Annotated in this window: 57 protein-coding genes and 5 pseudogenes (1 of these 62 only partly in view); 29 read left to right on the top strand and 33 right to left on the bottom strand. The window is 68.1% G+C overall.

Annotation, left to right across the window (positions count from 1 at the left end; all coding sequences use genetic code 11):
* Positions 1 to 32: 32 nt before the first annotated feature.
* From LGN17_RS20980 to LGN17_RS20970, 3 genes and pseudogenes are all read left to right on the top strand, one after another.
* Positions 33 to 6092 (top strand): annotated as a pseudogene (locus LGN17_RS20980) (YadA-like family protein); the annotation flags it as partial.
* Positions 6093 to 6195: 103 nt separating this feature from the next.
* Positions 6196 to 6906, top strand: a complete 711-nt coding sequence (locus LGN17_RS20975) for an OmpA family protein (RefSeq protein WP_226198472.1) — start codon at positions 6196 to 6198, stop codon at positions 6904 to 6906.
* A gap of 326 nt (positions 6907 to 7232) precedes the next feature.
* On the top strand, positions 7233 to 7958 hold the full coding sequence (locus LGN17_RS20970; protein ID WP_226198471.1) for a response regulator transcription factor: 726 nt from the start codon (positions 7233 to 7235) through the stop codon (positions 7956 to 7958).
* Between the two features lie 77 nt (positions 7959 to 8035).
* Here LGN17_RS20970 and LGN17_RS20965 read toward each other — a convergent pair whose 3' ends face one another.
* The 5 genes from LGN17_RS20965 to LGN17_RS20945 all read right to left on the bottom strand — a co-directional run bounded on the left by LGN17_RS20965 (position 8036) and on the right by LGN17_RS20945 (position 23014).
* Positions 8036 to 8731, bottom strand: a complete 696-nt coding sequence (locus LGN17_RS20965; RefSeq protein WP_226198470.1) for a response regulator transcription factor — start codon at positions 8729 to 8731, stop codon at positions 8036 to 8038.
* A 219-nt stretch (positions 8732 to 8950) separates the two neighbouring features.
* Entirely contained in the window at positions 8951 to 12535 is a 3585-nt protein-coding gene (locus LGN17_RS20960) for a YadA family autotransporter adhesin (RefSeq protein WP_226198469.1), read from the bottom strand.
* Between the two features lie 433 nt (positions 12536 to 12968).
* Positions 12969 to 18869, bottom strand: coding sequence for an ESPR-type extended signal peptide-containing protein (locus tag LGN17_RS20955; RefSeq protein WP_226198468.1), 5901 nt, complete (start codon positions 18867 to 18869; stop codon positions 12969 to 12971).
* A 209-nt stretch (positions 18870 to 19078) separates the two neighbouring features.
* Positions 19079 to 22081 carry a sensor histidine kinase gene (locus LGN17_RS20950; protein WP_226198467.1) on the bottom strand — a complete coding sequence of 1001 codons (3003 nt, stop codon included), beginning with the start codon at positions 22079 to 22081 and terminating at the stop codon, positions 19079 to 19081.
* 102 nt (positions 22082 to 22183) lie between these two features.
* The gene (locus LGN17_RS20945) at positions 22184 to 23014 is read right to left on the bottom strand and encodes a response regulator transcription factor (RefSeq protein WP_226198466.1); all 831 of its coding nucleotides are present in this window, start codon (positions 23012 to 23014) and stop codon (positions 22184 to 22186) included.
* A gap of 411 nt (positions 23015 to 23425) precedes the next feature.
* On the opposite strand from LGN17_RS20945, the gene LGN17_RS20940 reads away from it, so the two are divergent.
* The 4 genes from LGN17_RS20940 to LGN17_RS20925 all read left to right on the top strand — a co-directional run bounded on the left by LGN17_RS20940 (position 23426) and on the right by LGN17_RS20925 (position 27426).
* The gene (locus LGN17_RS20940; RefSeq protein ID WP_226198465.1) at positions 23426 to 24859 is read left to right on the top strand and encodes a sensor histidine kinase; all 1434 of its coding nucleotides are present in this window, start codon (positions 23426 to 23428) and stop codon (positions 24857 to 24859) included.
* Positions 24856 to 25494 carry a response regulator transcription factor gene (locus LGN17_RS20935; RefSeq protein ID WP_226198464.1) on the top strand — a complete coding sequence of 213 codons (639 nt, stop codon included), beginning with the start codon at positions 24856 to 24858 and terminating at the stop codon, positions 25492 to 25494. Before LGN17_RS20940 ends, LGN17_RS20935 begins: the two co-directional genes overlap by 4 nt.
* 98 nt (positions 25495 to 25592) lie before the next feature.
* Complete coding sequence (locus LGN17_RS20930) at positions 25593 to 26303, top strand: outer membrane protein (RefSeq protein ID WP_226198463.1); 711 nt, start codon at positions 25593 to 25595, stop codon at positions 26301 to 26303.
* Between the two features lie 277 nt (positions 26304 to 26580).
* On the top strand, positions 26581 to 27426 hold the full coding sequence (locus LGN17_RS20925) for a hypothetical protein (protein WP_226198462.1): 846 nt from the start codon (positions 26581 to 26583) through the stop codon (positions 27424 to 27426).
* Between the two features lie 99 nt (positions 27427 to 27525).
* Here the strand turns inward: LGN17_RS20925 and LGN17_RS20920 are convergent, their stop codons facing one another.
* A complete protein-coding gene (locus LGN17_RS20920; protein ID WP_226198461.1) occupies positions 27526 to 27843 on the bottom strand; it encodes a hypothetical protein in 318 nt (105 codons plus the stop codon).
* Between the two features lie 315 nt (positions 27844 to 28158).
* Between LGN17_RS20920 and LGN17_RS20915 the strand changes: the two genes are divergently transcribed.
* Positions 28159 to 28470, top strand: a complete 312-nt coding sequence (locus LGN17_RS20915) for a hypothetical protein (protein ID WP_226198488.1) — start codon at positions 28159 to 28161, stop codon at positions 28468 to 28470.
* 128 nt (positions 28471 to 28598) lie between these two features.
* Here LGN17_RS20915 and LGN17_RS20910 read toward each other — a convergent pair whose 3' ends face one another.
* The 5 genes and pseudogenes from LGN17_RS20910 to LGN17_RS20890 form a co-directional block, all read right to left on the bottom strand.
* Positions 28599 to 28973 (bottom strand): DUF3564 family protein, encoded by a 375-nt coding sequence (locus tag LGN17_RS20910; RefSeq protein ID WP_174915130.1) that lies wholly within the window; start codon positions 28971 to 28973, stop codon positions 28599 to 28601.
* Positions 28974 to 29028: 55 nt separating this feature from the next.
* Positions 29029 to 29151: pseudogene (locus LGN17_RS20905) on the bottom strand (cytochrome C); the annotation flags it as partial.
* Between the two features lie 179 nt (positions 29152 to 29330).
* Positions 29331 to 29471: pseudogene (locus LGN17_RS20900) on the bottom strand (Crp/Fnr family transcriptional regulator); the annotation flags it as partial.
* A gap of 2 nt (positions 29472 to 29473) precedes the next feature.
* Positions 29474 to 31882, bottom strand: coding sequence for a phosphoketolase (locus LGN17_RS20895; RefSeq protein WP_226198460.1), 2409 nt, complete (start codon positions 31880 to 31882; stop codon positions 29474 to 29476).
* A gap of 352 nt (positions 31883 to 32234) precedes the next feature.
* Positions 32235 to 33866: an oleate hydratase gene (locus LGN17_RS20890; protein WP_413227040.1), complete on the bottom strand. Its 1632-nt coding sequence runs from the start codon at positions 33864 to 33866 to the stop codon at positions 32235 to 32237.
* A 367-nt stretch (positions 33867 to 34233) separates the two neighbouring features.
* On the opposite strand from LGN17_RS20890, the gene LGN17_RS20885 reads away from it, so the two are divergent.
* On the top strand, positions 34234 to 34953 hold the full coding sequence (locus tag LGN17_RS20885; RefSeq protein WP_226198458.1) for a Bax inhibitor-1/YccA family protein: 720 nt from the start codon (positions 34234 to 34236) through the stop codon (positions 34951 to 34953).
* 126 nt (positions 34954 to 35079) lie between these two features.
* On the opposite strand, the pseudogene LGN17_RS36885 reads toward LGN17_RS20885, so the two are convergent.
* From LGN17_RS36885 to LGN17_RS20870, 3 genes and pseudogenes are all read right to left on the bottom strand, one after another.
* Positions 35080 to 35238: pseudogene (locus tag LGN17_RS36885) on the bottom strand (SDR family NAD(P)-dependent oxidoreductase); the annotation flags it as partial.
* 104 nt (positions 35239 to 35342) lie between these two features.
* On the bottom strand, positions 35343 to 35753 hold the full coding sequence (locus LGN17_RS20875) for a VOC family protein (RefSeq protein WP_226198457.1): 411 nt from the start codon (positions 35751 to 35753) through the stop codon (positions 35343 to 35345).
* A 180-nt stretch (positions 35754 to 35933) separates the two neighbouring features.
* Positions 35934 to 36083, bottom strand: coding sequence for a hypothetical protein (locus tag LGN17_RS20870; RefSeq protein WP_226198456.1), 150 nt, complete (start codon positions 36081 to 36083; stop codon positions 35934 to 35936).
* 155 nt (positions 36084 to 36238) lie between these two features.
* Here LGN17_RS20870 and LGN17_RS20865 point away from each other — a divergent pair, with 155 nt between their 5' ends.
* Positions 36239 to 37168, top strand: coding sequence for a LysR family transcriptional regulator (locus LGN17_RS20865; RefSeq protein WP_226198455.1), 930 nt, complete (start codon positions 36239 to 36241; stop codon positions 37166 to 37168).
* 270 nt (positions 37169 to 37438) lie between these two features.
* On the opposite strand, the gene LGN17_RS20860 is transcribed toward LGN17_RS20865, so the two are convergent.
* Positions 37439 to 38419: a helix-turn-helix domain-containing GNAT family N-acetyltransferase gene (locus tag LGN17_RS20860; RefSeq protein WP_226198487.1), complete on the bottom strand. Its 981-nt coding sequence runs from the start codon at positions 38417 to 38419 to the stop codon at positions 37439 to 37441.
* 264 nt (positions 38420 to 38683) lie between these two features.
* Here LGN17_RS20860 and LGN17_RS20855 point away from each other — a divergent pair, with 264 nt between their 5' ends.
* The gene (locus LGN17_RS20855; RefSeq protein WP_226198454.1) at positions 38684 to 39058 is read left to right on the top strand and encodes a S26 family signal peptidase; all 375 of its coding nucleotides are present in this window, start codon (positions 38684 to 38686) and stop codon (positions 39056 to 39058) included.
* A 34-nt stretch (positions 39059 to 39092) separates the two neighbouring features.
* Here the strand turns inward: LGN17_RS20855 and LGN17_RS20850 are convergent, their stop codons facing one another.
* Positions 39093 to 41528, bottom strand: coding sequence for a PEP-utilizing enzyme (locus LGN17_RS20850; RefSeq protein ID WP_226198453.1), 2436 nt, complete (start codon positions 41526 to 41528; stop codon positions 39093 to 39095).
* 363 nt (positions 41529 to 41891) lie between these two features.
* Here LGN17_RS20850 and LGN17_RS20845 point away from each other — a divergent pair, with 363 nt between their 5' ends.
* Positions 41892 to 42281, top strand: a complete 390-nt coding sequence (locus tag LGN17_RS20845) for a surface-adhesin E family protein (RefSeq protein ID WP_226198452.1) — start codon at positions 41892 to 41894, stop codon at positions 42279 to 42281.
* A 78-nt stretch (positions 42282 to 42359) separates the two neighbouring features.
* On the opposite strand, the gene LGN17_RS20840 is transcribed toward LGN17_RS20845, so the two are convergent.
* Entirely contained in the window at positions 42360 to 43454 is a 1095-nt protein-coding gene (locus LGN17_RS20840; protein WP_226198451.1) for an AraC family transcriptional regulator, read from the bottom strand.
* Positions 43455 to 43705: 251 nt separating this feature from the next.
* Between LGN17_RS20840 and LGN17_RS20835 the strand changes: the two genes are divergently transcribed.
* The 7 genes from LGN17_RS20835 to LGN17_RS20805 all read left to right on the top strand — a co-directional run bounded on the left by LGN17_RS20835 (position 43706) and on the right by LGN17_RS20805 (position 54227).
* A complete protein-coding gene (locus LGN17_RS20835; protein WP_226198450.1) occupies positions 43706 to 45097 on the top strand; it encodes an APC family permease in 1392 nt (463 codons plus the stop codon).
* Positions 45098 to 45154: 57 nt separating this feature from the next.
* Positions 45155 to 46552 carry an aspartate aminotransferase family protein gene (locus LGN17_RS20830; protein ID WP_226198449.1) on the top strand — a complete coding sequence of 466 codons (1398 nt, stop codon included), beginning with the start codon at positions 45155 to 45157 and terminating at the stop codon, positions 46550 to 46552.
* Positions 46553 to 46582: 30 nt separating this feature from the next.
* Positions 46583 to 48007, top strand: a complete 1425-nt coding sequence (locus tag LGN17_RS20825) for an aldehyde dehydrogenase family protein (protein WP_226198448.1) — start codon at positions 46583 to 46585, stop codon at positions 48005 to 48007.
* A gap of 159 nt (positions 48008 to 48166) precedes the next feature.
* The gene (locus tag LGN17_RS20820) at positions 48167 to 49681 is read left to right on the top strand and encodes a M81 family metallopeptidase (protein ID WP_226198447.1); all 1515 of its coding nucleotides are present in this window, start codon (positions 48167 to 48169) and stop codon (positions 49679 to 49681) included.
* 127 nt (positions 49682 to 49808) lie between these two features.
* A complete protein-coding gene (locus tag LGN17_RS20815; protein WP_226198446.1) occupies positions 49809 to 50996 on the top strand; it encodes a YncE family protein in 1188 nt (395 codons plus the stop codon).
* Between the two features lie 323 nt (positions 50997 to 51319).
* The gene (locus LGN17_RS20810) at positions 51320 to 54004 is read left to right on the top strand and encodes a GH92 family glycosyl hydrolase (protein WP_226198445.1); all 2685 of its coding nucleotides are present in this window, start codon (positions 51320 to 51322) and stop codon (positions 54002 to 54004) included.
* Between the two features lie 28 nt (positions 54005 to 54032).
* Positions 54033 to 54227, top strand: coding sequence for a hypothetical protein (locus LGN17_RS20805; RefSeq protein ID WP_226198444.1), 195 nt, complete (start codon positions 54033 to 54035; stop codon positions 54225 to 54227).
* Positions 54228 to 54335: 108 nt separating this feature from the next.
* Here the strand turns inward: LGN17_RS20805 and LGN17_RS20800 are convergent, their stop codons facing one another.
* From LGN17_RS20800 to LGN17_RS36535, 3 genes are all read right to left on the bottom strand, one after another.
* On the bottom strand, positions 54336 to 54881 hold the full coding sequence (locus LGN17_RS20800) for a class I SAM-dependent methyltransferase (protein ID WP_226198443.1): 546 nt from the start codon (positions 54879 to 54881) through the stop codon (positions 54336 to 54338).
* A 108-nt stretch (positions 54882 to 54989) separates the two neighbouring features.
* Positions 54990 to 55112 (bottom strand): hypothetical protein, encoded by a 123-nt coding sequence (locus LGN17_RS36540; RefSeq protein WP_264166005.1) that lies wholly within the window; start codon positions 55110 to 55112, stop codon positions 54990 to 54992.
* Between the two features lie 111 nt (positions 55113 to 55223).
* Positions 55224 to 55358, bottom strand: coding sequence for a hypothetical protein (locus LGN17_RS36535; RefSeq protein WP_006767081.1), 135 nt, complete (start codon positions 55356 to 55358; stop codon positions 55224 to 55226).
* Between the two features lie 420 nt (positions 55359 to 55778).
* Between LGN17_RS36535 and LGN17_RS20795 the strand changes: the two genes are divergently transcribed.
* Both LGN17_RS20795 and LGN17_RS20790 read left to right on the top strand, forming a co-directional pair.
* Positions 55779 to 56279 (top strand): hypothetical protein, encoded by a 501-nt coding sequence (locus tag LGN17_RS20795; protein ID WP_226198442.1) that lies wholly within the window; start codon positions 55779 to 55781, stop codon positions 56277 to 56279.
* Between the two features lie 28 nt (positions 56280 to 56307).
* Positions 56308 to 56505, top strand: a pseudogene (locus LGN17_RS20790) (alpha/beta hydrolase); the annotation flags it as partial.
* A gap of 177 nt (positions 56506 to 56682) precedes the next feature.
* Here LGN17_RS20790 and LGN17_RS20785 read toward each other — a convergent pair.
* A complete protein-coding gene (locus LGN17_RS20785) occupies positions 56683 to 56895 on the bottom strand; it encodes a hypothetical protein (RefSeq protein ID WP_226198490.1) in 213 nt (70 codons plus the stop codon).
* Between the two features lie 369 nt (positions 56896 to 57264).
* Between LGN17_RS20785 and ampC the strand changes: the two genes are divergently transcribed.
* Together ampC and LGN17_RS20775 are read left to right on the top strand one after the other, a co-directional pair.
* Positions 57265 to 58434, top strand: coding sequence for a class C beta-lactamase (gene ampC / locus LGN17_RS20780; RefSeq protein ID WP_226198441.1), 1170 nt, complete (start codon positions 57265 to 57267; stop codon positions 58432 to 58434).
* 402 nt (positions 58435 to 58836) lie between these two features.
* Complete coding sequence (locus tag LGN17_RS20775) at positions 58837 to 59499, top strand: ankyrin repeat domain-containing protein (protein WP_226198440.1); 663 nt, start codon at positions 58837 to 58839, stop codon at positions 59497 to 59499.
* 25 nt (positions 59500 to 59524) lie between these two features.
* Here LGN17_RS20775 and shc read toward each other — a convergent pair whose 3' ends face one another.
* On the bottom strand, positions 59525 to 61579 hold the full coding sequence (gene shc, locus LGN17_RS20770; RefSeq protein ID WP_226198439.1) for a squalene--hopene cyclase: 2055 nt from the start codon (positions 61577 to 61579) through the stop codon (positions 59525 to 59527).
* Positions 61580 to 61631: 52 nt separating this feature from the next.
* Here shc and LGN17_RS20765 point away from each other — a divergent pair, with 52 nt between their 5' ends.
* Positions 61632 to 62333: a TetR/AcrR family transcriptional regulator gene (locus LGN17_RS20765; protein WP_226198438.1), complete on the top strand. Its 702-nt coding sequence runs from the start codon at positions 61632 to 61634 to the stop codon at positions 62331 to 62333.
* Positions 62334 to 62383: 50 nt separating this feature from the next.
* Here LGN17_RS20765 and LGN17_RS20760 read toward each other — a convergent pair whose 3' ends face one another.
* Positions 62384 to 62653 carry a hypothetical protein gene (locus tag LGN17_RS20760; RefSeq protein ID WP_226198437.1) on the bottom strand — a complete coding sequence of 90 codons (270 nt, stop codon included), beginning with the start codon at positions 62651 to 62653 and terminating at the stop codon, positions 62384 to 62386.
* An 83-nt stretch (positions 62654 to 62736) separates the two neighbouring features.
* On the opposite strand from LGN17_RS20760, the gene LGN17_RS20755 reads away from it, so the two are divergent.
* Together LGN17_RS20755 and LGN17_RS20750 are read left to right on the top strand one after the other, a co-directional pair.
* A complete protein-coding gene (locus tag LGN17_RS20755) occupies positions 62737 to 63180 on the top strand; it encodes a GNAT family N-acetyltransferase (RefSeq protein ID WP_226198436.1) in 444 nt (147 codons plus the stop codon).
* Complete coding sequence (locus LGN17_RS20750; RefSeq protein WP_226198435.1) at positions 63177 to 63416, top strand: hypothetical protein; 240 nt, start codon at positions 63177 to 63179, stop codon at positions 63414 to 63416. The genes LGN17_RS20755 and LGN17_RS20750 overlap by 4 nt, the downstream gene beginning before the upstream one ends.
* Positions 63417 to 63498: 82 nt before the next feature.
* Here LGN17_RS20750 and LGN17_RS20745 read toward each other — a convergent pair whose 3' ends face one another.
* On the bottom strand, positions 63499 to 65247 hold the full coding sequence (locus tag LGN17_RS20745; RefSeq protein ID WP_226198434.1) for a cholesterol oxidase substrate-binding domain-containing protein: 1749 nt from the start codon (positions 65245 to 65247) through the stop codon (positions 63499 to 63501).
* Between the two features lie 3 nt (positions 65248 to 65250).
* Here LGN17_RS20745 and LGN17_RS20740 point away from each other — a divergent pair, with 3 nt between their 5' ends.
* The 3 genes from LGN17_RS20740 to LGN17_RS20730 all read left to right on the top strand — a co-directional run bounded on the left by LGN17_RS20740 (position 65251) and on the right by LGN17_RS20730 (position 67677).
* On the top strand, positions 65251 to 65427 hold the full coding sequence (locus LGN17_RS20740) for a hypothetical protein (RefSeq protein ID WP_226198433.1): 177 nt from the start codon (positions 65251 to 65253) through the stop codon (positions 65425 to 65427).
* Positions 65428 to 66167: 740 nt separating this feature from the next.
* The gene (locus LGN17_RS20735; protein WP_226198432.1) at positions 66168 to 66590 is read left to right on the top strand and encodes a hypothetical protein; all 423 of its coding nucleotides are present in this window, start codon (positions 66168 to 66170) and stop codon (positions 66588 to 66590) included.
* Positions 66591 to 66855: 265 nt separating this feature from the next.
* Positions 66856 to 67677: a helix-turn-helix domain-containing protein gene (locus LGN17_RS20730; protein ID WP_226198431.1), complete on the top strand. Its 822-nt coding sequence runs from the start codon at positions 66856 to 66858 to the stop codon at positions 67675 to 67677.
* A gap of 298 nt (positions 67678 to 67975) precedes the next feature.
* Here LGN17_RS20730 and LGN17_RS20725 read toward each other — a convergent pair whose 3' ends face one another.
* The 9 genes from LGN17_RS20725 to LGN17_RS20685 form a co-directional block, all read right to left on the bottom strand.
* A complete protein-coding gene (locus LGN17_RS20725; protein WP_226198430.1) occupies positions 67976 to 68875 on the bottom strand; it encodes a helix-turn-helix transcriptional regulator in 900 nt (299 codons plus the stop codon).
* Positions 68876 to 69078: 203 nt separating this feature from the next.
* Positions 69079 to 70782 carry a cyclic peptide export ABC transporter gene (locus LGN17_RS20720; protein ID WP_226198429.1) on the bottom strand — a complete coding sequence of 568 codons (1704 nt, stop codon included), beginning with the start codon at positions 70780 to 70782 and terminating at the stop codon, positions 69079 to 69081.
* A gap of 16 nt (positions 70783 to 70798) precedes the next feature.
* Entirely contained in the window at positions 70799 to 71335 is a 537-nt protein-coding gene (locus LGN17_RS20715; RefSeq protein WP_226198428.1) for a hypothetical protein, read from the bottom strand.
* Complete coding sequence (locus LGN17_RS20710) at positions 71335 to 71991, bottom strand: glycosyltransferase family 25 protein (RefSeq protein WP_226198427.1); 657 nt, start codon at positions 71989 to 71991, stop codon at positions 71335 to 71337. The genes LGN17_RS20715 and LGN17_RS20710 overlap by 1 nt, the downstream gene beginning before the upstream one ends.
* Positions 71988 to 81503, bottom strand: coding sequence for a non-ribosomal peptide synthetase (locus tag LGN17_RS20705; RefSeq protein WP_226198426.1), 9516 nt, complete (start codon positions 81501 to 81503; stop codon positions 71988 to 71990). Before LGN17_RS20705 ends, LGN17_RS20710 begins: the two co-directional genes overlap by 4 nt.
* A gap of 66 nt (positions 81504 to 81569) precedes the next feature.
* A complete protein-coding gene (locus LGN17_RS20700; protein WP_226198425.1) occupies positions 81570 to 90665 on the bottom strand; it encodes a non-ribosomal peptide synthetase in 9096 nt (3031 codons plus the stop codon).
* Entirely contained in the window at positions 90662 to 94570 is a 3909-nt protein-coding gene (locus LGN17_RS20695) for a non-ribosomal peptide synthetase (protein ID WP_226198424.1), read from the bottom strand. The genes LGN17_RS20700 and LGN17_RS20695 overlap by 4 nt, the downstream gene beginning before the upstream one ends.
* Complete coding sequence (locus tag LGN17_RS20690) at positions 94558 to 96174, bottom strand: MBL fold metallo-hydrolase (protein ID WP_226198423.1); 1617 nt, start codon at positions 96172 to 96174, stop codon at positions 94558 to 94560. Before LGN17_RS20690 ends, LGN17_RS20695 begins: the two co-directional genes overlap by 13 nt.
* A 10-nt stretch (positions 96175 to 96184) precedes the next feature.
* Positions 96185 to 106286: the 3' portion of a non-ribosomal peptide synthetase/type I polyketide synthase gene (locus LGN17_RS20685; RefSeq protein ID WP_226198422.1), read on the bottom strand. It continues 3338 nt past the right edge of the window; 10102 of the gene's 13440 nt are visible here — the last part of the coding sequence; its start codon lies off the right edge, out of view; the stop codon is at positions 96185 to 96187.

Below are 106286 nucleotides of genomic sequence, written 5' to 3'. Positions count from 1 at the left end.
CGAACCTCGGTTCGGTGACGCTGGGCGGCACGGACGGCACGACGCTCGCAAACGTGAAGGCGGGTGTTGCCGACATGGATGCAGTGAACGTGAGCCAGCTGAAGGGCTCTGGCCTGATCGGCGACGACGGCAAGGCGATCGCTGCGGTGACGTACGACCGTAATACGGACGGCACACCGAACTATGGTTCGGTGACGCTGGGTGGCGGCGCTGACGGCACGACGCTGTCGAACGTGAAGGCCGGTGTTGCGGACAAGGACGCGGTGAACGTGAGCCAACTGAAGGGCTCGGGCCTGATCGGCGACGACGGCAAGGCGATCGCTGCGGTGACATACGACCGTAATACGGACGGCACGCCGAACTATGGTTCGGTGACGCTGGGTGACGGTACGAACCCGACGCAACTGAAGCACGTGGCGGACGCAACCGACGATACCGATGCGCTGAACCTTGGCCAGCTGAAGAGCACGGGCCTGGTGGGCGACGACGGCACGGGCAATCTGACGTCGCTGGCGGTGACGTACGGCACGAACGCAGACGGTTCAGCGAACTTCGACGAAGTGAAGCTGAAGGGCACGGACGGTACGACGCTGTCGAACGTGAAGGCCGGCGTCGACGACAAGGACGCGGTGAACGTGAGCCAACTGAAGGGCTCGGGCCTGATCGGAGACGACGGCAAGGCGATTGCCGCGGTGACGTACGACCGTAATACGGACGGCACGCCGAACTATGGTTCGGTGACGCTGGGTGATGGCACGAATCCGACGCAACTGAAGCACGTGGCGGATGGTACGGATCGTCAAGACGCGGTGAACCTGGGTCAGTTGCAGGATTCGGGTCTGGTTGCGCCGGTTGATCCGACGAACCCGGGCGCGGGCCTGACGTCGCTGGCGGTGACGTACGGCACGAACGCAGACGGTTCGGCGAACTTCGACGAAGTGAAGCTGAAGGGTACGGACGGCACGACGCTGTCGAACGTGAAGGCTGGCGTTGCGGATATGGACGCGGTGAACGTGAGCCAGCTGAAGGGCTCGGGCCTGATCGGAGACGACGGCAAGGCGATCGCTGCGGTGACGTACGACCGTAATACGGACGGCACGCCGAACTACGGTTCGGTGACGCTGGGCGGCACGGACGGCACGACGCTTGCAAACGTGAAGGCGGGTGTTGCCGACATGGATGCAGTGAACGTGAGCCAGCTGAAGGGCTCGGGCCTGATCGGAGACGACGGCAAGGCGATTGCCGCGGTGACGTACGACCGTAATACGGACGGCACGCCGAACTATGGTTCGGTGACGCTGGGTGACGGTACGAACCCGACGCAACTGAAGCACGTGGCGGACGCAACCGACGATACCGACGCGCTGAACCTTGGCCAGCTGAAGAGCACGGGCCTGGTGGGCGACGACGGCACGGGCAATCTGACGTCGCTGGCGGTGACGTACGGCACGAACGCAGACGGCTCGGCGAACTTCGACGAAGTGAAGCTGAAGGGCGCGGACGGCACAACGCTGTCGAACGTGAAGGCCGGCGTCGACGACAAGGACGCGGTGAACGTGAGCCAGCTGAAGGGCTCGGGCCTGATCGGCGACGATGGCAAGGCGATCGCTGCGGTGACGTACGACCGTAATGCGGACGGTTCGTCGAACCTCGGTTCGGTGACGCTGGGCGGCACGGACGGCACGACGCTCGCAAACGTGAAGGCGGGTGTTGCCGACATGGATGCAGTGAACGTGAGCCAGCTGAAGGGCTCTGGCCTGATCGGCGACGATGGCAAGGCGATTGCCGCGGTGACGTACGACCGCAATGCGGATGGCACGCCGAACTACGGTTCGGTGACGCTGGGTGACGGTACGAACCCGACGCAGTTGAAGCACGTGGCGGATGGTACGGATCGTCAAGACGCGGTGAACCTGGGTCAGTTGCAGGATTCGGGTCTGGTTGCGCCGGTTGATCCGACGAACCCGGGCGCGGGCCTGACGTCGCTGGCGGTGACGTACGGCACGAACGCAGACGGTTCGGCGAACTTCGACGAAGTGAAGCTGAAGGGTACGGACGGCACGACGCTGTCGAACGTGAAGGCCGGTGTTGCGGACAAGGACGCGGTGAACGTGAGCCAGCTGAAGGGCTCGGGCCTGATCGGAGACGACGGCAAGGCGATCGCTGCGGTGACGTACGACCGTAACGCGGACGGTTCGCCGAACTACGGTTCGGTGACGCTGGGCGGCACGGACGGCACGACGCTTGCAAACGTGAAGGCGGGTGTTGCCGACATGGATGCAGTGAACGTGAGCCAGCTGAAGGGCTCGGGCCTGATCGGAGACGACGGCAAGGCGATTGCCGCGGTGACGTACGACCGTAATACGGACGGCACGCCGAACTATGGTTCGGTGACGCTGGGTGACGGCACGAACCCGACGCAGTTGAAGCACGTGGCGGATGGTACGGATCGTCAAGACGCGGTGAACCTGGGTCAGTTGCAGGATTCGGGTCTGGTTGCGCCGGTCGATCCGACGAATCCGGGTGCGGGCCTGACGTCGCTGGCGGTGACGTACGGCACGAACGCAGACGGCTCGGCGAACTTCGACGAAGTGAAGCTGAAGGGTACGGACGGCACGACGCTGTCGAACGTGAAGGCCGGCGTCGACGACAAGGACGCGGTGAACGTGAGCCAGCTGAAGGGCTCGGGCCTGATCGGCGACGATGGCAAGGCGATTGCCGCGGTGACGTACGACCGTAATACGGACGGCACGCCGAACTATGGTTCGGTGACGCTGGGTGACGGCACGAACCCGACGCAGTTGAAGCACGTGGCGGATGGTACGGATCGTCAAGACGCGGTGAATCTGGGTCAGTTGCAGGATTCGGGTCTGGTTGCGCCGGTCGATCCGACGAACCCGGGCGCGGGCCTGACGTCGCTGGCGGTGACGTACGGCACGAACGCAGACGGTTCGGCGAACTTCGACGAAGTGAAGCTGAAGGGTACGGACGGCACGACGCTGACCAACGTGAAGGCCGGTGCGGTGAACACGGCTAGCACGGACGCGGTGAACGGCTCGCAGCTGTATGGCGTGTCGAAGAGCGTCGCGGATTCGCTGGGCGGCGGTTCGACCGTCGATGCAAGCGGCAACGTGACGGCACCGACGTACTCGCTCGTTGATCCGACGGATGCCACGGCGAAGGTCGACTACCGCAACGTCGGCGACGCGCTGGACAATCTGGACGGCCGTGTTGTGACCAACACGAAGAACATCACGGTGATCAACAACCAGCTGGCCGGTTCGGGGCTGGTGGATCCGGTGACGGGTCAATCGATCGCCGCGGTGACTTACAACCGCAACGCGGACGGCACGCCGAACTACAACGCGGTGACGCTGGGCGGTGGCAAGTCGGCCGGCCCGGTGACGCTGTCGAACGTGGCGCAAGGTGTCGCGGGCACCGATGCGGTGAACCTGGATCAGCTGAACGATGCCATCAAGGATGTGGCTGTCGGCCCGTCGACGCTGGCAGTGACGTACAGCGTGAACGATGACGGTTCGGCGAACTTCGACGAAGTGAAGCTGAAGGGCACGAACGGCACGACGCTTGCAAACGTGAAGGCCGGTGTGGCCGATACGGACGCGGTGAACGTGAGCCAGCTGAAGGGCTCGGGCCTGATCGGCGACGACGGCAAGGCCATCGCCGCGGTGACTTACAACCGCAACGCGGACGGCACGCCGAACTACAACGCGGTGACGCTGGGCGGCGGCAACTCGGCCGGCCCGGTGACGCTGTCGAACGTGGCGGATGGCGTGGATCGTCATGACGCGGTGAACCTGGGTCAGTTGCAGGATTCGGGTCTGGTTGCGCCGATTGATCCGACGAATCCGGGTGCGGGCCTGACGTCGCTGGCGGTGACGTACGGCACGAACGCAGACGGCTCGGCGAACTTCGACGAAGTGAAGCTGAAGGGCGCGAACGGCACGACGCTTGCAAACGTGAAGGCCGGTGTGGCCGACACGGATGCAGTGAACGTGAGCCAGCTGAAGGGCTCGGGCCTGATCGGCGACGACGGCAAGGCCATCGCCGCGGTGACGTACAACCGCAACGCGGACGGCACGCCGAACTACAACGCGGTGACGCTGGGCGGTGGCAAGTCGACCGGCCCGGTGACGCTGTCGAACGTGGCGGATGGTGCGGATCGTCATGACGCGGTGAACCTGGGCCAGTTGCAGGATGCGGGCCTGGTTGCGCCGGTCAATCCGACGAATCCGGGCGCGGGCCTGATGTCGCTGGCGGTGACATACGGTACGAACGCGGACGGCTCGGCGAACCTCGACGAGGTGAAGCTGAAGGGCACGGACGGCACGACGCTGACGAACGTGAAGGCCGGTGCGGTGAATACGGCCAGCACGGACGCGGTGAACGGCTCGCAGTTGTACGGCGTGTCGAAGAGCGTCGCGGATTCGCTGGGCGGAGGCTCGACCGTCGACGCCGGCGGCAACGTGACGGCGCCGACGTACTCGCTGGCCGATCCGACGGATGCCACGGCGAAGGTCGACTACCGCAACGTTGGCGACGCGTTGGACAACCTCGATGGCCGTGTCGTGAGCAACACGAAGAGCATCACGGTGATCAACAACCAGCTGGCCGGTTCGGGGCTGGTGGATCCGGTGACGGGTCAATCGATCGCCGCGGTGACGTACGACCGCAACACGGACGGCTCGCCGAACTACAACGCGGTGACGCTGGGCGGCGGCAAGTCGGCCGGCCCGGTGCAGGTGAAGAACGTGGCTGCCGGTACGGACGACACCGACGCGGTGAACGTGGCTCAGTTGAAGGACGCTGGCCTCGTCGCGCCGGTCGATCCGACGAATCCGGGTGCGGGCCTGTCGTCGCTGGCGGTGACGTACAGCACGAACGACGACGGTTCGGCGAACTTCGACGAAGTCAAGTTGAAGGGCACGGACGGCACGACGATCACGAACGTGGCGGCGGGTGCGGTGAACGCGACCAGCACGGACGCGATCAACGGTTCGCAACTGCACGGCACGGCGCAGAGCGTGGCGGACACGATCGGCGGCGGCACGACGGTCGGCGCGGACGGCACGCTCGCGAACACGGCGATCGAAGTGAACGGCCAGAAGTACTCGACCGTGGCGGAAGCCGTGCAAGCGGCGGCGGCCTACGGCGCGACCGATTCGCTCGCGGTGCGTTACGACCTGAACGGCGACGGCACGCCGAACTTCGGTTCGGTGACCCTCGGCGGGACTGGCGCGGCACCGGTGCGGCTGACGAACGTGGCGGACGGCGCAAGCCAGTACGACGCGGTGAACTTCGGGCAGTTGAGCGAGCTGAGCGACCGGTTCAGCGGCCTCGACGACCGTGTCGGCGCACTCGAGCAGAACCCCCCCGGCAGCGGCGGTGGCAGCGGCGGCGGTTCGGGCGACAGCCCGTACTTCGGCGCGACCGACCAGACCACGGGCGGCTCGTTGGCGGCGAACGCCGGCACCGGCACCGGCAACGTGGCGGCGGGCTCCGGCGCGTCGACCATCGGCACCGGCGTGAACAACGGCACGGCGATCGGCTCCGGTTCGACGGTGGCGGCAGCCGGCGGCACGGCGATCGGCGCGGGTTCGGCCGCGAAGGGCGAGAACGCGACGGCGATCGGCCAGGGTTCGAACGCGACCGGCAGCGGTTCGGTGGCGATCGGCTCGGGCTCCGTGGCGAACGAGGCGAACACCGTCTCGTTCGGCGACGGCACCGACACCGGCAACCGCCGGATCGTGAACATCGCCGACGGCGTGGGCGCGAACGACGCCGCGACGAAGGGTCAGCTCGACCGTGCGGTCGGCGGTCTGGCAGGCCAGATCAACGACGTGTCGAAGAACGCGTACTCGGGTATCGCGGCAGCCACCGCGCTGACGATGATCCCGGGCGTGGATCCGGGCAAGACGCTGTCGTTCGGTGTCGGCGGCGCGACCTACAAGGGCTATCAGGCAGTGGCGTTCGGCGGGGAAGCCCGTATCACGCAGAACCTGAAGATGAAGGCCGGCGTGGGTCTGTCGAGCGGCGGCAACACGGTTGGCGTGGGTGCGTCGTACCAGTGGTAATGCGCGGGGCGGGGCCATGCGCCCCGCCCGTGCAACGCCGTTCCGATCTTTCAAACCTTTCATACAAGCGCGTCCGCCTTCGGGCGGACGCCCATTCAAGATCATGACTTCAAAGCTTTTGCGCGTCGCGTCGATCGGCGCATTCGCGATGGTGCTCGGTGCGTGTACGACGCAATCGGGGCCGACCTACGACATTCGCGCGGTATCCATCCCGGGCAAGCCGGACAACGTGTTCCGGGTGAGCTGCGACGGCCTGCTCGGCAGCGCCAATTCGTGCGCCCGCGCGGCGGAGGAATTCTGCCGCGGGCAGGGCTTCACGCCGCTCGAGATGATCGATCGCGTCCGCAGCGGCGCGCCGATGAAGGATCCGCGCGAAATCACGTTCATGTGCGGCAAGCCGCAGCCGGTCGCGCAACCCGCGCCGGCGCCTGCACCGGCACCGCAGCCTGCGCCGCAACCGGTGCAGCAGCGCCAGGTGCTGCTGCAGGGCGACGCGAATTTCGCGACCGACAGCGCGGCGCTGACGTCGCAGGCCCGCAACGATCTCGATCGCTTCATCGCGACCAACCGCGGCGTGGAATTCGCGCGCGTCACGATCACGGGCTTCACCGATTCGACCGGCAGCGCCGCGCATAACCGCACGCTGTCGGAAGCACGGGCGCGCACCGTGGTGAACTACCTGCGTTCGAACGGCCTGCAGGCCCGCTCGTTCTCCGCCGAAGGCCTCGGCGCGGCCGACCCCGTCGCGTCCAACGCGACGGCCGACGGCCGCGCGCAGAACCGCCGCGTCGAGATCCGCCTGGACGTGAAATGACCGATTGACGTATCGCGGCGCCGGTTCGCCGGCGCCGCCAGGGCCTTCGCCGGTCACGAGCCGATGAAGGAACGGGGCGCAATCGACCGCCGCACCCCGTTGTCCCGGCAGGCATGCCAAGCCGCCCGCTCCGACCGAGCCGGCGGCTTTTTCCTTTTGCGGCGCGCCGCGCGGCGGCCGCTCCCGTCTGCTTCCTGTCTGATCGCCCCGGTTTCGTGCGAAACTAGCGCCCAATTACGATCCAGAAAGAACGGCGCGCATGCGCCGTCGCCGGCAATCGGGCGGCCGTTCGGCCCCTCGCGACAGCGGTGAATACTCGGACGACTATGGGAAGCTATCAGATACGTGTGGTATTGGCCGACGACCATCCGGCAACGCTCGTCGGCGTCCAGCATGGGCTGTCGTCGGTGCCGACGATCCGGCTCGCCGGCACGGCCGGCAATTCGACCGAGCTGATCGCGCTGCTCGATGCGGGAGCGTGTGACGTGCTGGTGTCCGACTACGCGATGCCCGGCAACGCGCACGGCGACGGCATCGCGCTGTTCTCCTACCTGCAACGCAATTACCCGGCCGTGAAGCTGGTCGTGCTGACCATGCTCGACAACGCGGCGGTGGTCGGCGCGCTGGTGCGGCTCGGCATCGCGTGCATCGTCAGCAAGTCGGATGCGATCGACCACCTGATTCCGGCCGTGCATGCGGCCGCGACGGGCGGCACCTACTATTCGCCGTCGGTCGAGAAGGTCGTGCGCACGCTGTCCGCGCATTCGAGCGCGCGGATCGTGGACCAGGCGCCGAGCCTGAGCAGCCGCGAGATCGAGGTCGTGCGGCTGTATGCGTCGGGGATGACCGTCAACGAGATCGCGGATCAGTTGAGCCGCAGCAAGAAGACGATCAGCACGCAGAAGGCGCGCGCGATGCAGAAGCTCGGCGTGGAAAAGGATATCGACCTGCTGCGCTACGCGATGGAGCACGGGATCGTCGCCGCGTCCGGCGGCGAGGGCAAGCCGGCGGAGCAGGAAGGAGAGGGGGAAGGGCGCACCGATCCGGCCTGACCGGCGGGCCGGTCAGGATCGGGTGCCGGATCGTTCGTCCGGGCGGCCGGCCATGGGCCGGCGTCGTTGTCGCGGCGTCAGCGCGGGGTGTAATCGATGGCCGGCAGCGGCGTTGCATAACCGTAGTCGGACACCAGCCCGCACGCGATCGCGTAGCGGACCAGATCGACGTCGCGCTCGATGCCCAGCTTCTGCATCGCCGAACTCTTCTGCGTGCTGATCGTCTTCTTGCTGCGGCTCAACTGCTCGGCGATGTCGTTGACCGACAGGCCCGACGCGAACAGGCGGATCACCTCAAGCTCGCGCGCGGACAGCGCCGGCGCCTTGCCGCCCGTGTTGCCGGCGGCCCGCAGGATGCGGTCCATCGACGGCGACAGGTAGCGGCCGTTCGTGTAGGCGGCGTGGATCGCCATCGTCAGGTGGCTCGTCATGTCGGACTTGCTGACCACGCATGCGATGCCGAGGTCGAGCAGCGCGCGTAGCGCCACCGCGTTCTCCATCATCGTCATCACGACGATGCGCAGATTCGGATACCGCTTCAGGATCGCGGAGAACATCGCGAGGCCGTCGCCGTATTCGGTGCCCGGCATCGCGTAGTCGGACACGAGCACGTCGCACGGATGGCTCGCGAGGGTTTCCATCAGTTCGGTCGAGTTGCTGGCGCTTGCGACCACCGAGAGCGTATTCGTCGCGGACAGTTCGTAGCGTGCGCCGATGACCACCGCCGGATGGTCGTCGGCGATCACGATGCGGATGGGGAAGTTTCCTGGCATGTCGGTTGTACCTGCATGTTGCGCCGCGCGGCGGGGGCCGTGCGGCGGAGGTCGGCACGAATGCATGCGCGTCCGGCGTGCAAAGCAGGCCGGACGCGATGTCGTCGCGCCGACGGCCGGTAGCGGCTCATTCGGAACCGCCACTGGCCGTCGGCCGAACCAGCGGGGGATCGCTCCCCCGCTGCGGGTCGACGCTCCGCGCGAGGCGGAGCCGTCCGGTCAGAACTCGTAGCCGACCTGGGCACGCACGCCTGCATCGCCCGTCGAAGTGACGGACACGGCGCCGTTCATCAGCCACTTGCCGTCGCGCGTCCGGTAGGTCGCGCCGGCCGCGAGCGCCGAGCCGCTCTTGTAGTTCGCGGCGCCGGCCGCGACGACGGTCTTGCCCGGCTGCGACGGCGTCAGGTTCGGCATCGCCATGGCCGCCGCGACCCCGGCGTACGCGTTCTTCGCGACGTCGTTGATCTGGCCTTGCATGCCGTTGATTGCCCGGTCGAGCTGACCCTTCGTCGCCGCGTCGCTGGCGTTGACGCCGTCCGCGATGTTCACGAGCCGGCGGTTGCCTTCGGCGGTGCCGTCACCGAACGAGACGGTGTTCGCCTCGGTCGCCACGGAGCCCGCGCCGATCGCCACCGAACCGCTGCCGGTCGCGCTCGAACCCTGGCCGATGGCCGTGCTGCTTTCGCCCGACGCCACCGCGCCCTGGCCGATCGCCGAGCTGTTCTCGCCCGATGCCACAGAGCCTTGGCCGATTGCCGAGCTGTTGCCGCCCGAGGCGTTCGAACCCTGGCCGACCGCCGTGCTGCCGTCGCCCGACGCGGCCGAACCCTGGCCGATGGCCGAGCTGTTCTCGCCCGAGGCTGCCGCGCCGTCGCCGACCACGAGCGAGCCTTCGCCGCCCGTGCCGGGGCCGACCAGGCCGCTGCCATCGCCACCACCATCGCCGCCGCCCGAACCGCCGCCGACTTCGAGGTCGCCGACCCGGCCGTCGAGTTCAGCGTATTTCTGCGCGAACTGCTCCTGGAGGTCGTACAGCTGGCCGCCGTTCACGGCTTCCATGCTGCCCGCCGCGATCAGGCCCGGTGCGACGTTGAGCAGCGTGGTGCCGGCCGAACCGCCGAAGGTCACGCTGGCGAGCGAGATATCGTCGTACGTCACGGCCGCGATTTCCTTGCCCGTGTAGTCGATGAGGCCGGTTGCCTTCAACTGCGCGATCGTCACCGCATCGTCGTCGTTCACGCCGTTCGCGACGCCCGACAGCGTGCGGTTGCCCGTCGTGCCGGCGAAGTTCACCGCCATGCCGTCGGTGTTCGCGCCGACGGTGAGGTGGGCGCCCGGGCCGGCTTGCTGGACGAGACCGACCGTGCCGTTGCCGATCTGGTCGGCCAGCGAGGCGATGTCGCCTTCGTTCGTCGTCACGCGACCGTCGAGGTTGGTCACCGCATCGCCGACCGAGTGAACGATGGTCGTACCGCCGCTGCCATCACCGACCGTGAAGCTCGGAGCCGAGATCGAACCGTCGGCATTGACGACGGAACCGCCGCCGATGGCCGATGCGACGCTATCGGCCACGCCATGCAGTTGCGAGCCGTTCACCGCATCGGTGCTCGACGCCGAGACCGTGCCTGCGTCGACACCGGTCAGTTTGCGAGCGCCTGCCGTGCCGGTGAAGTCGACAGCTGTGCCGTCGGTGTTCGCACCAACGGTGATGTTCGCGCCGGGGCCGGCTTGCTGGACAAGGCCAACCGTGCCGTTGCCGATCTGGTCGGCCAGCGAGGCGATGTCGCCTTCGTTCGTCGTGACGCGACCGTCGAGGTTGGTCACTGCATCGCCGACCGAGTGAACGATGGTCGTACCGCCGCTGCCGTCACCGACCGTGAAGCTCGGAGCCGAGATCGAACCGTCGGCATTGACGACGGAACTGCCGCCGATGGCCGACGCCACGCTGTCGGCGACGCCGTGCAGTTGCGAGCCGTTCACCGCGTCGGTGCTGGACGCCGAGACGGTGCCTGCATCAACGCCAGTCAGCTTGCGCGCGCCGGCCGTGCCGGTGAAGTCGACGGCCGCACCGTCGGTGTTCGCACCGACCGTGATGCTCGCGCCTGCGCCGGCTTGCTGGACGAGGCCGATCGTGCCGTTCGACAGATCGTCCAGCTTGGTATTGATCGTCGTGATGTTGCCGTCGAGTGCGCCGAGTGCGCCACCGACCGTTGTTTGCGGGCCGCCGTTGGCGAGCGCGTACGTCGGGCCGGTCACGGCGCCGGTCGACGTGTCGATCGTGGCGCCGCCGCCCAGCGCGGTTACGACCGGCTGGAGCTGGCTGAGGTTGACCGCATCCGTTGCCTGCGTGCCGGCGGCGACGTTGACGATCTGGCGTTGCTTGCTGGACGAACCGACGGAAACGGTGTCGGCGCGATCCGCGACGGAATCCATGCCGAGCGCGACCGAGCCGTCTGCCTGAGCGTTGGCCCGGAAGCCGATGCCAACCGCCGACAGGCCGCTTGCGGCCGAGCTTTGGCCGACCGCGATCGCGTTGTCGCCCGTTGCCTTGGCGCTTCCGCCCAATACCGTGGCATTGACAGCGCCGGCGGTGGCAAGACGGCCGATTGCGGTGGCATTGTTGCCCGAACTGGTCGCTCCGTTACCGAGCGCGACCGAGCCCGTGCTGTTTGCGGTTGCCGACGTCCCGATTGCAGTGCTTTGCGCGCCAGTCGCCGCCGAGTCCACGCCGAGCGAAATGACATCCTCCCCGGCTGCGTTGGCCCGGGTGCCGATCGCGACGCCGCCGCGGCCCGATGCGGTGCTGTTCGGGCCCAGTGCGATGGCGCCGGAGCCGGATGCCGACGTACCGGTGCCCAGCGCGACAGTGCCGTTGCCGGTTGCGTTGGCGTTGTCGCCCATGGCGACAGACGAGAAAGTGCCGACACCGGTACCCGAGTAGGTCGACTTGGCGCCGTTGCCGATGGCGATGTTCGTGGCACGGCCCGACGTGGCGGCATCGACGGTTCCGCCGACGACGACTCGCGGGTTGTCCGTCGCTGCGATTGCCGCGGTCATCTGATTCAGGTTGACGGCGTCGGTGCCTTGCGTGCCGGCGGCGAGGTTGGTGATCTGGCGGGTCTGCGCTGTCGATCCGACCGAGACGACATTGGTTCGATCGGCTACGCTGTTCGCACCCAATGCCACGGAGTTCCCCGCGCTGGCGATCGCCCCAAAGCCGAGGGCCGTCGCCCCCACCGCTGTCGACGCAGCCTTGGCGCCGAGCGAAGTCGCATTCGAGCGAATGGTATTGTCGCCAGTCGAGGCCACGGCGCCTGCGCCGATCGCCGTCGCGGCCGTTCCCACAGCCGAAGCGCTCGAGCCAAGCGAAACCGCGTAGTCGGAAATGGTATTCCCTGGCGCACTTCTGGTGTCGGAGCGAGCGGAATCGCCAATGGCGATATCTCGGTTCCCCGTTGCCGTTGTGCCCGGAGTCGTGATGCCGTTCACCTTGATAAAGGTATCGTCCAATGCGGCCATCGTGCCGATCGCGTCCGTACCAATCGCACTCGTGCCGATCGTGCGCGAGCCTGCCCCCGCAACCTTGCATACCCCGGCCGCATCGACCAATCCGCTTGCACCATCCTCGGTCGTACACGCATCGGCCGCGAACGCGCCGCCGATCGACGCGCTGCCCAGTGCGAGCGCCGCCACGGCCTGGCGTGCCGCGCGCGCCGAGCCCTTCGAGCGCGAGCGCGCCGTTTCGGCCACGGCCGTCCATGTGCCCGTCGCCGTGTTCCAGATGTTGCGATACGTCTTGTTCATTGACCCTACTCCTTTCAGTTCGTCAGGTTGATGAGCCCATGTTAGGGATCGGCCTCGTCCGAATCTGTCGTCCGAAACCGATTCGGGAAGCGATGTTTGTAGGGCGAGTCCTACACGCGCGCACGGGCGAACGGGGCGCCGCGACGGGTGGCCGGGGAGAGGGCACGGGGGAAGGAACGACAGCCGCCGGACGGCGGCTGTTCAGGCTTGCGGCGCCTGCGCCGCGCGGTGCCGGAGCGTGCCGCGCGGCGGGTGCCGCATGGGGGAGGTTGGGGAGAATGCGTGAGCGCCCGGCGTGCAGGCAAGCCGGACGCGATGGCGTCGCGCCGTCGGCGAAAAAAAGAAGCGGGAGATCGCTCTCCCGCTTCGGGTCGATGCTCCGTCCGGGACGGAGTCGATCGACTGGCCCGTGCCGCCGGCAGGGGCGCTGGTTTTACCAGTAGAAGCCGCCGCCCACGACACCGCCGAACTCGCCGCGGCTGCTGGTGGTTGCCCCGGCCTTGATGGTCCATTTGCCGTCGCGCGTCATGTACGACACGCCGAGCGCCGAACCGACCTCGCCACCGTAAGTGCTGCCCGCTATCGCGACAAACGTGCGGCCCGGCAGCGTCGATTGCGGCAAGCCTGCCACGGCCATCGCTGCGGCCACCCCGCCCATTGCATCCTTGCGGGCGCTGCTGACGGTATTGTTCATCTGCTGCACGTTCACGGCGTCGGTCGGTGCGGTACCGGCCGCGACGTGGGTGATCTGGCGTTCGTTCCCGGCCGAACCGACCGATACGGCATTGTCGCGATCCGCCGTCGAACCCGCGCCGAGCGCCACCGAATTGTTGCCCGAGGCGTGCGAACCCTGACCGATCGCCGTGCTGTTGTCGCCGCTCGCGTTCGAGCCCTGGCCGATGGCCGTGCCGCCGCTACCCGAGGCCACCGCGCCCTGGCCGATCGCCGAGCTGTTCTCGCCCGATGCCACAGAGCCTTGGCCGATCGCCGAGCTGTTGCCGCCCGAGGCGTTCGAACCCTGGCCGACCGCCGTGCTGCCGTCGCCCGACGCGGCCGACCCCTGGCCGATGGCCGAGCTGTTCTCGCCCGAGGCTGCCGCGCCGTCGCCGACCACGAGCGAGCCTTCGCCGCCCGTGCCGGGGCCGACGTTGCCGCCGCCGTCACCGTCGCCGCCCGAGCCGCCGCCCGAACCGCTGCCGATTTCGAGGTCGCCGACCCGGCCGTCGAGTTCAGCGTATTTCTGCGCGAACTGCTCCTGAAGGTCGTACAGCTGGCCGCCGTTCACGGCTTCCATGCTGCCCGCCGCGATCAGGCCCGGCGCGACGTTGAGCAGCGTGGTGCCGGCCGAACCGCCGAAGGTCACGCTGGCAAGCGAGATATCGTCGTACGTCACGGCCGCGATTTCCTTGCCCGTGTAGTCGATGAGGCCCGTCGCCTTCAGCTGTGCGATCGTCACCGCGTCGTCGTCTTTCACGCCGTTCGCGACGCCCGACAGCGTGCGGTTGCCCGTCGTGCCGGCGAAGTTCACCGCCATGCCGTCGGTGTTCGCACCGACGGTGAGGTTGGCGCCTGCACTGGCTTGCTGGACGAGGCCGACCGTGCCGCTGCCGATCTGGTCGGCCAGCGAGGCGATGTCGCCTTCGTTGGTCGTCACGCGACCATCGAGGTTGGTGATTGCGCCGCCGACCGACGTGACGGTGGTTGTACCGCCACTGCCGTCGCCGATCGTGAAGCTCGGAGCGGAGATCGAACCGTCCGCGTTCACGACGGAACCGCCACCGATGGCCGAGGCGACGCTTTCGGCCACGCCGTGCAATTGCGAACCGTTCACTGCATCGGTGCTCGACGCCGAGACGGTGCCTGCATCAACGCCGGTCAGCTTGCGCGCGCCGGCCGTGCCGGTGAAGTCGACCGCTGCGCCATCGGTGTTCGCACCGACCGTGATGTTCGCGCCAGCAGCCGATTGCTGGACGAGGCCAACCGTTCCGTTGCCGATCTGGTCGGCCAGCGACGCGATATCGCCTTCGTTCGTCGTCGCGCGACCGTCGAGGTTGGTGACTGCATCGCCGACGGAGCCGACCGTGGTCGAGCCGCCGTGGCCGTCGCCGATCGTGAAGCTGGGTGCGGAGATCGAGCCGTCCGCGTTCACGACGGAACCGCCACCGATGGCCGAGGCGACGCTGTCGGCCACGCCGTGCAATTGCGAACCGTTCACTGCATCGGTGCTCGACGCCGAGACGGTGCCTGCATCAACGCCGGTCAGCTTGCGCGCGCCGGCCGTACCAGTGAAGTCGACGGCTGCGCCGTCGGTGTTCGCGCCGACCGTGATGTTCGCGCCAGCAGCCGATTGCTGGACGAGGCCGACCGTGCCGTTGCCGATCTGGTCGGCCAGCGAGGCGATATCGCCTTCGTTCGTCGTCACGCGGCCGTTGAGGTTCGTGACTGCATCGCCGACGGAGCGAACCGTGGTCGAGCCGCCGCTACCGTCGCCAAGCGTGAAGCTCGGTGCGGAGATCGAACCATCAGCATTCACGACGGAGCCGCCGCCGATGGCCGATGCCACGCTGTCGGCGACGCCATGCAGTTGCGAGCCGTTCACCGCGTCGGTGCTGGACGCTGAAACGGCACCTGCATCAACGCCAGTCAGCTTGCGCGCGCCGGCCGTGCCGGTGAAGTCGACCGCTGCACCGTCGGTGTTCGCGCCGACCGTGATGTCCGCACCTGCGCCGGCTTGCTGGACAAGGCCGACCGTACCGCTGCCGATCTGATCGGCCAGCGAGGCGATGTCGCCTTCGTTGGTCGTGACGCGACCATCGAGGTTGGTCACCGCATCGCCGACCGAGTGAACGATGGTCGTACCGCCGCTGCCGTCACCGACCGTGAAGCTCGGTGCGGAGATCGAACCGTCGGCATTGACGACGGAACCGCCGCCGATGGCCGATGCGACGCTGTCTGCCACGCCGTGCAGTTGCGAGCCGTTCACCGCGTCGGTGCTCGACGCCGAGACGGCGCCTGCATCGACACCGGTCAGCTTGCGAGCGCCAGCGGTGCCGGTGAAGTCGACGGCAGTGCCGTCGGTGTTCGCACCGACCGTGATGTTCGCGCCCGGGCCGGCTTGCTGGACAAGGCCGACCGTGCCGCTGCCGATTTGATCGGCCAGCGATGCGATGTCGCCTTCGTTCGTCGTCACGCGGCCGTTGAGGTTGGTGACTGCATCGCCGACGGAACGAACCGTGGTCGAGCCGCCGCTACCGTCGCCAAGCGTGAAGGTCGGAGCGGAGATTGAACCGTCTGCATTCACGACAGAGCCGCCGCCGATGGCCGATGCCACGCTGTCGGCGACGCCGTGCAATTGCGAACCGTTCACCGCGTCGGTGCTCGACGCCGAGACGGCGCCTGCATCAACGCCGGTCAGCTTGCGAGCGCCGGCCGTACCAGTGAAGTCGACGGCTGCACCGTCGGTGCTCGCGCCGACCGTAATGTTTGCGCCAGCAGCCGATTGCTGGACGAGGCCGACCGTACCGCTGCCGATCTGGTCTGCCAGCGAGGCGATGTCGCCTTCGTTCGTCGTGACGCGACCATCGAGGTTGGTCACCGCATCGCCGACGGAGCGAATCGTGGTCGAGCCGCCGCTACCGTCGCCGAGTGTGAAGGTCGGAGCGGAGATCGAACCGTCGGTATTCACGGCGGAGCCGCCACCGATAGCCGATGCCACGCTGTCGGCGACGCCGTGCAGTTGCGAGCCGTTCACCGCGTCGGTGCTCGACGCCGAGACGGCGCCTGCATCGACACCGGTCAGCTTGCGAGCGCCGGCGGTGCCGGTGAAGTCGACGGCTGCGCCGTCGGTGTTCGCACCGACCGTGATATTCGCGCCTGCGCTGGCTTGCTGGACAAGGCCAACCGTGCCGCTGCCGATCTGGTCGGCCAGCGATGCGATGTCGCCTTCGTTCGTCGTCACGCGACCATCGAGGTTGGTGATTGCGCCGCCGACCGACGTTACGGTGGTTGTACCACCGCTGCCATCGCCGATCGTGAAGCTCGGTGAGGAAATCGAACCATCTGCATTCACGACGGAGCCGCCGCCGATAGCCGAGGCGACGCTGTCGGCGACGCCGTGCAATTGCGAACCGTTCACCGCGTCGGTGCTCGACGCCGAGACGGTCCCTGCATCGACACCGGTCAGCTTGCGAGCGCCTGCCGTGCCGGTGAAGTCGACCGCTGCGCCGTCGGTGCTTGCGCCGACCGTCAGGTCAGCGCCGGCAGCCGCTTGCTGGACGAGGCCCACCGTACCGTTCGACAGACCGTCGAGCTTGGTGTTGATCGTCGTGATGTCGCCCGTGTTGCGTGCAATGTTGCTGTTGGCGGTCGACAGGGAGTTGTCGAGTGCGTCGAGTGCGCCCTCGACCGTGGTTTGCACGCCGCCGTTGGTGAGCGTGTACGTCGGGCCGGTCACCGCACCCGTCGCCGTGTCGATCGTGGCGCCGCCGCCCAGCGCGGTCACGACCGGCTGGAGCTGGCTGACGTTGACCGCATCCGTTGCCTGCGTACCGGCGGCGACGTTGACGATCTGGCGCTTCAGCGTGGCCGAGCCGACGGAAACGGTATTGTCGGCCGCCGTCACGCTATTCGCGCCCAGCGCCACGCTGTTCGTGCCGCCCGCCGAAGTGAAAATCCCCAGGGCGACCGAGTTCGACCCGCTGGCCGTATTCGACCCGCCAAGCGCGATCGAGCCCGCGCCCGTCGTCGTGGCATACGCACCAATTGCGATCGAGCCTTGGCCGCTGGTTGCGGACCCATGGTTTGCCAGTGAATTCAAACCCAATGCGATGTCGCCGCTACCCGTGGCCTTTGCGCCACTGCCGATTGCTGCGCCATAGATGGCGCTGGCAGTCGCTCCGGCTCCCAGAGCCAAGGTATTGGTGCCCGTTGCCGATGCGCCATTGCCGATTGCCATCGCAGCCGATCCTGTCGCCACTGCGGCCGTCGCACCCGACGTGGCACCCAGAACCTCGATGTACGGGTTGTCCGCTGCAGTAATGGCCGCGTTCATCTGATCCACATTAACCGCGTCCGTGCCGTCCGTACCGGCGGCGACGTTGACGATCTTGCGCTTCAGCGAAGCCGAGCCGACGGAAACGGTATTGTCGGCCGCCGTCACGCTACCCACGCCCAGCGCTACGCTGTTCGTACCGCCCGCCGAAGTGAAAATCCCCAGGGCGACCGAGTTCGAACCGCTGGCCGTATTCGACCCGCCAAGCGCGATCGAGCCCGCGCCCGTCGTCGTTGCGTACGCACCAATTGCGATCGAGCTTTGGCCGCTGGTTGCGGACCCATGATTTGCCAGTGAATTCAAACCCAATGCGATGTCGCCGCTCCCCGTGGCCTTTGCGCCACTGCCGATTGCTGCGCCATAGATGGCGCTGGCAGTCGCTCCGGCTCCCAGAGCCAAGGTATTGGTGCCCGTTGCCGATGCGCTATTGCCGATTGCCATCGCAGCCGATCCTGTCGCTACTGCGGCCGTCGCACCCGACGTGGCCCCCAGGACCTGGATGTACGGGTTGTCCGCTGCAGTAATTGCCGCGTTCATCTGAGTCAGGTTGACGGCGTCGGTGCCTTGCGTGCCGGCGGCGACGTTGGTGATCTGGCGGGTCTGCGCTGTCGATCCGACCGAGACGACATTGGTTCGATCGGCTACGCTGTTCGCGCCCAACGCCACGGAGTTCCCCGCGCTGGCGATCGCCCCAAAGCCGAGGGCCGTCGCCCCCACCGCTGTCGACGCAGCCTTGGCGCCGAGCGAAGTCGCATTCGAGCGAATGGTATTGTCGCCAGTCGAGGCCACGGCGCCTGCGCCGATCGCCGTCGCGGCCGTTCCCACAGCCGAAGCGCTCGAGCCAAGCGCAACTGCGTAGTCGGAAATGGTATTCCCTGGCGCATTCTTGGTGTCGGAGCGAGCGGAATCGCCAATGGCGATATCTCGGTTTCCCGTTGCCGTTGTGCCCGGAGTCGTGATGCCGTTCACCTTGATAAAGGTATCGTCCAATGCGGCCGTCGTGCCGATCGCGTCCGTACCGATCGCGCTCGTGCCGATCGTGCGCGAGCCTGCCCCCGCAACCTTGCATACCCCGGCCGCATCGACCAATCCGCTCGCACCATCCTCGGTCGTACACACATCGGCCGCGAACGCGCCGCCGATCGACGCGCCGCCCAGCGCGAGCGCCACCACGGCCTGGCGCGCCGCGCGCGCCGAGCCCTTCGAGCGCGAGCGCGCCGTTTCGGCCACGGCCGTCCATGTGCCTGTCGCCGTGTTCCAGATGTTGCGATACGTCTTGTTCATTGACCCTACTCCTTTCAGTTCGTCAGGTTGATGCGCTGATGGTAGGGATAGGTCTGGTCCGAATCTGTCGTCCAAAACCTATTCGTGAAGGGCTGCGCGTAAGGCGGGTCCTACACTCGGTACGAGCGAACGCGTGAACGGGCCGCCGCGACGGGCGGCCCGGGAGAGGGCTGGGAGGAAAGGAAAAACAGCCGCCGGACGGCGGCCGTTCAGGCTTGCGGCGCCTGCGCCGCGCGGCGCCGGAGCGTGTCGCGCGCGAGGCGCTCGGTGCGGTCGACCAGCGGTTCGAGCGCGGCCGGATCGCCGGCCTGCACGAGATCCTGCATGTCGCGCACCGCATCGGCCACCGCGTGCTCGTGGATCGTCGCGAACGCGCCGCGCAGCGAATGCAGTTCCGCCCGCAGCGCGGGCACGTCGCCACGCGCGAGCGCATCGCGAATCGCCGCGAGCGAGCGGTCGAGCGTGTCGCTGAACAACCGATGCACGTCCGGCGGCAACGGGCCTTCGGCCAGATCGACGAGCGTGCTTTGCTCGGGCCGGCTGGCGGACGCCACCTTCGCGAAGCGGCGCACGGTGCGGTCGATCGTGTCGAGCAGCACCGGCTTCACGAGCACCGCGACGATGCCGGCTTCGGCGCAGCGCGCATGCTCGGCCGCGCTCGCATGCGCGGTGATCGCGATCACCGGCAAATCGGGGTAGCGGGCGCGCAGCACGCGCGCGAGCGTGTAGCCGTCCATGCCGGGCATGTTCAGGTCGGTCATCACGAGGTCGTAGCGCGTCTCGGCGCAGCGGCGCAGCGCCGACGCGCCGTCGTCGGCCGCATCGGCCGCGTAGCCGAGCGTGACGAGCTGGCTCTGCTGCAGCGTGCGGTTCACCGGATGATCGTCGACGACGAGCACGCGCGCGGCCAGCGCCGGCAGCGCCGCGCCGGCGTCCGCGTCGGCGGTCTCGGCGTCGTGGCGCGCGATCTCCGCGTCGGTCGCCGCGCGCAGCGGCAGCGTGACGACGAACGTGCTGCCTTCGCCGGGCGCGCTCTTCACGTCGATCGCGCCGTGCATCATCTGCGTGAGGTGCTGGGTCAGCGCGAGCCCGAGCCCCGTGCCGCCGTAGCGGCGCGTGATCGACGTATCGGCCTGCGTAAACGGCCGGAACAGCGCCGCGCGCTGCGCGTCGGTCATGCCGATGCCCGTGTCGCTCACGCCGATCACGACCGGCGACGCCGGGTCCGCATCGTCGCGCAGATAGACTTCGAGCGTGACGTCGCCGCGGTCGGTGAACTTGATCGCGTTGCCGACGAGGTTCGCGGCGATCTGCCGGATCCGCACCGGATCGCCGACGTAGCGCGACGCGAGCGCATCGTCGACGATGACGTCGTACTGCAGCCCCTTCGCCGTCGCGAGCGGCTCGAACATCGCGCCGGTCTGCTCGATCGCTTCCGCGAGATCGAACGGGATCGCCTCGATCGTCATTTGGCCGGCCTCGATCTTCGACAGGTCGAGGATGTCGCTGATCAGGTTCAGCAGCACCGACGACGCGCCCTCGACCGTCTGCAGCCGCTCGCGCTGCGTGTCGGCGAGCGGCTCGCGGCCGATCAGCTCGAGGTTGCCGAGGATCGCGTTGAGCGGCGTGCGGATTTCATGGCTCATCGTCGCGAGGAACGCCGATTTCGCGTCGTTCGCGGCGTCGGCGGCGCGCAGCGCCTCGTCGAGCTTGCGCTCGATGTTCTTCTGCGACGTGATGTCGGAGAAGTTGCACAGCACGACGTCCGCGTCGCGGTAGCGGGTGCGCACGAGATTGACGAGCAGGTCGACGGTTTCGCCGCCGCCGGCCGGCAGCGTGACGTGCAGGTCGGATTGCCACGCGCTCGCGCCGGGCGACGTGTCGAAGCGCGCCAGCAGCCGCGCCGCGAGCGACGGCGCGGCGGCGATGCGTGCGTCGTACGCGCGCATCGTGTCGTTCTGCAGCAGCACGGTGCCGTCGGCGAGCGACAGCAGCGCGATGCCGGACGGCGCGGCTTCGACGATCGTCCGGTTCAGGTTCTCGCTTTCGACCACGCGGCGCGTGCGCGCATCGTCGGGCTTCAGCACGCGGCGGTCGAACAGCACCAGCAGCCCCCACACGAGCGCGAGCGCGGCCAGCATCACCGCGACGTACCAGCCGGCCTGCAGGCCGATCGCGGCGGCGAGCGAGCGCAGCGTGAACGCCTGCACGACCGTCCAGTCGGTATCGGGGATCGGCTGGCTCAGCGCGAACAGGCCGCCGCCGTAGGCGGTGCGCGGGCCGTTGCCGGTCGCCGCGCGGGTGCGCGCGGCTAGGCGCTTCAGCGTGGCGAGCGTGGCCGCGTCGCTCACGGCCGCGCCGGTGCGCAGCAGCGTGTTGCCCTGCGCATCGGCGATGATCGCGCCGTTGGTCGCGTACTCGGTGGTCAGGCGCGTGCGCAGCACGTCGACGGGCAGCGTCGACACGAGCACCTCGAACGGCCGGCCGCCGGCATACGCGGCGCCGACGAGCCGGAACACGTCGCGCCGCTGCACCGGATCGTAAGCGGGTGCGTGCCAGATGAACCGGCCGGCTGCGGGCGGTTCGAGGCCGGCCGCGACCTGCGCGAGCAACGCCGACGCGCCGGCCGCGCCCGCCGCCGGCGAACCCGCGGCGGGAGCCGGGATCACCAGCGCGAAGCGGCGATCGGGGCGGTACACGTAGCCCGCGACCGCGCGCTCGGTATCGTGGTTCGCGAGATAGGCGCCGACGCGATAGGTCAGGTCGCTCGCCATCGCGAGATCGCGCTCGTACGACGCTGCCGGCGTGGCCGGCGACAGGTCGGCGAGCACCAGCATCGACGGGATGCGCTCGCCGCCTTTCAGTTCGAGCCGGCCGTGCCCGGCGTCGAGGTCGGCGACCAGCGCGGGGTCGGTCACGCGCGTGGCGTGGAACGCCTCGTCGTGCGTGACGAGCGAAACCATGCCCGTCATGCGCAGCTTGAATTCGAACTGGACGAGGAAGTGACGCACGGCGAACGCCGTGTAGCGCTCGTGGATGGTTTCCTTCGCGACCGCATACAGCATCAGGCCGCTGGCGAGCAGGATCGCGATCGTCACGGCGATGCCGCCGCCGTAGAGCAGCGCGCGCTGCCGGCGGCCGACCGGCGGGCGGGAAGGGGCCGCGGCGCGGGCGGCCGGGCGCGGGCGATCGGGTGCGGCGCGGTGGTCCATCGGGAGCGGGGAGTCGGCCAGGGTTCCGCCATGATAATGGAGTCGGACCCGTTCCCATACTGCATGGCGGCAGCGTGGGCCCGCGCTTGCACGGCCGGGCGTTCAGGGCATGCCGTCGAGGTCGTGCAGGGTGCCGGTCTCGTCGGTTTCGTCAGCCTCGTCGGTCCCGCCGGTGTCGCCCGGTTCGCACATCACGAGCCGATAGCCGACCCCGTACATCGTCATCAGCCGCACGCCGTGCCGGCCGTCGAGTTCGAGCCGGTCGCGCAGGGCGGCGACGTGCGTATCGACGCGGCGGCTCGCCGTCGCGACGAGCGAGCCCCACACGAGCTGGCTCAGGTGCGCGCGCCCGAGCGCGCGGCCCATGTTCAGGAAGAACGCGGTCGTGATCTGGAAGTGCTTCTCGGTCAGCACGTGCTCGCGACCGCCGACGCGGATCGTGCGTTCGGCCGCATCGAACTCGAAGCGGCCGACCCGCCAGTGCCGATGATGCGTGGTCCGGTGGTGCGCCCATCGGAGCCAGGTCGACACGCTCGCGACGAGCAGCTCGGGCGGCGACGAGTAGGGCAGGTGCTCGTTGGCGCCCGCCGCGAAGCAGACGGCGCGCGCCGTTTTGTCGTCGCGCTGGCTGATCGACAGGATCGGCGCGGTATCGGAAAAGCGCGCGCGCAGCGTGCGGATCGCTTCGAGCGTGCGGAAGCAGGCCGATTCGCACTGCACGACGAACAGGTCGAACGGCCGCGCGTCGCAGGCGGACAGCAGCTCGGGCAGGTATTCGAAGCGGGTGGGGCGGTAGCCGGATTTCCTGAGGATGTCGTCGATGCGCAGGCGGTCGTAGCCGTATCCGGCGCGGCGCAGGCGATCGTCGAACGCGTGGCGGCTCGGGTGGTCGATCGTCAGAATTGCGATGGCGAGCGGAGATGCGTCGGTCACGATGCAACGGCTTCGGAAAAAAGATCCCGCCGGGGGCGGCGGGACAAATATCGACTATGGAAACCCCGGCCGCCCGCATCCAGGCAGCGAGCGGCAGGTGAGGCCATTGTGGGGTGTTCGGCATCGCAAGAACATCGGTCCAGTCCGAATGTGCGCGGGTTTTCTGCAGGTTTTTTCCGGAAAGCGCGGGCGGTGCCGCGATTTAGGACGGGGCCGACTGTTGCCGTCGGTGTTATCGGACCATGGGTAGTGGCGTCGTGCCGACAATGTGACGGAACCCGCGTGGCGCGGCGGCATTTTCATGTCGTTGCGCATACAACCTTGCAGCCGATGCGTGCGCCATGTGCGATGTGTGGTGCGCCGGCCGCGCATCCCTTGCGTTTTGCCTGCCGTCCGTTTCCGCCAACGACAATGAAACCTTCTCTCCGCGCCGCCGTGCTGTTCGCCTGGCTCGCACTCAGCCTGGCCGGCACGGCGTTCGTCACGTCGCGCTTCGTCGCCGACGCGCACGACCGCTTCTTCCAGAACTCGAGCATCGTGATTCGCCTGCTCGCGCAGAAAGCCGCGCAGCACGAAGCGATTCTCGCGACGCTCGGCGCCACCGCGTTGTCCGCGCCGCCGTCGAACATGCTCGACAGCCTGCGCGAGCGCATGCCGCAGCTCGACGCGCTCGCGCACCGGCAGCGCGGCGGCGGATGGCTCGGCACGGGCGGGCGGTGGCCCGCCGGCGTGCCCTCGCGCAGCGGCGCCGCGCCGTTCGCGCTGACGTTCGACGCGGACGGCGGCTACTGGCTCGTCGCCGATACGGGATGGGCGGTGCTGATCGATCCGCGCCGGTTGCTGCCGCCGGGCGACTGGCCCGATGCGCTGTCGTCGGCGACGCTGCAGCTGCGCGATCGCACCTTCGGCCTGCTGCGGCGCGACGCGCCCGCGACGCCGTTCGGCTGGACGATGCATCTGGAGAAGCGCCTGCCTGCGCAGCCGCAGGCGTTCGTGCTGAAGACCACGCGCACGCTGACCGTGGCCGACCTGCCGTGGCTGCCGATCGCGCTGTGGAACGCGGTGGCCGCGCTGCTCGTCGCGGGCGCACTCGGCGGGTGGCGCTTGCGGGAAGCGCGGCGGCGCGAGCACGCGCGCGAGCGGATCGACCGCTTCGGCCGCCTTGACACGCTCGGCGAGATGGCGGCCGGGATCGCGCACGAGCTGAACCAGCCGCTGACCGCGATCGTCGCGCATACGCGCGCCGCCGAACGCATGCTCGACCTGCCGGCCGAACGCGACGGCGTGCGGCGCGCGCTGCAGTCGAGCGTCGCGCAGGCCAAGCGCGCGGCGGCGATCCTCGACCGGCTGCGCGGTGCGATGACGTCCGCCGGTGGCGGACGCGCCCACGCGCTCGATCCCGATGCGGTGATGGAGGCCGTGCTGTTCCTGCATCGCGACGAACTCGCGCGCGAAGGCATCGCGCTGCAGTGGCACAACGCGGCGCCGCGCGCCGCGCCGGTGGCCGAGCCGGTCGCGGTCGAACAGATCCTGTACAACCTGATCCGCAATGCGCGCGACGCACTGGCCGGCATGCCGTTCGGCGAGATCCGCATCAGCGGCGGCCGCGCGGGCCGGCACTATCGCTTCAGCGTCGTCGACAACGGCCCTGGCGTACCGGACGACGCGCTGCCGCGCCTGTTCGAGCCGTTCTTCACGACGCGCGACAACGGGCTCGGCCTCGGGCTGCCGCTGTGCGACACGCTCGCGCAGCGGCAGGACGGCACGCTGATGATCCGCAACCGGCCGTCGGGCGGCGTCGAGGCGACGCTGCTGCTGCCGCTGGCGGAGGGGGCGGGCGCATGAACGGGATGAACGCGATGCCGCACGACATGCCGATCGTCGCGATCGTCGACGACGACGAACCCGTGCGCGACGGTCTCGCGCTGCTGCTGCGCACGGTCGGGCTGCCGACGCGTTGTTATGCGGACGCCCAGGCGTTTCTCGCCGACGCCGACGATCGCGCGCTCGGCTGCGTGCTGCTCGACCTGCGCATGCCGGGCATGAGCGGCCTCGACGCGCTCGACCGGTTGAGCGCGCGGCGCGCACTGCCGGTGATCGTGCTGACGGGCCACGGCAACGTCGATGCATGCCGGCGGGCGTTCAAGCGCGGCGCGAGCGACTTCCTGCGCAAGCCCGTCGACGACGACGAACTGATCGACGCCGTGCAGCAGGCGATCCGCCAGCACGAGAACCGGCGCGACGGCGACGGCGCGGAACAGGTGCGCGCGGCGCGGGTCGCGACGCTGAGCATGCGCGAGCGGGAGGTGCTCGACGGCATCGTGCGCGGCCGCAGCAACAAGGAAATCGCACGTGTGCTCGGATTGTCGCCGCGCACGGTGGAGACGTATCGCGCGAACGTGTTCGACAAGCTGCACGCGGCGTCGCTCGTCGAACTCGTGCGCGACTATGCGGCGTTCGCGGCTGCGTCGCCTCCGTAGCGCTACGGAGGCGCAACCCGTAGGCGAACGGGTTCTGCGAATGCGGTGCACTCCTTACGATGAGGCTTTCCACGAATCATCGAGAAGGACGCATGTTCATGATCAAGCAATTCGCCCTGCCGTCGTCGCTCGCATTGCTGTTTTCGGGCGCCGCATTGGCCGACACGATCGCACCGGAAACGAAAAAGCAGGCCTTGAGCGACGCGGGCTACTACGCCACCGCGCGCGTGGTCGGCGCGTTCGACAACGCGACCAACATGGAGCTGACGAGCCCGCGCGTGACGAATCGCGTCGGCGGCCCCGACGGCAATTCGAGCGTGACGGGTGCGGTGGCGCTCGGCTACCAGTTCGGCAACGGCTGGCGCGCGGAAGGCGAATACACGTTCAAGCGCACCGACAACTTCGTCAGCTACTGGGCGCCGTTCGACGCGAACGCGAACGAGTTCCACGTGTCGGCGCAGCGCCTGATGCTGAACGGCTACAAGGATTTCGATCTTGGCCGCGGTTTCTCGGTGTACGGCACGCTCGGCGTCGGCGTGGCGATCGTGTCGGCCGACGGCTGGCAGACCAACGACACGCGCCGCTTCGCGTCGCGCACGCAGACCAACCTCGCGTATTCGGCCGGCGCGGGCGTCAGCTATGCGATCAACAAGCGCTTCTCGATCGATGTCGGGTATCGCTATGTCGACATGGGCAACGTCGAGACCGGCTACAACACGTTTGCGAACCGCGTGCTCGCGCGCGACGAGCAACTGAAGTCGAAGCTGTCGTCGAACGAGGTGTTCATCGGCCTGCGCGGCCGGTTCTGAACGCTGCCTGATCGGCCCAATGCGTACGGGCCGGCAGGCTCGCCGGGCGTTCACGATGAATGACGGGATCGATGTGCGTCGCGGCCGGTTGGGGTGCGCGCATCCGGCGCGGCCGTTCGCCCGCCGGTAGGACCAGGCTGACCGTATCGACACGCCGATCCGGCCTGGTCCGATTTACGGCGCGCGGCGCGAACGGCGATACTCGCCATCATCGAGTCACTCTACGGGAGCGCGGGTCGTCACGGCGGACGTCGTGCAGTGCCGCGTCAATATCATCATGGGCATGCAGGACATCACCGGCGTTTTTGCGCTACCGCTCGCGCATCCATATTCCGACGTGCCGCCGCCGTATGGCCGGCGGCGCACGCCGTTCGTCGCGAGCCGGCGGCCCCGGCCGAGCGTGTTCGATCTGCGCGTGACGCGCGAGCCGTTCGAGGCGCCGCGCATCGCGGCAGTCCGGGCGGCGGATTTCGGCACCGAGAATCGCGCGTGGGCGGCGTCGCACGGCCGGCGCCGGTTGCGGCCGACGCTGATGACGCTGCTCGTCGGCCTCGTGTTCGGCTCCGTATGCGTCGCGGCGACGCACATCATCGACATCCGCAAGCGTGCGCCGTCGCCGGACACGTTCTACGAGGCAGCGATCTCGGTGACGCCGGAGGCGGGCATCGCGGCGCCGGTTGCCGCCGTCGTTGCGCCGGAAAGCATGCAGCCGGTGGCGAATCGGCAGGAATCGTTCGCGATGCAGACGGATAGCCCGGCAGCGAAGAACCCGCAGGAGATCGTCACGACCGTCGCGCCCGCCGCCGCACCGACGCCTGCGACCGCACCGAGCCGCAAGCACGCCCGCATCGCCCCGGCTCGCCCGCCGGCGACGTCAACCGCATCGGTTGCGCCGGCCGCCGCGAGTGCCGCCGCGCCGAAGGTGCGTGCGGCGCGCCACGACGACGCGGCGCTTGCCGCGGCATCGTCGTCCGGCTCGGCCGCGGCGGTCGGCATGACCGCCGCCGAGTTCACGCGCTGGCTGGCCGCGACGCGCGAACCCGCGCGCCAGGCCGCGCAGCTCGCGCGCCCGGCCGACACGGGCGTGGCGTTCACCGACCATCCGCGCCTGATCGAGCCCTGAGTTCCGGGCGTCACGCGAACGTCGCGTTGACCCGGGTGCGTCGGTGCTCGGTGTCCAGGCGGGGAGGTAGGTCGAGGTGATGGATCTGATCGAAGCGCGCTAGCGCGAACCGGGGACGCTGCGCGTCGTCGTCGACGGCGCCGCCGGGCAATCCGGGCGGCGCCGTTGTTTTTTCGAGGGCCAGTCGGAACCGTGCGCGCGCTTGATGAAAGTCAACGCTGCGGATTCCGAAGCTTCGAAGATGAAGGTATGGCTTCGTTCGCCGCATTCGACGGTTTCGTGCGGCAGGCGGCGCGGGCAGGTGCAGGGCCCGACCTGCTGCCCCGCAGGCCGCCGCGGTATCCGGCGCGCGATGCCGGGCACCGTGGCCGTCCGGTTGCCGCGTGTGGCTGACGGTACGGTGCCGATGATTGCCACCGTCCGGGCTACCGATCGGCCTGCGGCTGTTGCCCGGGCAGATCGCCGATGTCTGCATGGTCTCCGACTGAACGAGCCGGCGTTGGTGGGGCCCCGCTGCGCTCCCGGCCGGCTGGCCGGCACCGGTTTCACGAGACCCGCGCCGGTTGGCGGACAGCGTGCGGCGATGTCCGTCGCTTGACGCACATCAACGAGGCCGGGCCGTCGCCCCGGAAGATGGATGCACGGAATCGGGTATGGCGAGCGCCCCACACTGATGAACCGGTTCTCGCCGCCGATCGGCGCGATCAACAGGAGCGGAACATGGGAATCGGGATGCAGATCGCTTATTTCGGCTTCGCCGGGTCGGCTCAGCTGGAGGCGGAAGCGAGCATCCAGCTGATGCGTCTCGAGCCGTTCAGTCCGCGACTGGCCGGCTGCCATCTCGCGATCGAGGCCATGGGCGCGTCGACCCGCCAGCCGACGTATGACGTGCGACTCGATCTGATCACGCGCAAGGGGGAATTTCGTCCCGTTCCGCATATGACGGGCATGGATCCCATGGACGCGCTGAAGCGGGCATTCGACATCGCCGAGCGGCAACTTGCCGGGATCGCCGCTGCTGAAATCCACGAGAACCCGAGCTGACACGTCCCGCGCATCGGACACCATTCGCCGTGGCTCGACGCATCGGCCCACCGGCCCACCGCGGTTCGCCAGGCGCGAGTCGATCCGCCGCGGCGATGGAGGCGGCGCAGTCGGCGCCGGTGGTCCGGCTAATCTTCCTCGTCGCCCGTGAATATCTCGTGCTCCGGCGTCTCGGCCGTATCGTCGACACACTGCACCCGCCATGCGCCAGGCACTGGCGCCTGCCGGGCATCGCGCAGCCAACGCGCGATGCCGGCCTGGCCTTCGAACGGCCCGGACGGTGCGTCGAGATCGAAATCGTCGAGCCAGCACAGCGCGCCGGCGTCGTCGGGACCGGCCATCAGCGTGGCGCTGCCTTCGCGGACGAGCGTCCCCCAGGCGGGCAGGTCCATCCCCGCATGACCTTCGCGCGACCAGCGACGCATGGCCGTGTCGATCCAGAGAATGGCATAGGCCGAAGGGTTGTCGCAGGCGAAAGTATCGAGATGCAGGGTGATTCGCACGATGGGCTCCGAATCGACGAAGGAGGGCGGCCGCCGTCACCGGCGGCCGACGCTTTTATTGGCTCATGACCCAGCGAATCAGCGTATGCGCGTCCTCGGAAGACAGCGGGCCGCCACGCTCGGCGGGCAGCGGCATCGCGGTGTCGCCCCAGTGCGCGCGGCCGCCGAGTTTCGGCTTGGCCGCACCTGGGCCGGACGCCGTTCCGCCCGCGCGCCACGCGAGGGCGAGCAGGTATCCCGGCATGCGTGTCATTGGAGCGGTCGTCATCGCGCGGTGCGTTCGGCAAGTCGTCCGACCCAGTCTATGCGCGGCCCCGCGCAGGCGATTGATGCAAGTCAAACGCCGGAACGCGCTCCCCCGGCGATCTGGAATCCGGTCACTTGCGCCTGGCCGTCGCGATGCATGACGATCGTCTTGAACGAGCCGGTGCGGGCCGAGCAGAGACTCTGGAACGGATCGTGCGCACGATACAGCGACTCGCCCCGCTTGACCGAGCGGCTCACCGCATCGGGTTCCGGCTGCCCGGCGTCGCCTGCCAGCGCCAGTCGCGGATTTCCGGCAGGTCGTCGCCGTACCGGTCCACATGGCGTCGATGCTCGACCAGCCTGTCGCGCAGGTACTGCCTGAAATGCTGCGCACCCGCCTGCACCTGTTCGCCCACGTGATCGAGCACGGCCTCGCACAGATGGAAGCGGTCGACCCGGTTGAGGACCGTCATGTCGAACGGCGTCGTGGTCGTCCCTTCCTCGATGAAACCGTGCACGTGGAAATTCGCGTGATTCGCGCGGCGATAGGTCAGCCGGTGAATCAGGGCGGGGTAGCTGTGATGCGCGAAGATCACCGGCCGGTTCGTCGTGAACATCGCGTCGAAATCCGCGTCGCTCAACCCGTGCGGATGGACGTCGGCAGGCTCCAGCGTCATCAGGTCGACGACGTTGACGACCCGGACGCGCAACCCCGGCAGATGGGTGCGCAGCAGGTCGACGGCGGCGAGCGTCTCGAGCGTCGGCACGTCGCCCGCGCAAGCCATCACGACATCCGGCTCGCCGTCGCCGTCGTTTCCTGCCCACTCCCAGATGCCCGCGCCGGCGCTGCAATGCCGGATCGCGGCATCCAGGTCGAGCCATTGCGGCGCCGGCTGCTTGCCGGCGACGATCACGTTGATCCGGTTCCAGGTGCGCAGCGCGTGATCGGTGACGACCAGCAGCGTGTTCGCGTCCGGCGGCAGGTAGACGCGCACCGTGTCGGCCTTCTTGTTGACCGCGAAATCGATGAAACCCGGATCCTGGTGGCTGAAGCCGTTGTGGTCCTGCCGCCAGACGTGCGAGGTCAGCAGGTAGTTGAGCGACGGCAGCGGCCGCCGCCAGCGGATTTCCCGGCACGCCTTCAACCATTTCGCATGCTGGTTGAACATCGAATCCACGATATGGATGAACGCTTCGTAGCACGACATCAGCCCGTGCCGCCCGGTCAGCAGATAGCCTTCGAGCCAGCCTTGGCAGGTATGCTCGCTGAGCATCTCCATGACCCGGCCGTCGGGCGCGAGCTGGACGTCGTCGGGATCGGTCGCGGCCATCCAGGTGCGCGCGGTGACGTCGAACAGCGCCGACAAGCGGTTGGATTCCGTTTCGTCCGGGCCGAACACGCGAAACGTCCGGTCGGCCAGATTCGCGGACATCACGTCGCGCAGGAAGCCGCCCATCACGCGCGTGGCCTGTGCGTCGACCTGCCCGGGCGCGGGCACCGCCACCGCGTGGCGAGTGAAATCGGGCATCCGCAACTCGCGCGCCTCGCCGCCGCCGTTCGCCACCGGATTCGCGCTCATCCTGCGCGATCCGGCCGGCGCCAGCGACCGGATCGCGTCGCACGGACGCCCGTCCGCGTCGAACAGTTCGTCGGGGCGATAGCTGCTCAGCCAGTCTTCCAGCAATTGCAGGTGCCCCGGTTGCTTCAGGTCGGCGATCGGCACCTGGTGCGAGCGGAAGCTGCCCTCCGTTTTCAGGCCGTCGACGCGCTTCGGGCCGGTCCAGCCCTTGGGTGTGCGCAGCACGATCATCGGCCAGCGGGGGCGGGCGAGGTTGCCTGCGCTGCGCGCCCGCGCCTGGATGCCGCGAATGTCGTCCAGCGCGTCGTCGAGCGCGGCCGCCATGCGCTGGTGCGTGGCCATCGGCTCGTCGCCCGAGACGAACAGCGGCCGATAGCCATAGCCGGTCAGCAGGCTCTCCAGTTCGTCCTGCCCGATGCGGCTGAGGATCGACGGACTGGCGATCTTGTAGCCGTTCAGATGCAGGATGGGCAGCACTGCGCCGTCCGAGGCCGGATCGAGGAACTTGTTCGAATGCCAGGCGGTGGCGAGCGGCCCGGTTTCCGCCTCGCCGTCGCCCACGACGCAGGCGACGATCAGCCCGGGGTGATCGAAGGCCGCGCCGAACGCATGCGACAGCGAGTAGCCGAGTTCGCCGCCTTCGTGAATGGAGCCCGGCGTCTGCGGCGCGACGTGGCTCGGCACGCCGCCGGGGAAGCTGAACTGGCGGAACAGCGCGGCCATGCCCTCGGCGTTTTGCGGCACGTTCGGATAGGTGTCGCTGTACACCCCTTCGAGCCAGGCGTTGGCGAGCACGCCGGGGCCGCCGTGGCCCGGGCCGGCGATGAACAGCACGTCGAGATCGCGCGCGTTGATCGCGCGGTTCAGATGGACGTAGATGAAGTTCAGCCCCGGCGTCGTGCCCCAATGGCCGAGCAGGCGAGGCTTGACGTGCGCGATCTGCAGCGGCTCGCGAAGGAGCGGATTGTCGAGCAGGTAGATCTGCCCGACCGACAGATAGTTGGCGGCCCGCCACCACGCGTTCATGCGATGCAGCAGCGTGTCGGAAAGCGGGGCGGGGGAGGTTGGGTCGGCTTGGGTCATGCCATGCTCCTGCAAGTGACGCGCCGCGTGACGGACACTCGACACGTGGCGAATCGCCCGGTTTTCACCGTGCGATGCGATAACGACGAGACCGGCGCTTTGTCACGCGCCGGCGTCGATGGGCGGCGTCCGATCATGCATCCGCCGCGCGACAGTCGGATCGCGTCAGACGGACTCCGCGTGCGGCAGGGCCCGTCGTTCGGATGTCTGCATGAAGCGCCACGGCGCACATCGTTCCGGGTGGCAACATCGTCGGTCGCGGCAGCGTCCGGGCCGTTGACATGGGTCAAGCATGCTCCGGGCGGGATCGGGAGGTCGACAGCACAACCCGCCAACCACGATCCGCCCGCGCTCAGGCATCGTGCAGCGTCGTGAATGCTCGATACAGCACCCGTGGGTCGTGCTGTCCCTTGTAGACCGGGGGCGGCCGCCGGTCGAGATCGAGCAGTGCCGCGACGGCCGTCTGCGCGCTGCGGATCGAGTATTCGACGGTAAACACGACGTCGTCCGGCAACTCGCAGAACTGCCCCACGAAAGCAAGATTGGCCGTGCCTTCCGGCGTCACCTGCGGCCGGTCGCCGTCCTGGCGCGCCAGGAACTGGCTCGTGATGAACGGCATCATGCACGGGATGCAGGTGAGCCTGGCGAGGAGGTCGTCAGCCTGCTCGGCGAGTCGCAGATGTCCGAGCAATTCGGTCATGATCTCGCGCCCCGTGCAGGCCGCCATCGGCTTCTCGACGAAGTTGCCGGGCGCGTCGACGAACAGCCCGTATCCCCACAACACGCTGACGTCCTCGGGCTGGCCGAGGAAATGCGGCTGATGCGGCACGACGATCGACATCAGCCAGTTCGACTCCGCGAAGGTGATCAGGCCGCCTTCGCCGGGCACATTGCCGGTCAGGTCGCGAATCCGCTGGAGCAGGACGGGTTCGCGCAGCGTGGCGGTGAACGACAGCCATTTGGATTCGTCGATGTGATCGGCGAACGCGGCCGGGCGTCCGAATGCCGGCCGTCCCGCGGCGATCTTCTCCCACAGCGCCCATGCGCCGGCGTCGGCCCGGCCGTTGAGCGTCGCGGGGCGGTCCATGCCGCCGAGGCTCGATCCTTCCGTCATGGAGCCCAGCGTGACGATCGCGCAATCGCCTTCGCGCACCGCGATTCGGCGGGTGACGCCGTCACGCTCGCAGACGATTTCCTCGACGCGGGTGTCGCCCTCGGTGCGGCTCAACACGAGATCGGTCACGCGGGTATTCGACTCGAACCGCACGCCGCGCTCGTCGAGCCATTTCTCGAGCGGCCTCACCAGCGAGTCGTACTGGTTGTAGACCGTGCGCATGATGCCCTGGAGCTGGTTGAATCCGGACACCATGTGCGCGAACCGGAGCAGATAGCGCCTGAATTCGACCGCGCTGTGCCAGGGCTGGAACGCGAAGGTCGTGCACCACATCAGCCAGAAATTCGTCGTGAAGAAACCGGCGTTGAAGTGATCCGAGATCCGGCTGTCTCCGAGCATGCTTTCCGGCTCGATCGACAGGCGTTCCAGCGCGACGATGTGCGCTTCGTCGAGCCCGAAGGGCGGCTTGTTCACCCGTCGGCCGTCGCGCACCAGGCGCGACTTCGACGCGGTCCGCATGGTCTCGTTCCAGTCGAGGATTTCTCGGGTGACGGAACATCGCTTGTCGAGCGTCGGGATCGATGAAAACAGATCGTAGGTGCAGAGGTATTTGCTTTCGAGCATGCGGCCGCCCCGGATCACGTAGCCTTCCTCGGCCGAACCCGCGCCGTCCAGGCTGCCGCCCAGGCGATCGAGCGCTTCGATGATCGTGATATTGCAGCCGCGTATGTCGCCGTCCCGGATCAGAAAGGCTGCCGCCGCCAGCGATGCGATGCCGCCGCCCACCAGATAGAACCGGCTGTTGTCCCGATCGATGCCGGCCGCGCGTCGGCGGGCGGCTCGATCCGAATCCCGTGTGCTGCGTTGCATGGAAATGCCCCTGTTCAGATTGGGTGAAACCGCTGTCGACGCCCGGGGACGCCGGATCGCGCTGCCGTCATTGGCGAGCGCTCTGGCCACGATATCCGCGTTCCGGGCACGCCGATTGAGATGCGTCAATCGATCCGGATGCGGCAGGCCATGCCGGTGCGTATCGCGCGCGGCTTGACGCAACTCAAGCAGATCCGCGGCTTCGTGCACTGCCATTCGGGTGCGCGCGAGGCCCTGTTGAGCGGGTGCGGCGCCGGATGGGCTTGATGTGCATCAAGGTGCCCGGCGACCCGAGGGGCGAGATTGATTACGGGGACGGCCACGACGAAGCGCGGTCGCCACGAATGCGATCCGAGGAGAATCGATCATGGGAAGCGACTTTCGACAGGGGGCGCGAGCAGAAGAGTCGCAGCGCGTATCGGGCGGCGACGACGTGGGCCTTCGGCAGTATGTGCGGCGCATCTACAACTATATGGCCGGGGGCCTGGCGCTGACGGGCGCCATTGCGTACCTCGGCGCGTCAACCGGGTTTTACCGGTCGATCGTCGGAACGCCCCTCTTCTGGGTGGTGCTGCTCGCACCGCTGGCGCTGGTCATGTTGCTGAGCTTGCGCATCGAGCACATCGGCTTCGGCGCGGCGCAGATCGGTTTCTGGACCTACGCCGCGCTGGTCGGGCTCTCGCTTTCCGGTATCTTCCTCGTGTATACGGGCGAAAGCATTGCGCGCGTGTTCTTCATCAGCGCGGCCACGTTCGGCGCAACGAGCCTCTATGGCTACTCGACACGGGCCGATCTCTCGCGCTTCGGCTCCTTTCTGTTCATGGGGCTGATCGGCATCATCATCGCGGGGCTCGTGAATCTCTTCCTGGTTTCGTCGGCGCTGCAGTTCGTCGTTTCCGTGATCGGCGTGCTCGTGTTCACGGGGCTCACCGCGTACGACACGCAACGCATCAAGCGTATCTACATCGCGGGCGAAGCGGGCGAGATCGCCGGCAAGAAGGCGATCATGGGCGCGCTTGCGCTTTATCTCGACTTTCTCAACCTGTTCCTGATGCTGATGCGGCTCTTCGGCAGTCGCCGCAGCTAGGCGAGCGCCGGGGGGCGGGACGGGGAGCCCCGTGCGGCGAGCCCCGGCGGGATCTTCGCTGGAGCAGACAGGGGCCGAGCCGTGATGAACCTGGCCGATCTTGGGGAACGGCCTCGGTTGCGTGATATCGGCGACGACGATAGCCAGCCTCGCTGCGCTGGCCAATGCTTCGCGAGCACGCTCGTGTTTGTTTTCGCTGCACCCGATGACGATGACGCTTGCACCGGCATCGAGACAGCGTTGTGCCAGTGCGAGCCCCATCCCTGAGCTGCCACCGAAGATCATTGTTCCGGAGTGTGCGATTTTCATCGATTCCCATTTTTCACGGCGGTTTGGCCCGTGAATTATCAGGTAAACGATGCGGAACAAAAACTATGGATTCCTGTATTTCACTGCTGGGGCATCTGGGACATATCGACGAAAATCACTTCCCAGATATGGCCATCGGGGTCTTCGAAGCTGCGGCCGTACATGAAGCCGAGATCTTGCTTGGCATTGACGTCCGCCGTGCCGCCGTTCGCTCCGGCGGCTTCAGTCATCCTGTCCACGCTGTCGCGATCCTCTGCGCTGAGCGCCAGCATCACCTCGCTTTCGCGCCGGGCGTCGGCGATGGGTTTCTTCGTGAAATGCGTCCATTTTTCATGCGTCATGAGCATCACGAAGATGGTGTCCGACAACACCATGCAGGAACTTGTGTCGTCGCTGAATTGTGGATTCTTGCCGGCGCCGATGGCGGTATAGAAGGCCGTCGCTTTTGACAGATCCTGCACGGGCAGGTTGATGAAGATTTGCCTGGACACGAATTCTTCTCCTTTCAAACAGGTTGAGATAAAAAAGAAGGCATAGCGGCGCAAGGATCGACTTCTTCGCGTGCGCCTTGTCGTCACCGGCGCTCGAAACGCCAATGCCGTTCGATTCAGTCATAGGGCGCAGGACCTTCCATGGATCGCAGCGCCGGATGTCGAGCACGCATCTCGTGCTCAGACGAGGCGCAAGCCGCCATCGCATTCCATGATGGTGCCGGTGGTATAGCCGTTCCCGACGAGAAAGGCGATGGCCTGCGCGCCATCGTCAGGCTGACCGACGCATCCGACCGGCAAGTCGCTTGCCTGCCGGGCTTCGCCGGTCACGGTGCTCCACTACGGTGTTTCCACCACACCGGGGGAGACCGCGCTGACCCGCGCCGCGGCCCGTTCGCGAGCATTCCTCGAGGTTCGCGCTGCGTCGGTTGCAGCGGGTGGAGATAGCATGCATGCTAGGCCGACTATCACTCCAATTGTTTGTCATGATGACTTCCATCATTGAGAATGATCTTCGTCGATTCGATCTCAATTTGCTGCTGGTCTTCCATGCGCTCATGCAGGAGCGCCACGTCACGCGTGCGGCGGAGCGGCTGTTTCTTGGTCAGCCCGCGGTGAGCGGTGCGCTGAAACGACTGCGCGCCGCCTTTGGCGACGAGTTGTTCGTGCGCGGCCGCTCGGGAATGGAACCCACGCCTCGCGCGCTGGAGCTTTCCCGGCAGATCGACGCGCTGCTGATCGGCCTTCACGAGACCATGCGGGTTGGCCAGCCGTTCGATGCCCGGGACGCCAATCGGACGTTCCGGGTCGGTGTTTCCGAGGCGATCGCGGTGACGCTGTTTCCTTCGTTGTTGAAATTGCTGGCCGCCGAGGCGCCGGGCGTGAAGCTCATCTCGCTGGATACGGACTGCCACCGTGTCTCCAGCATGTTTGAACGCAATGAGATCGAGGTCGCGTTGGGGGTGTTCAACGAATGCGCTCAATGGCAACAGCAGTGCACGCTGCTGGATTGGCGCTTCGTCTGCCTCTACAACCCGGCGCTGATACGGACGCGAGGGGACACGTTGAGCTTGAGCGAGTTTCTGGCGCATCCGCATGCGCTCACCTCGTTCAAGGGAGAACTTCGAGGATTGATCGACGAGCGGCTGGAGGCGCTGGGCAAGCAACGGCGCGTGATATTTTCCAATCCGCACTTCGCCACCCAGCCTTTCATCGCACGCGACAACCCCGTGCTGGTGACGGTGCCCGACTACATCGCCCGCACCTGGAGCCGTAGTCTTGGCCTGCGCATCAGCCCGTTGCCGTTCGATACGCCGATCCATCAGGTCAGCGCGTTGTGGAAGACCGCGCATCAGGGCGACAGCGGCCTGCGCTGGCTCATCGGATTGATCGGGCAGGCGGCCCGAATGAGTTGAATCCGCGCACGGGAGAACCTTGGTTCGAAACGCGCACCGCGTGGCGGGAAGGTCGCGACGCGCTCGGGTGTCGGATCGGTCACCGGCGGCAGGCGCCCGGTCAGGTCGAAGCCGTGCGTCGCGACATCCGATTCGAAGCGCTGCAGCGTCAGCGCGCGCTCTTGCGTGACACGCATCACGTCGTTTGCATTCGTCGTCGAATACACCGTGCCGCGCGTCGTCGCGTAGACGGCGCCGATCAGCTTCAGGGCGGCGATAGCCCGCCGACCGTCAACTGTCCGATGGCCCCGGCCGGCTGAAGCGCTGCTCGACCACCTCGGTTCCCCACTGTGTGCCCGCGGATTCGTGGGTCAGCGTGAAGCCGAACGACTCGTACAGATGGCGCGCCGAGTCCAGTCCCTTGAACGTCCACAGATAGGTTTCGCGAAACCGCCGTGTGTCGACGAAGCGCATGGCTTCCGTCATGAGCCGGCGGCCGACGCCCGACCCGCGCAGCGCATCGTTCACGATGAACCAGCGCAGGTGCGCGACACCCGTTGCCGGGTCGCCATCGATCGCGAGCGACGCGAGCGTCCGCCCGTCTTCCTGGCACAGCCAAAGCGCCTTGCCTTCAGCCGGCAGCGCACCGGCGAACTCGGCCAGCTCGGTCGCCACCCGCTTTTCGAAAAAGGCACCGAAGCCCCAGTGTTCCGAATAAAAGCGCGCATGAAGGCCCGCGATATCGCCGATACAACCCGGTTGGTAGCCTTCGCGGATCGTTGGCGCGTCGAGTGCAGCGGCAGGCGTTTTGGCGGCGTTGTCCTGGGCGAGCGCATCGGCATACAGCGCGAGCGAGCGCAGCAGTGCCTGCTGGTCGGCGGGCACCATGCGGCGCAGCGCATTCGATACCTGATCCGTCGCGAACGTGTCGATTCTTTTCTGGAGCTTTTTTCCGTCGGCGGTCAGGTACAGCTCGCTCGCGCGCGCATCGTCGCTCGACACGCGCCGCTCCACGACGCCGGCTGCCTCCAGCCGCGCGAGTTGCCGGCTCGTGTTCGATTTGTCCAGCCGCAGGAGGTTGCCCAGATCGCGGGCATTGATGCCGGGCGCCATCCCGATCTCGAGGATCGCGTGGACGGCCGAGGGTGCCCAGTCGCTGTCGGCCAGCGTCGCGCGCATGAAGCCGAGCTCGCGAACCAGTTTGCGGGAGAAGTCGCGCAGCTCGAGGATGGTCGCTTCGCGAGGCTTGGCGGGAGCGTCGATGAGGTCCATGGTTGGCCCGGGAAGGTTGCGGATCGCAATCAATAATAGTTGCGTGTCGCAACTTGATCAAGGTGGATCTTTACGGGGGGGCATGCCGGGGGGCGCGTCTACCGAGGCCGAAGCCGGCGTGAACCGAGCCGGCGGTGAGCGGTACTGGTGCCGATGGCGGCGTGCCACGAACCGGACGCATACTGGGTGCCTCCGGACGGCCTGCCATGCGAACGCGGGCGTCGGCCGGTCATCGATCCGCGGCTGCGGACAACGGAGCTCGCCATGAACCATCTGAAGCCGATGACGATTGCGTTGCTTGCCGGGTGCGGCATCGGCGCCGGCACGGTCCACGCTGCCGGCAGCATGGATGCGCCGCCTTGCAGTGCAACGCAAGCGGCGGATCAGGGCGGGGTCGCCGCGATGCCGGGCACGTCGGTCCGCAGCTTTTCGACCGCCGGCTGCTCGGGCGCGGTGTTGCAGGGCGAACGGGCTACCGCGACGGTCAATGGCGACCGCATCGAGCTGCGCGACGGCACCGTTTATGTGAACGGCCGTTCGTACGGCGCGGTGACGCCCGCGCAGACGGTCGAATACGAAGCCGCGCACGACCGGCGCACGCTGAAGGTCGACGGGAAAGTCCGCACGCCGGTGCGCTGAGTACCGGAGCAGGCGCGCGGCAACCGCGTCGCGCTTACTCGACCAGCGTCAGTCGGCCGTCGCTGAGCCGCACCTCGCGCCCGATCCACGCGGCATCGACGCGCGGCAGCACGGCCGACGGCTTGCGCAGTTCGCGCAGCAGCGTCGCGCCGTGCGACAGCCGGCCGCCCATGCGCGCGATCACGGCGCGCGCGGCCTGGTAATGCGCGTGCCGGCCCGGGTCGAGCGTGTCTTCCAGCAGGATGTCGAGGCCGAGCACACCTTGCGTGTGGCCCGGATAGATCATGAAGCCGGCCGCTTCATCTGCGCCTTCGCTGCCGTCCTGCCAGAAGCTGCCGTTGCGTTCGCGGCGATCGGGATGGGGCGCGAACCACACGTCGCGGTCGGCGGCCGGCATCGCATGATGCAGGCGGAAGAACACGCGCATCAGGTTGTCGCGATACCACTCGCGTACCTGCAGGTACCAGCCGCGCAGGCCGGGTGCGCCGAGTGCGTGGAGCACGCGGATGGGCAGCGGCCAGTCGGGAAATGGCTGTAGCGGCAGGTCGGTGGGTGCGGGCCGCGCGGTGCCCGGATCGGTTTCCCACGGCAGCCGATGCGGGCTGTCGTCGAGCTGGCCGTATGCGGTCGGCGGACGCCCCCACAGTGCGCCGCCGCTGCTGGCCAGCGATGACGCGATGCACAGGTTGCCCTGCACGACGAACACGTAGAAGCGCGTGAACCAGTCGGCCAGTTGCTGGCCGTCGGCGCGCCGCTCGACGAGTGTCGCGAGCTCCTGGTCGAAGCGTTGCAAGCCGCGCTCGAGCGTCGGCAGATGCCCGCGTGCGACGCGCAGCATGCGCCAGAACACCGGCAGCGAACGCAGCAGCCGCAGCGGACGCCAGCGCAGCGGCGGCGTCGCGCCGCCGATCTCGCCGCTGTAGTTGCCGGCCGAGACGCCCCAGTCGGCGAGACGGGCGAGGAACAGGTCGTTGTTGATGTACGACGCGCCGCCATAGAGCGCGGTGAATGGTTCGTTGTCCTGCAGTACGCGTGCATCCCAGCGCGCCATGATGGCCGGGATGCTGCCGGCCGCGCGTCGTTGCGCGTACTCGACCAGCCGGCTCGGCTGCGGCGGCAGGATCTCGGCGATGTTCGCGGCGGTCAGGTGTCGATGCCAGCCGTAGCGGCTGATCGGACGGTACTGCAGCAGCCACAGCTGCTGGCCGTCCCACGCCCATTCGACATCGCCCGGCACGTAGTGGAACGCGCGCAGCACGCGTTGCAGGAAGGTCCATAGCTGCGTCGCGCTCAGGCCGTGCGCGGGCGGGAACGTGCCGCGCTGCCAGAGCTCGCCGAGCCGCGACAGGATCGCGCGCTGCGGGCTGGCCTGTCCGTCGGCGAGCGTTTCAAGGTGGCCTTCCACCCATTCGACTTCGACGGCCAGATGCCGCACGAACGCGATGCCCGACAGCACCGGCGTGATGAAGCGCTGCACGACCGATTCCTCGAGGCCGCCGTCGAGCAACTCGGCCACGCGTGCGGCCGCCTGCGCGGCCGGGACGCGCAGGAACGTCGTATGCAGGCCGGCGTTGGCCGCGTCGGCCTGATCCTCACCGTGGCTCGACGAGCGGATCGCCCACTCGGCGTTCGGCTGGCTCGCGAGAAAGCCGGGCAGGCGCGGATCGTCGGCGCGGGTCAGCGACAGCGCGGGCGGCACGGGCAGGCCGGCCATCGCGGCGAGCGCGAGGCGCCCGCCTTTGGTATGCGCGACGAAGCCGGCGTCGCCCGCTTCGAGCCACTGCACGAATGCCGCCGGCGCGTCGATCCACGGATAGTGGCCCCAGCCGGCCTGCAGCGTGACGGTGAGGTCGGCGCGCGCGAGGATGGCCGACCACGCGGCGGCCTGGCGCACCCCGAGCACGTTGTCCTGGTCGCCCCACACGAGTTCGATGCGATCGGTGACCCACTCGAGCAGCGGCAGCGCGGTATCGGCGCGCACGAGATCCCAGTGCGGCAGGAACGCGCGGCAGCGCGCATAGCCGGCGCCCATGCGGCGGTACTGCGCGCGTGTCCAGGTCAGGTTCGAGAATTTGCGGGCGAACAGCGCCGGGTGGTGCGCGAGCAGCCAGTGGATCGTCTTGCGCAGCGGTTTCGGCGCCATCAGTTTCGGCAGGCGCCGTTCCCACAGAAATGCGCCGACGGGCGCGAGCAGCACGCTGCGGCTGAAGTGGCCGGGGCGTCGCTGCAATGCGTGCAGCACCAGCAGCGCATTCACGCCGACCGCCATGATCGCGTGGCCCGGCTCGGTCGCGTCCAGCAGCGCTTGCGCATACGCGGCGAGATCCTCGCAGGGCGGCGCGGGGTTGTCGCCGAAGCCCGGGAGTTCCAGCGGCACGGGCCGGGAATGCCGGAAGTGGGGCAGCGCATCGTCCCACCAGTCGGCCGCGCTGCCGTTGCCGGCAAGGAGGTACAGGATCGGTTTGCTCATGGATGCTTCGTCGGCGGGCGATGTCGCGGTGGCACCCGCCCGGTCGGGGCGGCGCCGTCGGCGGATGCCACGGGTCTTGTTCGTGTCGTCTTGTTCGCGTTGCGCCGGTGCGAGTGGAATGGAAGGGCGGCCCGCTCGGCTTGATGCTTGATTGTCGCGGGCATTCTACGCGAGTCGATTCGAGGCGATCTTCATTCCGGGTTGGGGGCTTTTCGATAAATGATCGATACGCATGACCGGATGTCGATCAACCGAAATACGTCGAGGCCGGCGAATGATCCGGATCGAAATGCGCACTTCGCGTCGACAGGGAAAGTAGAATCGGGACGCCGGAATTCATCGCACCGGATTCGAGGAATGAAAATGAAAAAACGCTGGATCGCGGGCGTATTGCTTGCGCTCGTCGCAAGCGGCGCATCGGCGGAGAACTGGGTCACGCTTGGCCCGGGTCCGGCTATCGCGCTCTATGTCGACCCCGCTTCCGTCGAGCGTCGCCCGCTCAATGCGTGGGCGACGGTCAGGATCGTCTACGCCGAGCCGCGCCGTTTTTCGGCGCCGTTTCCGGTGAAGAGCCTCGTTTCCATTTGGATATTCGACTGCGCGAACAAGACCTGGGCGATGGGCAAGACCCGCATGACTGGAACTCAACCGGGCCAGGTTCATGTTTCTCGTGAAGACGCGGATGACTACGACTACGTGCAGCGAGACTCCATTCAGACGCTGGTCATGAATTACGTGTGCGGAGCGTCCTGATACCGGCAACGCAGCCGGATTGCCATCGTTCGTCGGGAGCGCTTACCGTGGGTTGTCCAGACGGGCGCCCGTTGCGCTTCACGCGTCGGGATCCATGCCTGCGCGCGGCGTGCGCCCGGTCCAGCGCCGATACGCATGACGGAAACTGCGCGGCTCGCTGTAGCCGAGACGTTCCGCAATGGCCGCGACCGTCAGCTCAGGGTCGTCGAGCATCCGCACCGCCTCGTCGCGGCGCACGTCGTCGAGCAACGCCTGAAACGTGAGGCCGTCCTTGTCGAGCCGCCGGCGCAGCGTGCGCTCCGTCAGGTGCAGCGCGTTCGCGAGCGACGTCATCGACTTGAAACGCACGAGGTCGCGCGCCATCAGCTCCTTCGCGCGATCGGCGAAGCGCGTGCCGACCGACGCGGCCCACTGCCGTTCGAGCGCCTCGCACTGGCCATGCAACGCATTGAAGCTGACTTCGTTCGCGAGAAGCGGCATCTCCGTGCCGTTCACCGACGTGAAGACGAGGCGGTTGTCGCCCGCATTGAACGCGACCTTGCAGCCGAAGTGGCGCGTGTAGTCGGCCGCATTGCGCGGTGTGCGGCGTGCGAGCTGCACCTGCGCGGGCCAGACGGGCTTGCCGACGAGATCGGACACGATCAGGCGCAGGCTGGACAGGCACATGTCGACCTGGAACACCTCGAGATCGGGCTCGCCGTTGTAACGGCCGATCGTCACGCTCATGCCGTCCGGATGCGCATCGATACGCACGTCGAAATACAGCCCCATGAACAGCGGAAACTGGCTCATGCACCGGAATGCCTGCATCACGGAGCCGCTGATCAGCATCGCGTAGCCGGCGAGGCCGAGCGTCGACACGTGCAGCCGCGCGCCGATCGACAGCCCGATCGACGGCACGCCGCTGCGCTGCAGCAGGTTGCGGAAGCAGCGCTGTTCCTGGCCGCGATTCACGTGCAGGTTCGGCGACGCGACTTCGTCCGCGCCGAGCCCCGTGCCTTCGAGCAGCGCGGCGCCGTCGATATGCCGCACGCGGCACTCGTCCAGCGCGACCGCGATCGCGTGGACGGTGGCGGGAATGTCCTCCTGGCGCCCGGCCGGGCGCGCGAGGCCGAGCGCCGAGCGCAGGCTGCGCTCGGCCCGGCTCGGGTTGGGATGGGAGCGACGGTTCATGGTGCGGACGGGGCGACGGGGTCGCGTAGAACATAGCCGGAATGTCCGCAAAACGCCAGTGCGGCACCGCATCATGCATGACTCGCCGGCGCGACGCGCGGCACCGTGTCCGTAAATATCCCCTGATTACGTCCGCTTTTCTCATTCGTGGCCGATTTTTTGGCGCACCACACTTTCTTCCAGCCGTGCGCCGCCGGCCGCGCCGGGCGAACGAGTGTTGAAGCCGTGAACGCCACCCACGTGAGGACAGCATGGACAACGACAGCCCAGGTCGATACGCATCGGCCGCCGCGACGCATGAGTTCGGCGCGCACGCCATGCGAGGCGATGCGGACGAACGCCGCCAGCCCCGTCCGATCGGGCTCGCGACGCTGGTGATCTTCGGCCTCGCGTACATGTTGCCGATGACGGTGTTCACGACCTACGGGCTCGTCACGAGCGAGACGAACGGGCACCTGACGGCCGCGTATGCGCTCACGCTGGTCGCGATGCTGTTCACCGCGCGCAGCTACGGCCACATGGCGCGGCTGATGCCGAGCGCCGGGTCCGCCTATACGTTCGCCAGCCGAAACTTCGGCACGTCGGCCGGCTTCATGGTCGGTTGGGCCTTGCTGATGGACTACCTGTTCATCCCGATGATCAGCTACCTCGCGATCGGCATCTACATGAAGCAGATTTTCCCGGGCGTGCCGGCCGGCGTGTGGATCGTCGGCAGCATCGTGCTGATCACCGGGCTGAACATCGTCGGCATCCGGCTCGTCAATCGCGTGAACCTGATCCTGATCGCGAGCCAGCTCGTGTTCATCGCGATCTTCTTCGTCGCTTCCGCGCGGGTCGCGGCGGGCGAAGGGCTGTCGATGGCCGTCGCGCTGCCGTCGTCGGGCGATGCGCATGCGATTTTCGCCGGGTCCGCGATCCTGTGCCTGTCGTTCCTCGGTTTCGATGCGGTCACCACGCTGTCGGAGGAAACACGCGAGCCGACGCGCACGGTGCCGCGCGCGATCCTGCTCTGCACGCTGGCGAGCGGCGTGCTGTTCATGCTGGTCGCCTACGTCGGGCAAGTGGTGTTTCCAGACTGGCACGCATTCAAGGATCTCGATTCGGCCAGCCTCGAACTGATGCGGCGCATCGGCGGCGGCACGCTGTCGGCGTTCTTCGTCGCGGTGTACGTGGCCGGCTGCTTCGCGAGCGCGATGGCCGGGCAGGCGAGCGTGACGCGCGTGCTGTTCGCGATGGGGCGCGACCGGGTGCTGCCCGAACGCGTATTCGGCCATCTGCATGCGCGGCTGCGCACGCCGGTGCGCGCGACGATCGCGGTCGGCATCGTGTCGCTGTCCGCGCTGTTCATCACGCTCGACCTCGCGTCGACGATGATCAGCTTCGGCGCGCTCGTCGCGTTCGCGGTCGTGAACCTGTGCGTGATGCGCAGCTATCTGCGCCGCGCCGAGCATCGCCGCTTCGCGGGCTGGATCACGTTCGGCGCGATGCCGGCGATCGGCTTCGCGATGAACGTGTGGCTCTGGTCGGGCCTGTCGCGCCAGACCTTCTACGTCGGCATCGGCTGGCTCGTGCTCGGCCTCTGCCAGCTCGTGTGGCTGACGCGCGGCTTCACGCGCCCGGCGCCGACGCTGTCGATGAATTGAATGACCGGTGGCCGGCTGCCGGCCGCCGGCTCTGAAACCCTGAAGGAGGAATCATCCATGAACGCTGTTGACGTCAATCCCGATGCGGACCTGCAGGCCATCGGCAAACGCCACCTGCTGATGCATTTCACGCACGCTGATGCGTATCGCGACCACGCGCTGACCGTGTTCGACCGCGGCGAAGGCTGCTGGCTCGTCGACCGCAACGGCAAGCGCTACTTCGACGGGCTGGCCGGGCTGTATTGCGTGCAGGTCGGCTACAGCCACGGCGCGGAAATCGGCGACGCGATCCGCGAGCAGATGGTGCGGCTGCCGTTCGCGACCAACTGGGGCGTGGGCCACGAGCCGGCGATCAGGCTCGCGCACACGCTCGCGGCGCTCGCGCCGGAAGGGCTGAATCGCGTGTTCTTCACGTCGAGCGGCTCGGAGTCGAACGAATCGGCGATCAAGCTGGTGCGCCAGTACCATCAGGCGCGCGGCGAGCCGCAGCGGCGCAAGTTCATCGCGCGTCGCGTCGCGTATCACGGCACGTCGTTTGGTGCGCTCGCGCTGAACGGGATGACGAACTTCCGCAAGCATTTCGAGCCGCTGATGTCGGGCGTGCGGCACGTGAGCAACACGAAGCGCTACGGGCGCCCGGCAGGCGAGACGGAAGCGCAGTTCACGCGCCACCTGCTCGATGAGATCGAATCGCTGATCGTGCAGGAGGGGCCGGATACCGTCGCCGCGATCGTCGTCGAGCCGCTGCAGAACGCGGGCGGCAGCCTGACGCCGCCGGCCGGTTATGCCGCCGGGCTGCGCGACATCTGCGACCGGCACGGCGTGCTGCTCGTCGCGGACGAGGTGATCTGCGGGTTCGGCCGGCTCGGCGAATATTTCGGCTCCGCGCGCTACGGGTTGAAGCCGGACATCATCACGTTCGCGAAAGGCATCGCGTCGGGCTACGTGCCGCTCGGCGGCGTGATCGCGAGCGATGCGGTGGTCGACACGGTGCTCGACGGCCCGCAGCAGATGTTCCTGCACGGCGCGACGTACGGCGGCCACCCGGTCGCGTGCACGGCCGCGCTCGCGAACCTCGCGATCATGGCGCGCGAACGCGTGCTCGAGAACGTGCGCGACAACGAAGCGGTGTTCCGCCAGACGCTCGACGGCCTGCTCGAACTGCCGTGCGTCGGCGACGTGCGCGGCGACGGCTATCACTACTCGCTCGAACTCGTGACCGACAAGGCCGCGCGCCGCTGGGCGGCCGGCATCAGTGCGCAGGCGTTCGTGTCGACGCTGCTCGCGCCCGCGATCTTCGACGCAGGGCTGCTGTGTCGCGCGGGCGTCGATCACGAAGGCACGCCGATCGTGCAATTCTCGCCGCCGCTCGTGATGTCGCGTGACGAGATCGTGTGGTTCGTCGCGAAGATCCGCGACGTCCTCGTCGACACCTATGCGCGGGCGACGCGCTGAGCGCGGCGTCCTTCATTTCAGGAGCATGCGATGCGAACCTCACAACAGTCCTATATCGATGGCCGGTGGCTCGATCCGGCCGATGCGCGGTCGATCGACGTGATCGACCCGAGCACCGCGCGGCCGTATGCGCAGCTCAGGATCGGCGGCGCGGCCGACGTCGATCGCGCGGTCGGCGCGGCGAAGCAGGCGTTCGACACGTATTCGCGCTGGCCGGTGGACGCGCGCGTCGCGCTGCTGCAGCGCGTGCTCGAGATCTACCGGCGCCGCTACGAGGAGGTCGCGCAGACGATCAGCCAGGAGATGGGCGCGCCGATCGCGTTCGCGCGCGCGGCGCAGGCCGCGGTCGGCACCGCGCACCTCGAGCAGACGATCCGCGCGCTGCAGGCGTTCCGCTTCAGCACGCAGACCGATTCGCTGCTGGTGTCGCACGAGCCGATCGGCGTGTGCGCGCTGATCACGCCGTGGAACTGGCCGATCAACCAGATCGTGTGCAAGGTCGCGCCGGCGCTCGCGGCCGGCTGCACGATGGTGCTCAAGCCGAGCGAGATCGCGCCGTTCAGCGCGATCCTGTTCGCGGAGATCCTGCACGAAGCCGGCGTGCCGCCCGGCGTGTTCAACCTCGTGCACGGCTACGGGCATGAAGTGGGCGACGCGCTGTCGCGGCATCCGGACGTCGACATGGTGTCGTTCACGGGGTCGACGCGCGCGGGCGTGGAGGTCGCGAAGGCGGCCGCCGATACCGTGAAGCGCGTGCACCAGGAACTCGGCAGCAAGAGCCCGAACCTGATCCTGCCCGACGCCGATATCGACGAGGCGGTCACGCGCGGCGTGCGCAGCTGCTTCAGCAACAGCGGCCAGTCGTGCAATGCGCCGACGCGCATGCTGGTGCATGTCGACCATCTCGCGCAGGCCGAGCAGGCCGCGCGGCGGGAGGCGGGACGCACGGTCGTCGGCGATCCGCGTTCGACGGAAACCGGCATCGGGCCGGTGGTCAGCCGCACGCAGTTCGACCGCATCCAGCACTTCATCCGGCTCGGGATCGAAGAAGGCGCGACGCTCGTCACGGGCGGCCCCGGGCGGCCGGACGGGCTCGGCGACGGCTTCTACGTGCGGCCGACGGTGTTCTCGAATGTCACGCCGGACATGACGATCGCGCGCGAGGAAATCTTCGGGCCGGTGCTCGCGATCATGACCTACCGCACCGAGGACGAGGCCGTCGCGCTCGCGAACGATTCGGTCTACGGGCTCGCGGCCTACGTGCAGTCGAAGGATCCCGAGCGGGCGCGCAGGGTGGCGGCGCGGCTGCGGGTCGGCAATGTCCACATCAACTACCCGCCATGGAATCCGGCCGCGCCGTTCGGCGGCTACAAGCGCTCGGGCAACGGCCGCGAGTATGCGGAGTTCGGCCTCGTCGAGTATCTGGAGACGAAGGGCACGACGGGGTACGCTTGAGCGACGCGCGGATGCGCTGACCGGGCAGTGGCGTCCTGCGGGAAGGGGCACCGCACCCCTGTACATCGATTGATCGATTGGGAGGAACTCGACGATGCAGATGACGGAGACGACCGAACGCATGTGCGGCGCGGCGGCGCGCGCGGTGGGCCGTGTGCGATGAAGATCCTGATCGCGCGGATGAACCACGAGACCAACACGTTCTCGCCGGTGCCGACGCCGCTTGCCGCGTTCGGCCGCACCGGCCCCGACTGGGGCGACGACGCGTATCGCGCGAATCGCGGGATGCGCACCGCGATGGCCGCCTTCCTCGACGCGGCTGAACGTGAAGGCGCCGAGATCGTGACGCCCGTATCGGCGGCCGCGAACCCGAGCGGGCCCGTCGCGGCCGATGCGTATGCGGCGATCTGCGACGCGATCGTCGCGGCAGCGCCCGGCTGCGATGCGGTGATGCTCGACCTGCACGGCGCGATGGTCGCCGAGCAGAGCGTGGACGGCGAGGGCGACCTGCTCGCGCGTGTGCGCGCGGCGCTGCCCGGCGCACCGATCGCGGTCGCGCTCGACCTGCACGCGAACGTCACGCAGAAGATGATCGATCACGCGGACGTGATCGTCAGTTTCAAGACCTACCCGCACGTCGACATGGTCGAGACCGGCGAGCATGCGGCACGCGTGCTGCTCGACCAGTTGCACGGCCGCGCGCGGCCCGTGCTCGCGTGGCGGCAGCCGCCGCTGATGACCTCGACGCTGCGCAGCGCGAGCGCGGAAGGCGCGATGCGGCGCGCGGTGGAGGCCGCGCGCGCGGCCGAGGCCGACGGGATGCTCGCCGTCTCGGTGCTGCCCGGCTTCTCGCTCGCGGACATTCCCGCGCCGTGCATCAGCGTGGTCGTGGTGGCCGATGGCGACCGGGCCGCGGCCGACGCGGTGGCCGAGCGTATCGCACGGCAGATCTGGGACGAGCGCGACGATTTCGTCTATCGCAGCGCGCCGCTCGCCGAATCGGTTGCGCAGGCTGCTGCGCTCGCGCGCGGCGCGGATCGCCCCGTGCTGATGCTCGATCACGGCGACAACTGCATGTCGGGCGGCCCGTGCGACACGATGGACCTGCTCGAGGCCGCGCTCGAACATGGGCTCGACGGCATCGTCAGCGGGCCGCTGTGCGACCCGCAGGCCGTCGCGGCGCTGATCGACGCGGGGGTCGGCGCGACCGTCACGGTACCGGTCGGCAACCGCCTGCCGTCGCATGGCGGCGTGCGGCGCGAGCCGTTCCGCGCGACCGGCGTCGTGCGCACGCTCACCGACGGCGAATACGTGATCACGGGGCCGACGTACACGGGCCAGCGCGCGTACATGGGCCGCACGGCCGTGCTCGATATCGGCGCGGCCACGCTCGTCATCAGCGAGCGTACGCAGGAGCCCTGGGATCTCGGCGTGTTCGAGAGCGTCGGTGTCGATCCGCGCCGCGCGCGCTTCCTGCTGCTGAAGTCGCGGATGTATTGCCGGCCGGTGTTCGTGCCGATCGCGGCCGCGCTGGTCGAGTGCGACAGCCGCGGCGTGACGGGTTCCGACTACGGGCTGTTCCGCTACGAGCGGCTCGCGCGGCCCGTGTATCCGCTCGACGACGTCGGCGAGTGGCCCTCGTCCGGCGCACGGCGGACACAGCGGACGGATTGACGGAAACGAACCGGGCGCGAGGCGCCGGATTGACCGGCTTTCGGGCATCATGCGGTGGCGTCGACCCGTCGAGCAGCTGGGTCGATCCATTCATTGCGTCCGCAACCGATCCGGAGAACCGACCGCCATGCATTCGAATCCTATCCGCCCGCGCAGCGCGCGCCTGCTCGCCGCGCTGACCCTCGCCACGACGGCCGTTGCCGCCCATGCCGCCGACTGGATCGTGTCCGGCAACGACGGCAAGTACCAGCGCGTCGAGGGCCGCGACACCTATCTGGCTGCGCCGCCCGCCGACACGCTGACGCTGCTCGACGCCAGCACGTTCCCGCCGAAGGTCGCGCTGCAGGTCGATGTCGAGAACGGCATCCAGGGGCCGCCGCAGGCGGTCGCGATCACGCCCGACGCGAAGCTCGCGCTCGTCGGCGCGCCGACACGCTACGACACGGCCGCGAAGCAGCTCGTGTTCGACACGTTCCTGCAAGTCGTGAATCTCGACGCCGCGCCGCCGTCGATCGCGCGCATCGAGCTCGGCACGCATCCGCAAGGGATCGCGATCGACCGCTCGGGCAAGCTCGCGCTGGTCGCGAACGTCGACGGCAGCGTGTCGATCCTGCGCATCGACGGCACGAACGTGACGCTCGACGGCAACCTGAAGATCGGCAAGAAGCGGCTGGCCGGGATCAGCTTCACGCATGACGGCAAGCATGCGCTCGTGTCGCTGCGCGACGAGCAGGGCATCGCGGTGCTGAACGTCGACGACGGCAAGGTGACCGACAGCGGGTCGCGCCTGAGCACCGGCGTCGCGCCTTACACGATCGACGTGTCGAGCGACAACCGCTGGGCCGTCGTCAGCAACGTCGGGCTCGCGGGGCTGCCGGGCTATACGGGCACGCTGGCGGGCGACGCCGATTCGGTCGCGCTGATCGACGTGTCGCGCGTGCCGTTCCGCACGGTCCAGTACCTGACGGTGCCGTCGCTGCCGGAGGGCGTCGCGATCTCGCCGAACGGGAAGTGGATCGCCGTGCAGGCGATGGACGGCTCGAACCTGACGCCCGACAATCCGGGCCGCCACAAGATCGGTAAGGTGCTGCTGTTCGAGATCCGCAACGGGCAGGCCGTGAAGGTGAGCGAGCTGCCCGGCGGCGAAGCCGCGCAGGGCATCGTGTTCACCGCCGACAGCCGGCACGTGATCGTGCAGTTCAACGTCGAGCGGCAACTCGCGCTCTATTCGGTCGAAGGCGGCACGCTGCACGATACGGGCAAGCGGATCGCGCTGACGGGCGGCCCGTCTTCGTTGCGCACGTTGCCGCGCTGACGCGCCCGGCATCGACTCGTTCGGTTTCGTTAGTTCATGCGGCGCCCGGATTCACCGGGCGCCCTTCCATGCCCCTTCCATGTGTCGCCGTTGCAACGCAACAAATGGCGGATATGGGTGCCAAAAGCCGCTTAATGCCGAATTGTTTAGTTAAACAAACTGAAAATTCGGGAAACTTCTCGTGGTGAATAAACAGTCGCTGAGGCACTGTAAGCCCCTGGGAAGCCGGTGACGTTCCCGGAGACAAGGCGGTGGAGGCGACGGTTGCGGTGGCAACTATCGGCGCCGGATCAATCGTTTTAATTAACGGTGCTAAACGAAAAATGAAACATCCACGACTCTTGCTCGTCGCCGCGATGACTTGCGCGGCGTTGGCCGCGTGCGGCGGCGACGACGTGAACGGGGTTCGGACGGCCGACAACGGCGCGGGAGACACGCCGTCGACCGTGCCGCCGACCGCGGGGCCGTCGCAACCGTCCCGGCCCGATCAACCGGCTGCGCCGAAACGCAGCAACATGGCGTTGACGCAGTTCGTCAATCCGTTGATCGGCACGCAGGTCAACGCGGATTCCGGTTACGCGGGCAACGTGAGCCCGGGTGCGATGGTGCCGTTCGGGATGGTGAATTTCGGGCCGAACACGCCGCGCGACGACTTCAACGGCTCGGGCGGCTACCTGTCGTCGGGCGGGACGGGCGGCACGATCGACTTCTTCAGCGTGACGCACCTGAGCGGTGTCGGGTGCCCGGGACAGGGCACGGTCGCGATGCTGCCGACCGATGCGGCGACGGGCTTGGCATCGGGCGGCCGGCCGGTCGGCATCGGGTACCGCTACGCGGATGAAACGGCCGAACCCGGGTACTACAAGGTCCGGCTGTCGAACGGCATCGTGACGGAACTGAGCGCGACCGCGCGCTCCGGCATCGCGCGCTTCACGTACACGAACAAGGACAAGGGCTTCTTCTCGATCGACGCGAAGCTGAACGGCAACAGCGATGCGGGCGCCACGAAAGTCACCGCGAACCACGTCGCGCTGGCGCTCGCGAGCGACGGCAAGTCGATGAGCGGGCAGGCCGTGGCGCCCGCGTTCTGCACGCCGTACGGCACGGTCTGGAACGCACCCGTGTATTTCTATGCGACCTTCGACAAGCCGCTGCGCAAGCAGGCGGGCACGTCGGCGGTGAATACCGCCAGCAACGGCGCGGCGACGCTGCAGTTCGACCTGACCGACGCGGACCGGACCGTCACCGTGAAAGTCGGGGTGTCGTCCGTCAGCGTCCGGAATGCGCAGGCGAACCTGCAGGCCGAAGGCGAGAAACTCGCGTTCGACGACGCACGCAAGAACGCGTCCGGCTTGTGGAACGACCGGCTCAACACGATCCAGATCGACGAGGCCGCGACCCCCGCCGCGCTGAACGCGACGCAGAAGGCGAATCTGACGAAGTTCTACACCGCGCTCTATCGCGTGTTCGGCACGCCGACGCTCTACAGCGACACGAACGGCGAATTCCGCAGCATGCGCCAGCCCAGGAACGCGGACGGCAGCTATCCGACGTCGGTCGACCAGACCGGCACCGTTGCGCCGCGCGCGACGGCCAGGGTTGGCGACTATGCATTCCGGCGCGCCGACGGCTCGCTGGGCGGCACGGGCGACCACTACACGGGCTTCTCGCTGTGGGATACCTACCGGTCGCAGGCGCAGTTGCTGGCGCTGCTCGCACCGAAGGAGTCGAGCGACATGATGCAGTCGCTCGTCGTCGACGCGTTGCAGTGCGGCGCGTTCCCGCACTGGGTCGACGGCAGTGACGACTCGACGCCGATGGCAGGCGACAACGCGCTGAACGTGATTGCCGGTGCGTACAAGTTCGGCGCGACCGATTTCGACCTGGTGTCGGCCGCACGCCTGACGAAGCAGTCCGTGTTCGATCCGTCCAGCGCCTGCAACGACCGTACGAGCGCAGCGGGGCTCGCCAATTTCCTGACGGCCCACTACCTGTCGCAGAGCGACGACGGTCACTCGTCGTCGGCAACCATCGAGCGCGTCCTGAGCGACCGTTCCGCCGCCGCATTCCTGCAGGCGCTGCCCGCCAGCGTGCTGAACGCGCCGTCGGTCGGCGTGACGGCCGACGACATCGGCACGCTGTACACGCGGGCGGGGTGGTGGCGCAACATCTTCGACGACACGAACAAGGTGATCGCCGCGCGCAACGCGCCGCCGGCCGGCTCGGCGCCCGGCACGCTGGGCACGCTCGTGCAGGGTGCGTTCCACGAATCGACGGAACCGAACTACTTCTGGACCTTCGCGCAGGACTGGAGCGCGCTGATCGACGCGATCGGCGGCAAGCAGGCGGCCGTCACGCGGCTGAACAACCTGTTTGCGATCACGACGCCGTTCTCGACCGTACCGTCCTCCGGCAGCCTGAACGGCGGCGAATCGTCGAACCACCTGTATATCGGCAACGAACCGTCGTTCCAGTCGCCGTGGGGATACAACTGGGCCGGGCAGCCGAGCGGCGCACAGTACGTTATCCCGATCATCATGTCGAAGGCGTTCACGACCGGCCGCGACGGGCTGCCGGGCAACGACGACATGGGCGCGACGTCGAGCTGGTACGTGTGGGCGGCGCTCGGGATGTTCCCGGTCATTCCGTCGGAGGCGGGGCTGGCATTGTCCACGCCGCAGTTCAGCGGGATCACCGTCTGGCTCGGCAACGGCAAGACGCTGCGGCTCGACAGCGACCAGCAGGTGACGATCGACAGTGCGGGGCGCCCGTCGTTTGCGTATGTCCAGTCGCTGAAGGTCAACGGCGCGGACTACGCGGGTTCATGGCTGCCGCTGGGCAAGATCGCCAATGGCGGCACGATGCGCTACGCGCTGTCCGCGACGCCGACGCAGTGGGCGGCCGCCGACAACCTGACGCCGCCGTCCGGTCCGAATGCGGACTACACGCAGATGACGGCCGGCGGATCGTCGGCCGCGACGCGCATGCGCCAGGCCGGCGCGCGATAAACGCAAGCGGGCGCGCGCAGGGGCTGCCGTGTGTGCCCGTCGAAACGACGCAATTCGGGAGAACGACACGACATCGAAATCGCGCCGGAAATTCCTGTCGTACAGCGCAGCACTCGCCAGGATGCGCTGGCTCGCCGGCTGTAACGGCGATACCGATCCGGCATCGGGCGCCGCCGGTTCCGCGACGGTCGCGCCCACCGTGCCGACGTTCGCGCTCTGCTGACGGTGGCGTGTGCCGCGTGATGCCGCGCAAGCGGGAGCGGGAGCCAGCCGGTGAAACGCCGCGTGAATGCGCGCGGCGCTCGTTGCTTGCCGGCGGGCCGGCAAGCCGTTACGGCTTGAGAAACCTGTCGAGCCAGCGCGGCGTCGCCGCACGATCGAAGACGACGTGCAGCTCGGAGCTGAACGCGCCGTATTCGAGCCCGTGGCGTTGGGCGAGCAGCGTCAGTGACCGCGTGGTGTGAAACGAGAGGTGCCCGTTGCGCGGCGCGCAGTACCACCACTGATCGATGCCGCGTTCGATGATGTCGCGGTCGATCAGCGACGTCTGGAACAGCAACGCGCCGTCGGGCTTCCGGTAACGCGCGATCTGGTCGAAGAGATCCAGCGGCGCCGGATGATGTTCGAACACTTCGAACGACAGGATCGTATCGAACCGGCCTTCGGGCGGAACCGGGTGCGAGAACGGGTCGTACGAGGTGACGTCCGCGAAGCCGCGCGACGACAGCTTTCGTTCCAGCAAGCCCAGCCCCGAGCCGAAGTCGAGAATCCGGCCTTCGCGCATTTCCGGAAAACTGCCGCAGATCAGGTCGGCGTGCTGTTGCGGACGGATCTCGAGATAATCGGGGTCGTGGCGCGCATAGTCGGCGTTGTACACATGCTGCGCGAAATCGTCGTGCGTCCAGTCGTCGAACGCGGGCGCCCACGTGAAGCCGCATTGCTCGCAGGCGTGGTAGTAGATCGGGATGCCGGCATACGGGTCGACTTACTTGCCGGCGATGACATCGGCGCCGCAGCGCGAAAAATCGACCAGGCCGCAGATGCGCGCCTGGGCCGAACACACTTTGCAGGCGAGCGCCGTTGGATGGCGGTTCAGGTCGCGATTCAAGTTCCTGTCTCCCGTTCGCCGGCGAGGCGTGCGCGTGATGGATGGTGCGGGAGAGGCTATCACAGTCGCGTCGGCCGTCGCGGCCGCGCAGGGCGGCGGCGCCACGCGCGCTTACGGACGCAGCAGATCGAATCCGCCGAAGACGACGACACCGCTCAACACGATCATCGCGACGGAGTGCTGGCCGAAGTAGAGAATCGCGGCGGCAAGCCACGTCGTGATGCAGAAGGCGCCGATGCGGGCCATCGTGTGTTCCTCGAATGCGTGATGAAGTGAGTGCGCGCCGAACGGAGTGCGCCGCGCGAATCGGCGCGCGGGGCGTGCCGGCGGACGGAAAAGCCGGCCGCGAAGCCTCGACCGCGGCGCCAACGCGCGTGGCGGGCGCGCCGAACCCGGAAGGACGGGAGTCGAGGCCGGCGGCGTCGCCCGCTCGAGCCCGGAGGCAGTCGGCGCGCGAATCCGGGCCGGCAAACCGGCGATTTTACCAGCGCCGCCGTGTCGCCAATCTGGCCCTTTCGCGACGAAAACGCGGCGATCTTCGGCCAATCCCGTCCGTCCCCGAGACTCAAGTTTCGTGTGACGAATGCCGTAAACGAGTTGGAAGGTAGTTCCTGCCTCCGTCACGATTCGTCGTTTACCGACACAACCGACTCACGGACCGACACGATGCAAATCGATTTCTCCACAACCACGCGCGCCCCGCTGGCGGACGGCAGCCTGACCGCGAATACGTCGTCGGGCGCCGCGGCGACCCACTCGGCCGCGCCCGCCGCAACGTCGTCCACCGACGGCGCGACGAATCCCACCGGTGCGACGAGCACCACAGGCACGACGAGCACGACGGGCACCACCGGCACGCAGGGTTCGACCGGCGCCACCGGCGAAACGCTCGGCGGCTCGGGCGGCTCGTCGGACAGCCCGGCGGTTGCCCAGCTGAAAGCGTTGATCGACCGGCTGCAGAAACAGCTGGCCACGATCGAGCGCCAGATGGCGAGCGCGGCGCAGCGCGCGAAGGACGATCCGGCCGCCGCGGTCGAACAGCAGTCGCTGAGCGCGGAAGCCGGCGCGATCTCGGGCGCGCTTGCGACCGCGATCTCGCAACTGGCGGCGGCGATCGAGAAAACCGGCGGCTCGACGGCAGGCGGGCTGGTGTCGACGCAGGCCTGACCGGCTGCGGCCGCAGCCCGCGCGGCGACCGGCCCTGTTCCGCTGCTTCGCGCGGCACCGCAAGGACGACGCGGAACCGTGCGCGACGCCGGACCGGTTCGACGCATTCGCCGCGGCGGTCGGCGAAACGATGCGCACGCAACCGGATTACAGCGCGCGGGATCCCGCGACGATCGCCGTACCGGTCACGATCGTGCCGGGCGAGCACGATGAATTCATCCGGCCCGGCCGTGGGCCCGCGCATTCGTCGCCCTGGGGCTCACACCATCGCGTTGTCGCTGCCCGGAATCTCGTGCGCCTTGATCTGCTTTCGGTGCAGCTTGTACAACAGCTTGCCGGGCATGCCGTCCTCGTGGCACGCGCGTGTCATGTTGAGCACGTATTCGTCGTCGGGTGCGACGGCCTATGCGCCCAGGATCCAGCGCACGCTTTCGCGGTAGTTGTAGTGCGACTTGTCGCGGCCGTCGCAGAGGAAACCCGATAACGCGGCCATCGCTGCCGGATGACCGCCCTCGGCGTGCCGCCGGAGTTCGTCGATGTAGCGATGGCGGGAATGCGCGTCGTCGCGGGCGAAGCCGAATGCGCCCGCGCGGTGTCCGTAGCCGCGCAGGATCATGGCCGCCGTGCACGCGCGCGCGTCGGGATGCCCGTTCGATCGCGCCGCGTACCCGCGTATGCGGATCTGACAAGACTTATCTCCTTTTCACCGATTTTCGACGCGGTGCGATTCGGCCGTCGGATTGCATGCTGTTAAAACCGACAGGTTTTCCGGCAAACCGGCGAACGTTCGTGGAATGGCGTCCGGGCAAGGCAAGGCTTCGGGTATCTCATTAGTTTTTCTTTAGGCTCGCGCAACATATCGTCGATTGTTGGCGGCGCGCCGACAGGCGATAGTCCTGCTTCGGCAGGCCGGCCATGCGGTTTCCGCGTGGCGCGGCCCGATCCGTTGTCCACGCAACCATCAGATATCAAGGGAACCGCAACCATGCGATTCAACGCGACACGCTTCGCCGCGACCCTGCTCGTCGCCGCGTGCGCCGCCGCCACGGCCGGCCGCGCGGCCGCCGCCACGCAGGACGACCTCCACGACACCGTCACCCGCCACATCGCGCCGCTGATGAAGCAGTATGCGATTCCCGGCATGGCGGTCGGCATCGTCGCCGACGGCAAGCCCTACGTGTTCGACTACGGCGTGATGTCGACGCAAACCGGCAAGCCCGTCACGGGCGATACGCTGTTCGAAATCGGCTCCGTCAGCAAGACACTGACCGCGACACTCGCGGCCGACGCGCAGGAGGGCGGCGAACTGTCGCTCACCGACCCGGCTGCCAAGTACCTGCCCGCGCTGCAGGGCAAGCCGTTCGGTGTCTTGACGCTGCTGCAGCTCGGTACGCACACGTCCGGCGGCATGCCGGTGCAGGTGCCGGACAGCATCCGCGACGACGCAGGCCTGATCCGCTATCTCGGCGCGTGGCGGCCCGCGCATGCGCCGGGTACGTACCGGACCTATTCGAACGTGTCGGTCGGCATGCTCGGGTGGCTCACCGCGAAGGCGATGCACAAGGATTTCGCGGCGCTGATGGAGCAGCGGCTCTTTCCCGCGCTCGGCATGATGCACACGTACATCGACGTGCCGGAAGCACGCCAGGCCGACTACGCGCAGGGCTATACGCAGGACGGCAAGCCCATCCGGATGACAGGCGGGATGCTGTGGCAGCCGGCGTACGGCGTGCGGACCACGGCGGCCGATTTGCTGCGCTTCGTGCAGGCGAACATGGGGCTGACCGGAACCGCGCCGCGCCTGCAGCGCGCGCTCGAACGCACGCATACCGGCTATTTCCGCGCGGGGCCGCTGACGCAGGACCTGATCTGGGAACAGTATCCGTATCCGGTCGCGCTGCCGACGCTGCTCGAAGGCAACTCGATGAAGATGCTGCGCGACGGGTTGCCGGCCACCGCGATCGAGCCGCCGCTCGCGCCGAGCGCGGATACGTGGATCAACAAGACGGGCTCGACCAACGGCTTCAGTACCTATGTCGCGTTCGTTCCGTCGAAGCGGATCGCGATCGTGATGCTCGCGAACCGCAGCTATCCGAACGAGGACCGCGTGAAGGCCGCGTACGGGATCCTCGCGGCGCTCGACGGCCGGCGGTAACGTTTCCACCGACAAGCCGGCCGTTCCACCTGGCCGGCTCTCCCCAAAAAAACCGATACCTGTATCGGCACGCTTCTGCAAAACGAAATACGTGCATCGCATCCCCTGGGCAGAATCCGGGCCGATCTCCGGGGCGTGTCCGGATAGTCCAGTCAGGGGGGAACATGCGGAAGACCACTCGCGCGCGGCTGCTTTGGGGGCTGCTCTTGGCCGGCGCGCTCGGCGCGTGCGGCGGCAACATGGATGGCGCGGGCGCGGCAGGCGCGTCGGCTCGGCATCGAATCACGCCGCCAGCTTCTGAACCTGCTGCTGGATCATGGCGTGCTCGATGCGTCGTCTATCCGAAGAGGTATTGCGTGATCGCGCTACGATAGCGCTGGCGCGAAACTCGAGGAGAGCCGATTGAGCATCACATGGGATGGGATCACGGGCGCCGACGTGCTCGACGAAGCCGAGGTCGCGCGCCGGCACGCGTTGGCCGATGCGGCGCGCAACGGCGACTGGGCGACGATGCTGGAACTCGTGGCGAAACAGCCGGGGCTCGTCAACGCGACGCGGCTGGGCGGCACGTCGCGCTATACGCCGCTGCATCAGGCGGCCTGCGGCGGCGCACCGAAAGAGGTTGTCGTCGAGCTGTTGCAGCTCGGCGCGTGGCGCATGCTGCGCGATGCACATGGCGCGCGCCCGGTCGATCTTGCCGAGCAGCGCGGGCATCGACATCTCGTCGATCTGCTGACGCCGCAGCCGCGGCGCTTCGTACCCGACGAAACGCTGCGCGACATCCAGCGCCACTTCCACGAGATGATTCTCGGCCGCATCGCACACTTGCGCGTCGACGCGCTGCGCCTGCCCGAACTCGAACCGCTGCTTGAACTCGACGCGCAGGCCGCACGCATGTGGTTCGCGGTGCCGGGCATGTACGGCGGATTCGGCTATGCGCTGCGCAACGACGGCGCCGCGGCCGTGCTCGTGTCCGAAAGCTGGAGCCGCGTGGCCGGGGGCTCGGGCCAGCGGCACGAGATCACGGCGCAGGGTTGTACGCTCGTCGACGAGGGCTTCGTGTGACGGCCTTGCGCCGCCACGTGAGCGCTCAGGCGACCGCCGTGTCCGGTGCGGCGACCGCCGCCGCACCGCGCGCGGCCGACGCCCGCGCCGCCGCTGCGCCCACCAGCCGCCGATAGCGCGCGAGCGCCCACAGCGGGAAGTACGCGGTATAGCCGTGATACTTCAGGTAGAAGATGCGCGGAAAGCCCGGCGCGTTGTGCGAGCGGTGCCACCAGAAGCCGTCTTCCTGCTGGACCGACTGCAGATACGCGATGCCGCGCTTCACCGAATCGGATTCGCAGTCGCCGAACGCCATCTGCGCGAGCAGCGCCCACGCGGTGAAGTTCGACGTGCTCTCGCCGCCATTGGTGCCGCCCAGCTTCGGGTCGATGTAGCTGTCGTTCGTCTCGCCCCAGCCGCCGTCCGCATGCTGCCGTGAGCGCAGCCATTCGATCGCGCGTTGGATATACGGCTGCGACTTGTCCTCGCCGGCGAGCGCGAGGCCGGCCAGCACGCTCCACGTACCGTAGATGTAGTTCGTGCCCCAGCGGCCCCACCAGCTGCCGTCGGGCTGCTGCGTGCGCTTCACGTAGTCGATGCAGCGCGCGAGCGATGCGCGTTCGTCCGCGCGTTTCGTCACGCCGAAGCACAGCAGCACGCGGCCCGACACGTCCTCGGTCGGCGGATCGAGCAGCGCGCCGTGATCGGCGAACGGGATCGCGTTCAGGTACATGCGGTCGCAGTTGGCGTCGAACGCCGCGAAGCCGCCGTTGCGCGATTGCAGCCCGCGCATCCAGTCGAGCGCGCGCGCGACGCGCGGCGCATACGGGTTCGTGCCGTCCGCGTTGCAGTGCGTGCGGCCGCGGCGATCGAGCATCGCGGTGACGACCGCCGTGTCGTCGATGTCGGGGTAATACGGGTTCGCGTACTGGAACGCCCATCCGCCCGGCTGGACGCCGGCCGGCGCGTTCTCGATCCAGTCGCCGCGCAGGTCGTTCACCTGGCGTTCGGCCAGCCAGTCATATGCGCGCGCGATGCGCTCGTCGAGTGCGCGCCGTGCGTCGCCGGGCTCGCCGTCTTCCGCCACCGCCACGCCGCGCGCCTGCTCGAGCGCCATCGTGCTCCACGCGGTATCCCACACCGGCGACAGGCACGGCTGGCAATACACGCTGCCGTCGGGCCGCGTGACCAGCAGCTTTTCCAGCGCATCGTCGCAGTCGCGGCGATGCGGGTGATCGTCCGGGTAGCCGAGTACCTGCATCATTTGATTGGCATACACGATCGGCGGGAAGATGCCGCCGAGCCCGTCCTCGCCGTTCATGCGCTCCGCGCACCACGCCTCGGCATGGCGGATCGCGCGCTGCCGCAGGCCCTTCGGCATCAGCGGCTCGACATGACGCACCGTGCGGTCGAGCGCGAGGAACAGCTTGCGCATGCCGCGCGCGGGCGGGAAGTAGTGACGTTCCTCGTCCGGCGGCGTGACGAACAGCTCGCGGATCGAGACGTTGCGCGGATTGCGGGCGCGCGCCTTCAGCGAACACAGCACGAGCAGCGGCACCATCGTCGTGCGCGCCCAGTACGCGACCTTGTACATCGAGATCGGCACCCACTTCGGGAACAGCACGAATTCGACCGGCATGAACGGCGTCGCGCGCCACGGCACCTGGCCGAACGTCGCGAGCAGGATGCGCGTGAACACGTTCGAGCGAGCCGCGCCGCCGAGTTTCAGGATCGCGTCGCGGGCGCGGATCATGTGCGGCGCATGCTCGCTGTCGCCGGCCGCCTTCAGCGCGAAGTACGCCTTCACGCTGCACGACACGTCCGGATCGCCGTCGACGTACAGGGCCCAGCCGCCGTGCGTGTCGAGCCGCTGGTTCGCGCGCAGGTAGCGCGCCATCTTCTCCTGGCGGATGTCGTCGATCTTGTCCATGAAATGCATCATCAGGATGTATTCCGCGGTGATCGTCGCATCGGATTCGAGTTCGAAACACCAGCTGCCGTCGGGCTGCTGGAGACGCACGAGGGCGTCGCGTCCGCGGGCGATGGCGGTATCGAGCGCGGACCAGGGGGAGGGGGTGGATGTCGTCATGCGGCGGATCATACCATCCGGCCGGAATGTTTATATCGAGACGCCGGGTGCTACCATCCGCACCATGAAAAAACACCTCGAACCTGCGCCGCACGCTGCGTCCGCGCCCGCCGAACCGGCTGGAACGGCCGGTGCGCGGGCGCCTGAGGCATCGTCGGCGCCGGCTGTCGCCACCGCCGGCGTGCGTCGAAAAAAAGCGCCCGATCAGGTGCGCGCGCAGTTGCTGGCGGCCGCATCGGAGATCGCGACACATCACGGCGTGGCCGCGTTGACGCTCGACGCGGTGGCCGAGCGCGCCGGCGTGACGAAGGGCGCGCTGCAATATCACTTCGCGAACAAGCAGGGGTTGCTGGATGCGCTGTTCGGTCAGGCGACCGAGCGGTTCGCCGCGCAGATGGCCGCGCGGGTGGCGGCGGATGCCGACGGCGGCGGTGCGGCGGCGCGGGCGTACGTGCATGCGGTGCTCGACGAGTCGCATCCGGCTGCGAGCACCGATGTGCTGCGCGTGCTGGTTGCGTCGATGATTACCGACCAGGACACGCGCGAGCGATGGTCGGTGCCGATGCGCGAATGGACGCGGCCCGACCCGGTGCCGCTCGAGCAGGCCGCGACCTTGATGATTTGCCGGCTCGCCGCCGACGGGCTGTGGATCTCGAAACTGCTCGACAGCATCGAGGTGTCGGCCGAGTTGCGCGCGGAGATCGTCCGGCAACTCGACGCGATGAGCCGCGGCGTGTTTCCGAAGGGGCGCGACGGCGCTGTGTGATGCATGCGTCGCGGCGTCTGGCCGTCCTGGCGAGCGTGCGAGTGCCGGCATCACGGCGCGCGTCGATGTCGGCGGCACTGGCTGGACGAAGCCTCAGCGGTGTCGCACCGTACCGCATCGGCCAACGCCTCGCCGATCGCGTGCTGAACGACGGCCGGGTTTTCCAACAGATAGAAGTGCCCACCGTCGAACTCGCGGAAGCCGACCGTGTGCTGCGACGCGCGCAACCAGTCACGCTGCCCGGCGGGGCTCAGCAACGTGTCGTCGTGCCGCGCGGTCATCACACGGCTGGGCGCGACGATGAACCACAGCTGGGACACCGAGCGCTTCGTCGCCGACGTGATGGAGAGCCTGCCAGGCTGTGCCGGCCCGGCAACCACAACTGCCGCGAGGTAAGCGAATCATGAAGATTATCGTACGTGACGCCGTGGCCGCCGATACGCTGGCCCTGCGCGAGCTGTTCCTGCGCTCGCGCCGCGAGACCTTCGTCTGGCAGCCGGCCGGCGCGTTCCAGCTGGCCGACTTCGAGGCCCAGACGGAAGGCGAGCGGCTGAGGGTCGCCGAGGACGACGGCGGGCGACTCGCCGGCTTCGTGTCGGTCTGGGAGCCCGACCACTTCATCCACCACCTGCACGTGCACCGGCCGTACCACCGGAGCGGCGTCGGCCGGGCGCTGCTGCGCGCGCTGCCGGGCTGGCCGGCCACGCGTTACCGGCTCAAGTGCCTGCGCGCCAACGCGCCGGCGCTGGCGTTCTATGCCGCGTGCGGCTTCGTCGAGATCGGCTGCGGCAGTGCGGAAGACGGCGAGTACCTGCTGCTCGAGTCCGGCGGCAACGACGGCCAATGACCGTCCACCTGCGGGACCGCATGCTGCTCGGCGTCGTCGTGTCGGTGCTGGAGAGCGACTGGCCGGTGGTGCTGAAGGCGCTCGTGCCGATGCATGGCGCGACCTGGGCGTTCGGCCTGTTCCGCACGCTGATGCTCGTCGTCAAGGGCGCGGGCGGCTGGGTGTCGTATCGCGTGATGAAGCATTGCGCCGCCCGGCCGGCGCTCGCCGTGACGCTGCCGTTCGCCACGTCCTGAATGACCTTGAACCTGTCTGGTTCGCGCACGGTCATCGTGATCCGTCCGGTGAAGCCGTGGCGGGCGGCTTGCGCCGGTAGCGCTACGGCATCAGCCGGTCGAGCAGCGGCGACCGGAAGATCCGGTACGGATCGTAGCGTTCGAGGGTCGCGCGCGCCGTATCCCAGTTGCTCGACGCCGGCTGGCCTTCACGATGCAGGTTCGGAATCGTGGTGGTGAGCATCGTGTCGTCTTGCCAGGCGGCCGCGTCGGTATAGGCCCAGCCCTTCGACCATTCCGGGCGCACCGTCGCGTACGAGCCGGTGTAGTTCGCGAGCATCCATTGCTCGATCTCGCGATAGAAGCGATCGGCGGCCGGCGTGCCCGGCAACGTCAGGATGTCGAACCACACGGCGGTATCCCATTCCGGCCGGTCGGGGCGCGGCTTGAGCGCGGACAAGGCCGGCACGACCGCGCCCGCGCCGGCATCGGCCGGCTTGTCGAGACCGGTGACACGGATCTCGACGGGGCCGTTCATCGGATACTCGCCGCGCGCCTTGTACGTGTCGACGCGGTTCTGATAGAACTGCACGAACTCGCTGATCACGCGCTGCACGTCGGCGCGCCGCGCCAGTACCGCGTAGCCGTTCGCGGTGACGCGCAGCGTCGTCGGTCGAATGTACTGCAGCACGGTGCGCGACCAGCCCCAGATGTCCCCGCTGAGCGTGAGTGCGAGACCGGCCGTCGTGATGGCCAGCTGCGTCTGGCCGAACAGCGGCGTCAATCCGCCTTCGCCGCCGATCACGATCCGCTTGACGAGATCCGAGATGGACTGCGAGATCGAATCGGAGAACGGATAGTTGTACGGCTGCGTGACGGCGCGCGACAGGAACGGCTTGCTGGGCGTCGGCGTCCAGACCTTGAGCCACGGTTTGGTCGTAAACGGGAACCAGATGGCTTCCACCCGGCCCGAGGCGTCGAGAAACGACGCGATCGTGCGGCCCGTCGCGCCGGCCGGCGCAAACAGTTCGGATGCCGGAATGTCGACGTAGCTCTGGCAGCGTAGCCGCTGGTTCGGGCCTGCCGTCAGCGTGACTTCGACGATGAACGCGCGCCCGATGTGCGCGAGGAACGCGCCGATCTCGGGATCGCTGCGCTCGAACCGGCGCAGCACGTATTGCTGCCGGGCCGGATCGAACACGACCGCGGTGAGCGCGACCACGAGATTGCTCAGCGAGCCGTAGGTCTGGCCCGGTTGCAAGGTTTCACCGGCCGCCGGCACCGCGGTGCCGTGCGCATCGATCGCGAGCGCGCCGCCGAGCGTGATGTCGCCCGGTGCGGGCGCGGCAATCACGCCGAGGCCATATTGCTCGAGCGTCGCGAGCAGCGACTCCAGCGAGACGCCCGTCTGGGCGGTGACGCGCGCCGGACGCGCCGTCGTGTCGACGGAGACGGCCGTCAGCGACTTCGTCGTATCGAGCAGCACGAGGTTCGCGGCGCCGGCGCTCGGGTCCAGCGTCAGCGGCGACCAGTTGTGCATGTAGCCGCGCGGGCGTATCCGGTAGCCGTTTGCGCGCGCCCAGTTGACCGTCGCGACGACGTCGTCGGCGGAGCGCGGCGCGGCGGTCCATGCGTCCTGCACGGCGATTTCGCCGCTCCAGTTCTGGAACGCCTGCTTGTAAAGCGGGATGTCGGCCGGGAAGCCGGGCGGGGTGTCGCCGGCCGTCCGCGCATGCGCCGCAATCTGATAGAGCGGGGTCCAGCCGGTGACGATGCCGGCCGCCGCGAGCTTCGCCATGTCGGCCAGGAAGGCGCGACGCGGCGCAGGTTCGTCTCGGAAGTCGTGACTCATGGTGTGCTCCAATTGTTCGGAATTGTTTTGCAGATTGGAAAGACGACAAATGACGCGTTGAGACTCGTGTGGCAATTCGAGCAGGCGCGGCGCGTGGAAAGCGTTGCGCGTTGGCAGGCCGGGATTGAAAAAGACGGTGCGTTCGGCAATGCGCGGCCGCGCATCCCCATGGGTGTCTAAAAGGAAATCGAAAAACCGCCGGGCAATTTCTTCAATTGACCGTCGGCCCGTTCTGGCGGCAAGCAGATAGGGAGATTCGACGAAATCGCGTGTGGCGAAGCGCTAGCCGAGGCGATCGATAAAAAATGATTTCACGTGAATATTAATTCCCATGTTTCGGTTTTTTAAATAAACCAGGCCGATGTTCAAAATTGATTGACGATATGTCATGTATTTCGGTCGAAAGCCTAGCAATTTATCTGTCGGGTAGCAAGCGGCTGGGTTGGCGAATTTCCGATTACTTAATATGGAAATTTCATGACGAGAGGTGGCATCGCCCTTTGTGGATATTTTGCAACGCCGGTGTCGATGGCAAGCTGTCATAGGCTGGAGGCGGAAATTATGCTTTGCCGCCGCGCGAATTGAATCGATCGTTGAGCGAATCGAAATAACGTCCGGTAGACAATATTTGAAGCCAGCTCGGTGAGCGGGTGGGTATGGTGAAATTCGGAAATTCTTTGATCGAATAAGGCGCCCGGATGAAAATCCGTGGTATGCGTCGCTTGGGTGATTGTTGCAAAAGTTCGTGGTAAACAGATTTTGGTTTATCCGCGCATTCATAATCATGCCAATGGGTGGCGTGTGGATTGAGCGATTTCCGGTTCGCGAGCGGCGTGATTTAAAAATAGATGTCAGGTTAACCGCAAATGTCTTAAATCGTCGCTATCATACGCGGCTGGGATATACATGGATAAAATTCAATGGAAAGAATCGTTGCGCTTTTTGATCGCGATTTTTCGTTGAATTCGCCGGGCACGCGCCCACTCCGGGGCGGCGCCGGGTTTTCCAATTCAGGTATTCAGCACGTCCGGCGGCGACGCGTTTTCATTCAGCAACGCGCATCGCTTGAAATGGACGTTTCAACCTGTTGCGGCTTCGCCAGTCATGATCGTCCATCAATGCGACGCCGACCGCATCGCGCCGTCCAATACGGAGGAAACATCGTGCCTGTTTCACGCTTGTCATCGGATCGCTCGATCGTCGGTGCCGAGGCGGCACTCGCCGCGCCTGAAGATCGTTCGCACACGCACTGCGTCTTACGGATCGCGGGCTATGGATGCTCGCCCGACGGCCCGCGCCACGTTGCCGAGCCATTCGACGCGCGCTGGCGCGTTCGCGAATGAGGTGCCGACGCATTGGGCCCGCAGCCGACCGTTGAGTGCGGCGCGGCCACCGTCCCCGCATGCGATCTCGCATCGGGCTGAACAGGGAACGGCGCGCCGTCGTTTCGCGTGAGCCGAACGCATCGGCACGCGATGGCGGCGGCGCGTGGCCCGCCGAAGAAGGCGCGCGACGCAGCGCGGCCAGACGCGTGCCGCGCAAACCGTGCCGGCTCGCCCGCGCCGGCGTTGCGCCACGTCGTCAAGCACGCACAACAAGGAGAATCAGATGTTCGCGAAGCTCGGGAAGGTGATTTCGAGCGCCGGCAGTGAGCGCTTCGCATCCGACATGCATGCATTGCTGGTCGAATCGATTCCGCTCGCGATCACCCGGATGACCGAATGGACGCTCGATGAGCCGGCGGGCGAAGTCGTCCGCGTCCAGTCGCTCGGCGCGTTCGGCGCGCCGGGCGGCGACGGGCGCGGCGCGCCGGCCGCGCACGACGCGCGGGAACCGGCCGCGCATCCGCCGTTGAACCGGATCCTGGCGGCCTGCGACCGGCAGCTCATTCATATCAATCCGCTGATGCGGAGCGGCAATGGCGGCGAAGTCGCGCCGCCACGCGGGCCGGGCGGCGGATTTCAGTGCCATCTCGTGTCGGGCAAGGCGAATCGCCGCTACGTGATCTCGCTGCATCGCACGGCATCGCATCGCGACTTCTCGTTGCAGGAGATGTCGTTCCTGAAGAATTTCGCCGATACGCTGCTGCCGCTCGTCGAGTGGCATGCGTCGACGCGTCGGCACGGCGAGCTTGAATGCGCGACGGCGCCCGGTGCGGCGGCAGGCATGCCCGGCGTCGAGGCGCTGCGCCACGAGTTCGAATCGCGGCTCGCGCGCGCCGGGGTTGCGCTGTCGGCACGTGAAAACGAAGTGTGCCTCGGCCTGCTCGCGGGCAAGATGCTGCGCGAAATGGCCGGCGAGCTCGGTGTGAAGGAGAGTACGGTCGAGACGTACATCAAGCGCGCCGCGGTGAAGCTCGGCATCAGCGGCCGGCACGGGCTCACGAAATGGATGATCGACGATTCCGTGCCGCGCGCGTCGGCGGCCTGACGCCGTCACACCGTCGACGCACGACGAACACCGCCGGCCGACGTGCCGGGACGGCTGACGCGCGCGCCCGCGCCGACGCTCGTCGTAGCGGGCGATGACGACGATGTCACCGGGTGTGGCCGCCCGAGCTGCGTCGCCGGCCGGATTGCCGGCGTGCGACTCGAGGTGGAGGCCGGCGGCAGCCGTCCCCTGTTGTTTCGTGCGTCGCCTGCGTCGGCATTGCGCGCGCTGAAGTGCCTGGCGTGCCGCACCTGACGCACGCCATGCCGCCACGCATGCGCGTTCGGGCAGCGGGCCGTCAGGTTCCGATGCGCGGCGGCGCGTAGTCGCGCCGCACGCTTCTCGCGCCGTCCCGGCCGGCTTCCGTCGCGGCTCCGGCCGTCTCGTCGAGCATCCAGCGCGTCAGGCCATGACGCCCGCCGAAGCCCAGCTTGACGGCTGCCCGCTTCAGGTAGGTCTCGACGGTGCTTTCGCGCAGCGCGAAACGTGCGGCGATGGCGGGCACCGTGTCGCCGGCCAGCAGTGCCGTGCAGGCCTCGATCTCGCGCGTCGACAGCTTGACGCCGGCTTGCCGCAGCCGGTCGGCGAACCGCCGCGCCACGCGCTCCCGGCCCGATTGCGTCGCCGGCGGCACGGCGGTGATCATACGGGCGGCCGGTGCAGCCGAATCGCGCGCCGCGACATGGCTCGCGACGATCGGAAACAGCACGTGCGAGAGTTCCTTGAGGAAGGTCCGCTCCAGCGGCGAGAAATCGTCGAACGTACTCGTGCGATACAACGAGATCACGTAACAGTAGCCCCGCTTGCGGGTCACGAGGTGGAATTGCGCGCAACGCGGCGACACGATCGCCGCCTGCATGAGGACGAAACGGTCGAGCTGCGCGTGGATCGGGTCGTGGCCGGCGAGCGTGTCGTCGACGTGCAGGCGGCTCGCAGCCGGGTGCGGCGGCATCTGCGGCCCGCAACAGGCAGCGGCCGGGTCGGCCTTCGCGAGCGCCGCACCGACCGCGCCGACCGCACCGAGGCTGCGCACCCCGGGGTTGCCGTCGGGCGCGGCGTCGACCGCAAGCTCCGAAATGCGGATCTCGTCGACGGGGACCGCCGCGGAGATCAGGTTGTACATCATTCGGGGGAAACGTCGGCTGCCGCTGCTCGAGATCGCTTCGCCGACGTGTGCGAACAATCTGCTGAACTCCATGAAAGGATTCCTGATGAGACGTTGAAGCTGCGCTTGTGCGCATGGATGCCGACATGATTTAAACACCCGCCCGCGCACGCGTCTGTAACGGATTGCCGGGACAGCCGCAGCATCGCCGGTCGCCGAATCCGGTACGGCGCGCGGCGGCTGTTCCGCCCGTCGGCGACAGACCGCGCGCACCGTGTCCGCATCCGGATCGCCGCTCATCCGGCAGCTTCCGCCCGGGCGTCGCACAGGGCCGTATCGGAGAAGATGCGGCCGCTATCCAGGCGAATGACCCGATCCGCCAGCTTGAAATACTGATCGTCGTGGGTAATGATGACGACGCATTTCCCGCGGGATTTCAGATCGGGTACCAGCACTTCATAGAAAAATCGCTTGAAGACCGGATCCTGATCGGCGGCCCATTCGTCCAGGATATAGATCGGACGATCCTCGATGTACGCGCAAAGCAACGCCAGGCGCTTGCGTTGCCCGGTCGACAAGGCCCGGGTTGTCGAGAACGTCCGGCCGGAAATCTCGATCTTGTCCGCCAGTTTCAGGGTTTCGAGGTATTTCCGCGCAAGCTCGATGCTTTCGTTGCCCCGATCCGGTCCTATGATGCGATTGAACAAATGGAAATCGGTGAAGACGGCGGAAAACAGGTTTCGGTAGCGTTCCCTGGCAGCGTCGTCAATGACTTTTCCATCGAGGGAAATGGTGCCGCCGGTAGGCGCATAGAGGCCGCTGAGCACCTTGCCCAACGTGCTCTTGCCGCTGCCGTTTCCGCCGATGACATAGACAAGCTCCCCCGCATGAATCGTCATGTTGATCGGGCCGAGCACGAAGTCGACCGATGACGCGTTGTCACGGTAGTTCATCGTCACCTCGTTCAACTCGATGACCTTCCATGACTTCGTCGTTGGGGATTCCACGGTGCCCGGAGAGGGCGGCTCCTTGCGTGAATCCTGCGTGTCGTCGATCAGGAAACCGAATTCAGCCAGCCTGGCGAGCGCGGTCTTGCCTTCGGCCACCACCGGCAGGATATTGATCAGCATGGTCAAGGGCCCCATCATGTAGAGCACGGCCAGAATGCTCGCCGTGAGTACGGACGGGTCCACGACGCCGAGCGAAGGCACGCCGAACAGCAGGCATCCGAGCAGGACCGCTACCGTGATCTGGCCGATGCTGTCGCCGCTCATGAACCAGAAGCGTTCGATGTAATTGAAGCCTGCCACGCGCTTCGACGACAACTCGATCGCGGCCCGGGTAAACCAGCGTCGCCTGGCCCGGTTGAGCTTGAGCTCCTTGATTCCGAACACGAGGCCATGGGTATATTCGTTGAACTGGACGAATTCATCGCGAACCCGCTCTGTGAAATTGACCGCCTTTCGATAGAAAAACAGATAAAGCACCAGGCCGACGAGGGTCAGGATGATCGTCGAAGCGAACACGATCCAGGAGAGGTAGGCGAGATAGGCGATGCTGCAGATCAGGACGACCGATTGAACGATGATCGTCGGGATGGTGAGCAGGGTCTGGCTCAGTTGCGGAATGTCTTGCGTCAGCATGGTCAGGACATTGGGGGCGCCGCGCCGGTCGATTTCATCCAGCGGGGTCGCCAGGATCCTTTTGCACAGGTTGACGCGCAATCGCGTCATGACTTTCATGCAGGCATAGGAGGGCATCACGGCAGCGCAGCTCCTGCAGACCACCGCGACGACATTCACCGCAATGAAGATCAGCAACAGCGTCTGTCGATCGTCCGGGTCACGCAGCACGGTGCTGATCAACCCGACGCCCACGATCGACGCGACGCCGCTGACGAGGCCCGTCAGGACCGTGCCCAGCGTCAGCCAGGGATGACTGCGCCACATCAGGGTGACGGCGGAATGCCATGGCGGCGATTTGCTTTGAGCGGAATCCATGAGTGGCCAGTAGGTCTCAGTTGATCAGGTGGCTGAGTTCGACGTTTCGTGCCGCTGATCTCAACCTCGACGAGGTTTCGTGCTTGCCCAGGAACGTGATGCTTTTCACGATTTCCAGCGGCGAATCGGAAAACAGGATGCAGCACTTCAGCAGGCGCTGCGCACGATCCCAGCCGACGCCGTCCGCCGAATCGGCCACGCTGCGCAACGCGGCCTCGACCGAGGCGGCCGTCCAGTTTTCGTTCCCTGTCAGCCGCGCATCGACCTGCCGAAGAAATTGCAGGAGCGTGCGGGGATTGCTTTCGATGCTGTACATGAGGATGTAATCGATTCGCACTTTCTTCGTGATCAACGGAAAAATCAGGTCGATCACGCCGGCAGCCGATTCGCATTTCCCATAAGCCAGTGAAATCGCGTCGCCGAGCTTGCAGTCCCGGTGAAGCGCATTCAGCGCGGCCTGTACGAACGCCGCTTCGGGGTCAACGGGGGTGATTTGCATGAGGGTCAATGGCCTGTCGAGTGAGGGATCGCGGCGAGCACGGGCCGCAGGCATTACCAGCCGTCCGGAATGGGCATCGAATAGGTCAGCGGCTTTTCCGGCATCACTTCGTCCATGATGTCGGAGTAGCCGGACTCCTGTCCGACCAGGTTCGGCTCGAAGCAGTAGCAATTGAAGGTCTGCTGCAGGACGAGGTTGTTACGGTCGTTGATCGCCGGCGGGTTTTCGTTGATCGCGATGAACGCGTCGTACAGCGAGTCCCGGACGACGTACGCGTGCGCGGTGAGCGTCTCCACGGCCTTGACGATGTTCGGCGCGACGGGAATGGGCGGCGTGAAGTGATACGCGCCCAGGAACAGCATGTGCCAGTCGTCCGGCACTTGCGCGATGAACTCGGGAAAGCGCGCGGCGAAATCGGCGTCGAAGAACGCGTCGTCCTCGAAGATCAGGACTTCGCTCGCGCCGGCGGCCTGGGCCTGTTTCACGGCGGCGAGATGGCTCATCGTGCAGCCGTAGTCCTGCGGACGCATATGGCTCAACGATTCCGGCACGCTCACCAGCCTGGCATCGACGGCGGACAGCCGTTCCACCGTGCGGATGTTCTGCTCTGCGAATTTTCGTTGCATCGCGTCCCAGCGGTCGGGGCGCCGGTCCAGGTTGATGCAGACCTTGCGGGCGAAAGTGTTGTCGATCGTCGGCGTTGTTTTCATGAGGGCAGTTTTTCCAGAAACGAATTGACATGGGCGGCGAGGACGCCGGCATGCGGATCGAGCAGCATGGTCAGGTGGTCGCCGGGGACGTCCGTCACCGCGACGGGGAGCGCCGAGAAGCGTGACCATCCCCAGCTCGGGTCCAGGCGAAGCTGCGCGATCTCGGCAGACGGCGCGTAGTCGCCGGGATCGCGTTCGGTGCTGCGGAACAACGCGATCGGCACGGGCAGCGGGGTGGCTTGCGGCGCGTAGTGCGACTTGAAGTTGGCCTGGTAGACGCGCAGGTAGGCGCGCAGGCGGTCGGATCCGGCGTCCGCGAACCAGTTGCCGCGGTCGCCGATCCGCTCGAGGATCAGGCCGGCCTGGGCGTCGGGATCGAGATCGACGAGGTCGGCTCGCGTCACCTGGAGGTCGGTCCCGAGGAAGGTGCCGATTTCATGGGCGATCGCGACCAGCCATTCGGTGTCGTCCCAGTCCTGCCAGTAAGCGGCGGCCGGGCTGTCGATGGGCGCGGACGCGTCGAAGATCGCCAGCAGTTTCACGTCGGCGCCCTTGTCGACAAGTTGCCGGCTCATTTCGAGCGCCACCTGCGCGCCGAACGAGTGGCCCGCCAGGTAGTACGGACCAGCGCCCACCCGCGGCCAGATGCGCTCGATATGACGGGCCGCGATGTCTTCCACGCGGGTGAGCGGCGCGCACGAGCCGTCGAGGCCGAGCGCCTCCAGCCCGTAGATCGCGTGGGCGCCGCTCAGGTGGTGCGCGAGCGGGTGGAAGTAGACCACGTTCCCGCCGGCGCCCGGCAGAAGGAAGAGCGGCGCGGCCGGGCCGCCGTCGCGAATCGGCACGAGTCCGCCGGCGGGCGCGGACGGTTCTTTCGTGGCCAGCGCCGCCGCCAGTTTCTCGATGGTCGGATTCTCGAACAGGCAGGAAATCGGCAGCCGGCGATCGAACGCCTTCTCGACATTGGCCATCAGCTGGATCGCGATGATCGAGTGGCCGCCGAGGTCGAAATAGTTGTCGCTGATCTTGATGTCGTCTCTTTTGAAGATCCGCCGCCAGATCTCCAGCAACGTGCTTTCGTCCGCCGTAGGCGCGACGGCGCATGCCGCCGCGGCCGCCCCGGCTGCTGCTGCGATTGCCGGCCCGGGCTCGCCGCGCGGTGCGCTCGGCAAGCCGCCGGCGGCCGGCGGATCGGCGAGCTCGCCGGTGCGCCGGGTCGGGTCGTCGGCGAATCGTTCCAGCAACGTGCGGAGGGTGCCGAGCATCTGCCGCACGACATCCGGCGCAACGCGGTGTGCATCGTGCGAAATGTGGAAACCGATGCGCTCGTTCGGGTGCACGGTCAGGGTCAGCGGGTAATTCGATTCCGCGAACGCGCGGGTGTCGAGGATCTCGATGTCGTCCGGCCCGAGATCGGGGGCGGCGGCCACCGGGAAGTTCTCGAAGACCAGCAGGCTGTCGAACAGACTGTCGCGGGCGGGCACGTCGCTCCACGACTGGATATCGACCAGCGAGCTGTACGAATGCGGCTCCATCGCCGTCTGGGCGGCGTGGACCTCCGCCAGCCATTCGATGAACGGGCGCTCCGGCGCGATACGCAAGCGCAGCGGCAGCGTGTTGATGAACAGCCCCACGATCGACTCGACGCCGTCGAGCATCGGCGGGCGGCCGGACACGGTGACGCCGAAGACGACGTCATCCGTGCCGGCGTGGCGCCGCAGCACCAACGCCCAGGCCGCGCGGATCAGGACGTTGAGCGTGACGCGATGCGCACGCGTCAGCGCTTGCAGCCGCGCGGTCAGGGTTTCGTCCAGCAGGAATTGCTGCGTCCTGCGCTTGTCCTCGCGCGCGGCGTCGCCGGCGATCTGCCGGGCCGGACTGGCCGCGATCGGCGTGGCGGCATGGAAGCCGGCCAGTTCGGCGCGCCACCAGGTTTCGTCGGCCGAGCGGGGATGACGCGCGAGCCAGTCGATGTACGCGCGGTAGCCCGGCGCCGACGCTGCGACCGCGGGCGCGCCGGTGCGGGCGAGCGACAGGTAGTCGGCGAACACCTCCTTCATCAGGGTCGCGGTGCTCCAGCCGTCGAGGATGATGTGGTGCGCGCTCCAGCAGAAGCGATGGCGCGTGTCCGTTTCCTGGATCAGCGTGCAGCGGAACAGCGGCGCCCGCTGAAGATCGAAGCCGCGCTTGCGGTCGTCGGCGAGGAACGCATCGAAGTCCTGCGCGCGGCGTGACGCATCGCGGTGCCGCCAGTCGAGCACGGTCCACGACAGCTCGACCGTGCGCAGCACGGTCTGGACCGGATGATCGCGATTGGCCCACGCGAACGCGGTGCGCAGCACGCCGTGGCGCGCGAGCGCATTGGCCCACGCCTGCCGGAGCGCCGGCACCTGGAGCGGGCCGCTGACGACAAAGCTGAACTGCTGGAAATAGGCGGCAGGATCCAGGTCGTACAGCGAATGGAACAGGATGCCCTGCTGCAGCGACGAAAGCGGGTAGCTGTCCTCGATGTCGTCCCATGCGGTGTCGGGGACCGACGCCGCGAAGTCGAGCAATCGATCCTTGAAGTGCGCGGCCAGGTTCTCGACCGTCTGCCGCCGGTGGAGCCGCTCGCCGTAGCGCCAGTCCACCTGAAGCTTGCCGTCGACGACAGCCGCGACGATCTCGAATGCGTGCGTGCGCTGCGACTTCCCGGCGCGCAGCGAGCCGAGATCTTCGGCCGCCGGGCGCCAGCCATCGGATTGCCGCAACACGGTATCGAGCTGCCCGTGATAGTTGAAGAGGATATCGGCCTTCGGCAACGCGGCGAGACTGTCGCGCACGGCGGCGTCGGGGCTCAGGTAGCGGAGCAGCGAATAACCGAGACCGTCGGCCGGAATCCGGCGCAACTGCTGCCGCGCGGCACGCAGCGCGTCCTCCGGCGTGTGCATCGCGTCGGCGTCGAGCACGACGGGGTAGATGGACGTGAACCAGCCCACCGTCCGGGTGAGGTCGAGCGGCGCATCCGACACGTGGCGGCCGTGACTCTCGAGATCGATCCGGGTGCGGGTGTTGCCCGTGACCATGCTGCAGGCTTGCGCGAGCGCGACGAGCAGGACGTCGTTGATGCGGGTGTCGTAGGCCCGTGGCAGCCGGCGTAGCAACGCGGTGGTGGCGGCTTCGTCCAGTTCGAATGAAACGGATGACGCGTCGCCGACCGCGTTGTTGGCCCTGTTGTTGGCGCCGTGGTTGGCCGCACCCGCGGCCGGATAGTCGACCGGAATCGGCTCGACCGGCTGCGCAAGGAGGGCTTGCCACAGTCGGGCTTCGTCGCCGATCGCGGGCGACCGGGCCAGTTGCTGCAGATGCAACGCCCATTCGCGGAACGAAGTGGTCTTCTCGGGCAACGGCCGGCCGTGGTAAGCGGCATGCAAGTCCTCGAGGAGCACGCGCCACGACACGCCGTCCACCGCCAGGTGATGGACCGACACGAACAGGCGGGCGAGCGGCTCGTCGGCCAGGCAGAAGAGCCGGGCCGCGAGCAACGGGCCGTGCGAGATGTCGATGCCGCGCTCCGCGTCGGCGGCGGCGGCGCGCATCGCCGCCAGGCGCTCGTCGGCGTCGCCGGCGATCACCTGTTTCGCAAAGAGCGCCGGCATCTCGCCGGCGGCGACGACTTGCTGGGTCCATCCGTCCGCACCGTGCGAGAAACGCAGTCGCAACGCGTCGTGATGTTCGTAGACTTGCCGGAACGCGTCGGCGAGCCTCGACGCATCGATATCCGCCGGCACCTGGATCAGGACCGTTTGATTGTAGTGCGACGGCGCATCGATCTCCTGTTCGAAGAACCAGTGCTGCACCGGAGTGAGCGGCGCATCGCCCAGCGGGCTCACGGTTGGCGCGTGCGCCGCCCGCTCCTCGGGTGCGGCGGCCAGCTGCGCGATCGTCTGATACTGGAACAGCTGCTTCGCCGTCACGCGCAGCCCCGCCTGGTTGGCGCGCGCGATCACCTGGATGCTCAGGATGGAGTCGCCGCCGAGTTCGAAGAAATTGTCGTGGATGCCGACGGAAGGCAGTTGCAGCACGTCTTGCCAGATCGACGCCAGCAGGATTTCCCGGGGCGTGACGGCGGGCGCGTGCGGCTGGGGCGCGTCGACCGCATCCGCCGGAAGCGGCAGCGCCTTGCGGTTGATCTTGCCGTTGGGCAGCATCGGCAAGGACGCGAGCGCGACGAACTGCGACGGCACCATGTAGTCGGCGAGCTTGCCGCTCAGGAAGCCGCGCAGATCGGCGATATCCGGCGCCGCGGTCGCGACATAGGCGATCAGGAAGGTTCGGGCTCCTTCGGTTCTCGCGATCACGACGCAGTCGTCGACCGACGGATGCGCGCGCAGCGCCGCCTCGATTTCGCCGGGTTCGATGCGCAGGCCGCGCAGCTTGATCTGGTGATCGATGCGGCCGAGGAACGCGATATTGCCGTCGGGGCGGTAGCGCGCCAGATCGCCGGTGCGGTAGAGGCGCGCGTGCGGGTCGGAGGAGAACGGATCGGCGATGAACTTTTCGGCGCTCAGTTCGGGTTCGCCATGGTAGCCGCGCCCGACCGGCGTGCCGCCGATCAGCAATTCGCCGGGCACGCCGACCGGCACGGGCTGCATCTGCGCATCCACGATGTAGAGGCGGGTGTTGGCGATGGGCCTGCCGATCGGGACGATGCGGTGCGGGTCGTCGCGCCGGCATTCCCACGCGCTCACGTCGACGGCGGCCTCGGTGGGGCCGTAGAGGTTGTAGAGCTTGACGTCCAGGCGCTCGAGGCAGCGCTGCTGCAGGTCATGGGGCAGCGCCTCGCCGCTGCACACGACGCGACGCAGCGACGCGCAGTGCGCGTCGAGGTCCGGATGGTCGAGGAACGCGCGCAGCATCGACGGCACGAAGTGGATCGTGGTGATCCGTTCGCGCTCGATGAGATCGACGAGGTAGTCGGTCTCGCGCTGGCCGCCTGGGCGGGCGAACACCAGGCGCGCGCCGGTGACGAGCGGCCAGAAGAGTTCCCAGACCGAGACGTCGAAGCTGAACGGGGTTTTCTGCAGCACGGCATCGTCGGCGTCGAGCGCGTAGGCGTGCTGCATCCAGAGGATGCGGTTGGTGATGGCGCGATGGGTGTTGAGCGCGCCCTTGGGCCGGCCGGTCGACCCGGACGTGTAGATCATGTAGGCGAGGTTGTCGCCGTTCAGCGCGGGTGCGGGGTTGGACACGGGCGCGGCGTCGAGGTCGAGTGCGTCGGTATCGACGGCGATCACGCGGGCGTCGGTGTCGGGCAGCGCGGCGAGCAGGTGCTGCTGGGTGAGGAGCCAGCGCAACTGCGCGTGGTCGATCATGAAGCGCACGCGCTCGGCGGGGTAGTCGGGGTCGACGGGGACGTAGGCGCCGCCGGCCTTGAGGATCGCGAGCAGTGCGACGCTCATGTGGAGCGAGCGCTCCATGGCGACGCCGACGAGCGCATCGGGGCCGACGCCGAGTTCGATGAGACGGTGGGCGAGGCGGTTGGCGCGCAGGTTGAGTTCGGCGTAGGTGAGCGAGACGTCGTCGAAGACGGCGGCGACGGCATCCGGCGTGCGCTCGACCTGTTGTTCGAACAAGCGATGCAACGGCAGCGCGGCGGCCTCGCCGAAATCCATGTCGGTCCGGTTCCACTCGACGGTCAGCAAGTGCCGCTCCGCGTCGCTCGACAGCGGCAGCGTGCCGAGCGGCCGGTCCGGATCGGCGATCACGGCGTCGATGAGCGTACGGAAGTGTTCCGCCATGCGCTCGATCGTGGCGGTGTCGAACAGGTCCAGGTTGTATTCCAGCGAGCCCGCGAGGCCGTCGTCGGCATCCTGGACATGGAGCGTGAGGTCGAACTTCGCGGTATGGGTCTCCACCGATACCGGCGTGGCCACCAGGCCGGGGAAGCTCACCGCCTGGGGCTGCGCTTTCTCGTACGCGAACACGACCTGGAAAACCGGCGTGCGGCTCAGGTTGCGTTCGAGTTCGAGCGCGTCCACCACCTGCTCGAACGGAATCTCCTGTCGGCTGTAGCCGTCCAGCGCGACGCGCTTCACGCGCGCGAGCAGTTCGCCGAAGGTCGGATTGCCCGACAGGTCCACGCGCAGCGCGAGCATGTTCGCGAAGAAGCCGATCAGCGGCTCGGTCATGCTGGAGCGCCGATTGGCGATCGGGGAGCCGATGACGAGATCCTGCTGGTTGCTGTATCGCGACAGCAGCAGCGCATACGCGGCGAGCACGACCATGAACGTGCTGGTGCCGGACGCGCGCGCAATCGCGCGCAGCCCGTCGGCGCGTGCGCCGCTCAACCGGAACGGCAGGACTGCGCCGCGGAACTGCTGGATGGCGGGCCGGGGGCGGTCGGTGGGCAGTTCGATCAGGTCCGGCGCGTCCGCCAGCGCGGCGCTCAGCAGCGCCAGTTCCCGATGCGTGTCGGCGGACGCCAGGCGCTCGTGCTGCCACACCGCGTAGTCCGCGTACTGGACGGCCAGTTCCGGCAGCGGCCGGCCGGCATAGAGCGCGGCCAGTTCGCCGATGAGGATGCCTGACGACCATGCATCGGAAACGATGTGATGCATCACGATGCCGAAGACGTGCAGGCGTTCATGGACGCGGTACAGCACGACGCGATAGAGCGGCCCGGCGGCGAGATCGAACGGGCGGTCGGCTTGCGCCGCGAGCAGCGCGAGCGTGTCGGATTCGTCGGCGACGTCGACGACGTCGAGCGCGACCGGCGCCGGCGGCGCGATGCGTTGAACCCCGCGGCCGTCGACGGTGGGGAACGTCGTGCGCAGGATCTCGTGACGCCGGCTGATCTCGGACACGGCACCCCGCAGGCGCGCGATGTCCAGTTCGCCGTCGAAGCGCAGCGCGCTCGAGATGTTGTAGGTGGCCGACGGGCCTTCCAGCTGCGCGAGGAACCACAGCCGCTGCTGCGGAAACGACAGCGGCAGGTCGTTCGCGCGCGAGCGGGGCAGGATGTGGCCGGCCGTCGAACCGGCGCGGGGCGACGACGCTTCGATCAGGTCGGACACCGCGCTGATGGTCTGGAGTTCGAAGATCGCGTCGATGCCGATCTCGACGGCGAAGCTGCTCCAGATCCGCGAGACCAGCTGCATGGCCTGCAGCGAATCGCCGCCGTAGTCGAAGAAGCGGCCGGTGAGGTCGACGGCCGGATTGTCGAGCACGTCGCGCCAGATGCGCACCAGCTCGAGCTGGATCGGCGTGGCGTCGAGGCGGGCGGCGTCGGGCGCGGCGGCGGGTTCCAGGGCCAGGAGCGCCGGGCGATCCAGCTTGCCGTTCGCGTTGAGCGGGAATTCGGCGATCGGGACGATGTCGGACGGGACCATGTAGTCCGGCAGCTTCGCGGCCAGATAGGCCCGAAGGTCCGGCACGCTCAGGTTCGCGGCGCCCTTGACGTAGGCCGCCAGCTTGCGCACCCCGTGGGCGGATTCGCGCACCATGACCGCCGCGCCGACGACATCCTCGTGCGCGGCGATCGCGGCCTCGATCTCGCCGAGTTCGATACGGTGCCCGCGGATCTTGACCTGGTGGTCGACGCGTCCGTAGCACTGGATACGTCCGTCGGGCAGCCACCGGCCGATGTCGCCGGTGCGATAGATGCGCGCTTCGCCGGGAAACGGATGCTCGACGAATTTCGCGGCGGTGACGTCGGGCCGCTGGTGGTAGCCGCGCGCAAGGCCGGCGCCGGCGAGGCAGATTTCCCCGGGCACGCCGAGCGGAACCGGCCGCAGCGCGTCGTCGAGCATGTACACGCGGGTGTTGGCGATGGGCCGGCCGATCAGCACCGTGGACGGCGCGTCCTCGACGCGCTCGACGATGCAGCCGACCGTCGCCTCGGTGGGGCCGTACTCGTTGTAGATGTCGATCGCGGGATCGATCTTGCGCAGCGTGGCGATGTGCTGGGGCGTCAGCTCCTCGCCGCCGACGATCACCTTGCGCACGCCGGAGCGTGGCAGGTTCATGTATTCCAGCAGGTGAATGTGAGTGGGCGTGAGCTTGAGGGTGTCGACGCCGCTGCCGGGCTGGAACATCCGGGCCAGGATGGTGTCGATGCTTTCCGACTGCGGATAGATGCGCAGCGTCTTGCCGCGCACCAGCGGGCAGAAGATGTTGGTGAGCGTGAAATCGAAGCACAGCGAGCTGTACAGGCCGAAACTGCCGGTCGTGCCGTCCGGAAAGTAATACCCGGCGGCCCACGCGATGTAGTGGGCCAGGTTCCGGTGTTCGAGCAGGCAGCCCTTGGGCTTCCCGGTCGAGCCGGACGTGTAGAGCACGTAGGCCAGGTGCGCCGGTTCGGCACGGTACGGCGGGTTGTCCGGCAGCGGCGTCCAGCCGGGGAGTTCCTGGTCCAGCAGCAGCGTCGCGCCGGAGAATTCATACCACTGCGCGAGCTGGCTCGATTGGGTCACCAGCAGCGACAGGCCGGTGTCGCCGAGGATGTGGTTGATCCGTTCGGCCGGATACGCCGGGTCCAGCGGAACGAACGCCGCCCCCGCCTTCAATATGCCGAGAATCGCGACGATCATCCATTCGGAACGGTCGAGCATGATGCCGACCAGCGATTCCGGCCCGACGCCGTGGTGTTCGCGCAATTGATGCGCGAGGCTGTTGGCGCGGGCGTTCAGCTCGGCGTAGGTCATCAGCGAACTGTCGGTGACCAGGGCCGGCGCCGCCGGCGTGCGGGCGACCTGCGCTTCGAACATGTCGACGACCGTCGGGTGGCTGGGGCCGACCGTCGCGGTTGCGTTGAAGGCGGCCAGCAGCGGGCGCTCTTCCGGCGGGGCCGCTTCGATGTCGCCGACGAGCGCGTCGAGGTGTTCGAAGGCCTCCAGCACCACGCCCAGGCTGCCGGCGAAACCGTCGATGATGAAAGGCTCGATGGCCCCGCTATAGCGGAGCTCGATTTCGCCGCGCGCGAGCCGTAGATGCAACTGCAGGTCGTCGTCCCGGCCGGTCGGCGCGTGGTGCACCCGATCGTCCGCCAGCGCGACTTTCGTGAGCTGCGCGAGATCCATGTCCTTTTCGTTGCGCACGAGCGTCTCAAGCGGGAATTGAGGCTCGGCGTAGCTGTCTTCGACGATCCCGGCCACGCGCGCCAGGTAGTCCTCGATGCGCTCGTCGGGACGGACCTCGATGATCAGCGGAACGGTGGCGGCCTGGGCCGGCGCGTGCTCGGCCAGCACCGGCGTGCCGAGCACCGTGACCGGGATCCGGAAGTATTTCCAGAGCAGGAGCGCAATGCCCGCCGCCGTGACGGCGAATTCGGCGAGCTCGCCGTCGCCGATGTGCCGCAACAGGTCGAGCGACGCGGGCGTGAGCCGCACCGTGCGGGACAGCGGGCCCGGTTGCCGACTCGGGGCGTGCGGCGCGATCCGGTAGACGCCGGCAACCTGGGAAAGGCTGTCGCGCCAGAACTGCGCGATGTGCGCATAGCGATGGTCGGTGACCAGCACGTTATTGTTTTGCACTGAAAACTCCTTGAGACGTTTGGTTCACCTGAAACAACCCGAAGCAGCACGCTCGGCGGGCCCGCATCACGTCTTCTCCTCGAGCGCGTCGTCGGCGGTGACCTCGGGCGCGCGCTTCAGGCGCAGGCCGACCCGGACCCGTGGGCCGGCGGCGGGCGCATCGTCGGAGAGCGCGATGCGATCGACTGGCGTAGCCGGATCGCGGCGGAAGACGTCGTGGATCGCGAGCAGCCGATCGCGCATCGCGGCGATGGTCGACGGGCGGAACAGGTGGGTGTTGTAGATGAACTGGATCAGGTGCCGGCCTTCGCTTTCCACGACCTGGAAGGACAGGTCGAACTTGGCCGTCGTGTCCGCCTGCGAGAGGTCCGTGATGCGGAGGTCGGGCCGCGGCGCCGGCATCGACACGTAGTTCGCTTGAATGTCGAAGATCGGGAAATGGCCCGCCGGGGTGCGAATCTTCAGGTCCTCCAGCAACACGTCGAACGGATAGGACGCATGCGCCAGCGCGTCCGCGGAGGCTTTCGCCACACCGTCGATCACCTCCGCGACGGTCGCGGATTTCCGCACCGGGACGCGCAGCACGACGGTGTTGAGGTACACGCCGATCTGCGATTCGAGCTGCTCGCTGTCGCGCCCGGCCGACACGCTGCCGATGACGATGTCCTCACGCCCCGTATAGCAGTGCATCAGCACGCAGAACGACGCGAGGAGCACCGCATGGAGCGACGTATGGTGAGCGCGCGCCAGCGTCGCGAGTCCCGCCGCCTGCGGCTCCGGTAGCTCGACTTCGAGCGTCTGCCCGGCATGACCGGGCCGCTCGGGGCGCGGGAAGTCCGACGCCAGTTGCAGGCGGGGCAGCGGCGGCGCCAGTTGCCCGAGCCAGTACGCGCGATGCGCGGCGGCGCGCGGACCGGCGAGGCTCGCGTTGTGCCACGCGGCGTAGTCGCGATACTGGATCGACAGCGGCGGCAGGTCGCGTCCCGCATACAGCGCATGCAGGTCGTCGGTCAGCACGCGGATCGACCAGGCGTCCGATATCGCGTGGTGCATGTTCAGCAGCAGCAGATGCTTCGCCGGCGCGAGCCGGACCAGCTTGACGCGAAAGAGCGGCCCCGTCGCGAGATCGAACGGCTGCGCGCTTTCCGCGCGAATCAGCGCATCGATCGCCTGCGGCCCGGCGTCGTCCGCGAGATCCTGCTGCTCGACCCGGAAACCGGAGGCTTCGCGGGTGAGGATGCGTTGCCGCAACTCGCCTTCGATCATCGCAAACACGGTGCGCAGGCTCTCGTGGCGATCGACCAGCAAGTCGAACGCACGGACGAGGCGCGTGGTGTCGACGGCGCCGTCCAGTTGCAGCGCGCCTGCCATGTTGTACGTGGATGGATCCGCGCTGCGGCTGGCGAGCCAGATCCGCTTCTGGGCGCGGGACACCGCGTAGGACGGTTGCACGGCCAGCGCCGGGATGAGCGCATCGTTGGCGTCGGCGGTGGCGCCGTCGGCAGGCAGGGACGCCAGCTTCCGCGCGAGCGCACGCGGCGTCGGCGCATGGAAGATGTCGGCGACCGCGACGTCCAGCTTCAGTTCGCGCCGGATCCGGCTGACCATCTGGATCGCCTTGAGGCTTTGGCCGCCATGCTCGAAGAAATCGTCGTCGACGCCGTTCGGCCGGCGGCCCAGCACCTCGGCGCAGATACGCAGCAGCGCCGCTTCGACCGGCGTGCGCGGTTCGGCCGCCACGCCGTCGGGCACGGACGCGGCCTCCGGGAGCGGCAGCGCGGCGCGGTTGATCTTGCCGTTCGGCATGACCGGTAGCGCCGGCAGCAGCATCACGGTGTCGGGCACCATATGCGCGGGAAGCTGTTCGCGCAGGGCGTCGCGCAGGCGTTGGGGCGTCCAGCCGGATCCCGACGCATAGCCGCACAGGGTCATGCCCGCATCCGGCGTCTCGCGGGCGACCACGACGGCGTGGGAGATGCCGGCGAGACCGGTCAGCGCGGCTTCGATTTCGCCGAGCTCGATGCGATATCCGCGGATCTTGACCTGGAAGTCGCGGCGGCCGAAGAAGTGGAGATTGCCGTCCGCCCCGAAGCAGCCGATATCGCCGGTGCGATACAGGCGCGCGCCCGGTTCCGGACTGAACGGATCGTCGCGGAACACCGCCCGGGTGCGGGCTTCGTCGAACAGGTAGCCGCGCCCGACGCCGACGCCCCCGATGCAGATCTCGCCCTTGACGCCGGCCGGGCACGGATTCATGTCGGCGTCCACGACGTAGAGGCGCAGGTTCTCGATCGGCCGGCCGATCGGAATCGCCGGCAGATCCGGCGCATGCGTCATGCTGTAATGCGCGACGGAGTCCGACGCTTCGGTCGGCCCATAGGCGTTGATGAGCCGGACCGCCGGATTCAGGCGGAACCAGGCTTGTACGGACGCGGGCTGCAGCGTTTCGCCGATCGTCAGCAGCGTTTCGAGGTGCGGGAAGGCCGGTGCCGCGTGCCGTTCCAGTTCGCCGAGAAAGGTCGCCAGATACGACGGCACGAATTGCATCGCCGTGATGCGGTCGCGGTGCAGGCTGTCGATCAGGTGCGCGGGCTCGAGGATCAGGGCATCGGGATAGATCACCGTCGTGCCGCCCGACGCGAGCGCCGCGAAGCACTGCCAGACCGAAATGTCGGAGCAGTGCGAAGCGGTCTGGGCGACCGCGCTCCGCGCGCCGAGCCCGACCCGGCGCGCCATCGCGAGCACGTGATTGAGCATGCCGCGATGTTCGACCATCGCGCCCTTCGGCTGGCCGGTCGAACCCGACGTGAAGATCACGTAGGCGAGGTCCGCGGGCCGGCAGCGCGGCGTCGGCGCTTCGGCATCCTGATGGGCGGGCAGGCGAGCGGGATCGACCCGCGGGATCGACGCCAGCGCCGGCGGCGGCTGGCAGTCCGTGCCGACGATGACGGCCGGCCGGGCCAGCGTCAGGAGGGTCTCGACCCGCTGGGCCGGATAGGCCGGATCGACCGGCACATACGCCGCGCCGCACTTCCAGATGGCCAGGATCGTTTCCAGCATCAGCGGCGAGCGCGGCATCCAGACGGCGATCCGGTCGTCAGGCTGGAGCGGCGCTGTCTGCAGCAGATGCGCGGCGATCCGGCCGGCGCCTTCGACGAGGTCCCGATAGGTGCGCACCTCCGTGCCGCAGCGGATCGCGATGCGCTCCGGGTGCGCGGCGGCGACGGCCTCGATCAGGTCGGGCAGCGTCCGGTCGGACGGCACCGGCGCGAACGTATCGTTGCCGCCGTGCAGGATCGCGTCCCGCTCGGCGGCGGTGAGCAGCGCAAGGCTGCGGTTCGGGCGATCCGCCGCGCCGGCCAGGCCGGTGAGCAGGGTCTCGACATGGTGCAGCAGGCGGACGATCGTGTCGCGATCGAACCGGCCGTCGTCGTACAGCACCTGCAGCGACAGGCGCTTGCCCGGCGTCACGACCAGCGTCAGCGGGTAATTGTTCGGATCGGACACCTGGAATGCGCCGATCCGCAGGCCGGGCAGCGCCTCGGCCAGCGCTTCCTCGACCGGATAGTTCTGGAAGATGAGCAGGCTTTCGAAGAGCGGCACGCCGGGCGGCAGGCCGGCGAATTTCTGGATGTCGGCCAGCGGATAGTGCGCATAGTCCTCCTGCTGCGCGAGATCCATCTGCAATTGCGCGAGCCACGCGGACGTCGGCCGCGCGTCGATGCGCACGCGCACCGGCAGCGTGTTGATGAACAGCCCGACCATTTCGTCCGACGCCGGCAGCGACGCCGGCCGGCCGGACACGATCGTGCCGAACACGACGTCCGGTTCGCCGCTATAGCGGCTCAGCAACTGCGCCCACGCGCCCTGTGCGAGCGTGTTCAGGGTGAGGCGGCTGGTTTGCGCGAAGGCGACGAGCCGTTGCGTGTCGCTTTCGGAGAGCAGTAGCGGCTCTTCCACGTAGGCGCCCGGCGCGGCCGTGCCGTCGAGTTCGGGGCGGCCCAGCACGAGCGGCGTCGTCGCCGGGAAATCCGCCAGCTTCGTCTTCCAGAAACGTTCCGCCGCGGCGGCGTCCTGGCGTGCCAGCCAGCGCACGTAATCGGCGAAGGCGGGCGGCGCGTCCCGCTCCCGAGCAACTTCGGCCGGCGGCGCCTGATACGCGGCGGCCACTTCGCTCAGGAGCCGCGCGGAGCTCCACCCGTCGAGCAGGATGTGGTGATGGCTCCAATGGAAGCGCCATGCGTGATCGCCCACGCGGAACAGCGCGAGCCGCATCAGCGGGGCGCGGGCAAAGTCGAAGCCGCGCGCCCGGTCTTGCGCCACGTAGGCTTCCCAGCGCTGTTCGGCTTCCGCGGCGGACGCCGCGCGCAGATCCTCGTCGTGCCACGGCAAGTCGATGCGGCGATGCACGACCTGCACGGGGCTTTCGATGTCTTCCCAGTGAAACGAGGTTCGCAGGATGTCGTGCCGGTGCGCCACGGTATCCCACGCGCGGCGGAACCGTTCGGTGTCGAGCGCCCCGTCGATCGTGAAATTCAGGCTGCTGAAGTACGCATCCGACGCGGGTTCGTACAGGCTGTGGAACAGCATGCCCTGCTGGGTCGGCGTGAGCGCGTAGACGTCGGCGATCTCGTCCGGCCGCACCGAGGCCGGCGCCTGCGGCAGGCCGGTCGCGGGCCGGGACGAGGCGGACTCCACGGCGTGGCCGGCGACCAGGGTGTCGAGCGCCGCGATGTAGGCCTGCGCGACGCGCAGGATGGTGTCCGTGTCGTGGCAGGCCCGGCTGAACTCCCACGCAACGTGCAGGCGGTTGCCGGTCACGTAGGCGTTGACGTCGAGCAGGTGCTCGCGCCGCTGGTTCGCATGGCGGCCGTCGCCGCTTGGCTCCGCGGCCTGTTTCCAGTCGCGTGCGGCGGCGAACAGCTGGTCGGTCTGGCCCAGGTAGTTGAACAGCAGTGGCGGCTGCGGAGCCGGGCCGTCGAGCCGGTCCTGCAGCAGGCCGTAGCTGATGCCCGCGTTCGGCACGGCGCGCAGCTGCGTCTTGACCGACGCAATCAGGCGCGCCGGATCGTGCGAGCCGGCATCGACGGTCAGCACGACCGGGAAAACCGACGTAAACCAGCCCACCGTGCGCGAGATGTCGAGGTCGTCGATCAGTTCCTCGCGCCCGTGCGCTTCGAGATCCAGCAGCACGTCGGCGCAGCCGCTCCAGTCGCTGACGGCGCGCGCAAGCGCGGCCAGCAGCAGGTCGTTGACCTGCGCGTCATGGGCGCGGGGCGCGGCGCCCAGCAAGGCCGTCGTGGCGGCTTCGCCCAGCTCGACCACGATCGTTTCGGCGGACGACACGGTATTGGCGTCGGCGGACGCATCGCGATCGAGCGGCAGGCCGGGCAGCGCGGCACGCGCGAGGGCCTGCCAATGGGCGAGGTCGGCGTCGGCGGCGCCGGCGCCGGCCCAGTTCGAGATCGCCCGGGTCCATGCGGTCCAGGTCGCGCCGCCGCCCGCGAATTCGGGCGCCTTGCCGTTGCGCAGGCGGGTATAGGCGTCGTACACGGTTTCGAGCAGCGCGCCCCACGACACGCCGTCGACGACCAGATGATGGGCGACCAGCAGCAGGCGGAGCGAACGGCCTTCGTCGAGGCGAAACAGGTCCGCGCGCACGACGGGGCCGTCCGCGAGATTCAGGCTCGCATGCGACCGCGCGATGTGCTGCGCGAGCTGGTCGCGCGCAAGGTCGGACACGACGACGGGCACTTCCGGATCGTCGACGACTGCCTGGATCCAGCCGGACGCACCCGCGCGAAAGCGCAGCCGCAGCGCGTCATGCCATTTGGCCGCGTGCCGCAGCGCCTGGCGCAGCACGACCGGATCGAAATCCGCCGGCACCTCGAGCAGGACCGCCTGGTTGTACTGGTCCGGGTCGTCCTTGCGCTGCGCGAAGAAACGCTTCTGGATGGGCGTGAGCGGCAGCGGGCCGGACGACGCGACGAACTCGGCCGCGCCGACCGTGCCGCGCGTTGCCACGGCGGCGAGTTCGGCGACCGTCGGATGCTGGAAGATGAGCCGGGTGGTGATCTTCAGGCCCGCCTTCGCGGCCAGCGACACGATGCGCATGCTCAGAATCGAGTCGCCGCCCAGCGCGAAGAGGTTGTCGTGGATGCCGGGCGACGGAATGCCCAGCGCTTCGCCCCAGATGCGGCACAGCAGCGTCTCGGTCGGCGTGCGGGGCGGCGTCGGCGCATGTGCCGTGGCGGCTAGTCGTGAGCGCTCCAGCGGCGGCAGCGCCTTGCGATCGATCTTGCCGTTGCCGCTCAGGGGCAGCGCGTCGAGCACCACGTAGATGCCGGGCACCATGTAGTCCGGCAGCGTGGCGGACAACGCGGCGGCAATCCGGGCGTCGCTCAGCGACGCGCCGTCGCGGAACGCGACATACGCGCACAGCGCGGCGCGGCCGGCTTCGTCGCGATAGTCGAGCGCGGCCGCCTGGCGGATTTCCGGAATGGCGGCCAGCGCGTTGTCGATCTCCCCGAGCTCGATGCGGTAGCCGCGGATCTTCAGTTGATGGTCCTTGCGGCCGTGCAGCACGATCGTTCCGTCGGGCAGGTAGCAGCCGATGTCGCGGGTGCGGTACAGGCGGACGCCGCGCTCCGGATGGAACGGATCCTCGACGAAAGCCTCGCGCGTCGCGGCTTCGTCGTTCAGGTAGCCGCGGCCGACGGCGACGCCGGACACGCAAAGCTCGCCGGGAATCCCGATCGGGCACAGGTTCATCTGCGGGTCGACGACGTAGATGCGCACGTTGCGGATCGGCTTGCCGACCGGTACGTAAGGCGTGGCCGGCGCGCACGTCATGCGGTGCTGGGCGATGTCGTCGGACGCTTCGGCCGGACCGTACGCGTTCACCAGCGGGATGTCCGGGAACGCGTCGAACCACTGTTTCACCAGCGCCGGGCTGACCATCTCGCCGGTGACGAGCAGGTGCCGCAGGTGCCGCATCCGCGCCGGCTGCTCCGACGCGCGGTCGAGCACGGCGGACAGATAGGACGGCACCAGTTCGAGGATGCCGATCCGGGCGGTTTCCAGATACGCGACGAAGCTCGCGGGGTCGCGAATGCATTCGTCGTCGACGATCACGGTCTTGCCGCCGACGAGCGGCGCCGTGAAAAATTGCCAGACCGAAATATCGAAGCAGTGCGGCGCGGTTTGCGCGATCACCGACGACGCCGAGATCGAAAACTCGTCGATCTCGGCGAGCATGTGATTCAGCATGCCGGCGTGCTCGACCATCGCCCCTTTGGGCTTGCCGGTGGAGCCGGACGTGTAGATCACGTAGGCGAGGCTGTCGGGCGACACGGGGCGGCCGGGATTGGTGTCGTCGCCGGCGTCGGTGACGGCGTCGAGCGACACGACCGGCGCGATCCCGGCCAGCGCCGCGGGGAGGAGGCCGTCGCAGGTCAGCACGAGGGCGGCGCCGGAATCCTCGAGAATAGTGCGGATGCGGGCCGCCGGATAGTTGGGGTCGATCGGAACATAGGCGGCGCCGCACTTCCAGACGGCAAGGATCGCCGCCATCAAGTGCGCCGACCGGTGCATGCAGATCGCGACCCGCGCGTCCGGCCCCAGCTCGGCGGCGGCCAGCAGGCGGTGCGCGATGCGGTTGGCGCGCGCGTTCAGTTCGCCCGCGCTCAGGACGCCATCCCGGTACTCGACCGCAGGCCGCTCCGGGTGATCCGCTGCGGCCTGCTCCAGGCGATGCACCACGGTGAGCGCGGCGTCGAACGGCACGGCGGTGTCGTTGAAGGTTTCCAGCAACTGCCGGCGTTCGGCCTCGGGCAAGATCGGCACGCGGCCGAGCAGCCGGTTCGGATCGGCCGCGAACGCGTCGAGCGTCGCGGCCACGTGGCCCAGCATCCGCTGCATCGTGTCTTCATCGAAGCGCCGCGGGTCGAACGACAGTTCCATCTTCCAGTCGTCGCGCGCCGTCACCACGAATTCGAGCGGAATGTCGGCGCGGTTGTAGAGCGCCACCTCGTCGACCGCCAGCCCGTGCGCACCATGCGTCAGGGACGCGTCGAGCGGGTAATTCATGAAGGTGATGTTGCTCTCGAACAGCGGCATCGTCGGCGGCACTTCGCTGCAGCGCTGGATGTCGGGCAACGGGGTGGACTCGAACGGCGCGCGGGCGGCCACGCGCGCCTGGATCATCTTCAGCCACGGCACCAGCGGCTGCCTGGGGTCGACCCGCACCCGCACCGGCACCGTGTTGATGAACAGGCCGAGCATGGTTTCGATCCCCGGCAGGTTGGCGCCCCGCCCGGACACGACGGCGCCGAACACCACGTCGGCCTCCCCGCTGTAACGCGACAGCACGAGCGCCCAGGCTGCCTGCGCGAGGGTATTGAGGGTGACGTGATGGCGGGCCGCGAATTGCCGCAGGCGCGCGCTCAGGTCGGCCGACAGGTCGGCCTGCACTTGCGCGAGGCCCTGGCCGAAGCGCTCGCCCGCGTCCGCGCGCGCGGCCGTGGGCAGCGGGGTCGGCGAGCGGAACCCTTCGAGATAGCGCGTCCAGTATTGCCGCGCGGCTTGCGGCTCGTGCTGCTGCAGCCACTGGATGTAGTCGCGATAGGGGCGCACCGGCGGGAGCGCCGGCGGCACGCCGCGCGCGAGCGCGCCATACACGTGGAAGATCTCCTCGATGACGAGCGACAGGCACCAGCCGTCGGCGAGGAGGTGATGGTGGCTCCAGCTGAACAGGTAGGCGTCGGCGGCGACGCGCGCCAGGCGGCAGCGCACGAGCGGCGCGCGATCGAGCGCGAAGCCCTCCGCCAGGTCGTGGTCGAGATGCGCGCGCCACCGCGTGCGCTGTTCGTGTTCCGGCAGGTCGCGCCAGTCGTCCTGCACCCACGGCAGCGTGGCGTGCGCGTGCACGACCTGCATGGGCTTGTCGAATTCTTCCCAATGGAACGACGTGCGCATCACCGGATGCCGATCGACGAGCTGCTGCCACGCGGCATGAAACAGCGCGGGATCGAGGCTGCCGGTGATCCGGCAACTGAGCTGGTTGAAGCTGCTTCTCGTGCCGGGTTCGTGCACGGCATGGAAGAGCATCCCCTCCTGCATCGGGGAGAGCTCGTAGATATCGGCAATGGTGGGGGATGTCACGATTTGATCCTTGAGACAAGGGCGTCCAGCGCTTCCTGGCTGATGCGCGCGGCCGGAAAGTCCGACGGGCTCAGCGCGCGCGGGCCGTCGCCGCTGGCCGCGACGATCGACAGCAGGCGGCTGCGGTAGCACTGCGTCAGCTGCTCGATGACGCCGGGCGCGCAGGCCGCGCGGTTGTAGTGCCAGGTCAGGCGCAGGCGGCCGTCGAACACCATCCCGTCGATCTCGAACAGATGGCCGCGCCGCGCGCGCGGGCTGTGCTCGGGACTCTGGAAGTCGAGCACCGGCTTCCAGCCCGTGTCGTCGGGCAGCACGCGATCGACCTGGCCGAGATAGTTGAAGCGCACCGGCGCCGGCGGCTGCCGCTCCAGCGCGGCCGCGATGCCGGCGTCGTGGCCGAGGTAGCGCGCGATGCCGTAGCCGAGCCCGCGCATCGGGACCGCGCGCAGTTGCTCCTTGACGTGGCGCAGCGCGTCGACCGCCAGCGTGGCGTCGCCGGCGTTCAGGAATACCGGGTAGTGGACGGTGAACCAGCCGATCGTGCGCGACGTGTCGACGCCGTCGAAGAGTGCCTCGCGGCCGTGGCCTTCGAGATCGACGACCAGCGACGCGTTGCCGGTCCAGTCGCCGAACGCGAGCAGCAGGGCCGTCAGCAGGACTTCGTTGATCTGCGTGTTGAACGCGCGCGGCACGTCCTGCAACAGCGCGAGCGTCTGCCGCGCGTCGAACTCGACGACCGTCGAGCCGGCTTCGGCGACGGTGCCGACCGGCATGTCGTCGAAGCATGCCGGCTCGCCGGCGTGCTCCTGGAGCCAGTAGTCCAGCCCGTCGAGCTTGGTCGCGCCGAGTTCGGACAGACGTGTCGACCAGTCGCGCCAGGCTGTCGTCCTGGCCGGGAGCTGCACCGCTTCGCCCGCTTCGAGCTGGCGGCACGCGGTGTACAGGTCTTCGAACAGGATGCGCCACGAGACGCCGTCGATCACCAGGTGATGCGCGACCACGAGCAGGCGCTGCGACGCGTCGGGACCGAACTGGAACAGGTGCGCGCGCAGCAACGGCGGCGCCGATAGCGTGAAGCTCTGCTGCATGCCGGTGGCGGTCGCGAGCATCGCGGCCTGCCGTGCGGCGGGCGCCGCGTCCGCCAGCGACGTGACGCCGAGCGGAATGGCCAGCGGCGGCGCCGCATGCGACTGCCGCCACGCACCGGCGACGCATTCGAAACTCAGCCGCAGCGCGTCGTGATGCGTCGCGACGGCCGCCAGCGCGCGCTCGATCGTGTCCGGCCGCAGCGACGCGGGCACCTCGATCATCGTCGACTGGTTGTAGTGGTGCGGATCGGCCAGGTCCTGCGCGAAGAACCAGTGCTGGATCGGCGTCAGCGAGGCGGGGCCGATCACCGGCTCCTGTGGGATACGGATCGACGGCGCCTCCGTCGCTACCTGGGCGAGTTCGGCGATGGTCGGATGCGCGAAGAACTGGTCGGCGCTGAACTTGAGGCCGACTTGCTGGGCCAGCGACATCACCTGGATGATCAGGATCGAGTCGCCGCCCAGTTCGAAGAAATTGTCGTGCACGCCGATCGGCTCGCGGCCCAGCACGTCGGACCAGATCTTGCCGAGGCGCGCCTCGACGTCATTGGTCGGCGCAACGTACGCGGTTTCGCTCGGCGCGGGCGCCAGTTCCAGCGCGGCGAGCGCCTTGCGGTCGGGCTTGCCGTTCGGCGTCAGTGGCAGGCGTTCGAGCGTCACGATCGACGCCGGCACCATGAACTCGGGCAGCCGTTCCTTCAGGTGTTCCCGCAGGCTGGCGACGCTGGCCGTCGCCGTCGCGACGCAGGCCACCAGCTGCTTGTGCTGCGGCGCGTCCTCGCGCACGAACACGATCGCGTCGGCGACATCGGCGTGCTGCCTGAGCGCCGCCTCGATCTCGCCCATTTCGATCCGGTAGCCGCGAATCTTCACCTGCGCGTCGCGCCGCCCGGTGACTTCCAGGTTGCCGTCCGGCAGCCAGACGCCGAGGTCGCCGGTGCGATAGAGGCGCTCGCCCGCCTCGAACGGGTGGTCGACGAACGCGTCGGCCGTCAGGTCGTCCCGGCCGACATAGCCGCGCGCCAGCGCGATGCCGGACACGCAGATCTCGCCCGTGCAGCCCTCGGGGGCCAGCGCCCCGTGCTCGTCGAGCAGGTACAGGTGCGTATTGCGGATCGGGCGGCCCACCGGCAGACGCGCCCCATAGGCGATGGCAGGGTCGACCACGTAGTCCGCGATGCACACGGTTGCCTCGGTCGGGCCGTACGAGTTGTGGCACGTGCGGGTCCGGGCCAGCTCGCGCAGATCCGCCACGCGGGCGTTGTCGCCCGCGCTGATGACCCGTGTCACGGTGCCGAGCGCGTGCCAGTCGAGCGCGGCGAGATAGGCCGGCGTCGCGTTGAGGGTGGTGACGCCCTGCTGCGCGATGAACTCGACGAAACGCGGGACGTCGCGGATCACGGCGGTCTTCGCCAGCACCAGGCGCGCGCCCGCGAGCAGCGTGACGAAAATCTCCATGATCGAGCCGTCGAAGCCCGGCGAGTAGAACTGCACGAACCGGTCGGCGGCATCGAAACCGAACGCGTCCACGTGGTACTGCGCCATGTTCAGGAGCCCTGCATGTTCGAGCACGACGCCCTTGGGCACGCCCGTGGAGCCGGACGTGTAGATGATGTACGCCGCATCGTCCGGCCGGACCTCGACCTGCGCCGACGCGGGCGCCAGCGTGTCGAGCTGGAAGTCGAGGGCGAACATCGGGATCGCCCAGAAATCGGCGAGCAGCGGCAGGTGTTCCGAGTGCGTCAGCAGCGCCTTGACCTGCGCATCCTCGATCATGAAGCGCAGCCGTTCCCGCGGAAACTCCGGGTCGAGCGGCAGATACACCGCGCCCGCCTTGAGCGCGCCGAGCATGCCGACGATCCAGCGCTCGGAACGGTCGGCCACCACGCCCACCACGTCGCCGCGTTCGATCGCGTATTCCGCGAGCAGGAAGCTCGCCAGCCGGGACGCCTGGTCGTCGAGTTCGGCATAGGTCAGCGACGCGTCGGCGGTTGCCACGGCGATGCTGTCCGGCGCGGCCGCGACCCGCTGCGCGAACTGTTCGAGGAAGGTTCCCCGTGTTGCGACGGGCGCCGCCTGCGAACGCAGGCGCGCGCACTCTTCGTCGTCGAGCAGCGAGACGGTGTCGAGCGCGGCGTCCAGTGCGCCGAAGCCGGCCACGACGTTGCGCAGGTGCCGCGCGAGATGCTGGAGATAATGCAGCGTGAACACCGTCGGCCGGCCCGTCAGCGCGATCTCGTAGCGCTCCCGATGCCGGATCTCGATCGACAGGTCATGGTCCGCCGACACCCAGGCGTCGTGAAGGCCGTCGAAGCGCACGCCGACATTGGTCGCGCGCCGTTCGCCATGCAGCTTGTGCGCGAGCGCGGCGATCGGAAAATCCTGGTACGAATAGCTGCGCTGCACCCGGTCACGCAGCTGGTTCAGGTACGCGCGAACCGTGGGGCCGGGCTCGCCGGCGTCGAGCAGCGGGACGGCATCGGCCGGATCGCTCGCGGGTCCGACGATCAGGCGCGGCGACGCCACGAACAGGCCGGCCGCGCCGTTGTAGCGCCCCAGCACGCGGAACAGCGCGGCCAGCAGCACGACGAACGCGCCCAGCTCGTTGCCGGCGGCGAGCTTCTCCAGCACCGGCGCAGCGTCGCCGTCGAGCGCGAACGTCAGTGTCGGCGCGGGGCCGTGCGGCAGCGCATACGCCTGCCACGCCTGCTGAAGGCGGAAGTCTTCGTCGATGCGGCCGAGCGCGTCGCTCCAGAACGCCACGTGTTCCTGGTATTGCCCGCTGGTCGAGAGCGCGTTGAGATTCAGTTCTGACAAAGCACGATCTCCCTCTGCGCGTACAGGATTTCGGAAGCGATGCCCTTGGCCTTGCAGTGCGCGACGAACTGGGTGGACTGGATGTGGCTGGGCGAGTTTTCGTCGAAGGTGTTGTCGAGGAGGTGGTTCAGCCACGGCTCCTGGCCCATCGCGTAGACATACGCCGCGTTGAACGGGAAATCGTCCACCAGCGCGGCGGCTTCGCCGAACTGGCAGCCCCGCGCCCGGCGCGACTGATCGATATCGCGCGGCAGCGACTTGGGAAACAGCGGGCCGTAGACCCACGACGGCGGCGCGCCCTCGGTTTCCATCCCGACGAACAGCGTGTCGGGCTTGCCGGCGAGGCGGAAGACATGCTCGTAGAGGCGCGGGTCCAGGTTGCACGAATCGGCGATGCACAGCACCGAACGCGAGCCGAAGCGGATCATGAAGCTCTGCTTGCTGTGGATCGCCAGGTCGTTGTGTTCGCCCAGGAACGGAATGGCGGTGATGGCGCCGTTGGGCAGCTTGATTTCCTGCGCATCCCGAACTTCCAGCACGTCGTCGAAGCCGAGCTTGCGCAACGCCAGTTCCATCGACGGATCTTGCGGAAAGCCGTCGAGATTCCGGCCGACCACCACGGTCTTGACCTTGTGGCGAAGCTGCAGCAGCGTCTCGAGGACGATGTGATCGTGATGGCTGTGCGTGATCAGCACGTAGTCGATCTGGTCCGGCAGGTCGGCGAACGTGTAGCGCGGCAGCGCGGTGTCGTAGCCGTAGCTGATCACCGGATCGATCAGGATGCTCACGCCCCGGCTCTGGATCAGCACGCACGCGTGGCCGTAGTAGCGGATGCGGATGTCGTCGCCGTCGAACGAACGGTCCGGTTTCGGCGCCGGCGCCGCCTCGACGAAGAACGAGCGGAACAGCGGCTCGTCCTTCTCCTCCACGCGCATCAGGTCGACGATTTTCGCGTAGCTGCCGGGCGTGTCGCGCATGCGGAACAGCGCGTCGAGCGCGCGGTCGTCGAAGGCCATGTTGCTGAACACCGTGCGCGCGTCGCTGAGCCGCGGCGTGCTGAGGATGAATGGCCGGGGCGTGTTCTCCTCGATCGCCGACAGCGCGATGCTCTGCGCATCGCGCGCATAGAACGGGCTCGCGTACAGCAAGCTTTCGAACACCCGGAAGGACGGGTTGTGGTTCAGGTCGTAGTAGATCTCGACATAGCCCTTCAACACCTCCGGAATCTCGGGGTAGAGCGGGTCCGACGCCATCCCCCTGGCCTGTTCCAGCAGCAGCGTCGAGAACGCCTTGTAAGCCTTCGCCAGTTCCAGTTGCCGGGTCGCGCGTCGGGTGGTCTGCTCGATCAGCGCGCGGATTTCGTCGACGCGCTGGCCGCCCAGGTCGAGGAACGGCCCGCCGCGCATCGCGGGATCCTTGCAGGCCGCCGCATGCATCATCGGCGACGCGGCATAGGACTTCAGCAGCGGCAGGAATCGCTCGGCCACGTTGAGGGCGGCGGTCAGCGGCGGAAGCGTGTGATACCACGCGTACCAGCTGTTGATCAGCGGTTCGAACTGGATGTTGGGTCGCAGGTAGACCTGCGTGCTGGACGAAATAGTCAACGAAGGCTCCTTAGAATGCGCTGAGTTCGACGGTGGGCTGGCGGGCCTCGGCGTGCAGCGCGCGTTGTCCCAGGGTCAGGTTCCGGATGCGAACGCCCGGATCGGCAAGCACTTCGCCGATGACGGACGTCAGTTCGTTCGCGAGCCCTTGCACCAGCGCCTCGCTGAACCGCCCCGCGTGATAGACGATGCGGATCGCGAGGCCCTCGGCGCGCGGTTCGGCGAGGAACCAGAAGTCGGTCGCGGCTTCGGTGTCCGCGCCCTGCGGGTCGTGGTCCGGCAGCTCGGCGATGTGCACTTGTCCCGCGTAGCGATCGACGGGGCCGTGTCGCTGGTTCTGCAGCGTCAGCCCGATGTCGAAGAGCGGGTTGCGTCCCGCGACGCGTTTGACGTGCAGCTCGTCGAGCAGGCGATCCAGCGGATACAGCGGGTGCGAGAACGCTTCGAGGGTGGTGTCCCGCACGCGGGTCAGCAGCGTGTCGAACCGGTCGTCGCCGGCGACGCGATCGCGCAGCGCCAGCACGTTCAGGTAGGGGCCGACCTGCGACTCGAGTTCGGGCAGCTCGCGGCCCGCGACCGGCGTGCCGACGACGATGTCCTCCTGGCCGGAACGGCGGTAGAACAGCGCCTTGATGGCGGACAGCAGCGCGATGAACAAGGTCGCGCCGTGGCGCTTGCCGAGCGATTCCAGCGCCGTCGTCTCGGCGGCGGGCAGGTCGAATCGCCAGGATTTCCAGCTCGGCGCGGCCGGCTGCGGGACGTCGCCCGGCAGTTCCAGCGCGCGCAGGCCGCCCAGCTTGGTCAGCCAGTAGTCCTTCATGCGCGCGCCGTCCGGCCCGGCGAGCAGGCGGTTCAGCCAGCCGGCGTAATCCTTGTACTGGATCGGGAGGGCGGGCAGCGGCGTGTCGCGGCGCTCGACGAAGGCGTCATAGAGCGCCGACAGGTCGTCGAGCAGGACCTCCGTGGACCAGCCGTCGCTCACGATGTGATGCATCGTGCAGATGCAGACGTGACGGACTTCGGAGAGCCTGAGCAGCTTGACGCGGAACAGCGGGCCGGTCGCGAGATCCATCGGCGCGAGCCGTTCGCTCGCCTGGATCGACGCCGCCTGGGCGTCCCGGTCCTCGGCATCCTGCAGATCCACGACCTCGACCGGGAACGCGGCTTCGCCGGGCGGCAGCACTTGCTGGACCGGCTGGTTGCCTGCCGGCACGAAACGCGTGCGCAAGATCTCGTGACGCTCGCTCAGCGCGCGGAACGCCCGCACGAGCGCATCCACGTCCAGCACGCCCTCGAACAGCAGGGACGTGGGCAGTGGTCCGCCCGCTTGCGTCGCACTGAGACGATCCTGGACCCACAGCCGCGTCTGGGCGGGAGAGAGTTCGTAGTGCGCCTGCGCCGGCAGCGGCGTCACCGGTGCGTAATCGATCGGCTGCGTATCGGCGATGCGCTTCGCGAGGCTCGAAATGGTGGGGAGTGCGAACAGGCTGCGGATCTCCAGTTTCACATGCAGATCGCGACGGATGCGCGCGACGACCTTCGTCGCCAAGAGCGAATTGCCGCCCAGCTCGAAGAAGTTGGCGGTCGTGCTGATCCGCGCCTGGCCGAGCACCTCCTGCCAGATCGCCGCCAACTGCGCTTCGAGCGCGTTGACGGGCGCCACATGGTCCAGGCCGTCGCCGGGTTCGGGCAGCCTGGCGCGATCGAGCTTGCCGTTGGGCAGGTGCTCGAACGCGGTCACGACGACGAACGCGGAGGGCACCATGTACTCCGGCAGTCGCTGCCGCAGGTGGCCGCGCACCGCCTCGACCAGTTCGGCTTCGGGGTGCGACGAGCACAGCCAGCCGACCAGCCTCGCGCCGTCGTCCACGCCGCGCAGCGCCACGACGGCGGCATCGACCAGCGGGTGCGAAACCAGCGCCGCCTCGATTTCGCCGGGTTCGATGCGCAGGCCGCGCAGCTTGATCTGGTGATCGATGCGGCCGAGGAACTCGATATTGCCGTCGGGGCGGTAGCGCGCGAGATCGCCGGTGCGGTAGAGGCGCGCGAGCGGGTCGGAGGAGAACGGATCGGCGATGAACTTCTCGGCGCTCAGTTCGGGTTCGCCGTGGTAGCCGCGCCCGACCGGCGTGCCGCCGATCAGCAATTCGCCGGGCACGCCGACCGGCACGGGCTGCATCTGCGCGTCCACGATGTAGAGGCGGGTGTTGGCGATGGGCCGGCCGATCGGGACGATGCGGTGCGGGTCGTCGCGCCGGCATTCCCACGCGCTCACGTCGACGGCGGCCTCGGTGGGGCCGTAGAGGTTGTAGAGCTTGACGTCCAGGCGCTCGAGGCAGCGCTGCTGCAGGTCGTGGGGCAGCGCCTCGCCGCTGCACACGACGCGCCGCAGCGACGCGCAGTGCGCGTCGAGGTCCGGATGGTCGAGGAACGCGCGCAGCATCGACGGCACGAAGTGGATCGTGGTGATCCGTTCGCGCTCGATGAGGTCGACGAGGTAGTCGGTCTCGCGCTGGCCGCCTGGGCGGGCGAACACCAGGCGCGCGCCGGTGACGAGCGGCCAGAAGAGTTCCCAGACCGAGACGTCGAAGCTGAACGGGGTCTTCTGCAGCACGGCATCGTCGGCGTCGAGCGCGTAGGCGTGCTGCATCCAGAGGATGCGGTTGGTGATGGCGCGATGGGTGTTGAGCGCGCCCTTGGGCCGGCCGGTCGACCCGGACGTGTAGATCATGTAGGCGAGGTTGTCGCCGTTCAGTACAGGCGCGGGGTTGGACTCGGGCGCGGCGTCGAGATCGAGATCGTCGGTATCGACGGCGATCACGCGGGCGTCGGTGTCGGGCAGCGCGGCGAGCAGATGCTGCTGGGTGAGGAGCCAGCGCAACTGCGCGTGGTCGATCATGAAGCGCACGCGCTCGGCGGGGTAGTCGGGGTCGACGGGGACGTAGGCGCCGCCGGCCTTGAGGATCGCGAGCAGTGCGACGCTCATGTGGAGCGAGCGCTCCATCGCGACGCCGACGAGCGCATCGGGGCCGACGCCGAGTTCGATGAGACGGTGGGCGAGGCGGTTGGCGCGCAGGTTGAGTTCGGCGTAGGTGAGCGAGACGTCGTCGAAGACGGCGGCGATGGCATCCGGCGTGCGCTCGACCTGCTGTTCGAACAGCCGATGCAACGGCTGCGCGGCGGCCTCGCCGAAATCCATGTCGGTCCGGTTCCACTCGACCGTCACCAAGCTCCGCTCCTCATCGCTCGTCAACGGCAGCCGGGCAACGGCGGCCGACGCATCGTCCGCGAGACCCGTCAGCAGGGTCCGGTAGATGCCGAGGAAACGTTGAACCGTGCTCGCGTCGAACAGGTCGGTGTTGTAGTCGCAATCGATCAGGAGCGCCTGCCCCGCGTCGAGCACGTTGACGTTCAGGTCGAACGCGGTATGGCGGATCAGCGGGGCAACCAGGCCGACCGTCAGGCCGGGCAGTTCGGGCAGCGCCGACACCGGTTCGAGGTTGAACACCGCCGATACCAGCGGCGCGGCGTTGAGGTCGCGCTGCGCGCCGATTTCGCGGACCAGCTCGGCGAACGGGTAATCCTGGTGCTCGAGCGCGTCGAGCAGGTTCTGCCGGGTGCCGGCCAGGAAGCTGGCCACGGTGGCCTGCTCCGGCAGCGTGGAGTGCAGCGGCAGCAGATGCGTGCAGTAGCCGGCGAGGCGGTCGCTGCCGGCCACGGAGCGGCCGGTCACCGGGATGCCGGTGACGATCGCTTGCTGGCCGGCGACGCGGTGCAGGAACAGATTGAAGCCCGCGAGCAGCACCATGTAGAGCGTGCAGCCGTTCTGACGGGCCGCGGTGCGCAGCGTCGCGGCCGCCGCCGCGTCCAGATGCAGGGACACGCGCGCCCCATGAAACGTCTTCACCGCGGGCCGCGGGTAGTCCACCGGAAGATTCAGCGGGGCGGCCTGATGCGCGCATTGCGCGAGCCAGTACGCGCGATTCGCCTTCGTTTCCGCGCTGTGGCGCTGGCCGTCGAGCTGCTTCAGGTATGCGCGAAACTGCAGCGGCGCCTCGGCCGGCGCCGCGCCCGCATACGCGCGGGCCAGATCCTCGAGCAGGACGCCGAACGTCGAGCCGTCGCAGATGATGTGATGGGCCGTCATCACCAGCAGGTGACGCTCGCGGCCCAGGCGCACGAGCGCGGCCCGAAAGAGCGGACCGTTCACCAGGTCGAACGGCTGGCGGCTTTCGCGGTCCCGCCACGCGTCCTGGTCCGTGTCGATCAGCGGAATCTCGAGCTTCAGCGACGGTTGCACGATCTGGCCCGACCCGTCCGGCATCACCGTGGTGCGCAGCGCCTCGTGCCGATCGACCAGGCTCTGGACGGCCGCGCGCATCGCGGCTTCGTCGAGCCGGCCGTTCAGTTCGAGGGTGGTGTTGACGTTGTAGGCGAGCGACCCTTCGGGATCGATTTCCGCCAACACCCACAGCTGGCGTTGCGCTTCGCTCAGCGCGGCCACCGTGCCGTGTTTCGAGTGCGGCCGGATGAAGCCGCCCCGGCGCAGGTCGGCGACGCTGTCCTTCACCGCGCGGATGAAGCGGTCGATGTCCGCATCCGTATGCGCGGTGGACAGGAAGCAGGTGCGCCATTCCCAGATGTAGATGCCCTTTTCGAGCATGTGATAGAAGAACAGGTCGAGGTTCTCGGTGAATTCGAAGCGGAACATCGAGCCGAACCACGTCACCTTGATCGGCGCCTCGGCCTCCGCGAAGAACGCATTCAACGTGCCGGCGATCTGCGCGGTGCGTTCGTTGAGCGCGGCCTGCAGCGCCGGGCCTTCCTGTTCGATCTTCTCCAGCACGGCCAGCGCGGCCGCCATCGCGAGCGGATACTGGCAGAAGGTGCCGCCGAACGCGGTGCGGTCCGCGGCGGGGAACGAGTGGTCGCCGTAGGTCCACATGCCGCCGTCGATGGCGTCCATGAAGCGGCTGGTGCCGGCGATGACGCCCAGCGGCAGGCCGCCGCCGATGATCTTGCCGTACGTCGCGAGATCGGCCCTGACGCCGAACAGCGCTTGCGAGCCGCCCGGATGGACGCGGAAACCGGTGATCATCTCGTCGAAGATCAGTGCGACGCCGGCCTCCTCGGTGATGCGACGCAGCTCTTTCAGGAATGCGACGGGCTGCAGGGAGGGGTTGCGGCTCTGCACCGGCTCCACCATCACGGCGGCGAGGGTCGACGCCATGCCGCGAATGGCCTCGAGCGCGGCGTCGCTGCCGTAGTCGAGCAGGACCATGTTCTCGACCGAACCGAACGGCACGCCGGGGGCGATGGTTTCCGTCACGCCGTCCGCGTTCGCCGCGGCGAGCGTGCCGTCGGCATGGCCGTGATACGAATGCGTGAACATCACGATCTTGTCGCGCCCGGTCACGGCGCGCGCGAGCCGCATGGCCGTCATGACGGCCTCGGTGCCGGTGTTCGAGAACGCCACGCGATCGAGGCCGGTCACGCGGGCAAAGCGCGCGGCCACTTCGCCGACGAGGCTGGAACGCGCGCCCAGTTCGAGCGGGCGCTGCCATTCGCGGGTGACCTCGCGCTGGATGAAATCCGGCGTGTGGCCGAACAGGTGCACGCCGAAGCCCATCGTGAAATCGATGTACTCGTTGCCGTCGATGTCCCACAGCCGCGAACCGGCCGCGCGATCGCCGACGATCGGATACAGCATCTCCTTGGTCGAAAAGCGGAAGCCGACCGTGGCGCGACTGTCGGCCAGCACCGGGCGCGACGCCTGCACCGAATCCTTCGATTTCCGGGTGCGCGTCGTGTAGCGCACGATCAGCGCTTCGAGATGCTCCTGCTGCACGGCGGACAAGCCGCGTGCCCGCTGTTCGACCGGGCTGCCCCACGGCATCATCGGCTTGGGGCGCGGATTGTCGGCCGCGGGCGCCGCCGCTGAGGCAGGCCGGGGCTGCGCGGCGGGCGCGGCCGCCGGGGCCGCGATCGCGGCCTTCGGTGCGACGCTCGCAGTGTTCGCGACGGCTTGCGCGGCGGCCGTCGTCGGCCGGGCGCCGGCCTGGCCGGTCAACGACGTGCGCAGCAGTTCCATCTGCTGGCTCATCACGTGGGACAGCAACTGATTCTGCTCCCGCAACACGCGCTCGACCGTGGAGCCGCCTTCGGCCGCCACCCATTCCGCCGGGGCGGCGGCGAGCGGCGCAAATTGCTCCGCGGACGGCGCGACCGCGACCGCCGCCGTGGACGGTGCCGCCACGGAGCCGGCTTCGACCTCGGCTTCGGCCTCAACCGGTGCGGCGGCCGCCGGCAAGTGGTCGGCAACATACTCGGCGAGCGCCTGCACCGTCGCCAAGTCTTCGAAGAAGCGGCGCATGGCCAGCTTCACGCCGTACTCCGCCTCGATGTGCCGGATGGCCTCGATCAGCACGATCGAGTCGGCGCCCATCTCCAGGAAGGGCAGTTCGATGTTGATGGTGGCGGGATCGGCCTGGATCAATTCGCCGATCTTGCCGCGAAGCCATTCGAGAACCTCGCCGCTGCGATTGGGCGTCGGTGCTGCAGTGATGGGTGATGCGCTTGTCTGAGTCATGGACGTGTCCGCTTTCTGGAACCAGGTACGGCTGCGTTGGAAGGGATAGGACGGCAATGCGACGCGCGCGGGCGCGGGTGTTTCGATCGAGGCCCAGTCGACATCGACGCCGCGGGCATACAGGCTCGACAGCGTTTCGACCAGCGCTTGCTGCTCGACTTGCGGCCGCTGCAGGGCAAGGAACTGGATGCCGGCGTCCGGCGCACAGCACGCGCGGGCCAGGTTGACGAGCACCGGCTTGGGGCCGATTTCGACCAGCACGTTGAAACCGGCTGCGGCGAGGCGCTCGACGCTGCGCGCGAACTGCACCGGCTCGCGGCAGTGGCGGCGCCAGTACGTGTCGGTGGGCGCCTCGTCCATCACGGCGCCCGTGAGATTCGAATAGAACGGGATCGCCGGGCGTGCGACGGGCACGGCTGTCGCCGCGGCCTGGAAGCTGTCCAGCATCGGCTCGACCAGCGGCGAGTGAAACGCGTGCGACGTATTGAGCAGCACGGACCGGATCTCCCGCGCGGCGAACGCGTCGACCAGCATCGCGATGCGCTCGCGCTTGCCGGAGATCACGATGCTCGCCGGACCGTTGACGGCCGCCACCGCGACCTCGTGCGGCCACGCTTCGATCGCGCGCTCGACCGTGGCGAGGTCGGTGAAAATGGCCGCCATCTCGCCGTCGCGGGGCAATGCCTGCATCAGCCGGCCGCGTTCGGCGATCAGCCGCAGGCCGTCTTCCGGCGAGAAGACGCCGGCCGCGCAAGCCGCCGCGTACTCGCCGACGCTGTGGCCCATCACGGCGTCGGGCGCCACGCCGAACGACGCCAGCAGCGTGGTGAGCGCGTACTGCAGCGAGAACAGGGCCGGCTGGCTGTAGCCGGTCTGGTGGATGTCCTCGCCCTGGGCGGACAGCACCTCGAGCAACGGCGTGTCGAGCAGCGGATCGGCCACCGCGCGGCAGCGGTCGATGGCGTCGCGGAACACCGGATACGCGTCGTACAGGCGGCGGCCCATGCCCGCGTATTGCGAGCCCTGGCCGGTGAACAGGAAGGCCATCTTCACGCGCGGGGCGGGCTGCGCCGCGCCGGCGGGTTCCTTCGCGTGGAACGCGCGCAGCTTGTCGATGGCGTCGTCGAGCGACGTCACCGGCAGCGCCAGCCGATGCGCGAAATGCGAGCGGCCGGTCGCCGCCGAAAAGGCCACGGCCGCGATGTCGAGACCGGGTTCGGCTTCGAGCCGCCGCTGATAGCGCCCGGCAAGCGCGCGCAACGCTGCGGGCGTCTTGGCCGACAGCACCAGCGGATGCACCTTGTGCCGGGACGGTGCCACCGGCCGCGCCGGCGCGGGCGCTTCTTCCAGCACCAGGTGGGCATTGGTGCCGCTCGCGCCGAACGCGCTGACCCCGGCGCGCCGCGGCCGCTCGCCGCGCGGCCACGCGCTCGCCTCGGCGCAGACCTCGATGGGCAGCGCGTCCCACTGCACCAGCGGGCTCGGCTGGCGGAAATGCAGGTGGGCGGGAAGGCGGTCGTGGTTCAGCGACAGCACGACCTTGATGACCCCCGCGATGCCGGCGGCGGATTCCGTGTGGCCGATGTTGGTTTTCACCGAGCCGACGCGCAGCCGCCGGCCCGCGTCGCGGCCTGCGCCGAACACCGTCGCCAGCGCCTGCAACTCGACGGGGTCGCCCAGCGGGGTGCCGGTGCCGTGCGCTTCCACGTAATCGATGGACGCGGCGGGAAGCCCGCCCAGCGCCTGGCGGATCACGGCTTCCTGCGCCCGTCCGTTCGGCGCGGTAAAGCCGCTCGACGCGCCGTCGTGGTTGACGGCCGAACCCCGCAGCACGGCGAGCACGCGATCGCCCGCGGCGAGCGCATCGGACAGGCGCTTGAGCACCAGCGCGCCGCAGCCTTCGCTGCGCACGAAGCCGTCCGCGGACGCGTCGAAGGTCTTGCAGCGGCCGTCCGGCGCCAGCGCCCGGGTGCGCGAGACGGCGATGGAGTTGTCCGGCGACAGGATCAGGTTGACGCCGCCCGCGATGGCGAGATCGCACTCGCCGCTTCGGAGATTCTGGCTGGCGGTATGGATCGCGGTGAGCGACGACGAGCAGGCGGTATCGATCGCCATGCTCGGCCCCTGCGCGCCCAGTCCGTAGGAGATGCGGCCGGCCGCCGTGTTGAGCGGGTTGCCGGTGAAGAAATAGCCGTCGATGCCGCTACCGCCGCCGTTGCGAAGCTGCAGGTTCGCGTAATCGTTGGTGGTGATGCCGACGAAGACGCCGGTGCGGCTGCCCTTGAGACTGTCGACCGGAATGCCGGCATGCTCCAGCGCTTCGTGACTGACTTCGAGCAACAGGCGCTGCTGCGGGTCCATCGCGGCCGCTTCGCGCGGCGTGATGCGGAAAAACGCCGGATCGAACTGGTCGACGTCGTCGAGAAAACCGCCGAAGCGGCACACCATGCGCCCGGGCGCTTCCGGATCGGGATCGTAGTACGCGTCGATGTCCCAGCGCTCGCGCGGCACTTCGGAGATCGCATCGACCCCGTCGATCAGCAGACGCCAATAGGCGTCGAGATCGTGCGCGGCGCCCGGAAACCGGCAACTCATGCCGACGATCGCGATCGGCTCCGGCGTGCCGGCCTCGCGTGCATCGATGGCCGGTGCGACCGGCCGTGTCTGCGGCTGCGGCGGTACAGCTTGCGGCGGCACGGCCTGCGCCGGCGCCGCGTGCGCGTCCGGCGCCGTGCCGGACGACTGCTCCGCGAGGAAATCCGCGAGGGCGTTGACCGTCGGATGATCGAACAGCAGCGCGACCGACAACGGGATGCCAAGCGCCTTTTCGAGGTGCGTGCGCACGTCGAGCGCCATCAGCGAATCCATGCCCATCTCGAAGAAGCCGAGATCGCGATCCAGCGTCCCCGCGCCGTAGCCGAGCACCTGGGCAACCGCGCGATCGATGCTGTCCGCCAGCAGGCGCTTTCGCTCGCGCGGCGATGCCGCGCTCAACGCCGGCATCGCCGGCGCGGCTGGCGCGCTTTGGGCGATCCGCACGCGGTCGAGGAAGGGCTTGGGCCCGCGCGCCTCGTAGGAGCCCTGGAACAGCGCCAGGTCGATGTCGACGATCGCGACCTGGGGGACGGCGGGCAGACGATCCAGCGCGTCGAGCGCGCGATCGGCCGCCAGCGACCGGATGCCGACGCGCCGCAATAGCGCTTCCGCCTCGGGGAACGTCATGCCGCCTTCCGCCCAGGGGCCCCAGTTCACGCTCAGGGCCGGCAGGCCCAGGCCGCGGCGATGATGCGCGAGCGCGTCGAGGAAGCGGTTCGCGGCGCTGTAGTGCGCCTGCTCACGCGAACCCCACGCGGACGCGATCGACGAGAACAGGATGAAGAAGTCGAGCGGGAAGTGTCCGCTTTGCTGATGGAGCAGCCACGCACCGGCGACCTTCGGTTGCAGGACCGCGTCCAGTTCCTCGCGCCCGACCTGCAGGATCGGCTTGTAGCCGACGATGCCGGCCGCGTGCACGATGCCCCGC

It is taken from the genome of Burkholderia sp. AU30280, from assembly GCF_020420125.1.
Lineage (GTDB): Bacteria > Pseudomonadota > Gammaproteobacteria > Burkholderiales > Burkholderiaceae > Burkholderia.
Note: the sequence above shows the minus strand (reverse complement) of the source record. Positions and strands in the feature narration are given on the sequence as shown.

Bases quoted from the DNA above. Each gene is read 5' to 3' on its own strand.
- LGN17_RS20975 (WP_226198472.1), top strand. From the start codon at position 6,196: ATGACTTCAAAGCTTTTGCGCGTCGCGTCGATCGGCGCATTCGCGATG.
- LGN17_RS20970 (WP_226198471.1), top strand. From the start codon at position 7,233: ATGGGAAGCTATCAGATACGTGTGGTATTGGCCGACGACCATCCGGCA.
- LGN17_RS20965 (WP_226198470.1), bottom strand. From the start codon at position 8,731: ATGCCAGGAAACTTCCCCATCCGCATCGTGATCGCCGACGACCATCCG.
- LGN17_RS20960 (WP_226198469.1), bottom strand. From the start codon at position 12,535: ATGAACAAGACGTATCGCAACATCTGGAACACGGCGACGGGCACATGG.
- LGN17_RS20955 (WP_226198468.1), bottom strand. From the start codon at position 18,869: ATGAACAAGACGTATCGCAACATCTGGAACACGGCGACAGGCACATGG.
- LGN17_RS20950 (WP_226198467.1), bottom strand. From the start codon at position 22,081: ATGGACCACCGCGCCGCACCCGATCGCCCGCGCCCGGCCGCCCGCGCC.
- LGN17_RS20940 (WP_226198465.1), top strand. From the start codon at position 23,426: ATGAAACCTTCTCTCCGCGCCGCCGTGCTGTTCGCCTGGCTCGCACTC.
- LGN17_RS20935 (WP_226198464.1), top strand. From the start codon at position 24,856: ATGAACGGGATGAACGCGATGCCGCACGACATGCCGATCGTCGCGATC.
- LGN17_RS20930 (WP_226198463.1), top strand. From the start codon at position 25,593: ATGATCAAGCAATTCGCCCTGCCGTCGTCGCTCGCATTGCTGTTTTCG.
- LGN17_RS20925 (WP_226198462.1), top strand. From the start codon at position 26,581: ATGGGCATGCAGGACATCACCGGCGTTTTTGCGCTACCGCTCGCGCAT.
- LGN17_RS20915 (WP_226198488.1), top strand. From the start codon at position 28,159: ATGCAGATCGCTTATTTCGGCTTCGCCGGGTCGGCTCAGCTGGAGGCG.
- LGN17_RS20895 (WP_226198460.1), bottom strand. From the start codon at position 31,882: ATGACCCAAGCCGACCCAACCTCCCCCGCCCCGCTTTCCGACACGCTG.
- LGN17_RS20890 (WP_413227040.1), bottom strand. From the start codon at position 33,866: ATGCAACGCAGCACACGGGATTCGGATCGAGCCGCCCGCCGACGCGCG.
- LGN17_RS20885 (WP_226198458.1), top strand. From the start codon at position 34,234: ATGGGAAGCGACTTTCGACAGGGGGCGCGAGCAGAAGAGTCGCAGCGC.
- LGN17_RS20865 (WP_226198455.1), top strand. From the start codon at position 36,239: ATGATGACTTCCATCATTGAGAATGATCTTCGTCGATTCGATCTCAAT.
- LGN17_RS20860 (WP_226198487.1), bottom strand. From the start codon at position 38,419: ATGGACCTCATCGACGCTCCCGCCAAGCCTCGCGAAGCGACCATCCTC.
- LGN17_RS20855 (WP_226198454.1), top strand. From the start codon at position 38,684: ATGAACCATCTGAAGCCGATGACGATTGCGTTGCTTGCCGGGTGCGGC.
- LGN17_RS20850 (WP_226198453.1), bottom strand. From the start codon at position 41,528: ATGAGCAAACCGATCCTGTACCTCCTTGCCGGCAACGGCAGCGCGGCC.
- LGN17_RS20845 (WP_226198452.1), top strand. From the start codon at position 41,892: ATGAAAAAACGCTGGATCGCGGGCGTATTGCTTGCGCTCGTCGCAAGC.
- LGN17_RS20840 (WP_226198451.1), bottom strand. From the start codon at position 43,454: ATGAACCGTCGCTCCCATCCCAACCCGAGCCGGGCCGAGCGCAGCCTG.
- LGN17_RS20835 (WP_226198450.1), top strand. From the start codon at position 43,706: ATGGACAACGACAGCCCAGGTCGATACGCATCGGCCGCCGCGACGCAT.
- LGN17_RS20830 (WP_226198449.1), top strand. From the start codon at position 45,155: ATGAACGCTGTTGACGTCAATCCCGATGCGGACCTGCAGGCCATCGGC.
- LGN17_RS20825 (WP_226198448.1), top strand. From the start codon at position 46,583: ATGCGAACCTCACAACAGTCCTATATCGATGGCCGGTGGCTCGATCCG.
- LGN17_RS20820 (WP_226198447.1), top strand. From the start codon at position 48,167: ATGAAGATCCTGATCGCGCGGATGAACCACGAGACCAACACGTTCTCG.
- LGN17_RS20815 (WP_226198446.1), top strand. From the start codon at position 49,809: ATGCATTCGAATCCTATCCGCCCGCGCAGCGCGCGCCTGCTCGCCGCG.
- LGN17_RS20810 (WP_226198445.1), top strand. From the start codon at position 51,320: ATGAAACATCCACGACTCTTGCTCGTCGCCGCGATGACTTGCGCGGCG.
- LGN17_RS36535 (WP_006767081.1), bottom strand. From the start codon at position 55,358: ATGGCCCGCATCGGCGCCTTCTGCATCACGACGTGGCTTGCCGCCGCG.
- LGN17_RS20795 (WP_226198442.1), top strand. From the start codon at position 55,779: ATGCAAATCGATTTCTCCACAACCACGCGCGCCCCGCTGGCGGACGGC.
- LGN17_RS20785 (WP_226198490.1), bottom strand. From the start codon at position 56,895: ATGATCCTGCGCGGCTACGGACACCGCGCGGGCGCATTCGGCTTCGCC.
- ampC (WP_226198441.1), top strand. From the start codon at position 57,265: ATGCGATTCAACGCGACACGCTTCGCCGCGACCCTGCTCGTCGCCGCG.
- shc (WP_226198439.1), bottom strand. From the start codon at position 61,579: ATGATCCGCCGCATGACGACATCCACCCCCTCCCCCTGGTCCGCGCTC.
- LGN17_RS20765 (WP_226198438.1), top strand. From the start codon at position 61,632: ATGAAAAAACACCTCGAACCTGCGCCGCACGCTGCGTCCGCGCCCGCC.
- LGN17_RS20755 (WP_226198436.1), top strand. From the start codon at position 62,737: ATGAAGATTATCGTACGTGACGCCGTGGCCGCCGATACGCTGGCCCTG.
- LGN17_RS20750 (WP_226198435.1), top strand. From the start codon at position 63,177: ATGACCGTCCACCTGCGGGACCGCATGCTGCTCGGCGTCGTCGTGTCG.
- LGN17_RS20745 (WP_226198434.1), bottom strand. From the start codon at position 65,247: ATGAGTCACGACTTCCGAGACGAACCTGCGCCGCGTCGCGCCTTCCTG.
- LGN17_RS20735 (WP_226198432.1), top strand. From the start codon at position 66,168: ATGGAAAGAATCGTTGCGCTTTTTGATCGCGATTTTTCGTTGAATTCG.
- LGN17_RS20730 (WP_226198431.1), top strand. From the start codon at position 66,856: ATGTTCGCGAAGCTCGGGAAGGTGATTTCGAGCGCCGGCAGTGAGCGC.
- LGN17_RS20725 (WP_226198430.1), bottom strand. From the start codon at position 68,875: ATGGAGTTCAGCAGATTGTTCGCACACGTCGGCGAAGCGATCTCGAGC.
- LGN17_RS20720 (WP_226198429.1), bottom strand. From the start codon at position 70,782: ATGGATTCCGCTCAAAGCAAATCGCCGCCATGGCATTCCGCCGTCACC.
- LGN17_RS20715 (WP_226198428.1), bottom strand. From the start codon at position 71,335: ATGCCTGCGGCCCGTGCTCGCCGCGATCCCTCACTCGACAGGCCATTG.
- LGN17_RS20710 (WP_226198427.1), bottom strand. From the start codon at position 71,991: ATGAAAACAACGCCGACGATCGACAACACTTTCGCCCGCAAGGTCTGC.